91 protein-coding genes, 1 other RNA gene, 1 pseudogene and 1 riboswitch are annotated in these 115,343 nt (G+C 66.6%); of the genes and pseudogenes, 49 read left to right on the top strand and 44 right to left on the bottom strand.

What is annotated here, in order from left to right; genetic code table 11:
* Window positions 1–615: 615 nt before the first annotated feature.
* From XcodCFBP4690_RS05080 to ilvC, 5 genes are all read right to left on the bottom strand, one after another.
* Window positions 616–2,178, bottom strand: coding sequence for a 2-isopropylmalate synthase (locus XcodCFBP4690_RS05080; RefSeq protein ID WP_104539927.1), 1,563 nt, complete (start codon window positions 2,176–2,178; stop codon window positions 616–618).
* Entirely contained in the window at window positions 2,175–3,245 is a 1,071-nt protein-coding gene (locus tag XcodCFBP4690_RS05085) for a threonine dehydratase (protein WP_228961900.1), read from the bottom strand. Before XcodCFBP4690_RS05085 ends, XcodCFBP4690_RS05080 begins: the two co-directional genes overlap by 4 nt.
* Window positions 3,246–3,383: 138 nt before the next feature.
* Window positions 3,384–3,641, bottom strand: coding sequence for an ACT domain-containing protein (locus tag XcodCFBP4690_RS05090; protein WP_064510438.1), 258 nt, complete (start codon window positions 3,639–3,641; stop codon window positions 3,384–3,386).
* A complete protein-coding gene (gene ilvG, locus XcodCFBP4690_RS05095; protein ID WP_104539928.1) occupies window positions 3,625–5,346 on the bottom strand; it encodes an acetolactate synthase 2 catalytic subunit in 1,722 nt (573 codons plus the stop codon). The genes XcodCFBP4690_RS05090 and ilvG overlap by 17 nt, the downstream gene beginning before the upstream one ends.
* Before the next feature lie 44 nt (window positions 5,347–5,390).
* Entirely contained in the window at window positions 5,391–6,392 is a 1,002-nt protein-coding gene (gene ilvC / locus XcodCFBP4690_RS05100) for a ketol-acid reductoisomerase (protein WP_104539929.1), read from the bottom strand.
* Between the two features lie 657 nt (window positions 6,393–7,049).
* Between ilvC and ggt the strand changes: the two genes are divergently transcribed.
* On the top strand, window positions 7,050–8,759 hold the full coding sequence (gene ggt / locus XcodCFBP4690_RS05105) for a gamma-glutamyltransferase (protein WP_104539930.1): 1,710 nt from the start codon (window positions 7,050–7,052) through the stop codon (window positions 8,757–8,759).
* Window positions 8,760–8,821: 62 nt separating this feature from the next.
* Window positions 8,822–10,678: a methyl-accepting chemotaxis protein gene (locus tag XcodCFBP4690_RS05110; RefSeq protein WP_208622692.1), complete on the top strand. Its 1,857-nt coding sequence runs from the start codon at window positions 8,822–8,824 to the stop codon at window positions 10,676–10,678.
* A gap of 188 nt (window positions 10,679–10,866) precedes the next feature.
* On the opposite strand, the gene XcodCFBP4690_RS05115 is transcribed toward XcodCFBP4690_RS05110, so the two are convergent.
* On the bottom strand, window positions 10,867–11,310 hold the full coding sequence (locus tag XcodCFBP4690_RS05115) for a hypothetical protein (protein ID WP_146091840.1): 444 nt from the start codon (window positions 11,308–11,310) through the stop codon (window positions 10,867–10,869).
* Between the two features lie 576 nt (window positions 11,311–11,886).
* A riboswitch (TPP riboswitch) is annotated at window positions 11,887–11,985 on the top strand.
* A gap of 113 nt (window positions 11,986–12,098) precedes the next feature.
* On the opposite strand from XcodCFBP4690_RS05115, the gene thiC reads away from it, so the two are divergent.
* The 4 genes from thiC (at window position 12,099) to XcodCFBP4690_RS05135 (ending at window position 20,670) form a co-directional block, all read left to right on the top strand.
* Window positions 12,099–13,976, top strand: a complete 1,878-nt coding sequence (gene thiC, locus XcodCFBP4690_RS05120; RefSeq protein ID WP_104539932.1) for a phosphomethylpyrimidine synthase ThiC — start codon at window positions 12,099–12,101, stop codon at window positions 13,974–13,976.
* Between the two features lie 425 nt (window positions 13,977–14,401).
* Complete coding sequence (locus XcodCFBP4690_RS05125; RefSeq protein ID WP_104540051.1) at window positions 14,402–16,729, top strand: winged helix-turn-helix domain-containing protein; 2,328 nt, start codon at window positions 14,402–14,404, stop codon at window positions 16,727–16,729.
* Window positions 16,730–16,839: 110 nt separating this feature from the next.
* Window positions 16,840–17,733 (top strand): helix-turn-helix domain-containing protein, encoded by an 894-nt coding sequence (locus XcodCFBP4690_RS05130; protein ID WP_104539933.1) that lies wholly within the window; start codon window positions 16,840–16,842, stop codon window positions 17,731–17,733.
* A gap of 48 nt (window positions 17,734–17,781) precedes the next feature.
* Window positions 17,782–20,670, top strand: a complete 2,889-nt coding sequence (locus XcodCFBP4690_RS05135; protein ID WP_167394477.1) for a TonB-dependent receptor plug domain-containing protein — start codon at window positions 17,782–17,784, stop codon at window positions 20,668–20,670.
* A gap of 446 nt (window positions 20,671–21,116) precedes the next feature.
* Here XcodCFBP4690_RS05135 and XcodCFBP4690_RS05140 read toward each other — a convergent pair whose 3' ends face one another.
* Both XcodCFBP4690_RS05140 and ppa read right to left on the bottom strand, forming a co-directional pair.
* Complete coding sequence (locus tag XcodCFBP4690_RS05140) at window positions 21,117–22,232, bottom strand: HDOD domain-containing protein (protein WP_104539935.1); 1,116 nt, start codon at window positions 22,230–22,232, stop codon at window positions 21,117–21,119.
* Window positions 22,233–22,381: 149 nt separating this feature from the next.
* Entirely contained in the window at window positions 22,382–22,918 is a 537-nt protein-coding gene (gene ppa, locus XcodCFBP4690_RS05145; protein WP_104539936.1) for an inorganic diphosphatase, read from the bottom strand.
* A 197-nt stretch (window positions 22,919–23,115) separates the two neighbouring features.
* On the opposite strand from ppa, the gene XcodCFBP4690_RS05150 reads away from it, so the two are divergent.
* Window positions 23,116–23,598, top strand: a complete 483-nt coding sequence (locus tag XcodCFBP4690_RS05150) for a hypothetical protein (RefSeq protein WP_104539937.1) — start codon at window positions 23,116–23,118, stop codon at window positions 23,596–23,598.
* A gap of 271 nt (window positions 23,599–23,869) precedes the next feature.
* On the opposite strand, the gene XcodCFBP4690_RS05155 is transcribed toward XcodCFBP4690_RS05150, so the two are convergent.
* Window positions 23,870–25,897, bottom strand: coding sequence for a sodium-translocating pyrophosphatase (locus XcodCFBP4690_RS05155; protein WP_104539938.1), 2,028 nt, complete (start codon window positions 25,895–25,897; stop codon window positions 23,870–23,872).
* A 248-nt stretch (window positions 25,898–26,145) separates the two neighbouring features.
* Between XcodCFBP4690_RS05155 and XcodCFBP4690_RS05160 the strand changes: the two genes are divergently transcribed.
* Window positions 26,146–26,670, top strand: coding sequence for a hypothetical protein (locus XcodCFBP4690_RS05160; RefSeq protein WP_104539939.1), 525 nt, complete (start codon window positions 26,146–26,148; stop codon window positions 26,668–26,670).
* A 377-nt stretch (window positions 26,671–27,047) separates the two neighbouring features.
* Here XcodCFBP4690_RS05160 and XcodCFBP4690_RS05165 read toward each other — a convergent pair whose 3' ends face one another.
* The gene (locus XcodCFBP4690_RS05165; RefSeq protein WP_104539940.1) at window positions 27,048–28,304 is read right to left on the bottom strand and encodes a 6-phosphofructokinase; all 1,257 of its coding nucleotides are present in this window, start codon (window positions 28,302–28,304) and stop codon (window positions 27,048–27,050) included.
* Window positions 28,305–28,461: 157 nt separating this feature from the next.
* Between XcodCFBP4690_RS05165 and XcodCFBP4690_RS05170 the strand changes: the two genes are divergently transcribed.
* The 4 genes from XcodCFBP4690_RS05170 (at window position 28,462) to XcodCFBP4690_RS05185 (ending at window position 32,521) form a co-directional block, all read left to right on the top strand.
* The gene (locus tag XcodCFBP4690_RS05170; protein WP_104539941.1) at window positions 28,462–29,025 is read left to right on the top strand and encodes an adenylate kinase; all 564 of its coding nucleotides are present in this window, start codon (window positions 28,462–28,464) and stop codon (window positions 29,023–29,025) included.
* Between the two features lie 359 nt (window positions 29,026–29,384).
* The gene (gene mpl / locus XcodCFBP4690_RS05175; RefSeq protein ID WP_208622693.1) at window positions 29,385–30,752 is read left to right on the top strand and encodes a UDP-N-acetylmuramate:L-alanyl-gamma-D-glutamyl-meso-diaminopimelate ligase; all 1,368 of its coding nucleotides are present in this window, start codon (window positions 29,385–29,387) and stop codon (window positions 30,750–30,752) included.
* Window positions 30,752–31,348, top strand: a complete 597-nt coding sequence (locus XcodCFBP4690_RS05180) for an LON peptidase substrate-binding domain-containing protein (RefSeq protein WP_104539943.1) — start codon at window positions 30,752–30,754, stop codon at window positions 31,346–31,348. Before mpl ends, XcodCFBP4690_RS05180 begins: the two co-directional genes overlap by 1 nt.
* Window positions 31,349–31,636: 288 nt before the next feature.
* Window positions 31,637–32,521 carry a bestrophin family protein gene (locus tag XcodCFBP4690_RS05185; RefSeq protein WP_104539944.1) on the top strand — a complete coding sequence of 295 codons (885 nt, stop codon included), beginning with the start codon at window positions 31,637–31,639 and terminating at the stop codon, window positions 32,519–32,521.
* Window positions 32,522–33,128: 607 nt separating this feature from the next.
* Here the strand turns inward: XcodCFBP4690_RS05185 and XcodCFBP4690_RS05195 are convergent.
* On the bottom strand, window positions 33,129–35,216 hold the full coding sequence (locus tag XcodCFBP4690_RS05195) for a bifunctional DedA family/phosphatase PAP2 family protein (RefSeq protein ID WP_104539946.1): 2,088 nt from the start codon (window positions 35,214–35,216) through the stop codon (window positions 33,129–33,131).
* 162 nt (window positions 35,217–35,378) lie between these two features.
* Between XcodCFBP4690_RS05195 and XcodCFBP4690_RS05200 the strand changes: the two genes are divergently transcribed.
* Entirely contained in the window at window positions 35,379–36,038 is a 660-nt protein-coding gene (locus XcodCFBP4690_RS05200) for a serine/threonine-protein kinase (protein WP_104539947.1), read from the top strand.
* A 163-nt stretch (window positions 36,039–36,201) separates the two neighbouring features.
* Window positions 36,202–37,017: an SDR family oxidoreductase gene (locus XcodCFBP4690_RS05205; protein WP_104539948.1), complete on the top strand. Its 816-nt coding sequence runs from the start codon at window positions 36,202–36,204 to the stop codon at window positions 37,015–37,017.
* Between the two features lie 168 nt (window positions 37,018–37,185).
* Here XcodCFBP4690_RS05205 and XcodCFBP4690_RS05210 read toward each other — a convergent pair whose 3' ends face one another.
* Window positions 37,186–38,058, bottom strand: coding sequence for an ion transporter (locus tag XcodCFBP4690_RS05210; RefSeq protein ID WP_104539949.1), 873 nt, complete (start codon window positions 38,056–38,058; stop codon window positions 37,186–37,188).
* 72 nt (window positions 38,059–38,130) lie between these two features.
* Between XcodCFBP4690_RS05210 and XcodCFBP4690_RS05215 the strand changes: the two genes are divergently transcribed.
* Entirely contained in the window at window positions 38,131–39,357 is a 1,227-nt protein-coding gene (locus XcodCFBP4690_RS05215; protein ID WP_104539950.1) for an acetylornithine transaminase, read from the top strand.
* A 574-nt stretch (window positions 39,358–39,931) separates the two neighbouring features.
* Here XcodCFBP4690_RS05215 and XcodCFBP4690_RS05225 read toward each other — a convergent pair.
* Window positions 39,932–40,549, bottom strand: a complete 618-nt coding sequence (locus XcodCFBP4690_RS05225) for an HAD-IA family hydrolase (protein WP_244183576.1) — start codon at window positions 40,547–40,549, stop codon at window positions 39,932–39,934.
* 69 nt (window positions 40,550–40,618) lie between these two features.
* Between XcodCFBP4690_RS05225 and XcodCFBP4690_RS23020 the strand changes: the two are divergent.
* The 3 genes and pseudogenes from XcodCFBP4690_RS23020 to azu form a co-directional block, all read left to right on the top strand.
* Window positions 40,619–40,714, top strand: a pseudogene (locus tag XcodCFBP4690_RS23020) (c-type cytochrome); the annotation flags it as partial.
* A 23-nt stretch (window positions 40,715–40,737) separates the two neighbouring features.
* On the top strand, window positions 40,738–41,241 hold the full coding sequence (locus tag XcodCFBP4690_RS05230; protein ID WP_104539951.1) for a RidA family protein: 504 nt from the start codon (window positions 40,738–40,740) through the stop codon (window positions 41,239–41,241).
* A gap of 229 nt (window positions 41,242–41,470) precedes the next feature.
* A complete protein-coding gene (azu, locus tag XcodCFBP4690_RS05235) occupies window positions 41,471–41,920 on the top strand; it encodes an azurin (protein WP_104539952.1) in 450 nt (149 codons plus the stop codon).
* Between the two features lie 149 nt (window positions 41,921–42,069).
* On the opposite strand, the gene XcodCFBP4690_RS05240 is transcribed toward azu, so the two are convergent.
* Both XcodCFBP4690_RS05240 and hemL read right to left on the bottom strand, forming a co-directional pair.
* A complete protein-coding gene (locus XcodCFBP4690_RS05240; RefSeq protein WP_104539953.1) occupies window positions 42,070–44,838 on the bottom strand; it encodes a winged helix-turn-helix domain-containing protein in 2,769 nt (922 codons plus the stop codon).
* A 449-nt stretch (window positions 44,839–45,287) separates the two neighbouring features.
* Window positions 45,288–46,577, bottom strand: coding sequence for a glutamate-1-semialdehyde 2,1-aminomutase (gene hemL, locus XcodCFBP4690_RS05245; protein WP_104539954.1), 1,290 nt, complete (start codon window positions 46,575–46,577; stop codon window positions 45,288–45,290).
* A 307-nt stretch (window positions 46,578–46,884) separates the two neighbouring features.
* Between hemL and XcodCFBP4690_RS22675 the strand changes: the two genes are divergently transcribed.
* Window positions 46,885–50,064 (top strand): outer membrane beta-barrel protein, encoded by a 3,180-nt coding sequence (locus XcodCFBP4690_RS22675; RefSeq protein ID WP_167394478.1) that lies wholly within the window; start codon window positions 46,885–46,887, stop codon window positions 50,062–50,064.
* Window positions 50,065–50,797: 733 nt separating this feature from the next.
* Here XcodCFBP4690_RS22675 and thiE read toward each other — a convergent pair.
* Entirely contained in the window at window positions 50,798–51,421 is a 624-nt protein-coding gene (thiE, locus tag XcodCFBP4690_RS05265) for a thiamine phosphate synthase (protein WP_104539956.1), read from the bottom strand.
* Window positions 51,422–51,444: 23 nt separating this feature from the next.
* Between thiE and XcodCFBP4690_RS05270 the strand changes: the two genes are divergently transcribed.
* Entirely contained in the window at window positions 51,445–51,684 is a 240-nt protein-coding gene (locus XcodCFBP4690_RS05270; protein WP_146091842.1) for a rubredoxin, read from the top strand.
* A gap of 83 nt (window positions 51,685–51,767) precedes the next feature.
* Here XcodCFBP4690_RS05270 and XcodCFBP4690_RS05275 read toward each other — a convergent pair whose 3' ends face one another.
* The 8 genes from XcodCFBP4690_RS05275 to XcodCFBP4690_RS05310 form a co-directional block, all read right to left on the bottom strand.
* A complete protein-coding gene (locus XcodCFBP4690_RS05275) occupies window positions 51,768–52,649 on the bottom strand; it encodes a SirB1 family protein (protein ID WP_104539957.1) in 882 nt (293 codons plus the stop codon).
* Between the two features lie 40 nt (window positions 52,650–52,689).
* Window positions 52,690–53,136 (bottom strand): DUF192 domain-containing protein, encoded by a 447-nt coding sequence (locus tag XcodCFBP4690_RS05280; protein ID WP_104539958.1) that lies wholly within the window; start codon window positions 53,134–53,136, stop codon window positions 52,690–52,692.
* A 169-nt stretch (window positions 53,137–53,305) separates the two neighbouring features.
* Window positions 53,306–53,953 carry a ribose-5-phosphate isomerase RpiA gene (rpiA, locus tag XcodCFBP4690_RS05285; protein ID WP_104539959.1) on the bottom strand — a complete coding sequence of 216 codons (648 nt, stop codon included), beginning with the start codon at window positions 53,951–53,953 and terminating at the stop codon, window positions 53,306–53,308.
* Window positions 53,954–54,051: 98 nt separating this feature from the next.
* A complete protein-coding gene (locus XcodCFBP4690_RS05290) occupies window positions 54,052–54,528 on the bottom strand; it encodes an EVE domain-containing protein (protein WP_167394479.1) in 477 nt (158 codons plus the stop codon).
* A complete protein-coding gene (locus tag XcodCFBP4690_RS05295; protein ID WP_104540054.1) occupies window positions 54,525–55,115 on the bottom strand; it encodes a 5-formyltetrahydrofolate cyclo-ligase in 591 nt (196 codons plus the stop codon). Before XcodCFBP4690_RS05295 ends, XcodCFBP4690_RS05290 begins: the two co-directional genes overlap by 4 nt.
* A 224-nt stretch (window positions 55,116–55,339) precedes the next feature.
* Window positions 55,340–55,523, bottom strand: a non-coding RNA gene (ssrS, locus tag XcodCFBP4690_RS05300) — 6S RNA.
* Window positions 55,524–55,619: 96 nt separating this feature from the next.
* Entirely contained in the window at window positions 55,620–55,919 is a 300-nt protein-coding gene (locus XcodCFBP4690_RS05305) for a cell division protein ZapA (protein WP_104539960.1), read from the bottom strand.
* Entirely contained in the window at window positions 55,916–56,137 is a 222-nt protein-coding gene (locus XcodCFBP4690_RS05310; RefSeq protein ID WP_104539961.1) for a TIGR02449 family protein, read from the bottom strand. Before XcodCFBP4690_RS05310 ends, XcodCFBP4690_RS05305 begins: the two co-directional genes overlap by 4 nt.
* 238 nt (window positions 56,138–56,375) lie before the next feature.
* Here XcodCFBP4690_RS05310 and XcodCFBP4690_RS05315 point away from each other — a divergent pair, with 238 nt between their 5' ends.
* Together XcodCFBP4690_RS05315 and XcodCFBP4690_RS05320 are read left to right on the top strand one after the other, a co-directional pair.
* The gene (locus tag XcodCFBP4690_RS05315; RefSeq protein ID WP_064510481.1) at window positions 56,376–56,918 is read left to right on the top strand and encodes a YecA/YgfB family protein; all 543 of its coding nucleotides are present in this window, start codon (window positions 56,376–56,378) and stop codon (window positions 56,916–56,918) included.
* 10 nt (window positions 56,919–56,928) lie between these two features.
* A complete protein-coding gene (locus XcodCFBP4690_RS05320; RefSeq protein WP_104539962.1) occupies window positions 56,929–58,260 on the top strand; it encodes an aminopeptidase P N-terminal domain-containing protein in 1,332 nt (443 codons plus the stop codon).
* A 302-nt stretch (window positions 58,261–58,562) separates the two neighbouring features.
* On the opposite strand, the gene XcodCFBP4690_RS05325 is transcribed toward XcodCFBP4690_RS05320, so the two are convergent.
* The 8 genes from XcodCFBP4690_RS05325 to rph form a co-directional block, all read right to left on the bottom strand.
* Entirely contained in the window at window positions 58,563–58,961 is a 399-nt protein-coding gene (locus tag XcodCFBP4690_RS05325) for an XVIPCD domain-containing protein (protein WP_104539963.1), read from the bottom strand.
* Window positions 58,962–58,989: 28 nt separating this feature from the next.
* Window positions 58,990–60,315 carry a Xaa-Pro dipeptidase gene (pepQ, locus tag XcodCFBP4690_RS05330; protein ID WP_104539964.1) on the bottom strand — a complete coding sequence of 442 codons (1,326 nt, stop codon included), beginning with the start codon at window positions 60,313–60,315 and terminating at the stop codon, window positions 58,990–58,992.
* Between the two features lie 60 nt (window positions 60,316–60,375).
* Entirely contained in the window at window positions 60,376–60,723 is a 348-nt protein-coding gene (locus tag XcodCFBP4690_RS05335; protein WP_104539965.1) for a PilZ domain-containing protein, read from the bottom strand.
* Window positions 60,720–63,122 carry a DUF1631 domain-containing protein gene (locus XcodCFBP4690_RS05340; RefSeq protein WP_104539966.1) on the bottom strand — a complete coding sequence of 801 codons (2,403 nt, stop codon included), beginning with the start codon at window positions 63,120–63,122 and terminating at the stop codon, window positions 60,720–60,722. The genes XcodCFBP4690_RS05335 and XcodCFBP4690_RS05340 overlap by 4 nt, the downstream gene beginning before the upstream one ends.
* A 340-nt stretch (window positions 63,123–63,462) precedes the next feature.
* A complete protein-coding gene (gene hemW, locus XcodCFBP4690_RS05345) occupies window positions 63,463–64,620 on the bottom strand; it encodes a radical SAM family heme chaperone HemW (protein ID WP_104539967.1) in 1,158 nt (385 codons plus the stop codon).
* Window positions 64,621–64,635: 15 nt separating this feature from the next.
* Window positions 64,636–65,235, bottom strand: coding sequence for an RdgB/HAM1 family non-canonical purine NTP pyrophosphatase (gene rdgB / locus XcodCFBP4690_RS05350; protein ID WP_167394480.1), 600 nt, complete (start codon window positions 65,233–65,235; stop codon window positions 64,636–64,638).
* A complete protein-coding gene (locus tag XcodCFBP4690_RS05355) occupies window positions 65,232–65,624 on the bottom strand; it encodes a VOC family protein (RefSeq protein WP_104539969.1) in 393 nt (130 codons plus the stop codon). Before XcodCFBP4690_RS05355 ends, rdgB begins: the two co-directional genes overlap by 4 nt.
* A complete protein-coding gene (rph, locus tag XcodCFBP4690_RS05360) occupies window positions 65,621–66,346 on the bottom strand; it encodes a ribonuclease PH (protein ID WP_104539970.1) in 726 nt (241 codons plus the stop codon). Before rph ends, XcodCFBP4690_RS05355 begins: the two co-directional genes overlap by 4 nt.
* Before the next feature lie 105 nt (window positions 66,347–66,451).
* Here rph and XcodCFBP4690_RS05365 point away from each other — a divergent pair, with 105 nt between their 5' ends.
* The 3 genes from XcodCFBP4690_RS05365 (at window position 66,452) to rpoZ (ending at window position 68,733) form a co-directional block, all read left to right on the top strand.
* A complete protein-coding gene (locus XcodCFBP4690_RS05365; protein WP_104539971.1) occupies window positions 66,452–67,312 on the top strand; it encodes a YicC/YloC family endoribonuclease in 861 nt (286 codons plus the stop codon).
* Between the two features lie 145 nt (window positions 67,313–67,457).
* Window positions 67,458–68,069, top strand: coding sequence for a guanylate kinase (gene gmk, locus XcodCFBP4690_RS05370; protein ID WP_064510492.1), 612 nt, complete (start codon window positions 67,458–67,460; stop codon window positions 68,067–68,069).
* 364 nt (window positions 68,070–68,433) lie between these two features.
* A complete protein-coding gene (gene rpoZ, locus XcodCFBP4690_RS05375; RefSeq protein ID WP_104539972.1) occupies window positions 68,434–68,733 on the top strand; it encodes a DNA-directed RNA polymerase subunit omega in 300 nt (99 codons plus the stop codon).
* A 200-nt stretch (window positions 68,734–68,933) separates the two neighbouring features.
* On the opposite strand, the gene XcodCFBP4690_RS05380 is transcribed toward rpoZ, so the two are convergent.
* The 9 genes from XcodCFBP4690_RS05380 to XcodCFBP4690_RS05420 all read right to left on the bottom strand — a co-directional run bounded on the left by XcodCFBP4690_RS05380 (window position 68,934) and on the right by XcodCFBP4690_RS05420 (window position 78,899).
* The gene (locus tag XcodCFBP4690_RS05380) at window positions 68,934–70,607 is read right to left on the bottom strand and encodes an FGGY-family carbohydrate kinase (protein ID WP_104539973.1); all 1,674 of its coding nucleotides are present in this window, start codon (window positions 70,605–70,607) and stop codon (window positions 68,934–68,936) included.
* A gap of 3 nt (window positions 70,608–70,610) precedes the next feature.
* The gene (locus tag XcodCFBP4690_RS05385; RefSeq protein ID WP_104539974.1) at window positions 70,611–71,384 is read right to left on the bottom strand and encodes an SDR family NAD(P)-dependent oxidoreductase; all 774 of its coding nucleotides are present in this window, start codon (window positions 71,382–71,384) and stop codon (window positions 70,611–70,613) included.
* A gap of 58 nt (window positions 71,385–71,442) precedes the next feature.
* Entirely contained in the window at window positions 71,443–72,465 is a 1,023-nt protein-coding gene (locus tag XcodCFBP4690_RS05390) for an ABC transporter ATP-binding protein (RefSeq protein ID WP_104539975.1), read from the bottom strand.
* 24 nt (window positions 72,466–72,489) lie between these two features.
* Window positions 72,490–73,320 carry a carbohydrate ABC transporter permease gene (locus tag XcodCFBP4690_RS05395; protein WP_104539976.1) on the bottom strand — a complete coding sequence of 277 codons (831 nt, stop codon included), beginning with the start codon at window positions 73,318–73,320 and terminating at the stop codon, window positions 72,490–72,492.
* Between the two features lies 1 nt (window position 73,321).
* Window positions 73,322–74,191, bottom strand: coding sequence for a carbohydrate ABC transporter permease (locus XcodCFBP4690_RS05400; RefSeq protein WP_104539977.1), 870 nt, complete (start codon window positions 74,189–74,191; stop codon window positions 73,322–73,324).
* A gap of 109 nt (window positions 74,192–74,300) precedes the next feature.
* Window positions 74,301–75,599, bottom strand: a complete 1,299-nt coding sequence (locus tag XcodCFBP4690_RS05405) for a carbohydrate porin (RefSeq protein WP_104539978.1) — start codon at window positions 75,597–75,599, stop codon at window positions 74,301–74,303.
* A 90-nt stretch (window positions 75,600–75,689) separates the two neighbouring features.
* The gene (locus XcodCFBP4690_RS05410) at window positions 75,690–77,036 is read right to left on the bottom strand and encodes an ABC transporter substrate-binding protein (protein ID WP_104539979.1); all 1,347 of its coding nucleotides are present in this window, start codon (window positions 77,034–77,036) and stop codon (window positions 75,690–75,692) included.
* A gap of 184 nt (window positions 77,037–77,220) precedes the next feature.
* On the bottom strand, window positions 77,221–78,174 hold the full coding sequence (locus XcodCFBP4690_RS05415) for a sugar-binding transcriptional regulator (RefSeq protein WP_104539980.1): 954 nt from the start codon (window positions 78,172–78,174) through the stop codon (window positions 77,221–77,223).
* A gap of 26 nt (window positions 78,175–78,200) precedes the next feature.
* Window positions 78,201–78,899, bottom strand: coding sequence for an HAD family hydrolase (locus tag XcodCFBP4690_RS05420; RefSeq protein WP_104539981.1), 699 nt, complete (start codon window positions 78,897–78,899; stop codon window positions 78,201–78,203).
* A gap of 192 nt (window positions 78,900–79,091) precedes the next feature.
* Between XcodCFBP4690_RS05420 and XcodCFBP4690_RS05425 the strand changes: the two genes are divergently transcribed.
* Window positions 79,092–81,263, top strand: a complete 2,172-nt coding sequence (locus XcodCFBP4690_RS05425) for a RelA/SpoT family protein (protein ID WP_104539982.1) — start codon at window positions 79,092–79,094, stop codon at window positions 81,261–81,263.
* Window positions 81,264–81,686: 423 nt separating this feature from the next.
* Here the strand turns inward: XcodCFBP4690_RS05425 and XcodCFBP4690_RS05430 are convergent, their stop codons facing one another.
* Window positions 81,687–82,556, bottom strand: a complete 870-nt coding sequence (locus XcodCFBP4690_RS05430; protein WP_104539983.1) for a LysR family transcriptional regulator — start codon at window positions 82,554–82,556, stop codon at window positions 81,687–81,689.
* A 296-nt stretch (window positions 82,557–82,852) separates the two neighbouring features.
* On the opposite strand from XcodCFBP4690_RS05430, the gene kdgD reads away from it, so the two are divergent.
* From kdgD to XcodCFBP4690_RS05485, 11 genes are all read left to right on the top strand, one after another.
* Window positions 82,853–83,770 carry a 5-dehydro-4-deoxyglucarate dehydratase gene (kdgD, locus tag XcodCFBP4690_RS05435; RefSeq protein ID WP_104539984.1) on the top strand — a complete coding sequence of 306 codons (918 nt, stop codon included), beginning with the start codon at window positions 82,853–82,855 and terminating at the stop codon, window positions 83,768–83,770.
* Window positions 83,770–85,350: an aldehyde dehydrogenase (NADP(+)) gene (locus tag XcodCFBP4690_RS05440; protein ID WP_104540056.1), complete on the top strand. Its 1,581-nt coding sequence runs from the start codon at window positions 83,770–83,772 to the stop codon at window positions 85,348–85,350. Before kdgD ends, XcodCFBP4690_RS05440 begins: the two co-directional genes overlap by 1 nt.
* Window positions 85,351–85,465: 115 nt before the next feature.
* Window positions 85,466–86,860, top strand: coding sequence for an MFS transporter (locus tag XcodCFBP4690_RS05445; RefSeq protein WP_208622694.1), 1,395 nt, complete (start codon window positions 85,466–85,468; stop codon window positions 86,858–86,860).
* A gap of 19 nt (window positions 86,861–86,879) precedes the next feature.
* Window positions 86,880–88,235 (top strand): glucarate dehydratase, encoded by a 1,356-nt coding sequence (gudD, locus tag XcodCFBP4690_RS05450; RefSeq protein ID WP_104539985.1) that lies wholly within the window; start codon window positions 86,880–86,882, stop codon window positions 88,233–88,235.
* A 77-nt stretch (window positions 88,236–88,312) separates the two neighbouring features.
* Window positions 88,313–89,584: an OprD family porin gene (locus XcodCFBP4690_RS05455; RefSeq protein ID WP_104539986.1), complete on the top strand. Its 1,272-nt coding sequence runs from the start codon at window positions 88,313–88,315 to the stop codon at window positions 89,582–89,584.
* Window positions 89,585–89,620: 36 nt separating this feature from the next.
* Window positions 89,621–91,162, top strand: coding sequence for a galactarate dehydratase (garD, locus tag XcodCFBP4690_RS05460; protein WP_104539987.1), 1,542 nt, complete (start codon window positions 89,621–89,623; stop codon window positions 91,160–91,162).
* A gap of 340 nt (window positions 91,163–91,502) precedes the next feature.
* Window positions 91,503–91,883, top strand: a complete 381-nt coding sequence (locus tag XcodCFBP4690_RS05465; protein WP_011038342.1) for a RidA family protein — start codon at window positions 91,503–91,505, stop codon at window positions 91,881–91,883.
* A 30-nt stretch (window positions 91,884–91,913) separates the two neighbouring features.
* Window positions 91,914–94,055, top strand: a complete 2,142-nt coding sequence (gene recG / locus XcodCFBP4690_RS05470; protein WP_104539988.1) for an ATP-dependent DNA helicase RecG — start codon at window positions 91,914–91,916, stop codon at window positions 94,053–94,055.
* Window positions 94,056–94,193: 138 nt separating this feature from the next.
* Window positions 94,194–95,132, top strand: a complete 939-nt coding sequence (locus tag XcodCFBP4690_RS05475; protein WP_104539989.1) for a nucleoside hydrolase — start codon at window positions 94,194–94,196, stop codon at window positions 95,130–95,132.
* 71 nt (window positions 95,133–95,203) lie between these two features.
* Window positions 95,204–95,446, top strand: a complete 243-nt coding sequence (locus XcodCFBP4690_RS05480) for a type B 50S ribosomal protein L31 (RefSeq protein ID WP_104539990.1) — start codon at window positions 95,204–95,206, stop codon at window positions 95,444–95,446.
* Window positions 95,447–95,683: 237 nt separating this feature from the next.
* Window positions 95,684–96,973, top strand: coding sequence for a citrate synthase (locus tag XcodCFBP4690_RS05485; protein ID WP_104539991.1), 1,290 nt, complete (start codon window positions 95,684–95,686; stop codon window positions 96,971–96,973).
* A 130-nt stretch (window positions 96,974–97,103) separates the two neighbouring features.
* On the opposite strand, the gene XcodCFBP4690_RS05490 is transcribed toward XcodCFBP4690_RS05485, so the two are convergent.
* Window positions 97,104–97,754 (bottom strand): hypothetical protein, encoded by a 651-nt coding sequence (locus XcodCFBP4690_RS05490; protein ID WP_104539992.1) that lies wholly within the window; start codon window positions 97,752–97,754, stop codon window positions 97,104–97,106.
* A gap of 248 nt (window positions 97,755–98,002) precedes the next feature.
* Window positions 98,003–100,438 (bottom strand): penicillin-binding protein 1A, encoded by a 2,436-nt coding sequence (locus XcodCFBP4690_RS05495; RefSeq protein ID WP_167394481.1) that lies wholly within the window; start codon window positions 100,436–100,438, stop codon window positions 98,003–98,005.
* A 213-nt stretch (window positions 100,439–100,651) separates the two neighbouring features.
* On the opposite strand from XcodCFBP4690_RS05495, the gene XcodCFBP4690_RS05500 reads away from it, so the two are divergent.
* The 12 genes from XcodCFBP4690_RS05500 to XcodCFBP4690_RS05555 all read left to right on the top strand — a co-directional run bounded on the left by XcodCFBP4690_RS05500 (window position 100,652) and on the right by XcodCFBP4690_RS05555 (window position 115,309).
* Window positions 100,652–101,710 (top strand): pilus assembly protein PilM, encoded by a 1,059-nt coding sequence (locus tag XcodCFBP4690_RS05500; RefSeq protein WP_104539994.1) that lies wholly within the window; start codon window positions 100,652–100,654, stop codon window positions 101,708–101,710.
* Window positions 101,710–102,483 carry a PilN domain-containing protein gene (locus tag XcodCFBP4690_RS05505; RefSeq protein WP_104539995.1) on the top strand — a complete coding sequence of 258 codons (774 nt, stop codon included), beginning with the start codon at window positions 101,710–101,712 and terminating at the stop codon, window positions 102,481–102,483. The genes XcodCFBP4690_RS05500 and XcodCFBP4690_RS05505 overlap by 1 nt, the downstream gene beginning before the upstream one ends.
* Window positions 102,480–103,145, top strand: coding sequence for a type IV pilus inner membrane component PilO (locus tag XcodCFBP4690_RS05510; protein ID WP_029220527.1), 666 nt, complete (start codon window positions 102,480–102,482; stop codon window positions 103,143–103,145). The genes XcodCFBP4690_RS05505 and XcodCFBP4690_RS05510 overlap by 4 nt, the downstream gene beginning before the upstream one ends.
* Window positions 103,142–103,675 carry a pilus assembly protein PilP gene (locus XcodCFBP4690_RS05515; RefSeq protein WP_064510516.1) on the top strand — a complete coding sequence of 178 codons (534 nt, stop codon included), beginning with the start codon at window positions 103,142–103,144 and terminating at the stop codon, window positions 103,673–103,675. Before XcodCFBP4690_RS05510 ends, XcodCFBP4690_RS05515 begins: the two co-directional genes overlap by 4 nt.
* Window positions 103,676–103,694: 19 nt before the next feature.
* The gene (locus XcodCFBP4690_RS05520) at window positions 103,695–105,641 is read left to right on the top strand and encodes a type IV pilus secretin PilQ (protein ID WP_104539996.1); all 1,947 of its coding nucleotides are present in this window, start codon (window positions 103,695–103,697) and stop codon (window positions 105,639–105,641) included.
* Between the two features lie 283 nt (window positions 105,642–105,924).
* On the top strand, window positions 105,925–106,944 hold the full coding sequence (locus XcodCFBP4690_RS05525) for an AAA family ATPase (RefSeq protein ID WP_104539997.1): 1,020 nt from the start codon (window positions 105,925–105,927) through the stop codon (window positions 106,942–106,944).
* A 22-nt stretch (window positions 106,945–106,966) separates the two neighbouring features.
* A complete protein-coding gene (locus XcodCFBP4690_RS05530) occupies window positions 106,967–107,929 on the top strand; it encodes a DUF58 domain-containing protein (protein WP_146091844.1) in 963 nt (320 codons plus the stop codon).
* Between the two features lie 2 nt (window positions 107,930–107,931).
* The gene (locus XcodCFBP4690_RS05535; protein WP_104539998.1) at window positions 107,932–108,393 is read left to right on the top strand and encodes a DUF4381 domain-containing protein; all 462 of its coding nucleotides are present in this window, start codon (window positions 107,932–107,934) and stop codon (window positions 108,391–108,393) included.
* Window positions 108,390–109,397: a vWA domain-containing protein gene (locus tag XcodCFBP4690_RS05540; RefSeq protein ID WP_104539999.1), complete on the top strand. Its 1,008-nt coding sequence runs from the start codon at window positions 108,390–108,392 to the stop codon at window positions 109,395–109,397. Before XcodCFBP4690_RS05535 ends, XcodCFBP4690_RS05540 begins: the two co-directional genes overlap by 4 nt.
* Window positions 109,388–111,208 (top strand): tetratricopeptide repeat protein, encoded by a 1,821-nt coding sequence (locus XcodCFBP4690_RS05545; protein ID WP_104540000.1) that lies wholly within the window; start codon window positions 109,388–109,390, stop codon window positions 111,206–111,208. Before XcodCFBP4690_RS05540 ends, XcodCFBP4690_RS05545 begins: the two co-directional genes overlap by 10 nt.
* Entirely contained in the window at window positions 111,205–112,944 is a 1,740-nt protein-coding gene (locus XcodCFBP4690_RS05550; RefSeq protein WP_104540001.1) for a BatD family protein, read from the top strand. Before XcodCFBP4690_RS05545 ends, XcodCFBP4690_RS05550 begins: the two co-directional genes overlap by 4 nt.
* Before the next feature lie 1,084 nt (window positions 112,945–114,028).
* Window positions 114,029–115,309 (top strand): dicarboxylate/amino acid:cation symporter, encoded by a 1,281-nt coding sequence (locus XcodCFBP4690_RS05555; RefSeq protein WP_104540002.1) that lies wholly within the window; start codon window positions 114,029–114,031, stop codon window positions 115,307–115,309.
* Window positions 115,310–115,343: the final 34 nt, after the last annotated feature.

The raw sequence follows: 115,343 nt of genomic DNA on the forward strand, positions 1-115,343 counted from the left end.
CACCACGCTCCCAACATTGCCGCCGCTGATCGGCAAACGATGTTTCAAGCATATGTTGTTGTCTATGGACTTCGTGGCCGACGTCATCGACAGGCCATCTGTCTGCTCTCACGTCGCAAGGAATGGACGCTCGGAAGAACGGGTTAGCTCATCTGACTGTTCGCATTTCTTTCCGCAACCGACACCAATCGGTGGTGCTTGCGCGCGTACCGGCGTGGGACCTTGAGCGGCATGGATGCCGCGCCAGAGCCTACATGGACGTACTTGCGGCGTGTCCCACGCTGGTACGCGTGCAAGCGCCCGCAGCAAACCGAAGCATTCGCACAACGTTAGCAGGCCTCGTGTGCGAGCTTGTTCTGTGTCGGTACGAATGCGTGCGCCCTCGGCACACCGACGCATTCGTACAGAACCGGCAAACGCGGAAGACGTACAGGCCCGGCAGAGGTCGTCTCCAAAGCTGGTCCTGAGCGTAGCGCGGTTTCCAGTCTTGGTATACCCACAGGCGCCGGCAGCAAAGCGACGTGCCTGCAAAAAAGTTGCGGCACCAAACGTCAAAACGGCCAGCAGATCACTCTGCCGGCCGTCAGGTTTGCATCGTCCAGCGTAGGACCCGTGTTACGCCACCGCCGCCGTCTTGCCGGCCACCACTCCGCGCTCGCGCTGGCGCAGCAGGCGGTTTGCCACATCCAGCCACGCCAGCGCGCTGGCTTCGATGATGTCCTTGCTGGTGCCGGTGCCTTCGTATTCCACGCCATCGTGGCGCACGCTCAGGCTGGCTTCGCCGCGTGCATCCGCACCGATGCCCACGCTGTGCACCTGGTAGCTGTCCAGTTCCAGCTTCACGCCGGTGGCCGACGCCAACGCGCCGAACAGGGCATCGACCGGGCCGTTGCCTTGCGCGGTTTCGGCCACGCGGTTGCCTTCCGGGTCGGACAGCTCCACCAGCGCGTTGGCGCGGCTGCCGACATCGCTGATGGTCATCGATGCCAGGCGATAGCCTTCCTGCACGGTGGCGTCCTGCATCAGGGCCTGCAGGTCGGCGTCGGTGACCACGCGCTGCTTCTCGCACAGCGCCTTGAACTGCTCGAACACCAGCTTGACCTCTTCTTCCTCCAGCAGGTAGCCCAGCGCACGCAGTCGCTGCTCGACCGCGGCGCGGCCACTGTGGCGGCCCAGCACCATCTGCGAGGACTCCCAGCCCACGTCTTCCGGGCGCATGATTTCGTAGGTGCCGCGGTGGCGCAGCATGCCGTGCTGGTGAATGCCCGATTCGTGCGCGAACGCATTGCCGCCGACCACGGCCTTGTTGCGCTGCACCGGCATGCCGACCAGGCGCTGCAACAACTGCGAGGTGGACACGATGCGTGGCGTGTTGATCGCCGAATCGATGTTGTAGAACGCACCACGCACCTTCAGTGCCATGGTGATCTCTTCCAGCGCGCAATTGCCGGCGCGCTCGCCGATGCCGTTGATGGTGCATTCCACCTGACGCGCACCGCCTTCGATGGCCGCGAGTGAATTGGCCACCGCCAGGCCCAGATCGTTGTGGCAGTGCGCGCTGAAGATCACCCTGTCGGCGCCTTCGACGCTGGCGATCAGGCGCGAGAACATGCCGCGGATCTCTTCCGGCGTGGTGAAGCCCACCGTATCGGGCAGGTTGATCGTGGTGGCGCCAGCGGCGATCGCCACGCGCGTGACCTCGGCCAGGAAATCTTCCTCGGTCCGGGTCGCATCTTCGGCAGAGAATTCGATGTCGTCGATATAGCCGCGTGCCAGCGTTACGTGCTTGTGCACCGATTCCAGCACCTGCTCGCGGCTCATGCGCAGCTTGTGTTCGCGATGCAGCGGGCTGGTGGACAGGAACACGTGCAACCGCGGATTGGCCGCCGATTCCAGCGCCTTGGCCGAGGTCTCGATGTCGGTTTGCAGGCAGCGCGACAGCACTGCCAGCGTGGGACGGCGCAACTCGCGTCCCATCATGGCGACCGCCTCGCGGTCGGAGTGCGAACTGGCCGGGAAGCCGGTTTCGATGATGTCCACGCCGAGCTCATCCAGCGCGCGCGCCATCACCAGCTTCTGCTGGGGCGTCATGCTGCAGCCGGGGGATTGCTCGCCGTCGCGCAGGGTGGTGTCGAAAATTCGGATACGCGGGGTCTGGTTGGATACGGTCGTGTTCACCAGGAAGACTCCTCTACTGCGATGGCGGTGACAGGCGTTGTAGCGACTGCGGATGGACGGGAAACGGCGGTGGCGGGTGGCGGTGGTTTGACGCTACGTTCGTTGCGCAGCCGCTCGGTATTGCGACGGCGCGGTTTGCGTGGCGGACGCGGCCGCACTTCGGACAAGAGTGTGGCCAGAACGGTTGCGTCGATATTACCGCCAGAGACCACCGCACATTTGCGTTTGCCCGCAACGCGGCGACCAGCGGCCAGAGCCAGGGCACCGGCGCCCTCGGCGATGACGTGTTCTTCCAGCGCCAGCCGCACCAGGGTTTCGCGCAATTCGGCCTCGCGCACGATGACCACATCGTCCAGCAGGCTCGCGCACAGGCGGCGGGTGATGAAGCCGGGAATCTTGACCTTGACGCCGTCGGCGAGCGTGGCAACGGGCGTGATCTCGCGCACATCGCCGCGCACGGCCCGGGCCATGGAATCCACGCCTTCCACCTGCGCGCCGACCACACGCACGCCCTGCGACTTCAGCGCCAGCGCGATGCCGGAGGCCAGGCCACCGCCGCCGATCGGCACGATTACCACGTCCGGTGCATGCGCCGCCAGCTCGATGCCGACGGTGCCTTGCCCCGCGATCACGTCCGGGTCGTCGAACGCGGACAGGAAGCGATAGCCGTTCTGCTCGGCCAGATCCCGAGCGAAGGCGAATGCTTCGTCGTAGCTATTGCCATGCTGGCGCACGGTGGCGCCCCAGTGCGCCACGCCGGCGATCTTGGTTTGCGGCGCGCCATGCGGCATCACGGTGATGGCCTGTACGCCCAGCCGATAGGCCGACCACGCCACACCCTGCGCATGATTGCCGGCCGAGGCGCAGATCACCGGGCGTTCGTCGCCGCGCTCTAGGCCTGCCAGCAGCGCGTTCAACGCACCGCGCACCTTGTAGGAGCCGGTGCGTTGCAGGTTTTCCAGTTTCAGCCATACGCCGAAGCGCTCGGCGTAGTGCAGCGGGGTGGGCGACAGATACTTGCGCAGGCGTGCCTGTGCAGCCAGCACGTCGGCCACGCTGACGGCCACGTCGCCTACGTCCGGCTCCTGCTGGGCGGGGCGGTCGGAATCAGGCATTGCCGCACGCGCATGGCCGATCCGGAAGAAGACACCTCCGGACAGCATCGTGATGGTCAAGCGAGGTCTGCATGCTCGACGTCAGTATGTTCATGCGGCGGCCTCCACCGATTCCAGCGCGGTGATCGCGACCGATTCGCAGTCGTATACCTTCTCCAGTTGCAGGCGCAGCGTCTCTGGCGGGCGGCTGCTGTCCACGTCCAGTTGCAGGTGCCAGCGGCCGGACCCATCCGGTTGCGCGGCACCCTGGATGGCGCAGGGACGGAAGCCGCGTCGTTCGGTCATGCCGATCACGCGCACCAAGGCGCCCTCGGCCGGCTTCAGCACCAGATCAAGCCGGTAACGCATGGGTCGTCTCCTTGGCCGCGTGTGCGGGATTGCTGTCCAGCATGGTGCTGTTGGCATTGTTGGGCGGCACCAGCGGCCAGACGTTGGCGCGTGCATCGATGGCCACATGCAGCAGGCCGGGGCCGGGCTGGGCCAGCAGCTCGGCCAGCGCGGCGTCCACGTCGCCGCGCGCGATGATGCGCTTGGCCGGGATGCCGAATACCTGCGCCAGCGCCGCAAAATCCGGGTTGTCGGACAGATCGATCTCGCTGTAGCGCTCGGCAAAGAACAGCTCCTGCCACTGCCGCACCATGCCCAGCGAGCTGTTGTCCAGCAGCACGATCTTCACCGGCAGCTTGCAGCGCGCGATGGTCACCAGCTCCTGCACGTTCATCATGAAACTGCCGTCGCCGGAAACCAGCACCACGGTGCGGTCGGGGCAGGCGAACTGCGCGCCCATCGCGGCCGGCAGGCCGAAGCCCATGGTGCCGAGCGCGCCGCTGGTGAGGTGATTGCGCGGATCGTTGAAGCGGCAATGCTGGGCGACCCACATCTGATGCTGGCCCACATCGCAGGCAATGATGGTGTCGGCCGGGGCCACTTCGCTCAGGCGCTTCAACAGCGCCGGAGCGTAGATGTCGGTGCCGGGCGCGTCGTAGCGCGCACCGAATTTTTCGCGGTTGGCAAAACAGCGCGTGCGCCAGGCCTGGCAGTTGGTGCGTGCAGCGCTGAGTGCCTTCAGGCTGGTCGCCACATCGCCGGGCACCGCGACATCGGCGGTGCGCAGCTTGGAAATTTCGTAGGCGTCGGCATCCAGATGGATGACGCGCGCGAATGGTGCAAATTCGCTCAGCTTGCCGGTGGCACGGTCGTCGAAGCGTGCGCCCACCACCACCAGCAGATCGCATTCCTGGATGGCCATATTGGCCGCGCGGGTGCCGTGCATGCCCAGCATGCCCAGGTAATCCGGGTGGGCGTGCGGCAGGGCACCCAGGCCGCGCAAGGTCAGCGCGGTCGGGATGCCGGTGGCCTCGACGAAGCGACGGAACGCCTCCACCGCACCGGCCAGCGCGATCCCGCCACCGCCGTACACCACCGGGCGCTCGGCGCTGGCGATGACGGCCAACGCTTCAGCCAGTTTCGCGTCCGCCGGTGCCGGTGGCGGCAGCACCGCCGCTGGCACATGGTCCGGCAGATGCGAGGCGTCGGCGATCTGCACGTCCTTGGGCAGGTCGATCAACACCGGGCCCGGGCGTCCTTCGCGTGCAATACGAAACGCCTCGCGCACCATCTCCGGCAACTGGTCCACGCTGCGCACCAGGAAGCTGTGCTTGACGATCGGCATGGTCATGCCGAACACGTCCAGCTCCTGGAACGCATCGGTGCCCAGCAGCGGCGTGGCGACCTGGCCGGTCAGGCAGATCATCGGCACCGAGTCGAGCATCGCATCGGCGATGCCGGTGACCAGGTTGGAGGCGCCCGGGCCGGAGGTGGCCACGCACACGCCAACCCGGCCACTGGCACGGGCATAGCCGTTGGCGGCCAGGGCGGCACCCTGCTCGTGGCGGACCAGGATGTGCTTGAGCCTGGAATCCACCAGGGCGTCGTAGAACGGCATGATGGTGCCGCCCGGATAGCCGAACAGCGTTTCCACGCCTTCGGCTTCCAGGGCCTGCGTCAGCCAGCGCGCGCCGTTGCGGGGCGTGCTGTGTGCGGAGGTGTTCATGCGTTGCGGACCTTCGGTGTTAAGCGGTGGGGGATGCGGCGGCGTTATGCCGCTTGTTGGTTCGCTGGTGCGGCAGCGGCCTGCTGTTCGCCATTGAGCCATACCATCTTGGCGCGCAGCTTCTTGCCCACTTCTTCGATCGGGTGGTCCAGATCGGCCTGCTTGAACTTGTTGTAGTTCGGCAGACCTGCTTCGTATTCGGCGACCCAGTTCTTGGTGAAGGTGCCGTTCTGGATGTCGGTCAGCACGTCCTTCATGCGTGCCTTGGTGCTGGCGTCGATCACCCGCGGGCCGCTGACATAGTCGCCGTATTGTGCGGTTTCGGAAACGAATTCCAGCATGCGGGTGATGCCGCCTTCGTAGAACAGGTCCACGATCAACTTCAATTCGTGAAGGACTTCGTAGTACGCGATTTCCGGCTGGTAACCGGCCTCCACCAGCACCTCGAAGCCGGCCTGCACCAGCGAGGACGCACCGCCGCACAGCACCGCCTGCTCGCCGAACAGATCGGTCTCGGTCTCTTCCTTGAAAGTGGTCTTGATGATGTTGGCACGCGCCCCGCCCAGGCCGCCGGCATAGGTCAGCGCGAACTGCTCGGCCTTGCCGCTGATGTCCTGGTACACCGCATAGATGCACGGCACGCCACGGCCGATCTCGTATTCGCGACGCACCAGTGCGCCCGGGCCCTTGGGCGCCACCAACACCACGTCCAGATCGGCGCGTGGTTTGATCATGTCGAAGTGCACGTTCAGGCCGTGTGCGAACAGCAGGCAGGCGCCCTGCTTCATGTTCGGGGCGATGACGTCTTCATAGAGCTTCTTCTGCACCATGTCCGGGGTCAGGATCGCGACCAGGTCGGCGCTCTTCACTGCCTCGGCCGGCGCCACGACGGTGAAGCCGTCGGCCTGGGCCTTGGATTCGGTCGGGCCGCCGGGGCGCAGGCCGACGGTGACGTCGAAGCCGGAATCGCGCAGGTTCAGCGCATGCGCGCGGCCCTGGCTGCCGTAGCCGATGATCGCGATTTTCGGTTGGGTGTCGTTGCTCATGGAATGTCCTTGCGGGGTTGGCAGTGGAGATGGGTGGTGGATAAACGGATCAGCCGGCGGTGTGCGCACGGGCCGGCGGAGGAACGCGGGGATGGGCGATGGCACTGCACAGCCAGCCATTGGCGACCGCGCCTGGATGGGCGCCGGCGGACCGAGGTGTAGAGCGGGCAGTGCTGTCGTTCATGTCATTCGAAACTTTTGGTGGTCCCTGAAACGCGAAACCCCGCGCCGTTGCCGGTGCGGGGTCTGATCGAAGCCTTGTGTGTCTGTTGCCTACACGAAGTCTCGTCCCGCACCGGTTGGCGAGGTAATAAGTACGAGCACGAGAAGCGACGCTGCCGACGCGCCGAAGGGCGCGGACATCAGAGCGTTCGAGGTGGTGTGGCGGTGCGGCATGGACCTGAGATAACCATCGCCGCCGGTGAGGTGTCAACCCTTGCGGGTGAAACATCCTCGGGCCTGCCGCGCACAGCGTGCGAAGCCGCATGGCAGCAGCATGGTTACCGCTGAAACCGCATCGCCTGACGGTCGCCAGGGCCGACCTGGATCACCAACTGCGCGGGTTGATCGCAGCTCGCTGCGACGATACGGGGCCGCAAGCCGGGCCGCTGGTATGGTGCATCATCCACTGTCGTGTCCACGGGGAGTTGCCTGCACATGCGTCGCGTACCTGTCTTGTTGGTGTCTGCCCTGGCGCTGCTCGCGCCGCCCCTCGGCGCTGCCGACCGCATCACCGGGCAGCCGTTCGCCACCCGCTCGGAAGTGATCGCCCCGCATGCCATGGCCGCCACCTCGCAACCGCTGGCTACGCAGATCGCGCTGGACGTAATAAAGGACGGCGGCTCGGCGGTGGATGCGGCGATCGCCGCCAACGCGGCACTGGGCCTGATGGAGCCCACCGGCAACGGCGTGGGTGGGGATCTGTTCGCCATCGTCTGGGACCCCAAGACCAGCAAGCTCTACGGGTACAACGGCTCGGGCCGTTCGCCCAAGTCGCTGACCCTGGCAGAGTTCCAGCGCCGTGGGCTGAAAGACATTCCGCCGACCGGCCCGCTGCCGGTGTCGGTGCCAGGCGCGGTGGATGGCTGGTTTGCGCTGCACGGGCGCTTCGGCCGCAAGCCCATGGCGCAGAACCTGGCGCCGGCGATCCGTTATGCCCGCGAAGGGCACCCCGTTGCCGAAACGATTGCGTATTACTGGGACCGCTCGGTGCCGCGGCTATCGCAGTACCCCGGCTTCAAGGAACAGTTCACCATTGATGGCCATGCCCCGCGCAAGGGCGAGATGTGGAAGAACCCGAACCTGGCCAATACCTTGCAGCAGATCGCCGACGGCGGCCGCGAGGCGTTCTACAAGGGCGCGATCGCGCGCACCATCGGTGCCTACTTCAAGGCCAATGGCGGGTATCTGAGCTACGACGACATGGCCAGCCACCACGGCGAGTGGGTGGAGCCGGTCAGCACCAATTACCGCGGCTATGACGTGTGGGAACTGCCGCCCAATAGCCAGGGCATTGCCGCGCTGCAGATGCTCAACATCCTGGAGGGCTACGACTTTTCCAAGATCCCGTTCGGTTCGGCCGAGCACGTGCACCTGTTTACCGAAGCCAAGAAGCTGGCCTTTGCCGACCGTGCGCGCTTCTACGCCGACCCGGCGTTCCAGCCCGCGCCGCTGGCCAGGCTGGTGTCCAAGGAGTACGCGGCCCAGCGCCGGTCGCTGATCTCGATGGACAAGGCGCTGAAGGAAGTGCAGCCCGGCACGCCCAGGCAGCTGGAGGAGGGCGACACCATCTACATGACCGTGGCCGATGCCGACGGCATGATGGTGTCGCTGATCCAGTCCAATTACCGTGGCATGGGCAGCGGCATGGCGCCGCCCGGGCTGGGCTTCATCCTGCAGGACCGCGGCGAGATGTTCGTGCTGAAGAAGGACCACCCCAACGGCTATGCGCCGGGCAAGCGGCCGTTCCAGACCATCATTCCAGCCTTCGTCACCAAGGATGGCAAGCCGTGGCTGAGCTTCGGCGTGATGGGCGGGGCGATGCAGCCGCAGGGCCACGTGCAGATCGTGATGAACCTGGTGGACTTCCACATGAACCTGCAGGAGGCCGGCGATGCGCCGCGCATCCAGCACGAGGGGTCCACCGAGCCCACCGGCCAGGCCACCGCGATGAGCGATGGTGGCGAGGTCAATCTGGAAACCGGTTTTTCCTACGACACCATCCGCGCGCTGATGCGCAAGGGGCACCGGGTGATCTTTGCCGACGGCCCGTACGGCGGCTACCAGGCGATCGCGCGTGATGCGGCCAGCGGCGTCTATTACGGCGCGTCGGAAAGCCGCAAGGACGGGCAGGCGGCCGGCTACTGAGCGCGCCGCCACGGTCGAGTCTGTGGCTCAATTCCCGCTACGACGCGCCGCTAACGATAGCGATGGATCAGGACTTCCCCATGAACTCGATGCAACAGCCCGATGTGCCGTCGCAAACCCAGGCGGCCCTGCTTCCCGATGCACCGGTGGCCTTGCTGCGATTGTCGGCCGAGGCCTGCGTGGTGGCGTGCAATCGCGCCGGTCTGGATGTGCTGGGCAAGGCGCCCGGCGATCTGATCGGTGCACCGGCTGCGGTGCTGTGGGGCCTGAGTACGGCCGATCTGGTCGGCGATGAAGGTGTGTGGGCCGCGCCGGGCGACGATCCGGCCCGGCGTGTGCGCTATCTGCGCGACCGCGAGCATGGCGGCTGGATGTTGTCGCTGCCGCATGTGGAAACCGCGGTCCTGCTGCGCGAGGCCACCCGCCTGGCCGAAGACAGCCGCCCGGTACCGATCTCGCCGCTGTTGCAGCCCCTGGTCGCGCGCCTGCAGGCCGAGCACGAGGACCGCACCGTGCTGGAGCGCACCGCGCAGGCGCTGGCCGGCTGCGAACTGGAACTGCTGCTGCCGCCAGGCCTGGCCGACACCGAGATGGGCCGTCGGCTGCAGGCCGGGTTCGGCAATCTGGCTGAAGCGATCCGCCAGGCGGTGGCGCTGTCGGTGCAGATCGCCGCCGAGGTGCCGCCGCTGGTGGCTGAGAACGATGAGATGGTGCGCCAGTCGCAGGCGCAAACCGACGCCCTGGACGGGGCGCGCACCGCCGTGGAGCGGCTCTCGTCCAGCCTGCAGGACGTCAATGCCGAGCTGGCGCAGGTGATCGCGCTGGCCGCCAGTGCCGACGACAGCGCACGCCAGGGCGTGGCCGCGGCGCATGCGCTGGGCCAGGCCATGCACGAGGTGGAGCGCCGTGCCGCGCGCGCCGGCGAGGTCATCGAAGTCATCGATTCGGTCGCCTTCCAGACCAATATTCTCTCGATCAATGCCAGCATCGAGGCGGCGCATGCCGGTGAGGCCGGGCGCGGTTTCGCCGTGGTCGCCACCGAGATCCGCCGCCTGGCCGAACGCGCTGCCGCCGCCGCCCGCGACGTGCGCGCGATCCTGGCCGAAACCAGCGCCGCGGTGGGCGAGGGCGCGGCCTCTGCGCGCGGCACCGAAGCCGTGCTCGATGGCATCACCCGCGTGCTCGGCCAGGCCAGCGCCGCGATGACCACGGTAGCCGGGCGCATCCAGGCCCAGGACGGCGAGATTCGCGGCATCGAGCATGCGGTGGATGGCGTGGTCGCGCTGGGTCGCAGCAATCTGCAGCATGCCGCGCACGTGGCCGAACGCAGCGAAGCGCTGGAGCGCGGCACCGAAACCTTGCGCGATTGCGTGGGCCTGTTCCGCTTGCCGGCCGACCCGCTGCAGGTGCCGCGGCACGCCCGCGTCAAGGAGCTTGCCGTGGCCACGGCGGCCAAGATCGGCACGGCCCTGGCGCAGGCGATCGCGCGGGGCCAGATCGACGAGGCGTCGCTGTTCGCGCGGACCTATGCGCCGATCCCCGGCGTGGAGCCGGCCAAGTTCAGCACCGACTTCGACGCGCTCTGCGATCAGCTGCTTCCGCCGCTGCAGGAGCCGTTGCTGGAAGCGCATCCATGGATCGTGTTCGCGATCTGCGCCAATCCCGACGGCTACGTGCCCACCCACAACCTGCGCTTCACCCAGCCGCTGACCGGCGATGCCAAGCGCGACCTGGTCGGCAACCGCACCAAGCGCAAGTTCAGCGACCGCGTCGGCCGCAGCGTCGGCGCGCATACCGATCCGTATCGGCTGCAGGTCTATCGCCGCGACACCGGCCAGATCATGTTCGATCTGTCCGCGCCGATCTTCGTCGGCCGCAAGCACTGGGGCGGCCTGCGGGTGGGGTACACGCTGGAGTAAGCCTCGTGCGGGCGGGCATGGCACGCCCAGAGCGAGTAACTGCTGTCGGGCATTGACGACATTGTCGGCCCAGGGCTGCTCTCAGCGCTGCTGCAGACGCGAGCAGGCACGGCGCAGCGGCTTACAGACAGGAGTCCGATGCCGGCAATGGCGTTCCCAAGGCTGCGACTATCGTGCCGTGCGTGGATTCAGCGCAGTGGCGACTGGCCTGCCCAGAGTGCGCTGCAGACGCTGTCGACATCGAGCGTGTCATCCTGCAACACAGCCTCGACGAAAACTTCGCGCAACTGCTCGGGGGTCATGCCGGCGCGGAAATCGCGGGCGATGCGCGCATGGTTCGGCAGAGCGATGATGTTGGATTCCGGTGCGATCAGGTCAGCCTCGAACATGCCGACGAAATCGAAGGTGTGCGCGTCCTCGATCAGCGCACCCACGCGGGCGTTCCCGGTGCAGCCGAAGACGCGATCGCCGTAGGACAGGCCGACCAGGGTCTGGCAGTCCAGGTCGCCGAACACGTACAGCCCGCCATTGGCAATGACTGCGCGGGCGCGCAGGTCGCCGGCGACGATCAGGCTGGCAATATCGTTGACGAACAGGATGTCGCACTCGACGTTGCCCAGCACCACGAGCACGTCCTGCTCGATCTCCAGCGCGCCATCGATCCGCAGCGGGCCGTCGCAGCACTCCTCGCCTGCATGGAAGTGCAAATACTCCCAGTTCGGTGGGCAGCGCGCCTGCAACGCTGCGGCCTCGGCACCGGTCAATGGGCGGCGTGCGATTGTCGAGCGCATGGTCGGTGACATCCAGTCGGAAAGGCGGCGAAGCATGGTCTATCAGCATGAACGCGTCCAGCGTGGTTCCAGGAGACGCCCGTGTAAGCGTATGGCGATGACCGGCCGCTCCCCGCCCTACGCTCACTACCCAGACAGCGCACGGCGTCCCACGCATTCGCTTGCCCGTTTCACAAAAAAGTAACGGGTTGCGGCGATCGCTGGCTTGCAAAAAAAACCGCCGAAGGTCGGCGGCAGGGAGAGAGAGCAGTTTCTTGTCGTTATGCGGGCAGGCTAGCGAGGGGCGTGCCTTGAAGATATCGGTGTATGTCAGGGGCGCGGCATGTGTTCAGCTGTAGCGAGGCGGGCCGTGCGGGCGGCACGCACGGCCTGGCTGCATTGGCGCATGCCGCCTGTCTTGGCGATGTGGTTTAATCGCCGCCGAAGTGGGGGTACCGCGGCACCGTTGCGGTTGAGATAGTCCCTTCGAACCTGATCCGGCTCATACCGGCGTAGGGAAGCTTCGTTAGATGCGATGGTCCGTGCCTGCACGGGCGATCCGTGTTGAGCGCCGCCGCTTCGTCCGTACTGCGACTTTCTCGCAGAGCCAGCGCCATTGGTGCTGGTCCCCAGCACACAGGACGAATGCCATGAATGCCGCGCCTACCGTTTTGCAGCAACACGCCCAATCGCTGTCCGAGGCCGTGACCCGGCCGATTCCCGGTTCCCGCAAGATCTTTGTGTCCGGCTCGCGCGCCGATCTGCAGGTGCCGATGCGCGAGATCGTGCTGACCCGCACGCCCACCTTGTTCGGTGGCGAAGACAATCCGCCGCTCAGCGTCTACGACACCTCCGGGCCGTACACCGATCCGCAGGCGGCGATCGATCTTGCGGCCGGGCTTGCGCCATTGCGTGCGAACTGGATCGCCGAACGCGGCGACACCGTGGTGCTCGACCAACTCAGCTCCAGCTTCGGGCGCGCCCGCGAACACGATGCGCGGCTGGACGGGGTGCGCTTTTCAGCGCGGCGTCTGCCACGGGTGGCGCGCGCCGGCGCCAATGTCACCCAGATGCACTACGCACGTCGTGGCATCGTCACCCCGGAAATGGAGTTCGTGGCCATTCGCGAAAACCAGCGGCTGGAGGCGGTTGCCGATGAGGCACTGCGCAAGCAGCACCCCGGCGAGCCGTTCGGTGCGGCGATCCAGCAGCGCATCACGCCGGAGTTCGTGCGTGAGGAGATCGCGCGCGGCCGCGCGATCCTGCCGAACAACATCAACCATCCGGAAAGCGAGCCGATGATCATCGGGCGCAATTTCCTGACCAAGATCAACGCCAACATCGGCAATAGCGCGGTGTCCTCGGGCATTGCCGAAGAAGTCGAAAAGCTGGTGTGGTCGATCCGCTGGGGCGGCGATACGGTGATGGACCTGTCCACCGGCAAGCACATCCATGAGACGCGCGAATGGATCATCCGCAATTCGCCGGTGCCGATCGGAACGGTGCCGATCTATCAGGCGCTGGAGAAGGTCGATGGGCGCGCCGAGGCGCTGACCTGGGAGATCTTTCGCGACACCTTGATCGAGCAGGCCGAGCAGGGCGTGGACTATTTCACCATCCATGCCGGCGTGCTGCTGCGCTACGTGCCGCTGACCGCCCGGCGTGTCACCGGTATCGTGTCGCGCGGCGGATCGATCATGGCCAAGTGGTGCCTGGCACATCACAAGGAAAATTTTCTCTACACCCATTTCGAAGACATCTGCCAGATCATGAAGGCCTACGACGTGGCGTTCTCGCTGGGCGATGGGTTGCGCCCTGGCTGCATTGCCGATGCCAACGACGCCGCGCAATTCGGTGAGCTGGAAACCTTGGGCGAGTTGACCAAGCTGGCGTGGAAGCACGACGTGCAGACCATGATCGAGGGGCCGGGCCACGTGCCAATGCAGCTCATCAAGGAAAACATGGACAAGCAGCTGCGCGAATGCGGACAAGCGCCGTTCTACACCCTGGGGCCGTTGACCACCGACATCGCGCCCGGCTACGACCACATCACCAGTGCCATCGGTGCGGCGATGATCGCCTGGTATGGCACGGCGATGCTGTGTTACGTCACACCCAAGGAGCACCTGGGACTGCCCAACCGCCAGGACGTGCGCGACGGCATCATGGCCTACAAGATCGCCGCGCATGCCGCCGACCTGGCCAAGGGCCACCCCGGCGCGCAGGTACGCGACAACGCCCTGAGCAAGGCGCGTTTCGAATTCCGCTGGGACGACCAGTTCCACCTGGGCCTGGACCCTGAAAAGGCCAGGGAATTCCACGACGAAACCTTGCCCAGGGATGCGCACAAGCTGGCGCACTTCTGCTCGATGTGCGGTCCGCACTTCTGTTCGATGAAAATCACCCAGGACGTGCGCGATTACGCTGCCGAGCATGGCCTGGGCGAAGAGGGCGTGCTGGCGGCAGGGATGGAACAGAAGGCGGCGGAATTTCTGGACCAGGGCGCGCAGGTGTACCGCGTGTCGTAGCCCGGTCACTTGGTTGCACGGCAGCCTGCGTGACACGCGGGCTGCTTAGGAACAGTTCAGCAAATTTTTGTACAGATTCCAGCGGCTCCCGCAAGTGCCACACTGCAACCGATTTGCAAGCGGTTACAGATTTAAAGGCTTGCGGGCCGTCTAACTGAATCGCAGATAAAAAAATCGCGCCAGAAGGCGCGAAGGAAACATCGTGATTATTTGAATTCGTCGGCGAGAGAGAGAGAGCCTGACGTCACTGCCCGGCATAGGAAGCAACGGGCCATAGAGTAAAATTTGCACCAAATGGATGCATGACACAGTTGGTCGTCGTCCTTTGCTGAATTTGGCGCTTCGCATCCGGTGTGTTGCGTCTTCTGTGGTTCTTGCATGCCGATGCCTGTTCTTTGCCGATGAGTGTTCCTCCCGCTACTGCACTGTCCTCTGGCCGACTGCGTGTCGGGCAGTGCGTGGTCGACATTGCCTCGCGCGAGGTGCATGCGCCAGGCGGCAGGCGCGTGCTGCGGCTGGCGCCCAAATCCCTGGCGGTGTTGCTGACCCTGGCAAGGCAAGCTGGGCAGGTGGTCACGCGCGAACAACTCCTGGCCGAGGTCTGGCCCGACACCTTGCCCAGCAATGATGTCGTCACCCAGGCCGTTACGCAGTTGCGCAAGGCGCTGGGCAGCCAGGGCAGTCAGCGTTCGGACCATATCGAGACGATCGCCAAGTCCGGCTATCGCCTGATGGCGCCAGTGGCGTGGGACCTGCATGCCGAGTCTCCCCTGGTGCAGGTGCCACAAGCGCCCATGCCGCCCGGCGAGCCGCTGCCCGAGCACCCGGCGCCGCCCGCAATTCCGGCGATGCACGCCGGGTCGGATGCGGGCCAGCATGAGGCCGCGCAGCGTTTACCGGCGACAGCGAAAGCGCCGCATCGGCGCCGCTGGATGGCCTTGGCCGTTGCCAGCCTGGCGTTGCTGGTGGTGCTGGGGCTTGCGGCGCGCACGCTGTGGCTGCGACCGCAGGCGGCCGATACGGCTGCGTCGGCACCGGCGGTACCAGGCAGTCCCAAGCGGCCGTATCAGGTGATCACCGCAGGCGGCGGGTTCGATCTCACCCCCAGCCTGTCGCCCGATGGCGCGATGGTTGCCTATGCCTCGCTGACCGGCGATCGCGTGGGCACGTCGATCCTGGTCAAGACCACCGACAACGCCTATCCGCGTGTGCTGGAAACGCCTGCACCTGGCGTCTCCGATCGATTACCGGCCTGGTCGCCGGATGGGCGCAAAATCGCATTCTCGCGGCAGGCGCCGGATGGTAGCTGCAGAATCATGATCGCCGCGGCGGCCGGCGCTGCCGCCGCGCGCGAGGTGATGCGTTGCGATGGCAGCGACATGCTCAGTTTCAGCTGGACGCCCGACGGCCGCGCATTACTGTTCGGCAGCATGACCGGTGTGCAGGGCGTGGCGGGGATCCGGCGCCTGGACCTGGAAACCGGTCGGTGGCAGGGCCTGGCATACGACGCGCAGCCAACCGATTTCGACTATGCGCCACGCTATTCCCCGGACGGGCGCTGGATCGTGTTCCTGCGCAACCCCCAGCTCGGCGATCTCTGGCGGATTCCTGCACGCGGTGGCACCGCCGAACGCCTGACCCACGACAACGCCGACATCCGCGGCTGGAGCTGGTTGCCCGACGGCAGTGGCCTGATCTTCGGGCGCCGCGTCGACAGCGAAGCGCGGCTATACCGGCTCGATCTGGTCGACCGCAGCCTGCACGATCTGGGCGTGGACGACGCGCAAGCACCGGACGTGGCGCACGGCCACCTGGTATTTGTCCAGCGCAAGCCGCAATTCGGCGTGTATCAGGTCATCCACGATCCGATGAATGGTGGCTACATTCGACGCCGGCTGTTCGCGTCCAATGGGCGTGACGACCACCCGATGATTGCCCCGGATGGGCGCCAACTCATCTTCGCTTCCAACCGCTCCGGGACTTACGGCCTGTGGTGGGGCGATGTCACCAAACCGGCGTCGGTGCGCTTGATCGAAGGGATACGGCCGGACGCGCGGCAGGCGGCGGATTGGTCGGCCGACTCGCGGAAGGTGCTGGTCAGCGGCAGCGATGCGGAGGGACACGCAGCGCTGTTCGAAGTGACTTCGGCCACCGGCAGGGCGGTGCGCCTGCCGGTGCCGCAGGCACGGCCGCTGCAGGCCATCCATCTGCCCGATCCCGACCGGATGCTGGTTGTTGCCGCCGACGACGGCGGGCATACCTTCGCCACGCTCTACGACCGGCGCAGCCGGCCCTGGCGTGCGCTGGCCACCCTGCAGGATGTCTCGCAACTGCGCCTGGACCGCGGCAGCGGGCAGGTCTTGTTCACGCATCTCAGTGGCGCCGGGCTGTGGCAGATCGCACCGACGCTGGCCGCAGACAGCGTGCGGCCGGTGGATCCGCAGCAGCCATCGCGTTGGCGGTATCGCAGTTGGTCGCCGGGCGCGGACGGCCGGTTGCATTACCTGTCGTCCACCGATAGTTGTGCGGCCTACGACAGCGAGCTGCGCGGCGGGCGAGCGCAGTGCCTGGACGTGGACAAATTCACCACCATCAACGGATTCAGCGTGGATCCGCGCAGCGATGCGATGTACGTGGCGCTGGCGCAGGAAGACGGCAGCGCGATCGCCTACATGGCGCTGCCGGAACGGTCGTCGTTCGCCCCCGGCCTTGTCTCCAGCCTATTGATACTACTGAGGAAAATGACCTCGTAAGTTCTTCGGAAAGGTTTCGTGGCGATTTCGGCACAGTTTCGTCAGAACTTCCTGACCCGCGCCAGATTCGGCAAAACACTACGCCCTCTTTCGTACATGGGGCTGCCAACATGCAACAGGTCATCACTGCCGATCGCGGTCTCGCATTGTCTCTGGACAATGCCAGCGAATCGACCTCGACCACGTGTCTGGCCGTCTCGCGCCTTGGCAGCATCCGCACCGCATCTGCGACATTCACACTGTGGGTGCAATTGCGTGGACGCGCGTGGGTGGAATCCAAGGAAGGGCGTTTCCGCCTGCGCGCCGGCGACTGGATCGCCTTCGACAAGGATTCGCATCCCACCGTGCAGGCCGACCGCAGTGCGCTCTGCGTCGGCGTCAGTCTCGATGGCGATAGCCTGCAGTCGCTGGCCGAGCTGACCGACGCCACGCTGTATCCGGGTCGCAGCCAGTTGTCGCGCAGCGATCTGCGCATCGCCTTGCGGCTGTGGCGTAACGCAGCAGTGCAGAGCGGTAGCGCCTCGGCTCGCCCGCTGTTGCTGCATCTGGCAGCGATGCAGCGCGACTTCATCGAGCAGGAGCAACGTTGCCCGGGCCGCTCACGCAGCCGCCGCCGACAGGTATTCGGCCGCATGCAGCGCGCCCGACTGTATCTGGAAGGCAACAGCGACCGCGTCGTGCGCATCAGCGAACTGGCGCAGCTGACCAACTTCTCCAGCTGGTATGTCTCCAAGACGTTTCAGAGCCTGTACGAGGAGAGCCCGCAGGCATTGTCGGCGCGCCTGCGGCTGGAGCGCGCCTCCGATCTGTTGCGAGACACCTCGATGATGATCGGTGAGGTGGCCGCCGCCAGCGGCTTCGATAATTGCTGCAGTTTCGCGCGTGCGTTTCGCGCGCGCTTCGGGGTTTCCGCATCGCACTACCGCGACCAGGCGGCCAATTCGCCAGATTCGGCAAAGCCACGTAGCGTGACGCGCAAAGCGACGGCGTTCACGCAATCGTAATTTGCACAGGGGCGCTTAACGCGCCACTAACGAACCCTGGAGAGATTGATGAACCTTCGCACCTCCGCAGTGCGGCTGGGCCTGTTGCCCGCCGGTATTGCGATCGCGTTGACGCCGGCTTTTGCCGCCAATGCACAAGAGCAGTCCGCCCCGTCGACCACGACCCTGGACCGCATCGAAATCACCGGCTCGCGCATCCGCTCGGTCGACGTGGAAACCGCACAGCCGGTGTTCACCGTCACTCAGCAGGACATCCAGAAGTCCGGCCTGGTCAGCGTTGGCGACATCCTCCAGAACCTGTCGATCGCCGGCACGCAGACCTACAGCAAGGCTGCCGTGCTGACCTCCGATCCGGAGCAGGGCGGCCAGTACGTCAATCTCTACAACTTGAACGAGAACCGTACCCTGGTGCTGGTGAACGGCAAGCGTTGGACCAGCAGCCTGAATGGCCTGACCGACATGTCCACCATCCCGAGCTCGCTGATCGAGCGCATCGAAGTCCTGAAGGACGGCGCCTCGGCGATCTACGGCTCCGACGCCGTGGCCGGTGTGGTCAACATCATCCTGCGCCAGAACTACGACGGTGCCGAGGCCTCGGCCTACTTCGGCCAGAACGGTCGCGGCGACGGTTCCAAGGAGCAGTACTCCTTCACCGCCGGTACCACCACCGACCGCGCCTCGCTGGTGTTCGGTGCCAACTACACCAACGAAGATCCGGTGTGGGCCAAGGACCGTGCGCTGACCCGTTACTCGGCCGGTCCGAACCATATCGAAGACAGCCTGAGCGCGACCGGCCCGTGGGGTCGTTTCACCTCCAACGGCGAAACCTACATCCTCAACCACACCGGTTCGTTCGATGGCCGTGGCGTGGGCGCCGATTCGCGCAATCTCGCCAACTACCATAACGAGATCACCACCGACGACTACTACAACTCCGTCGACCAGATGATGTTGCAGCAGTCCAGCCGCAACAAGTCGATCTTCACCACCGGCAGCTACAACTTCACCGACAGCCTGACCTTCAAGTCGACCGCGATGTACTCCGAGCGCGACTCGAACCGTCAGATCGCCGGCTACCCGCTGCAGGCCGCCTCGCAGCCGCAGTTCCCGGTCGCCATCAGTGGCAGCAGCTACTACAACCCGGTCGGCCAGGACATCACCAGCTGGTTCCGCCGCACTGTCGAGTTGCCGCGCACCACCGAAAGCAACGTCAAGACCCTGCATTTCGATGCAGCGCTGGAAGGCGTGTTCGACGTCGGCAGCCACGGCTGGAACTGGGACGTGGGCTTCAACTACAACAAGTACGACGTGACGCAGGTCTCGCGCGGCAATATCAACCTGCTGGCATTGCAGAAGGCGCTGGGTCCGTCGTTCCTCAATGCGCAGGGTCAGGTGCAGTGCGGTACCGCGGCGGCTCCGATCGCGCTGGGCACCAGCAACGCGCTGGGCCAGTGCACCCCGTTCAACATCCTGGGCGGCCCCTCGGCGTCCACCCCGAACGCGCTGCAGTACATCAATGCGCTGACGCAGTCCACGCAGCAGAGTCTGAGCAAGCAGTGGACCGCCAACATCACCGGTGGCCTGTTCGATCTGCCGGCCGGCGAGCTGGGCTTCGCTGCGGGCGTCGAGCACCGCGAAGTCAGCGGTTACGACTATCCGGATCAGCTGTCCAGCGCCGGTTACACCACCGACCTGGCGGCACAGGCCACCGAAGGTCGCTACCAGACCAACGAAGCCTACCTGGAGCTGTTGATTCCGGTGTTGAAGGATCTGCCGGGCGCCAAGGAACTGTCGTTCGACGTGGCCGCACGCTACAGCAACTGCAGCCGCTTCGGCGACACCACCAACAGCAAGTTCAGCTTCACCTGGAAGCCGATCGACGACCTGCTGGTGCGTGGTACCTACGGCACCGGTTTCCGTGCGCCGACGCTGTCTGACACCTTCGGTGGCGGCTCGCAGACCTTCGATACCTTCACCGATCCGTGCGACGCCACCTTCGGTTCGCTGGGCAATGCAGGCGTGGCAGCACGCTGCGCCAGCGAAGGCCTGGCGGCCGGTTACCGCCAGACCGACAGCGCGGGCAACCCGGTGACGCGTCGCGACGTGCAGGGCAACGCGCCGTTCAATTCGGGCGTGGGCAACGCCGAGCTCGAGCCGGAAAACAGCATCACCCGCACCGTGGGCATGGTGTACAGCCCGCATTGGGTGCAGGGCCTGGACTTCTCGCTGGACTGGTACCGCATTTCGATCTCCAACATCATCACCGCGCTGTCGGCCAATGATGTGTTGAACAACTGCTACCTCAACAGCCTGGCCAGCTACTGCGCCGACTACGGTCGCGACCCGATCACCGGCCAGGTCACCACGCTGAGCCGCGGTAACGTCAACCTGGGTCGTCTGGAAACCGAAGGCTACAACTTCGGCGTGCGTTACCGCATGCCGGAAACCGCCTACGGCAAGTTCGCCGTCAACCTGGATACCAACTACCTGGCGACCTACAAGTCGCAGGCAGAGTCGGATGCGGATTGGGCCAACTACGCCGGCTACTGGAACTTCCCGCGCGTGCGTGCCACCTTGGGCCTGGACTGGTCGCTGGGTGCGTTGTCGGCCAACTGGAACCTGCGCTACTACGGCGGTTTCCGCGATTACTGCTGGGATGCCTCGGCAGGGATCGAGTGCAACAACCCGAACTACCAGACGCCGAATCCGGGTTGGGGCGGCGGTACCGGTTCCAACAAGAAGGGCTCGATCTCCTACCAGGACGTCTCGGTCACCTGGCAGGCTCCGTGGGATGGCAGCGTGACCGTCGGCGCCCGTAACATCTGGAACAAGCAGCCGCCGGTGACCTACTCGATCACCAACAGCAGCACCGCGGCCATCGATCCGATGCTGGATTACGACCGCTTCCTGTTCGTGCAGTACAACCAGCGCTTCTGATCATCGAAGCGACGTGAAAGAAGAAGCGGGCCGAAAGGCCCGCTTTTTTTATGTCCGTGTTCGACTGCGTTCAAGGTGTGGTGGTGCGTGCCAGTCGCGCGGCTGCCGTGTGGCGCCGAGGGCTGGCGCGCCCCGGGACCGCCTGGACGCGCTGCAACCGGAGCCGGGGCATGCCACAACATTCCCTGCGCGCGTGCGGTCCACCACTCTTCAACGACAGGGGCTTGCGTTTCCGTGTCGCAACCTCGGCCTGGCTTGGAACGCAGCTGTTTCGGGTCTGGATCCTCCTTGACGGATAGCGCGTTGCGCGGCGGCTGAAGTCACCGCTCGGCAGTGACCCCGAGTGCCCATCCCGCGCGCGTCATCCCGCAGCGAAGGACCAAAAAAAAGGCGCGATCCCATCGCGCCTTCTCGCTACTTGCATCGCTGCCCTGGGCGGTCGCCACTCATGCCTCGGCAAGGCCAAGCAAGGTATCGGCCTGTTCGCGCCAGGTGGGCAGGCGGGAGATCACGCCGACCTTGGACAAATACTCCTCGTCCACGGTTTCGCCACTGGCCAGCGCCGTGGCCACATGCACCGCGCCGGTCACCCAGAAGCTGCGCAGGCTGGAACGTTGCGGGTGACGATGGAAGGCCACCGCTTCGATGATCGGCATCGGCAGGCCCCACAGGCCAAGCAGGTAGGCGCCGGCTTCGGTATGACCCAGGCGCTCGTCGCCGCCTTCCGGCAGCGGTTCGCGCTCGTCGCGCACGCCGGGCAGCAGCAGGCCGATATCGGCCAGCAGCGCGGCGGTGGAACCCAGCTCCGCGCTGGTCGGTGGCAATACCTTGGCCGCCAGGCGCGAGGAGAGCAGGGCGCGGCGCTGCATCGCGCTGCGCTCGGCGGGGGTCAGGGTCTGCACCGAGAACACTTCGCTTGCCAGTACCAGGTCGCGCAGCGTCGCCACGCCCAGGCGGGTCACCGCCGTGCGCAGGTCGGTGATGCTGCGCCCGCCGGAAAAGAACGCCGAGTTGCACAGCTGCAGCACCTTGGCCGCAATCGCCGGATCGCCGGCAATGAGCTTGGCGATGTCGGCCGCATCGGCGCCATCGTCTTCTTCCAGTGCATGCATCAGGCTCAGATACAGATGCGGCGGCGACGGCAGCTTTTCGATCCGCCCGATGGCCGCGCGCAGGCGCGGGTTGCCGAGCAGGTCGCGCAGCTCTTCCAGGCTGGTGACGGCCTCGAGCAGGACTTCCGGCGCCAGCGGCATCGGCAGGAAGCGATGGGCCACGCCGATGATGCGGGCCGGCGGCGTGCGCTGGCCATCCTGGGCATCGATCAGCGCAATCCGGATCGTATCCGGGCGCAAGGTGCGGATCTGCCCCAGCAAGGTGGCGGCAGTCAGGTCGGGCAGGATCGGTGCAACGATGACCGCGTCGAACGGCGACAGCGCGGCAGCTTCGATCGCCGAATTTCCATCGGCCACCTGCTGCGCCTGCCATTGGTCGCCGAGATCGGAGACGTAATCGACCAGGTCGGACGGCAGGCTGGCTTCGTCCCCAACAAACAGAATACGCAAGACACTTCCCCAGAAGTCACCGGCGGCAAGGCGCCGGCCAAACGCAGTCCGGCAATGTACCCAATCTGCGGGCAGCGGTCACCGGGATCACGGCAAAAGCGTGATCCCGGTCGCTCCGTGCTCACGGAGCCAAGGTGACGGCCAACGGCTCAGGGCACGTCGGAATTATAGCGTTCCACCGATTCGACCAGGATGCGCTTGGCCTCGGCCGCGCCGCCCCAGCCGTCCAGCTTGACCCACTTGCCCTTCTCCAGGTCCTTGTAATGCTCGAAGAAATGGCCGATGCGCTCCAGCCAGTGGCTGGACACCTGGTCGATATCTTCGATATGCGCATAGCCGGAGAAGATCTTCTCGATCGGCACCGCCAGGATCTTTTCGTCGCCGCCGGCCTCGTCGCTCATGCGCAGCACGCCGACCGGACGGCAGCGCACCACCGAGCCCGGGACCAGCGGCAGCGGCAGCACCACCAGCACGTCCGCCGGATCGCCGTCGCCGCACAGGGTGTTGGGCACATAGCCGTAATTGCAGGGGTAGCGCATCGGGGTCGACAGGATCCGGTCGACGAAGATCGCGCCGCTGGCCTTGTCCACTTCGTACTTGACCGGCTCGGAATCCTTGGGGATTTCGATGACGACATTGATTTCTTCCGGCAGATTCTTGCCAGAGGTGACCAGTTCAAGACCCATGCGCGTAGCTCCGAGGCGTCAGCAGTGTGTGGAGCGCGATTCTACGCGTTCGGCTGTTGCGCTGCAGCGACACTGAATAGGCACCGTTCTGACGCCCGCATGCGGCATAGCCTGCATTCATCACAGGGAAGGCCCCGATCCCTGCAGACCGGCCCTGCGGCGCACGCTGCAGGCTCATCCACCGCTCGGGAACCACCATGCTCAGGACCACGCGCCTGCTCGTCGTACTGCTGTTTTCGCTCTGCGCCCATGCCGCCGCTGCGGCAACGCCACCACCGACCTACGTCGACGCCGTGGACTGGCCGTCCAATGGGGAGGGCTGGGAGGCCTTCATCGATCTGGAGCAACGGCTGGACCGTGATTTCGACAACATCTGCGGCGACACTTTCTGCGGTGGCGAATTCAGCGACTACCAGCCGCTGCGCTTTCGCTGCTCGGTGCATCGCCTCACCGGCGTGGTGCGCAGCTGCATCTGGACCTTCGGCGCCAGCGAGGTCGGCGTCGATCCCCGCAGCGGCTACCTGCGCTCCGACAGCCGGGTCTGGCGCTGCACCGCGCCCGTGAAGGCTGGAACCCGCCTGGACGAGATGTATCGCGTGCTTGCGGTGACCAATCCGCTGTTCGAACCGCTGCCGGGCGGTGCGCCGCCGATCTACGACGGCCTGATCGGTTGCCTGTGATGGCGCCGAGGCGAGCCGCCCAGGTTGCGGGCCGATGGTCCGCTCGACACGGTCGGCACCATCCATCGCAGGCGAGTACGTCGCTTGCAGCACCGCATGCGACGGCGGCCATCCGGTCACGGCGCAGGATGGTGAAGCCGGCCGCATGGCAGCGGCCGGGGACGGCTCGCTGCCCCGTACTGAGCCAGATTCTCGACCTGGCGACCATGCCCGGCCGGGCTGGCCCGCACTGCGAACTGCCAGCGAAGCCCAGGCGCATGGCACGCTTCGCTCAGAGCAAGGGCACCAGCAACAGCGCCACGATGTTGATGATCTTGATCAACGGGTTGATGGCCGGCCCTGCGGTGTCCTTGTACGGGTCGCCCACGGTGTCGCCCGTGATCGCCGCCTTGTGCGCTTCGCTGCCCTTGCCGCCGAAGTGACCATCCTCGATGTATTTCTTGGCGTTGTCCCAGGCACCGCCGCCGGTGGTCATGGAAATGGCCAGGAACAAGCCGGTGACGATCGTGCCGATCAGCAGGCCGCCGAGCGCGCGCGGCCCCAGCAACAGACCCACCACGATCGGTACCACCACCGGCAACAACGAGGGCACGATCATTTCGCCGATCGCCGAGCGGGTCAGCATGTCGACCGCACGGTCGTATTGCGGCTTGGCGGTGCCGGCCATGATGCCGGGAATCTCGCGGAACTGACGGCGGACTTCCTCCACCACCGCGCCCGCCGCGCGGCCCACGGCCTCCATCGCCATGGCGCCGAACAGGTAGGGAATCAGGCCGCCGATCAGCAGGCCGATGATGACCGTGTGGTCGGACAGGTCGAAGGCGAAGACCTCGTTCGGATTGGCGGCCTGCAGGTTGTGGGTGTAGTCGGCGAACAGCACCAGCGCGGCAAGCGCCGCCGATCCGATCGCATAGCCCTTGGTCACCGCCTTGGTGGTGTTGCCTACCGCATCCAGCGGATCGGTGATGTTGCGCACTTCCGGCGGCAGCTCGGCCATTTCGGCGATGCCGCCGGCGTTGTCGGTGATGGGGCCGTAGGCATCCAGCGCCACGATCATGCCGGCCATCGACAGCATGGCGGTGGCTGCGATGGCGATCCCGTACAAACCGCCGAAGTGGAACGCGGCCCAGATCGCCGCACATACGGCGATCACCGGCAGTGCGGTGGACTTCATCGAAATGCCCAGGCCGGCAATGATGTTGGTGCCGTGGCCGGTGGTGCTGGCCGATGCCACGTGCTGCACGGGCCTGTACTGGGTTCCGGTGTAGTACTCGGTGATCCACACGATCAGCCCGGTGAGGACCAACCCGATCAAGGCGCACACGTACAACGAGGTGGCGCCATGGCTGTTGTCGCGCATCAGCGCCTGGGTGATCGGCCAATACGCCAGCGCGGCCAGGACGCCGGAGACGATCACGCCCTTGTAGAGCGCTCCCATGATCGAGCCACCCGCCTTCACCTTGACGAAGGCCGCGCCGACGATCGACGCGATGATCGATACCCCGCCAAGCACCAGCGGATACAGCACCGCATGCGGCCCGGTCTCGGCCAGGGCCAGGCTGCCGAGCAGCATCGTGGCGATCACGGTGACCGCATAGGTCTCGAACAGGTCCGCTGCCATGCCGGCGCAGTCGCCCACGTTGTCGCCCACGTTATCGGCGATCACCGCCGGGTTGCGCGGGTCGTCTTCGGGGATGCCGGCCTCCACCTTGCCCACCAGGTCCGCGCCCACGTCCGCGCCCTTGGTGAAAATACCGCCACCCAGGCGCGCGAAGATCGAAATCAGCGATGACCCGAACGCCAGCCCGACCAGGGCGTGCAGGTTCTGCTCCAACGGCAGTCCCAGGTGCTGCAGCACGGCGTAATAGCCGGCCACACCGAGCAGGCCCAGGCCCACCACCAGCATGCCGGTGATCGCGCCACCGCGAAACGCCACATCCATCGCCTTGCCGATCCCGTCGCGTGCGGCCTCGGCGGTGCGCACGTTGGCGCGCACCGAGACATTCATGCCGATGTAGCCGGCCAGCCCGGACAGCACCGCACCCAGGGCGAAACCGATCGCGGTGTACCAGCTCAGGAACAGCCCGACCAGCACGAACAGCACGCCGCCGGCGATCGAGATCGTGAGGTATTGCCGGTTGAGATAGGCGCGTGCGCCTTCCTGGATCGCAGCGGCGATCTCCTGCATGCGGGCATTGCCGCTTGGCTGCGCCACCACCCAGCGCGCCGACACGATTCCGTAGACGATTGCCAGGACCGCACATCCCAGCGCAAGCGATAACCCGTAATGTTCCAGCATGACCCCTCCCAGAGAATGGATGTCATCCGGTCGGGATGAACCAGGGGGGCGATGCACGACGAGTAGACGGCGAATACGAACTCGACGGCCGCAAGGGCCACAATGCGCGTCGCGATGTTCAAGTGGCCGGATCGCGGCCGAGTATGCGCCGCGGAGTGCGTGGCTGCCAGCCATCATGGCTTGGCGCGTTGTTCAGTTGCCACGTGACAGCCTGCGGACCATCCGATCAACCGATCCAAGGAGTCGCCATGTCCCGCCATGCCGCGTCCAGCCATGCCGCAGCGTTGAGTGCCCTGCTGCTCGCCGGCAGCGCCTTTGCTGCAGACCCCGCGCCGGAGCTGAAGGCGCGTGCGCCCGGTGCCGTGCAGGCGGTCGGGGCAGTACACACCTTGCGGCAGATTCCGGAAGCGTGCGCACGGTTGGAAGGCGTGTTCACCGGCAATGCCGCGCAGCCCTACACCTTCTCGGTGGTGCGCAGCAGCCCGACCTGTCAGCCGCGCGCGCGCTTGGTGGACTACGCCAAGGCTGCGCCCAGCGTGGCGTCGGGCTGGATCTTCAACGACGTGATCCGTGTTCCCAGTGCGGCTTGCCCGAGCCAGCAGGCGGTGGTGCGCATCTGGCGCAAGCCGGTGGATGCCAAGCCGCAGCTGGACGGGCAAGGTCAGTCGCGCATCTATCTGGAAGATGCCAAGCAGCAGGCCGCTGCCGGCAAGATGCCGCAGGTGCCGATGTTCGCCGCCCAGCAAACCCTGGAAGGCAAGGCCTGCCAGTAGGTGGTGCGAGTCGTCAACGCACTGCGTGGATGGATCACGCTGGGGAGCGACTTGGCGAGGGCGCCGTAGCATCGCTGGCCACCAAGCCGGATGACTCGCTGGGTGAGCAGTGTCGCCGGGGTTTAGAGATGTGATGCATCCCGCCGGCCGGTTCTCATGCATTCCATCCTGACGCGCGCCGCAGCGCCCTGAGATAGCCAACACACTTGCACCGGCTGCCGCTCCTGTGTCGCATCCATGTCGAAGCCAGCTGCCACGCACATTTTCCGGTGATGTCGCCGTGCCATTCGGCTGGTGCCGGGACGCGGCTGCATGCCACCGCCTGCCTGTCCAGGTGCTGATGCGTCAGCCCCTGGAGCGCGGCGGCCCGGCTGGACTCAGCCCTCCCAGGCCGGCAGCTTTTTCGCCACTGCCACGTTCTTCAGGCTCACGTATTTGGGCAGGCCGTCGCTGCCATAGGCCAATGGCGCTTCGCCCTTGATCAGCGGGGCGAAGTAGCGGCGGGCGCGTTCGGTGATGCCGAAGCCGTCCTTGCGCAGGAAGCTGGGCGGCATCTTCTTTTCGTGATTGGCCACCTTGTGCAGCGGGGCCGGCACGATCTTCCAGCGGTACGGCGCGTCGCTGACGCGTTCGATCACCGGGATCACCGCGTTCATGCCCTTGAGTGCGTACTGCACGGCGGCCTTGCCGACAGCCTGGGCCTGTTCCCAATCGGTCTTGGAAGCGAGGTGGCGCGCGGAACGCTGCAGGTAATCGGGCAGCGTCCAGTGCACCTTGTAGCCCAGCTCCTGCTTGACCTGTGCCGCCAGGAACGCGGCCACGCCGCCGAGTTGCGCATGACCGAACGAGTCGGCGGCGCCGCCGGCATCGGCGACGAAGCGGCCGTGCGCGTCCTGGATGCCCTCGCTGGCAACCACCACGCACCAGCCGACTTTCTCCACCACCTGCTTCACCTTCGCCAGAAACACGGCCTGATCGTAGGCACGCTCGGGCAGCAGGATGATCTGCGGTGCGTCGTCGGGGCCCTGACCTGCAAGCCCCGCCGCTGCGGCTAGCCAGCCGGCGTGGCGGCCCATCGCTTCGTAGATGAAGACCTTGGTCGAGGTGTCGGCCATCGCGGCGACATCCAGCGCGGCCTCGCGTACCGACACTGCGGTGTACTTGGCGGCCGAGCCGAAACCCGGGCAGGTGTCGGTCACTGCCAGGTCGTTGTCGATGGTCTTGGGCACGCCGATGCAGTGCAGCGGGTAGCCATAGGCCTTGGCCAGTTGCGAGACCTTCCAGGCGGTGTCGGCGGAATCGTTGCCGCCGTTGTAGAGGAACCAGCGCACGTCATGCGCGCGCAGCACATCGAGCAGGCGTTCGTACTTGGCGCTGTCGTCCTCCAGCGATTTGAGCTTGTAGCGGCACGAGCCGAATGCACCGCCGGGCGTCTGCGCCAGCGCGGCGATCGCGGCGGCCGACTCCTTGGAGGTATCGATCAGCTCTTCGCGCAATGCGCCCAGGATGCCGTTGCGCGCGGCCAGCACCTTGATCTTGCGCGCGCGTGCTTCGCTGATCACGCCGGCGGCAGTGGCATTGATGACGGCGGTGACGCCGCCAGACTGGGCATACAACAGATTGCCGGTGGTCATAGGGGACAGGCTCCTCACATGGGCGATGGCGCAAGGGACAGTGCCGGGACATTCCCCGGATGCGGTAAGCTGCACGACCATACGGTCAGCGCTGGCGAAGACCTGAGTCTAACGCCGCCAACCGCAACGCGTTTTTCTTCGAAAGTGGAGTCCACTGATGCGATTGGTTCTGTTGGGACCGCCCGGTTCGGGCAAGGGCACCCAGGCGACACGTCTCAAAGACACGTTTGACATCCCCCACATCTCCACCGGCGACCTGTTGCGCGCCGAAGTCGCCGCCGGCTCGCCGCTGGGCTTGAAGGCCAAGGAAGTCATGGCACGCGGCGATCTGGTGTCCGACGACATCCTGCTCGGCATGCTGGAGGCGCGTCTGGGTCAGCCCGACGTCTCCAAGGGTTTCATTCTCGACGGCTACCCGCGTAACGTGGCGCAGGCCAATGCCTTGGAAGCGCTGCTGAGCAAGATCGGTCAGCCGCTGGATGCGGTGGTGCAGCTGGATGTGGCCAGCGAGTTGCTGGTCGAGCGCATCGCCGGCCGCGCCAAGGCCGAGGGCCGCGAAGACGACAATCCCGAATCGGTGCGCAAGCGTCTGCAGGTGTACACCGACTCGACCGCGCCGGTGATCGGCTTCTACGAGCAGCGCGGCAAGCTGGCGCGCGTGGACGGCGTCGGCTCGCTGGACGAAGTGCTCGCGCGCATCAGCAAGGCGCTCGGGCGCTGAGTTTGCCAGGCCGGGCGCAATGCCCGGCCCTTGCCGCGGCGCTCCGATGGCAGCGCCACGGCGCAGGTGCAAGACCTGCGAATCGGACCTCTTCCCAAAAGAAAAACCCCGGTCGTACACGACGACCGGGGCGGAATAACGCCAGTAGTGAGCTTGCTCAAAGCCCCGACAGCATGAGCTCCCTGGGGATTTGGCCTCTTGGGGAGTAGGACCAAAGGGATACTGCGACTGGCGTTCAGCATAGTGATGGATGTGACGCAGTTCGCATATCGGGAAATTCCCGACAGTACGGTAGGTGTTTCCCGACACGGGCGTCGAAAGAGCAGCGCGATGGCCGACGCCTGCGGCGATCGGCGACAATGTGCGGCATGACCAAACTCCACATCCTCGGCATCGCCGGGACTTTCATGGGCGGTGTGGCCGCCCTGGCGCGCGAGCTGGGCTGGCAGGTGGAGGGCAGCGACCAGGCCATCTACCCACCGATGTCCACCCAGCTGGAAACGCTGGGCATTGCACTGGCGCAAGGCTACGCGCCGTCGAACATCGCGCCCGATGCCACCGACGTGGTCATCGGCAATGCCTTGTCGCGCGGCAATCCGGCGGTGGAAGCGGTGCTCGATGCCGGCCGTCGCTACACCTCCGGCGCCCAGTGGCTGGCCGAGCAGGTATTGCCGGGCCGCGACACGCTCGCGGTGGCCGGCACCCACGGCAAGACCACCACCACCACCATCCTGAGCTATCTGCTCGAGGCCGCCGGGCGGGCGCCGGGCTTTCTGATCGGCGGGGTGGCCGAGGACTTCGGCGTCTCCGCACGGCTGGGCCAGGGCCGCGAATTCGTGGTGGAAGCCGACGAGTACGACACCGCGTTCTTCGACAAGCGCAGCAAGTTCGTGCACTACCGGCCGCTGGTGGCGATCCTCAACAATCTCGAATACGACCACGCCGATATCTTTCCGGATGTGGCGGCCATCCAGCGGCAGTTCCACCATCTGGTGCGCACGGTGCCGGCGCGCGGGCGGTTGATCGTCAACGGCGACGACGCGCGTCTGGCCGAGGTGCTGGCGATGGGCTGCTGGACGCCGGTGGAACGCTTCGGCTTCGATGCCGGGCTGGAGTGGAGCGCGCGTTTGATCGCCGCCGATGGCAGCACGTTTGCGGTGGCCCATCGCGGAGTGGAGATCGGCCAGGTGCAGTGGCCGCTGGTGGGCCGGCACAACGTGCTCAATGGGCTGGCGGCATTGGCCGCGGTGCATGCGGTGGGGGTGGATCCGGCCACGGTAATGCCGGCGCTGGCGCAGTTCCAGAGCGTCAAACGGCGATTGGAAGTGCTGGGCCAGGCGCGCGATATCACCGTCTACGACGACTTCGCCCATCATCCCACCGCGATCGCGACCACGCTGCAGGGGCTGCGCGCCAAGGTGGGTGCGGCGCGCGTGCTGGTGGCGATGGAGCCGCGCAGCAATTCGATGCGCCTGGGCGCGCATGCGCAGGCGCTGGCGCCATCGCTGCACGATGCCGATGCGGTGGTGTTCCTGCATCGGCCGGAACTGCCCTGGGATGCGGCGCCGATCATCGCGCAGGTACGCGGCGATGCGCGCGTGGTGCAGGATGTCGACGCCTTGCTGCACAGCTTGGGCGAGCTGGCGCAGCCGGGCGACCATGTGGTGTTCATGTCCAATGGCGGTTTCGATGGCGCGCCGCGTCGCTTCCTGGCGCAGCTGTCCTGATGGCGCCGATCCCTGCCGCTGCCGACACCAGCGCGTTGCCGCTGTTCCCCTTGCACAGCGTGCTGTTGCCGGGCGCGGCGATGGGCCTGCGTGTGTTCGAACGCCGCTATCTGGATCTGGTGCGCGAATGCGGCCGCAACGGCACCAGCTTCGGCGTGTGCCTGATTCTGGAAGGCAACGAAGTCGGTGTGCCGGCCACGCCGGCCGCGTTCGGTACCGAAGTGCGCATCGAGGATTTCGATGTGGGTGCCGATGGTGTGCTGGTGCTGCGCCTGCGTGGTACGCGGCGTTTCCACGTACAGCGCTCGCGCATTCGCGACAACGGCCTGGTGGTGGGCGATGTCGCGTGGTGCGAGCCGGATCCGGACGACGAATTGCGGCCCGAGCACAGCCTGCTGTCCACGGTGCTGGAGCGCATGCTGGAGCAGATGGGCGGCGAATTCGCATCGGTGGGACCGGGGTTGCTGGATCAGGCCGCCTGGGTTGGTTGGCGGTTGGCCGAGCTGCTGCCATTGACCGAGCAGCAGCGGCTCTCGCTGTTGCAGCAGGACGATCCGCATCGGCGGCTGGATCAATTGCTGGCCTGGATGCCCTGAAAGCGGCTGACAAAACGGCTGCGTCCGCCACACGGGTGCGAGTGGCGTTCGAAATTCTCATGGATCAGGCGTGCACGCTGCGTCCTGCGCGCTGTGCACACCCAACCGTCGACTGCGCGCTACGCCTTTCAATCACTCCGTGACGTGGGGCGATGGTTTCGGTCGGCCCCATCACCGCGCTTGCACCATGGCAACGGCACACTGCGCGCGCTTGAGTGCGCTAGCGAGCGCATCCACGCACTGGATGTGCGCACTGGCGTCACTCGTTCCTCTTGATGGAGTGTGCCTTTGATCGTCGATGTAAAGCCGCGTGTGGCCGATGTGATCAGCCAGGTCTGGCGGACCCTGGCGGTGCTGTTCGTATGGGACGTGTTGATCACCATCATCTATTACGTACTGCCGTTCCGTGCACCGGCGCTGCCGTTGACCATCTTCGGTTCTGCGTTGGCGTTGTTCCTGGGCTTTCGCGCCAATTCCACCTATCAGCGCTGGTGGGAAGGCCGGGTGCTGTGGGGCCAGATGATCAATGCCTCGCGCAATCTGGTGCGCCTGAGCGTCAGTATCCTGTCTGCGCCGGAAGCGGGCGATCTCGGGCGCGCCATTGCGCTGCGGCAGATCGCCTACGTCAACGCACTGCGCTGCCAACTGCGCCGGTTGCCGGTGGCGATGGCGCTGTCTCCGTACCTGGACGCCGACGAAGCGGCGGCCGTGGTCGTGCGCACCAACGTGGCGAACGGCTTGCTCGATAGCACCGGACGCAGCGTCGAACAGGCGCGTCGCGAGGGCTGGATCGACAGCATCCAGCAGGCCAGCGTCGAACGCATCCTGGTGGACATCGCCAACGCGCAAGGCGGCATGGAACGGCTGAAGAACACCCCCCTGCCGTATCAATACCGCTTCTATCCCAACCTGTTCACGCGGCTGTTTTGCGTGCTGCTGCCGATCGGGTTGGTGGAAACGCTGCAGTACGCCACGCCGGTGGGATCGACGGTGGCCGGCCTGATGTTCCTGGCGGTGCTGAAGATTGGCGATGAACTGGTCGATCCATTCGCCAACACCATTCACGACCTGCCGCTGGATACCATGTGCCGCACGGTGGAGATCGATGCGCTTCAGGCCCTTGGTGAGCAAGCGCCGGAGCCGATGCAACCGGTGGATGGCGTGTTGTGGTGAGGTGTCGCGTGTTAGGCCAATGCGGCCTTTGCATCGCCGAACTGCGCTAACTCGCAATCTCCGGGTCGCCTTGAGGCGATTGAGAGGTGCGAGCAGTTGTAGAGCGGCCAACTGCGAGTTTTCTGCAGGGCCCTTGCCCGCCCACCATCGCGGGACACGCTGCAAGTACGTCCTTGTAAGCTCTTACGCGGCATCCATGCCGCGTAAGGTCCCGCGACGGTGAGCGGGCAAGGACCAGTCAAGTTGGTCGGTGCGCAGAGTATTCAAGCGACAGCAAACCCTGCGACGCAAGTAACCAGGCTGCGCAGTGTTCTCTGCTCTTTGGTAGGTCACCGACGAACGTTCTGGTGCGGTGTCCTCGCCGCTTGCGGGACCGTTGGCGGCATGGATGCCGCCATCGAGCCCCCATGGATGGGTTCACGGCGTGTCCCGCAAGCGGCGAGGGCGCCGCGCGCTCGACTGGCCAACCGTTCACCCTGAAAATTCAGCTGTTTCTACACGACGCCAAGACGCTACCGCCATCGATACAGCGTTCAAGACGCATTGCTGGCACCCCATATCAACACGCCTGTGCGATTCGCCGGCCGATCGCCTGTTGCCGGATCGCTCAACGGCGTTGTTGTGGCGAACCTGATGCTGCTGGATCGAACGCAGCGGCTTGCGTCTGCGCTGCAGCGTTGTCGTTATTTTCTCCACGCACTGCATTGCCCGAGGTGCTGTCGATCAGGATCACCGGCACCTGCGAACGACGCCGCTGTTCCACACGATGCGGCAGTGGCCCGAGTGCGTCGCGCAAGGCGCTCAGTGCTGGATCGACCCCACGCAACGGATACCACAGCCCGATCAGGCTGAAGTGACGGCTGTAACGCAAGGTCTGCGTGCTGCCGACCCACAGCGGCTGCGCATCGGGCTGCAGGCGTGCGGCCGCTGGCCACAGGCGCAGCACATGCACATGGCCGGGCGCCGCGTGGCGCACCATCAACAGCGCTTCGACCTGGGTGTCCAGTGTGGCCGGCAGGATCGGCACCTCGTCCGGGCGACCACTGACGTCGAGCAGGTGCAGTGCCTGTTCCCAGCCGGCCTGCGGTTGTGCCCGCCAGCCCCGCGCTTCGAGCTGGCGCTGCAATGGGGCGAGCGGACCGGCCACTTGCACGTCCAGCGGCCAGCGCTGGTCGTCGTCGAATTCGTTGCGGCGCGCCGGCAGCAGGCGCCATTGGCTGGCCCACCACTCGCTGGCGGGCAGCTCCATCAGCAACGGCGGCGGCGGTTCGAACTTGGCCAGCTTGGTGTCGAGGTTGCGCGGCGCGAAGAAGATCGCACAGCCCAGGAACACGCCATAGAAGATCCACGACACCGGCTTGACCCAGAACGCGCGGGTGGCGCGGCGGCGGTAGGCGATGCCCAGCACTAGCAGCCAGAAGATGCCGAACAACATGCCGCCGACCACATCGCTGAGCCAGTGCGCGCCCAGGTACAGCCGCGCAAAACCGATCAGCGAGACGATCGCGCCACTGACCAGATACGGCCACACCCGGCGCCGGCCGGGCAGTTCGCGCGCGATCAGCAACGCAAAGAAGCCAAAACCAATGGTGGCCATGGTGACCGCCACCGATGGAAACCCGAACCCGCTGCTGGCCGCAGGCGGGCGCACCACCTGCACGGTGGCGCCGAGCAATTGGGTCAGGGCAAGGCCGAACGCCAGCGCAATCACCCAATGCGTCACCGCCATCCAGCGCCGGCGCCAGGCCAGGTAGCCCATCGCCGCGACAATCGCCGGCAGCAACACCTGCCAGTCGCCCAGCGAGGCCAGTGCCACCATCGGGTAATCGGCCAGTGGGTTGCGCAGCGCCAGCATCAGATCGTGCACGGCCAGGTCCACGCGCAGCGGCTCGCCGTGCGCCAGCACCACCATCAGCAGCACGAACCAGCCCCAGCCGAGCAGCAACAGCATCAGGGCCATCATCGCCAGCGGCACCGACTCGCGGCGGCGCGGGTCGAACACGCTGACCGACCAGTCGCCCAGCACCGGATGCCGATGCGACCACTCCAGCAAGCGCGCCAGCAGCGCGTCCAGGTGGCCGGCGGACCAGCGATACGAATACAGCACCATCGCCCAGGCCAGGCCGATCACCGCGGCCAGCAACGCCACCACCACGAACAGGCGCCCGGCCACCGCGGCCACCGCATCGTAGGCGGTGCCCAGCACCCAGCCCGGCACCAGGAACAGCAGCGCCCAGGAAATGCAGGCCAACCCGCTGGCGGTCAGGTAGCGCTTGAACGGCATGTGCGACATGCCGGCGATTGCGGGTACGAACGGCCGCACCGCGCCGACGTAACGGGCGATGAGGATGCTCTTGAAGGCATTGCGCCGGAACAGCAGCTCGCCACGTTCCAGCAATTGCGGGTAACGCCGGAACGGCCAATAGGTGTGCAACTGGTGGCCCCAGCGATGACCGACCCAGAAGCTCAGCGCGTCGCCGACGAAGGCGCCCAGGGTGGCGCAGGCCACTGCGTACGGCCCGTTGATCTGGCCGAGCCCGATCAGCACGCCGATGGCGAACAGCAGCGGTAGCGCGGGCACGATGGCACCCAGCACGATGACCGCATCGCAGAATGCGATGACAAAGATCGCCACGCCAGCCAAGGTGGGGTGGTGTCCGATCCACTCCAGTGTGGCGTCGATCCATGAGTTCATTGCCGAATTATAGGTGGGCACGGTGACGGCTGACTTGTGCCCCGCTCACATCGGGCCGTTCGCTTCACCTGAGGTTGCAACCGGCCCTGCAGTGCCTGTCCGGTGCACGGTGGCGCGAGCGTTGGCGATGTGGCGATGCGGACCGCCCGTCTACAATGGGCGATGAGCCACGATCCCGCCGGCAACCTGCCGCTGAAGTCCGATACCTTCGGGCGCATCCTGCTGATCCGCGACGCCGGCCGCGTGTTCGTGCGGCGCGACCTGAGCGTGGCGCCGTGGCTGCTGCGTGGTGTGGCATGGTGGCTGGCGCGGCGCGAAGCGCTGGCACTGCGCCAGCTGGATGGCCTGCCGCACACGCCACGCCTGCTGCACTGGGACGGGCGTCATCTGGACCGCAGTTACCTGGCCGGCGATGCGATGTACCAGCGCCCGCCGCGCGGCGACCTGGCGTATTTCCGGCAGGCGCGCCGGCTGTTGCAGCAGTTGCATCGGTGCGGCGTGGCGCACAACGATCTGGCCAAGGAAGCCAACTGGCTGGTACAGGACGATGGCAGCCCGGCAGTGATCGATTTCCAGCTGGCGGTGCGCGGCCACCCACGCGCGCGCTGGATGCGTCTGCTTGCACGCGAAGACCTGCGCCACCTGCTCAAGCACAAGCGCATGTATTGCCCGGCCGCGATCACCCCGGTGGAACGTCGCGTACTCAAGCGCCGCTCCTGGGTGCGCGAGCTGTGGTTCGCCACCGGCAAGCCGGTCTACCGTTTCGTGACCCGTCGTGTGCTGCATTGGGAAGACAACGAGGGGCAGGGGCCGAAGCCCTGAGTGGCTGGGATTGGTTGTTCGGGATTGGGGATTCGTAAAGGCCGATGGTGCAGGGCTGGTGGCTGGTCGGTTGAATCCAGCAGCTGCACATGACGCGTTCCGATTCGGCGCCGGTCACCGGCTGTAAGCTCTGACGAATCCCTAATCCCGATTCCCCAATCCCATGACCTTAAACGGCAAAACCCTCTTCATCACCGGCGCCTCGCGCGGGATCGGGCTGGCGATCGCGTTGCGGGCGGCGCGCGACGGGGCCAAGGTGGCGATCGCGGCCAAGTCGGCGGTGGCCAATCCGAAATTGCCCGGCACCATCCATGGCGCGGCGGATGCCGTTCGTGCGGCGGGTGGGCAGGCGCTGGCGCTCAAATGCGACATCCGCGACGAGGCGCAGGTGCATGCGGCGGTCCAGGCCACCGTGGAGGCGTTCGGCGGGATCGATATCCTGGTTAACAACGCCAGCGCGATCTGGTTGCGCGGCACGCTGGACACGCCGATGAAGCGCTTCGACCTGATGCAGCAGGTCAATGCGCGCGGCAGTTTCCTCTGCGCGCAGGCCTGCCTGCCGCATCTGCTGCGCGCGCCCAACCCGCACATCCTGAGCCTGGCGCCGCCACCGTCGTTGAGCCCGGCGTGGTGGGGCGCGCACACCGGCTACACGCTTGCAAAGATGGGCATGAGCCTGGTGACGCTGGGGCTGGCGGCCGAATTCGGTCCGCAAGGCGTGGCGGTCAATGCGCTCTGGCCGCGCACGGTGATCGCCACCGATGCGATCAACATGTTGCCCGGCGTGGATGCGGCGGCCTGCCGTCGGCCCGAGATCGTGGCCGATGCGGCGCATGCGGTGCTGACGCGCAACGCCGCTGGGTTCCATGGTCAGTTCCTGATCGACGAGCAGGTGTTGGCGCAGGCGGGCATCAGCGATCTGCACGGGTATGCGGTGGATCCTTCGCGCGATTTGCTGCCGGATCTGTTCCTGGACTGACGGTGGTGCGCCGTGCGTGCGCCTGCCGCGTCCGGACCTGGGCGGGGTGCGAGCCGTGTGCCGTCGAGGACTGGCTCCCACCGACCTGCCACGCGTCGCAGACCGGCGTGGCGGCAGCCGTCGCACGCGCGTCCGTGCGCTGCGCGCGCCCGGCTGCACGGGCCTGACTCATCCGTTGCCCATGGCCGGCAGCGGCTCGGCGCACTGCCGGCAATAGCGCGCGTCCGGCGCGTGGCCTTCCAGCCCGCAGCGCACGCAATTGCGGATATCGCGCTTGCCGGCGTGGCCGCCTTCGCGCAGCGTACTGGCCAGCTCGGCGGTGTAGATGCCGGTGGGCACGGCGATGATGCTGTAGCCGATCAGGATCAGCGCCGAGGTGACGAAGCGGCCCAGCGTGGTCTGCGGCACCAGATCGCCGAAACCCACCGTGGCCATGGTGACGATGGCCCAGTACATGCTGGTCGGGATGCTGGTGAAGCCATGCTGCGGGCCTTCGATGACATACATCGTGGCGCCGGCGATCACGGTGATGGTGAGCACGCTGAACAGGAACACCAGCACCTTGCGGCGGCTGCGCCACAGCGCGTCCACCAGCTGCCCGCTTTCCTGGATGTAGCGGGTGAGCTTGAGGATGCGGAACAACCGCAGGATGCGCAGCACCCGCACCACCAGCAGGGTCTGCGCACCGGGCACGAAGAACGACAGATAACTCGGCAGGATCGACAGCAGATCGATCACGCCCCAGATGCTGAGCGCGTAATGCAGCGGCCGCCGCACCACCGCCAGCCGCAACGCGTATTCCAGCGTGAACAGGATTGTGAAGGCCCACTCCAGCGGCACCAGCCAGTGCGCCGACTGCGCATGGATGCGCGGCACGCTGTCGATCATGATCACCACCACGCTGGCGAGGATGGCCGCCACCAGCATCAGGTCGAAATTGCGCGAGGGGCGCGTGTCGTGCCGGTAGATGATGTCGAACCAGTGCCGGCGCCAGCCGTGGTCGGTGGCAGGGGTGAGTTGCGGATCGGAAAGAGGGCGCATGCGCGCATTGTGCCGCAGGCGTGCGAATGCGCGAGAATGCCCGCTCCCCTTCCGCTTCTGCGACCGATCACCATGAGCACCGCTGCCGATTCGCCCCTGTCCCTTGCGCACTACTACCTGCCGGTGTATCGCCCGCGCCAGGTGATGCTGGAGCGCGGGCAGGGCAGTCGCGTGTGGGACGATGCCGGGCGCGAGTATCTGGATCTGTCCTCGGGCATTGCCGTCAGCGGGCTGGGCCATAACGATCCGGACCTGGTGGCCGCGCTCACCGAGCAGGCCGGCAAGCTGTGGCACACCAGCAACATCTTCTACAGCGCGCCGCCCTTGAAGCTGGCCGAAGAACTGGTGGGCGCCTCGCGCTTTGCCGAGAAGGTGTTCCTGTGCAATTCCGGCACCGAAGCCAATGAAGCGGCGATCAAGCTGGTGCGCAAGTGGGCCAGCGACCAGGGCCGCCCGCCGGAGCGGCGCGTGATCGTCACTTTCCGCGGCAGTTTCCATGGCCGCACGCTGGCTTCGGTCACCGCCACCGCGCAGCCGAAGTACCAGGAAGGCTACGAGCCGCTGCCGGGCGGATTTCGCTACGTGGATTTCAACGACGTGCCTGCGCTGGAAGCGGCGATGGCCGCTGGCGATGTGGCGGCGGTGATGGTCGAGCCGATCCAGGGCGAGGGCGGGGTGATGCCGGCCGCGCCGGGCTTCCTGGCCCGCGCACGCGCGCTGTGCGACCAGCACGATGCCTTGCTGGTGCTGGACGAGATCCAGTGCGGCATGGGCCGCACCGGCAGCCTGTTCGCGCATTGGCAGGAGCAGGTGACGCCGGACATCGTGACCCTGGCCAAGGCCCTGGGTGGCGGTTTCCCGATCGGCGCGATGCTGGCCGGCCCCAAGGTGGCGCAGACCATGCAGTTCGGCGCGCACGGCACCACCTTCGGCGGCAATCCGCTGGCCGCTGCGGTGGCGCGGGTGGCATTGCGCAAGCTGTCCTCGCCGGAGATCGCGGCCAACGTGGAGCGTCAGTCGGCGGCGTTGCGCGCCGGGCTGGAGGCGCTGAACGCCGAGTTCGGCGTGTTTGCGCAGATCCGCGGGCGCGGCCTGATGCTGGGCGCGGTGCTGGCGCCGGCGCATGCCGGCCAGGCAAGCGCGATCCTCGACCTGGCGGCCAGGCATGGGCTGCTGCTGCTGCAGGCGGGGCCGAACGTGCTGCGCTTCGTGCCGGCACTGAATCTGACCGATGCCGAGCTGGCTGATGGGCTGGCGCGCCTGCGGCTGGCGATTGCCGAGTACGCCGCGCAGCGGTGATGGATACCTGCGCGATGGGAAGCGCTGAATGATCTGGCTTGTGTCTGGGTGAGCGGGTGCAGTTTGGCGTCAGTGAGTGCGTGACGTGCCGATCGTCTGATTTTGATCGTGGCATCGTGTGTTTGAGGCTCGGCTCTTGCTGCTGAGGTTGTCGCTTCCCGCCGTACCCTCACCCCAACCCCTCTCCCGATGGGAGAGGGGCTAGTCGGTGCGTTTTGCTGAGCATGGTCTGGTCGAGGAGTTGCGCCCGATTTATCGCGGTTTCGCGCGCATGCGCGCAAAAACGCACGCTGGCGGATGGAATGTCGATAAATGCATGCTTGGCCTGATTCACCACAACACACACGGCTAGCGTATTGTTTGGTCGCGCATTCGCTTGCAGAGCGAGGCTAGCTACCGTTGGCCGCTCGGCAGAGCGTTGACCTTTCAAGAGCGCCGGCCAACGCTGCTCCGATTCCCGATTCCCGATTCCCGATTCCCGATTCCCGATTCCCGATTCCCGATTCCCAAATCCCAAATCCCAAATCCCAAATCCCAAATCCCAAATCCCAAATCCCAAATCCCAAATCCCCCCTCATCCCAACCCATACCGCCGCACCACCCGCCGCAATGCCCGTGCGTCGCGCACCGTGTCGGCGTGCAGCCCCGCAGCACGGGCGCCGCGGACGTTGACGAACAGGTCATCGACGAACAGGGTGCCGGCTGCGGTCGCCCCAAGGGCGTCGAGCGCACGCTGATACACCCGCAGGTCCGGCTTGCGCCCACCCAGTGCACCGCTGCACAACACGCGTCCCTGCAGCAGCGGAAACAGCGACGGCACGATCTGCGCAATCGCCTCAGCCATCAATGGGCCGTTATTGGTCAGCACGGCCACCGCGGTTGTCGCCGATACCGCCAGCACCTGCGCCGCCACCGCAGGGTCTGCACGGCATGCGGCCACGCGTGCAGCGATCCAGGTGGCCTGATCGATCGGATGCCCCAGACCGTCGCCGAGCTGGCTCAGGTACGCCGGCGTGTCGATCGCGCCGGCATCGTAGGCGCGCTCCAGGCCGTGGTCGAACAGTACCTGCTGCACGCGCTGCGGCGTGCAGGCGGCGGCCGTTGCCAGGGCCGCCAGACGGCGTGGCCGCGAATAGCTGGCGAGCACGCCATCGAAGTCGAGCAATAGCAGGGAAACCGGTGGAGTCGGCATGCGCAGGCTCAGGACATAGCGCTGCAGCGTTGTCGATTCGCCGCTGCATGGCAAGCGTGCGAGCGCTGCCAGGTGGCCGATGTGGTGATCTATGTGCGTACCCTTTTCGGCAACGACCATGCCGAGCGCGTTACTGTCGACGACGTCAAGCTGCTGCGCCAATGACCTTTCCCTGCCAAGGAGTTGCCATGTCCCGTCCCATGTTGTTTGCCGTCACCGCTGCTGCAGTGTGGTGCGCAAGCCTGACCGCCGCGCACGCTGCCGATGTCATCCGCCACAAGATTCCCAATAGCGATTTTCCGATTGCCGCCGCGGTGGAGATTCCTGCCGGCAAGGCCACGGTGTACGTCAGCGGCAAGGTGCCGGCGGTGGTGGATGCGAGCGCACCGAAAGAGTCACCTGCCGCCTATGGTGATACCAAGGCGCAGACGGTGAGCGTGTTGAAGCAGATCCAGGACCAGCTGAAATCGCTCGGACTGGGCATGGGCGATGTGGTGAAGATGCAGGTGTTCCTGGTGGGCGATCCGGCGATGGGCGGCAAGATGGATTTCAACGGGTTCATGGAAGGCTACCGGCAGTTCTTCGGCACCAAGGAACAGCCCAACCTGCCGGCGCGCTCGGCGTTCCAGATCGCTGCATTGGGCAACCCGCTGTATCGGGTGGAGATCGAAGTGGTGGCCGTGCGTCCCTGAGTGAGTGTCGTTGCCTTGCCGGAGAAGCTCATGAAAGTCGTCGCTTCGCATCGTCATGCAGACGCATGGCGATGACGCGTTGCGCCAGGCGCTGCCCACCCACCGTGGCAGCGGCCGGTGTACGGTTCTGTTGATCCCGACAAGCGGTTACCCTGGAAGCGCCGACGCACTGCGCGCGGCGACGGTTGCGTTGGACGCATCGTGCATTTCTGATTGTAGGAGTCATGCCTTGAAACTGTTTTCCACGATCGCCGTACTGGGCTTGCTGGTGCTCGCGCCTTCGGCCTGGGCCAAGACCTGCGCGGTGACCATCACCGGCAACGACCAGATGAAGTTCGACCAGAGCGCCATCACCATCGCACCGGACTGCACGCAGGTGGAGCTGACGCTCAAGCATTCCGGCAAGATGGCCGCCGCCGTGATGGGACACAACTGGGTGCTGACCAAGACCGCTGATTTCCAGCCGGTTGCCAACGCCGGCGTGCGATCGAGCATCGCCGACAGCTATCTGCCCAAGGCCGATGCGCGCGTGATCGCGCATACCAAGGTCATCGGCGGCGGCCAGAGCACGACGGTCAGCTTTGCCACCAGCAAATTGACCAAGGGCGGCGCGTATATGTTCTTCTGCTCGTTCCCCGGGCACTGGGCGATGATGAAGGGCACGCTGCGCTTCGGCTGATCTTGTCGCGGGGGCAGCGTGCATCTGTGGCGTGCGGAGTGCCGGTGCATTGACGTGAGCGTTGCCTGCAGCAATCACGCGCTGCAAACGCAGGCGCTGCCGTCCGTGAAAGACGCAGGTCGGGCGAGCGCCGCCAGGTGCCCCGCCACTTAGCGCGGCGCGTCCTCTGCTTGCTGCGGATCCTGGCCACGCAACACGCCCCGTTGCTGCGCCTGCGCCAGCGCGCCCTCGCGGCTGCGTGCGTCGAGCTTGCGATACAGGTTCTTGAGGTGGAACTTGACGGTGTTTTCCGACAGGTGCAGGTGGCGGGCGATCTGCTTGTTGGAGTGGCCGCGCGCCAGCTGCGCCAGCACTTCCAGTTCGCGCTCGCTGAACATGTCGCTGGCCGGATCTTCGTCGCCGCTGAGCCGTTCGAGCAAGGCCTGGATGGTCAATGCACGCGTGGTGCCGCCAACGGTGTGCGGGTCGTGCTGACGTAGCGACCGCAGCATTGCCTTGGCCGGCAGGCCAAGTTCGACGATGGCCTGCCAGCTCTGGGTCAGCGCCACGTGCTCCAGTGCGCTGTACAGTGGCGGCAGCGCCTCGCGCAGTTCGCCGCGCTGCTGCAGCACCAGTGCGATGCGCGCACGGGTGCGCGCGAGATGGCAGGCATTGTCGCTGCCGATGCAGGCCTGTTCGATCTGGCCAAGAATGCTCAGCGCCGCACTGCTGCGCCCGGCCAGCCGATGCCAGCGTGCCAGCGCAAAGCCCATCGCGGCACGGTCGCGCCAGCGGTGCGCGGCGCGCAGTGTGTGGGCCAGGCCGGACTCGCCGCCGGTGCGGGCGATCAGCAGGTCGATGGCCGTGTTGCCCGGGTGCTCCAGCAGCGCCATCAATCGCCACGCGGCGGCCAGTTCGGACAGTCGCGCCAGCTTGCGCCCGTGGGCGATCTGTTCGACGTGTTCGAGCAACGCCAGGGCACTGCGTCCGCTGCGATCGCGCAGGCGTTCCAGCCCCAGCGCGGTGTCGTAGGCGGCTGCCAGCACATCGGCGCTGCCATCGTGTTGTTCGAGCAGCTCCAACGCCGGATGCAGCAGGTCGGCCGCATCGTCGTGGTGGCCGCGCTCGTAGTGCAGCTGCGCGAGCAGGCAATGCGCTGTGGCTTGCAGTACGCGATCCGGCTGCGGTGAGCGCGCGCAGCACTGCAGGGCCTGTTGGTAACAGGCGTCGGCCTCGCCGAGCTGGCCGCGGTAGAACAGGCTTTGTCCCAGCGACAGCAGCGCCTGGCTGGCGCCAAGATCGCTGCCGCCGCGGCGCATCGCATCGCGTGCGGCCAGCGCATGCCGCTCGGCCACTGCAAACGCGCCCTGTGCAAGCGCGGTGTTGGCGCAGATGCACAGCAGCATTCCTCGGCCTAGGTGGTCGTCTTCGTCCAGTGCGCCGGCCTGCGCGGCGATCTGGGTCAGGCCGTGCGGATTGCCGCAGATTTCGTCCAGGCGGTCGCGCAGCAGCGCCACCACCACGGTGTAGTCGCGTTGCTGCGGCTCGCGCAGTGCGGCCGGGAAATCACGGAAGCGCTCCAGCAGCAGGCGCGCGTGGCTGAATTCGCCGAGTTTGAGGTGTAGATGCGCCTGGGTGAGGTTGAGCGCCGGCGTATCGCGGATGGTGCGGTGGTCGAAGTGGCGCAACAACCCACGCACCGCGTGCGTGCCCTGCGTCAGCAGCAATTGCCAGGTGCCGGCACGCGCGATGTAGCTGGCGGCCAGATCACCGCACTCGCCGCGCGCGGCATGCCGTACCGCGTCGGCCAGATGCTGGTGCTCGCCGAACCAGCGCGCCGCACGTTGATGCAGGTGCATGGCGTGGCCGGGATGCTCGCGGTCGAGCAATTGCTGCAGGAAGTCGGCAAACAGCGGGTGATAGCGGAACCATTCGCGTTCGCCATCCAGCGGCACCAGCAGGCCATGGAAATGCTCCAGGCGCGCCAGCAGCCGACCGCTGTCCTCGCGCTGGCGCAGTGCATCGGCGAGTGACGCATTGACCCGTTCCAGGTGGCTGGTGCGCAGCAACAGGTCGCGCGTGTCCGCATCCAGGTCGTTGACGACCTGTTCGGCCAGGTAGGCGGCGATCTGCGCGCTGCGGCCGGAGAAACGCGCCGTCACTTCCTGCTGGCGTTGCGCATCGCCTTCCAGCCAGAGGCGGGCCAGATGCAAGGCCACCGGCCAGCCCTCGGTGTAGCGCAGCAAGGCGTCCAGTACCGGCGCAGGGATCTGCGGCCCCAACAACGCGCGCGCCTCGTCGGCGTCCAGTGCCAGTTGCGCGCTGCCAAGGCGGCTGAGTTGCGCCTGCAGGTCCAGCCGCGCCAGCGGTAGTGCGGGAATGCGGCGGGTGGCCAGCAACAGATGCAGGCGCCCACCGCCGTGTTCGATCAATCGCAGTACCAGTTCATCGACCGCTGCGCTGCCGATGCGGTCGTAGTCGTCGAGAATCACGCTGATCGGGCGCGGTGCCTTGCGCAGTGCGCGGATCAACAGGCTGACGGCGGTGCGTGGCTCCTGGTCGCGGCTCTGCAGCACGCTGGCGCACAGTGCGGCATCCGCGCCCGCGTGCTGCAGGGCCAGGGCAAGATGGCCGAGGAAGCGCGCGGCATCGGCGTCCTCCTCATCCAGCGACAGCCACGCCACGGCCATGTGCTGGCTTGCCTGCAGCCGGGCATGCCATTGCGCCAGCACGGTGGTCTTGCCAAAGCCGGGCGGCGCCAGCAGCAGGGTGAGCGGGCGTGCCTGCGCCTGCTCCAGTGCGGTGAGCAGTGCCTCGCGCAGCACCGCACCCGGGCGCGGCAATGGCGGCTCCAGCTTGCCGGCAAGCAGCCAGTCGGGAAGGGAATGGTCGCGCGACGGTGACGGGCGCGGAGCGAGCAACGCAACAGGCTTGAGCATGAGGCGAGGGCGGCCGTGGCAGGCGTCGGCAGCGCGCCGGCTCGATGCGCTGCATGACAGGATGAAACAGCGGCGACGGCAGGCCTGTCGCTGCGAAGGCGACAACCGCGGATCGGCTGCTTCGAGGGTCCCCACCCATGCCCGTCCGTGGACACCTTTCAGAAATGTATGACAGCCACAAGACAAAAGCAAAGGCGCCAGGCCGCATAACGCCGCTATCGCCGTAAGCGATGAGGCCGGTTGTGCGCTGGGTCCAGCGATGCAGGTGCGCGCGGCCAAGGATCGGCAGCGATGGGAAGATCGGCAAGGGCGTTTATCGGTGCCGATGCACGCGCGCGGCGGCGATCCGCGCGCCTGCCTGGCGAACTGTCACACTTGCTCGTCGAGCCAGGGCGGATGGCTGCCTGATCGCTCGCTACGTCGTGCTGGCCATCACCAACGCGCGCGGCTCAGCGCGCCACCTCGGCAAAGGCCTCGCGTGCGGCCGCCAGCGTGGCGTCGATCACCGCCGCATCGTGCGCGCTGGACATGAAGCCGGCCTCGTACGCAGACGGCGCCAGGTAGACCCCACGCTGCAGCATTGCGTGGAAGAAGCGGTTGAACGTCGTGATATCGCAGGCAGTGGCCTGGGCGTAGCTCTCCACGATTTCGTCGGTGAAGAACAATCCGAACATGCCGCCCACCTGGTTGGTGGTGACCGCAATGTCGGCCGCGCGCGCGGCATCTTCCAGCCCTTCGCACAGCATGCCTGTGGCCTCGCTCAGGCGGGCGTGGAAGCCCGGTGCCTGCACCAGCTCCAGCATCGCCAGGCCCGCGGCCATGGCCACCGGGTTGCCCGACAAGGTGCCCGCCTGGTAGATCGGCCCGGCCGGGGCGATCTGCTCCATCAGCTCGCGCCGGCCACCGTAGGCGCCCACCGGCATGCCGCCGCCGATGATCTTGCCGAAGGTGGTCAGGTCCGGCGTCACCCCGTACAGCGCCTGCGCGCCACCCAGGGCCACGCGGAAACCGGTCATCACCTCGTCGAAGATCAGCAGCGCGCCATGCCGCGTGCACAGCGTGCGCAGGTGCTGCAGGTAGCCGGCCAGCGGCGGAATGCAGTTGGCGTTGCCCACCACCGGTTCGATGATCACCGCCGCCACGTCGGCGCCGATCTCGTCGAACAGGGCGGTGGCGCCTTCGAAATCGTTGAAGCTGAGCGTGGCGGTCAGCTCGCTCAGGCCCGCCGGCACGCCCGGCGAGGTGGGTACGCCCAGGGTCAGCATGCCGCTGCCGGCCTTGACCAGGAACGAGTCGCCGTGGCCGTGATAGCAGCCTTCGAACTTGATGATGCGGTTACGCCCGGTCGCGCCGCGTGCCAGGCGTACCGCCGACAGCGTGGCCTCGGTGCCGGAATTGACCATGCGCACCATCTCGCAGGAGGGCACCAGCCGGGTGATGGTGTCGGCCATGGTGACCTCGGCTTCGCACGGCGCACCGAACGACAGCCCGTCACGGATGGCGCGTTCCACCGCCTCGCGTACCGCCGGGTGGTTGTGGCCGGCGATCATCGGGCCCCACGAACCCACGTAGTCGATGTAGCGGTTGTCGTCCACGTCGTACAGATACGGGCCGTCGGCGCGCGCCACGAAGAACGGCTGGCCTCCCACCGACTTGAACGCCCGGACCGGTGAATTGACACCGCCGGGCAGCAGGGTCTGCGCCTGGGCGAACAGGGCGTGGGAGCGGGTGTGGTTCATGCGCGCAGATCCTTGAGGAATACCGATGGGGGCACCGATGCCCGGTCGTGGGCATCGCGTGCGCCATTGTCAGGCCTGCAGCCTCGCGCGCCTACCCGGCAGAGGCCTGCCTACCCGTCGGAGCCGGCGGGTAGGGCAACCCGGCTGCCTATGATCGAACGCGACGGTCTCGACGCGACGGTTGGGCATGAGCTGATGGCATGCGGTCATTGGCGCCCTGCTGCGGATGTTCAGAAAGTGTGATTCCGGTGGCCCTTGGCCCCGTTCATCGGTCGCCTTGCGACAGTTCCAGACTTGGGGAGAAAGCATGAACCGTAGTATCCAGAAGCGTGCGCTGGCGTTGGCCCTGGTGGTGGCCATCGGCAGTGCACACGCGCAGTCGACCACCGGCAGCATCGTCGGCAGCGTGGGCCAGGGCAATGGCACCAGCGTGGTGGTGGAAAACAACAGTGGCCTCAGCCGCGAAGTGCCGGTGGATGCGCGCGGCCGCTACACCGCCGGCAACCTGCCGCTGGGCACCTACAAGGTGACCGTCAAGCGCGACGGCGCGGTGGTGGACACCCGCGAGAACGTCGCCATTACCGTCGGCGCCAACACCGACGTCTCGTTCGCCGCCAGCGCCGCGGGGAGCGGCGTGCAGACCCTGGACAGCGTCACCGTCAATGCCGCCAGCCTGGCCACCATCGACGTCAGCAGCGTCGATACCCGCACCGTGGTCACCGCCGAACAGCTGGCGCAGCTGCCGTTGGGCCGCACCGCCGAGGCGATCGCGCTGCTGGCTCCGGGCGTGGTGGTCAACAGCGGCGGCTTCGACAACGGCCCGCTCGGCGGCTCGCTGCCCAGCTTCGGCGGCTCGGCCGCCAGCGAAAACGCGTACTACCTCAACGGTTTCAACACCACCACCATCAGCAACAACCTGGGTGGCCTGACCCTGCCCTACGGCGCCATCGACCAGCAGGAAATCTTCACCGGCGGCTATGGCGCGCAGTTCGGCCGCTCCAATGGCGGTGTGATCAACCAGATCGGCAAGCGCGGCACCAACGAATGGAAGTTCGGCGCCGCCGTCATCTGGGAACCCAACGGCCTGCGAGCCAACCAGCGCGACATCTACTGGCGTCCGGACAGCCAGGCCAGCACCGTCAACAACGCCGCCTACCGCTACGCGCGCGCGGCCAATGGCCTGTACCAGCCGGCCAGCGAAGCCGAAGCCAACCAGACCACCTACAGCGCCTATGTCGGCGGGCCGATCATCCAGGACAAGCTGTTCTTCTTCCTGGCCGCCGAGCAGGTGGATTCGGACGGCGTGCGCGTGGGCACCAATCGCGACACCGACAACGGCCGCACCGGCGGCCTCACCGATTACGACTACAAGCAGAAGCGCTGGTACGCCAAGGTGGATTGGAACATCACCGACAACCATCTGATCGAGGTGACCGGTGCCAGCGACGAGGCCGAGACCAACGGGTCGATCTATCGCTACAACTACGTCGACCGCCAGCGCGGCAGCTATCTCACCGACGAATCCACCTGGAAAACCGGCCCGACCCTGTTCACCGGCAAGTACACCGGCTACATCGGCGACAACCTCACCGTGACTGCGTTGTACGGCAAGATGACCACGCCCGACGAGTTGACCCCGTTCAACTACGACGCCGCCAATGGTCCGGTGATCAACAGCGCCGCGCTGCAGAATCCGGCCTACACCGGTGGCACCCCACGCATCGGCAATCAACTGGTCACCTCGGTCAGTTCGCCCGACCGCGAATACAAGAAAGACAATCAGCGTCTGAATCTGGAATGGCGCATCGGCCACCACACGCTCAACTTCGGTATCGACAACCAGAAGTCCGAAGGCATCGACGTAGGGTCGGTGCTGTCCGGCCCCGGCTTTGCGTGGACCTATGGCCAGACCAACGATCCCAACGGCCTGGCCACCGGCGGGCTGGTCAGCCAGTCGGCCAACGAGGCTGGTGGCATCGGCGCCCCCAGCCCGGGGTTGGTGGATCCGGTCAACGGATCCAGCGGCTATTACGTGGTACGCAACATCAACACCAGCCTGTACTCGTACGAGGCAAAACAACGCGCCTACTACATCGAGGACAAATGGCAGGTCACCGACACCCTGCTGCTCAGCCTGGGCCTGCGCAAGGACGAATTCACCAACTACACCCCGTTCGGCGACCCCTACATCGAAGTGGACAATGCCTGGGCGCCGCGCCTGGGCTTCAGCTGGGACGTCAATGGCGATTCCAGCCTGAAGGTCTTCGGCAACCTCGGCCGTTACTACCTCGGCCTGCCGCTGTCGGCGGTGAGCCTGTTCACCCCGGCCACCACCACCGACACCTACTTCACCTACAGCGGCATCAATCCCGATGGCACGCCGGTCCTTGCGCAGCAACTGGGCTCGGCGGTCTCGGCCAACTCGCGATTCGGCCGCATTGCCGATGTACGCACCGCGGTGGCCAAGGACATCGAAGGCGAGAATCAGGACGAACTCATCCTCGGCGTTACCAAGCAACTCGACAGCGGCTGGGTGCTGGGCGTGCGCGGCACCCACCGTCGCCTCAATGCCGGTATCGACGACCAGAACTACGACGTCTCCAATACCGCCTTGATCGACGCGGCGGCCGCGCAAGGCGTGACCATCGATTTCTCCAAGGTGGCTGGCGCTTCGCTGATCAATCCGGGTCAGACCAATACCTGGGGCGTGATCGGCACCGATGGCCAGTTCCACGAAGTGTCGGTGAGCCGCGAGGCGGCGGGGTTCCCGAAGTTCAAACGCAACTACTCGGCCGTGGAATTCAACCTGGAACGGCCGTTCGACGGCCAGTGGTACGCCAAGGTCAACTACGTGTGGTCGCACAGCTACGGCACCACCGAAGGGCAGGTGCGCTCGGACCTGTGGCGCACCGGCGGCGCGCTGGGCAGCTACCAGGGCCAGGCCTCGGTATCGACCACGCAGAGCTGGGACCACCCGGCGTTGATGGAACATTTCAACGGCGATCAATCCAACGACCACCGTCACCAGCTCAAGTTGTTCGGCTTCTACCAATTCACTCCGCAATGGGGCGCCTCGGCCAACTTCAGCCTGATCTCCGGCGCGCCGCATAACTGCTTGGGCAATTACTACGGCACCGAGTACAGCGGCCGCGATCCGGCCGGTTATGGCGGCAGTGCGATCACCGGTGGTCCGTACCACTACTGCTACAACCCGGAAACCGGCACCGGCGTGGCATCTCCTCCGGGCTCGCAGGGCCGGCTGGGCTGGATCGCCCAGCTCGACATGGGCGTGACCTACAAGCCGTCCTTCGCCGACGGCAAGCTGGCGCTGCGTTTCGACGTGTTCAACATCACCAACGAGCAGACCGCGACCAACATCTATCCGTTCTCGCAACTACCCGACAACACCACCAATCCGCTGTGGAACCAGGTCGTGGCCTATCAGGCACCGCGCTCTGGCCGGGTGACGTTGAGCTACGACTTCTAATCGGATCAAGCAACAAAGGCAGTCCCAGCAGCGACGCGTGAAAGCACGCGTCGCTGTTTTTGTTTTGGGAGATGGCTTGGCTGACGACGCGGTGTCTTCGCTCTTCAGTAAAACCGCCAGCCAACCGTCTAGCGTGGTGTCCTCACCGATTGCGGGACCGTGTGGCGGCATGGATGCCGCCACCGAGCCTACNAGTTGTCGCTACCTGATTGCTCGCTACGGACAGATCAGGCGAACAGCGGATCATCTGCGCCTTTGCTGCAGGGCCCTTGCCCACCCACCATCGCAGGACACGCTGCAAGTACGTCCATGTAAGCTCCGTGGCGGCATCCATGCCGCCAAGGGTCCCGCGACGGTGGGCGGGCAAGGACCAGTCGAGATGGTCGGTGGACACCTTTGCAAAAAAGCAACCAGCGACGCGGTGTCTTTAATGCTCTTCAACAAAACCACCAGCCAACTGTCTGGCGTGGTGTCCTCGCCGATTGCGGGACCGTGTGGCGGCACGGATGCCGCCACCGAGCCTACATGGACGTACTTGCGGCGTGCCCCGCGAGCGGTGAGGGCACCGCGCCCTCGACGCTGCGACCTTGCTGCACGGCCCTTGCCCGCCCGCGACGGTGAGCTGGCAAGAACCCGTCACGATGGTCGGTACACGTGGTGCAAGCAATCCATTCAATCCTGCGCGAGCGGCGTACGACGCAGCTAGCATCAATCGTCTTCAACGCTTGCAGCACTACGACCCAAACCCGGCGCGATATGCCTGCACCGCGGCGACCGGATCCTGGGCCGCATAGACACCGCTGACCACGGCAATCAGATCGGCGCCGGCGGCGACGAGTTCGGGCACCTGTGCGGGCGCGATCCCGCCGATCGCCACCCGCGGCAGGCCCAGCTCGGCAGCCTGCTGCAATAGCGCAGGCGTGGCGCGCCGGGTGGTCTGCTTGGTGGTGGTGTGAAAGAACGCGCCGAACGCCACGTAGCTGGCGCCGGCAGCCGCTGCGGCGCGCGCGCGCGTGATCTCGTCGTAGCACGACACCCCGATGATGGCCCGCTCCCCCAACAGCGCGCGTGCGGCTCCCACTTCGCCATCGTCTTCGCCCAGGTGCACGCCTTGCGCACCGACCTGCGCGGCCAGCTGCGTATCGTCGTTGATGATCAAGGGCACGCCGTGCGCCGCGCAGGCCTCGCGCAGGGCGCTGGCCTGGCGCAGCCGTAGCGCCGCATCGGCCTGCTTGTTGCGGTACTGCAGCCAGGTGATCGACGCCAACAACGGCGCGGTGCGCAACAGCAGGCGCTGGGTGTTGGGCTCGTCGGGGGTGATCAGGTACACGCCGCGGGCGTCGAGACGGTTGGGCATGGCAGCGCTTCCGAAAGCGGAGGGTGGAGTGGGACAATGCAGTCCCACCGTTACGTGACCGCGATTATCCGATGAGCGACACATCCACGACCACCTACCGCACCTGGATGTGCGTCGTCTGCGGGTTTCTCTACAACGAGGCCGACGGCATTCCCGAAGAAGGCATCGCCCCCGGCACCGCCTGGCAGGACGTGCCCGACACCTGGACCTGCCCGGACTGCGGCGTCACCAAAGACGACTTCGAGATGGTGGAGATCGACTGAGCGCCTGCCCGCCTGGATCGGATATCGATCACGGGCAGCAGAGCCACGCTGCGGCGGCCAAGCGGATCGCGATGCGGGCAGGCTCAGTGCGCGCGAGCGCGCTGACTGTTCAACTCGACCAGGTGCTCGTGCAGATTGCCTGCGTCCTGCGCGCCTGGATTGAGCAGCAGGTAACGCGACAGATCGTGGCGTGCACCGGAACGGTGGCCCAGGTGCAGGTAGGCCATGCCGCGGTCGCGCAACGCCTCGGGTTGGTCCGGCACCAGCTTCAGGATGCGGTCGGCGCTGCGCGCGGCGCGGTCCCAGTGCTCGGCATCGGCGTAGACGCCATGCAGGTTGCGCAGGATGCGGATCAGGATCGCGCGGTGCGGGGCCGGGTCGAGGATCTGCGCCAGCGCGCGGTCGTCGGGAATCTCACCGCCCAGGTGCGGGCGGGCGCGCTCGCGCAACTCGTCCACGCCCAGCGGGCGACCGCCGTTGAACGGGTCCATCACCAGCACGCCGTCGTCCACCGGCAGGCGCACCAGGAAATGCCCGGGAAAGGAGACCCCCGCCAGCGGGATGCCCAGGCGCCGGGCCACTTCGATCTGCACCATCGCCAGCGAGATCGGGTTGCCCAGCCGGCGCTCGAACACCTGATTGAGATAGCTGTTGCGCGGGTCGTAGTACTCGTCGTGATTGCCGCAATATCCCAGCTCATCGAACAGGTAGCGGTTGACCGCGGCCATCTTCAGCGGCCACAGGTCGATCGCATCCACCTCGCGGCGCAGGTGTTCGACGTGGCTCTGCACCAGGGTGTCATACAACTCGGCATCCAGTTGCGGATACTCGTCGCGCGCAATCAGCAGCGCGGTGGACATCAACGGCACCGCATCGTCGTCCAGGCTGGCGAGCGCGGTCCAATGGGGAAGTGGGAGCATGTCGACCATGCTGCCAAGAGTGTCGGCAAGCGGCGCGGGGTTCAAGTCCGGTACTTCCTGACAGGAGACACCGCATCGCTGTGAATCACTTCAGCTTGGGAATATCCGGACTGAAAACAAGTTCGGTGCCATCCTGGAGGTCGAGCCTGGCGGCCTGGCCGGCATTGAGCTCCAGCACGTAACGGGCCGGCGCCTTGCTGGGATAGGACGGGCAGGCATCGCCGGCCGAACACGGCGGCACATCGCGCTGCTGCGAGACCAGCCGGCGCTGGTCGTCGAAATACAGGATGTCCAGCGCGATCTTGGTGTTCTTCATCCAGTACGCCAGCGGTTCCTGGCGGTCGTGGATGAACAGCATGCCGCGGTCTTCGTCCATGGCGTCGCGGAACATCAGCCCCCGGATGCGATCGGCATCGTTCTGCGCCAGTTCCACCTGGTAGCGCGTGCCGGCCAGTTCCACCCACGCGCCGCCGCTGGCGCAGCCGGCGAGCAGGATCAGGCAGGCAAGGGCGAGGAAGCGGACAGGGCGCATGCGGCAGACCGACGAGGCGAGGGATGGCGCACCATCTGTCATGCGCCGGCGTGCGTCAAGCCGCCGGCATGCCAGGCCACCAGAGTCATGCGGGGCCGGCATCGCCGGGTGCAGGCTGCCTGGTGTCCGCGCCCGGCATGGGCGCGCGAATGGGGCCGCGCGTGGTGCGTCAGAGCACGCGCGGCGGTTCGCCGCCGACGATCACCACATCGGCCGGGCGGCGTGCGAACAAACCCACGCAGACCACGCCGGGGATCTGGTTCACGCTGCGCTCCAGCGCCACCGGGTCGGTGATCTGCAGGTTGTGCACGTCCAGCAGCACGTTGCCGTTGTCGGTGACCACGCCGTCGCGCCACACCGGCTGGCCGCCAGTGAGCGCCAGGATCTGGCGCGCCACCAGGCTGCGCGCCATCGGAATCACTTCCACCGGCAATGGGAACTTACCCAGCACCGGCACCTGCTTGCTCGGGTCGACGATGCAGATGAAGCGCTCGCTGGCCTCGGCAATGATCTTCTCGCGCGTCAGCGCCGCGCCGCCGCCCTTGATCAGGCAACGGTTCGGGTCGCACTCGTCGGCGCCATCCACGTACAGCGACAGATTGCCGGTGTGGTTCAGATCCAGCACTTCGATGCCATGCTGGCGCAGCCGTGCGGTGCTCTGTTCGGAACTGGACACCGCACCCTTGATGCGATGGCCGATACGGCCCAGTGCATCGATGAAATAGGCCACCGTCGAGCCGGTGCCCACACCGACGATCATGCCGTCTTCCACGTAATCGATGGCTTTCTCGGCGGCCAGGCGTTTTGCTTCGGACATGTTTGGGCTCGGGATTGGGGATTGGGGAGTCGGGATTCGTCAGAGCGGTGCACGTCGGGCTGCGGGCATTGAGCGAATCCCCAATCCCGAATCCCGAATCACGGCGATTCCATCGCCAACAGCAGCTTCCACTGCGCGGCAGTCACCGGCAGGATCGACAGGCGGTTGCCGCGTGCAATCAGCGGGAAGCCTTCGCCCAGCGCATCGGCGTGCTGCTTGATCTCGTCCAGCGAAATCGTACGTTTGAGTTTGCGCTCGAACGCCACATCCACCAGCATCCAGCGCGGGTCTTCGCGGCTGGACTTGGGGTCGTGGTAGTCGGATTTCGGGTCGAACTGGGTATCGTCCGGGTACGCGGCGCTGGCCACCCTGGCGATGCCGACGATGCCGGGCACCTTGCAGTTGGAGTGATAGAAAAACACGCCATCGCCCACGTGCATGCCATCGCGCATGAAGTTGCGCGCCTGGTAATTGCGCACGCCATTCCACGGCTCGGTGCCGACCCGTTGCAGATCGTCGATGGAAAAGGTGTCCGGTTCGGACTTCATCAACCAGTAGCGCTTGCGGGCAGTCATACGGAAACGGCGTCGTCTTTCAGGAGAGTGGCGTGTTCGGTGCAGATGGCATCTACCGCCACGTCCCAGGGTTCGGTCGGCAGGGCAGGCACCTGTTGCGCGGCGAAGCCGACGCCGACCAGCCAGGGCGGCGGCGCCTGGCGATGCCGGAACGCGAAGCTGCGATCATACCAGCCGCCTCCCATGCCCAGCCGCCGGCAACCCGCGTCGAAGCCGGTAAGCGGAGCGATCACTAAGGCCATGTCTTCCGGTGCCAGGGTTTCGGCAAGCGCCACCTCCGGCTCCGGGATTCCATAGCGATTGCTGACCAGCCCCTGGCCCGGCTGCCACGGCGCAAAGCGCAGCACGCGTCCGTCCAGCACCGGCAGGCAGTAGCGCACGCCCGCCGGCAGGCTCAGTTGCCAGCGATGCAGGGCGATCTCGCCATCCATCGCCCAATACCCCGCCACCGCGCCGGTCTGCGGCGCAAACGGCAGCGCCAGCAAGCGCGACGCCAAGGCATCGGCGGCGGCCAGGCGCTGCGCAGCCGGCACGCTACGGCGCTGCGCGCGCAATTGCTGGCGTAACGCCTCTCGATCCTGGGTCATCGCTTTCTCGCCGCAGAAGGGTGGTGCATTGTCGTTGCCGCGCGCACGCCTGCCTAGCAGCGCCAGCGCTGCGTTCGCCTGTTGCGCAGCGACCCGGTAAGCGGCGGTTCGATGGAACTGGGTCACGGCGTGGGCGTGTAGCAGGGCCTGCATCACGGATGGGGGCCGCAGACATGTTCAATCGCACAAAAAGAAACGACGCCCGAAGGCGCCGTTTCAGATTTGCATTCTCCGCCGTGACGATGCGGGCGAAACGACCTTGAACCCGGGGTTCAAGTGGGGACGTTGTGAGGCCATCGGGCTTCCCGCTACAAGGCGGACTTGCACACCCGGCTTCGTCGCGCCCCCGTGGTCGTAATTAAGGGACAAGGCGAATGTTTTGCACGCTGTCGTTTACAGCAGAGAACGCAGGCGAATTATAGACCTCTGCCGCGCGATGGCTAGCCCATTCGTCGGTACGCGCGTTCGAAAGTTCATCTTTGCGACGGCACTGCGACGTGCGCCTCAACGTGGCGTATCGGCCACGCTGTCCAGACGGCGATTCAAGCTGTCCAGCGTGGTCGCCAATTCACGGTCGTACAGCGCTTGCTGGTCGCGCAGTTGCTGCAATTCATGCGCCAGGTTGAGCGCGGCCAGCACCGCGACGCGGTCCACTGCGGCCATGCGGTTGCTACCGCGGATCTCGCGCATGCGCAGATCCAGCAGACGCGCGGCGGCCGTCAGGCTCTCGCGTTCCTCGGCGGTGACGCCCACCGTGTATTCACGATCCAGAATACGCACGCTGACCGGTTCGTTGCTGCTCACGTGTGCTGCTCCAGTGACTTCAACCGCGTGATCATCGCTTCCACGCGCGAGCGCGCCTGTTCGTTCTTGGTCAGCAACTGCGAACGCTCGCCGATCAACTGCTCCTGCTGATGGCGCAGGCTGCGGTTCTCGTCGCTCAATCGTTGAGTACGCTCGACCAACGCCTCCACGCGGGCGGCAAGTGCGCGGATCTGGGCGAGGGCGGCGGCGTTGTCCATGCACTCACGATAGGTGGGCGTGCGCGCGGCGGTCAAGCGCTCTATTGACGGACGGCGGTACCCCGCAAGCGCAAGCCTGCCAAGGCCCGGCGCCGCGTGGTCCCGGCCTGGCGCGACAGGCGTGGAACGCTGCATGGAACCATGTGATGGCGGCGGAGGGGGAGGGCACCTTGGTACACTGGCAAGTCACATCGCCCGGCATGCGCGGGTACCTTACTGCTCTTAACTGGATGACTCGATGGATCTGCCTGACGTGACCGCTGTGCAAACCGAAAGCCGCCAGCTCGCGCTGGCGTCCTCTGCGGCGGAACTGCATGGCGGGCTGTGCGGGTGGCTGTCTGGCGGCGGCGCGGACAGCGCCGACTGGCTGGCGCGCATCCTTGCCGAACCCTCCCAGGTGGCGCCAACGCAGGGCGGCGCGCTGGATCAGCTGCGCCAGGCCACCGTGGCGCAGCTGGAAGACCGCGACTTCGCCTTCGAACTGCTGCTGGTCGAAGACGGTGCCCCGCTGCCGGCACGTACCGACGCCTTGTTCGATTGGTGCCGTGCGTTCCTGGGCGGCTTCGGGCTGGCCGCGCAACAGCGCCCGGCGCTGACCGAGGAGGGCGAGGAGGCCTTGCAGGACCTGGCGCGTCTGGCGCAGGCCTCCAGCGAGGATTTCGATGCCGGCGAGGAAGACGATACGGCGCTGGCCGAGATCGAAGAATTCGTGCGCGTGGCGGTGCTGTTGCTGCATGGCGACTGCGTGATGGGGCCGCGTTTCCGCCAACGTCTGAACTGATCGTCGCCCTATGAAAAAGCTCACCGGGATCGGCGCTGCCGAATACGCGCGCCGGCGCAGGCAGCTGATGCAGATGGCCGGCGAGCACGCCATCCTCATCCTGCCGGCCGCGCCCGAGCGCGTGCGCAGCCACGACACCCATTATCCGTATCGACAGGATTCGGACTTCTGGTACCTGAGCGGGTTTCCCGAACCCGAAGCGGTGCTGGTGCTGGTGCCCGGCCGCAGACACGGCGAGGCGATCCTGTTCTGCCGCGAGCGCGATGCCGAGCGCGAAGCCTGGGACGGCCCGCGCGAAGGACAGGAAGGCGCGGTGGAGCGCTATGGCATGGACGATGCCTATCCCATCGACGATGTGGACGAGATCCTGCCGGGTCTGCTCGAAGACCGTAGCCGTGTGTACTACCACTTCGGTCGCGACGTCGATTTCGACCTCAAGCTGATCGGCTGGCTCAAGCGGGTGCGCGAGCAGGTGCGCCACGGCGCGCAGCCGCCGCACGAATTCCTGGAGCTGGGACATCTGTTGCACGAGCAGCGCCTGTTCAAGTCGCGCGACGAGATCGCGCTGATGCAGCAGGCCGCCGACATCAGCGTGCGCGCGCATCGTGCAGCGATGCGGCTGGCGCGCCCGGGCGTGCACGAATACGCGTTGCAGGCCGAGATCGAACGCGAATTCCGCGCCGCCGATGCGTGGCCGGCATACGGCAGCATCGTCGGCACCGGCAGCAATGCCTGCGTGCTGCATTACCGCGCCAATAACGCACGCAGCCGCGATGGCGAGCTGGTGCTGATCGATGCCGGCGCCGAGTACCGCGGCTACGCGGCCGACATCACCCGCACCTTTCCGGTCAACGGCCGCTTCACCCCGGCCCAGCGCGCGCTGCACGACCTGGTCGGCGCCGCGCAGGCGGCTGCGCTGGCGCAGGCGCGCCCGGGCGTGGCCTACGAGGCGGGGCATCTGGCCGCCGTGGAAACCCTCACCGAAGGCCTGCTGCGGCTGGGCCTGCTCAAGGGCAAGCTGGAGCGCAACATCGCCGAAGGTCATTACAAGCGGTTCTACCGGCATAAGACCGGTCACTGGCTGGGCCTGGACGTGCACGATGTCGGCGACTACAAGCTGGCCGGCGAGTCGCGGCTGCTCGAACCGGGCATGGTGTTCACCATCGAGCCGGGGCTGTATGTCTCCGCCGACGACACCTCGGTGGAGGCCCGGTGGCGCGGCATCGGCATCCGCACCGAAGACAACGTGCTGATCACCGCCGACGGCCACCGCGTGCTGACCGATGCCTTGGCGCGCAGCGCCGATGAGATCGAAGCGGAGATGGCGGGCGTCGTCGCCTGAGGTGGTTTCTCCGATGCGGTCGGCGTGCCTGGGTCGCGGCGATGGCGTGCGCGGCGCGTACCTCCCGGCACCGACGGCGACTGCAGGTGTCCTTCTCGATGAGATCGAGCGGAAATGGCAGGCGCCCAGGCCAGATGCCTTTGCCGCGGTGTCGAGCTGAGGGCGGCTGCAATGGAGGCAATGCGTACGCCCCCCGATGCACGCGCCGTAGCCTGCGCAGGGTCCGGTGCGAACGCGTGGATGCCGCGCCTCTTTCTGTTCGCCGCGATCGCCGCAGTGCCAGCTGTGGTGCCTTGTACGTGCTACTGCCCCAGCTGCGGCGTCTGGCTGCGCTCTGGCTGCTGTTCCTGCTCGCCGGGGCCGGTGAGTTGGCGTGCACGCTCGAACGACTGCGCTTCGGGTGTGCTCAGCGCCTGCTCGGTCTTCATGTGCGCGCGCAGATGCGCCGGGTTGGTCGGCTCGCCCTGCACCACGAACACGTTCTCGCCGCTGTGCACACCGGTGCCGTTCGCCTGGCTCATCAGCACGTGATCCACGCGCGACAGGCCGTTCTCCTTGGCCAGCGGCAACAGCGCGGCGGTGAGCCGCGCGCTGGCCTGGTCGGGCGTGCGCCCGTGCGCGGCGTCGATCGCGTGCACGCCGCGTTCGATCTGCTGATACATCGGATGGTCCGGATGCGAGGCCTGACGTGGGTCGTTCATGGGAATGCTCCGTGCGGCACAGGGCCGGTCATGCGGCGGCAAATACCGGGCGCGTCAGGTTTTCCGGCGCGTCGTCGGTGCACACCACTTCGTCTTCGATGCGGATGCCGCCATAGGGTTTGAAGTATTCCACGCGCTGCCAGTCGATGCTGGCGGCGTGGCCGTTCTTCTTCACTTCCTCCAGCAGCATGTCGATGAAATACACGCCCGGTTCGATGGTCACCACCATGCCCGGCTCAAGCACGCGGGTCAGGCGCAGATACGGATGACCCGCGGGCCGCTCGATGCGCCCGCCCTGGTCGCTGGCGGCAAACCCCGCCACATCATGCACCTGCAGGCCGATCAGGTGGCCCAGGCCGTGCGGGAAGAATGCGGCGCTGACGCCGGTGGCCAGGGCCGCCTCGGGCGAGATGGTGAGGATGCCGAACTCCTTGAGGATGCCCATCAGCGCCAGGTGCGCATCGACGTGCAGCTGCCTGTAGTCCACGCCGGCACGCACGCCCTGGCCCATGCGCAATTGCGCGGCGTCCACCGCATCGATCAACGCCTGGAACTCGCTGCCGGTATCGGCGGCATAGGTGCGGGTGATGTCGCTGGCATAGCCGTGGGCCGAGGCGCCGGCATCGATCAGGAAGCTGCGCAGCGGTTGCGGCGGCTGCTGGCCCAGCTCGGTGTAATGCAGCACCGCGCCATGCTCGTTGAGCGCGATGATGTTGCCATAGGGTAGTTCGTTGGCGTCCTGGCCCACTGCGCCACAGTAGGCCATGTGGATGCCGAATTCGCTCTGGCCGGCGCGAAACGCGGCTTCGGCGGCGCGATGACCGCGCACGGCCAGCTGCTGGGCGATACGCATCAGCGCCAGTTCGTAGGGCGTCTTGAAGGCGCGCCGATACTCCAGATAATCGAGCACCGGCTGCGGGTTGTTCGGTACGTAGGCGCCGAGCGCGCTGTTGGCCTCGCCCAGGATGGCGCAGCGTTCGCTGCGCGCGGGCAGCAGCGCCAGCGCCTCCTCGGGCGTGCGGATGATGTGGATATCGCAGTGTTCCACCCACCAGCCACTCGGTGCATCAGGCACCACGTGCCAGTAGTCGAACGGCTGATGGAAGATCACCGTCGGTCGCTGGCCCGGTGTGTAGACCAGCCAGCTGTTGGGCACCCGGGTCAGCGGTACCCAGGCCTTGAACTGCGGATTGACCGCATACGGGTAATCGCGGTCGTCGAACACCTGGTAATGCAGGTTGCCGCTGGGCACCACCAGATGATCGAAACCACCGCGCTGCAGCGCCTGGTCGGCACGCGCGGTGAGCGTGCGCAGGTGGTCGGAATACAGGCGGCTCAGGGAGGGCTGGGTCATGCAGGACTCGATCGGCGATGCGAAGCAAACATCGATTTTGCCGCAAACCCGGTGACGCGGTCAGCCCACCATGTGTTCTTCGGCGATCCAGGCACGCAGGCGCATGCGATGCGGCTCGGACATGCTCAGGAAGCGGAAGCCGGCCCAGGCCTGGCCCGGTGCGTGTGCCGCGTCCGACCACAGCAGGTGCACACCGACATCGATCTCGGTCGCACGGCCGATGCGCTCGGGCAGGCTGAAGCGCAGCTGGTACAGCGCATCATCGTGCAGCGGAACCGAGGCCAACAGCAACATGCCGGTCTCGGAGACATTGCCGACGCGGCCGATCTGCGCCTCGGTCAGCATGTCGATGACCGGCACCAGGTCGCTGGGCTGGCGGCGGGGCGCGCGGCGGGTGTCCTGGATCATGGCGATGTCTCGGCGGGGGATTGGCCGGCCAGGCTGCGTAGCGTGCGTACGGTGGCATGCCAGGCACGATCGATCAGTCGCGATTTTTCTTCCACCAGCAGCCGCGCCTGGCCACTGGCCATCAGCCGTGCCAGACCGTCGAGCGAGTGGTCGCCAACCTTCTGCCCGCGTTGATTGACGAACAGCGCGTGGTCGGTCATCGGGCTGTACCAGGACAGCCGCTGCCGGCGCAGGTCGCCCTGCTGGTTGATGGTGAATTCGAACCAGGTACCGAAGGGCAGGCTGCGCAACTGCGTGTAGTACTCCTCTTCGGCCGGCGTGCGCGGGGCCGCGGCCGGCTTGCGCGCTGCGCCCTCGCCCTGGTCGCCCAGCCGTGCGCGCGCCTTGAGCTTGGCGGTGAGCTCGGTGCGCGAGGTGAGTGCGTCCTCGCCGCCGGGCGTGGCCAGGCGGCGCGCGATCGCGGCCGCTTCGTCGTGGTGGTAGCCGACCTGCAGCAGCGCGGTTTCCACATCGGTGGCTAGCGCGCTGTCGATGGGCTCGCCCTTGCTGCGGCAGGTGGCCTCGGCGATGCGCGCGGTCAAGGCCTGGCGTTCGTCCCATTCGGGCGATTGTTCGCCCTGGCGCAGCAGGGTGAGGGTGAGCACATCGGACCAGGCCTGGCGCAGCAGCGACTGCACGAAGCGCGGCGGTGCGCTGCGTTCGCACAGGTCTTCGATGCGGGCCTGGGCCTGCTGCTTGGCCGATTCCAGCCGCTCCTTGCCGCGGGCGGCATCCACGTGCCGGCGTTCGGCGACCTCGGCCTTGCGGCCGAGCGCGCGCAGGTGCGCCTGGATGTCGTCGTTGGCGGCGGCGAACACCGCTTCGTCGCCCTGGTAGGTGTCCACAATGCGGTCGACCGCGCTGCCCAGCTTGTGCAGCAGCTGCGGGTCGATGTCGTCTTCGCCCAGCCACACCGCGCCGGACTCGGCCACGGTGTTGAGCAGCTCGCGCACCGGGTGTTGGTCGCGCACGAAGAAATGCGTGTCGGTCAGCGCGGCGCGCACCACCGGAACCTGCAGTCTGGCCAGCAGCGCCTGTGCCGGGGTGTGCTCGCGGACCTCGCGCTGCATCTGCGCATACAGCAGGCCGAGCAGGTCGAAGGTGTCGGTGTCCTGCGGCGACAGCGCCGCGCCAGGGCCATGCTGGGCACGCAGCACCTCCAGCACCTGACGCTGGACCGCATCGATACCGCTGGCCTGCGGCAGCGGGTCGGCCTGCGCGCGCAGGGCGCCTTGCAGGCTGGCCAGGGCCTCGCCGAGCGCGGCCTTGGGTACCGCAACCGAGGCCGCCGCAGCGGATGGTGCGGCAGGCTGTGCCGCGGCGGCCTGCACCAGGCTGCCTGGCGCGGCGCCCTGGTGCGCGTTGCCGGCGATCTGTGCCTGGCGCGCCGAAGACATCAGGCCCCCGAGCGCCTGCGCGGCATCGGCCAGTGCCGGTGAGCCGGCCACTGCGCCCTTGGCGGCGGCAGCCGGCGTTGCAGCGGCGGCGCCCTGCGGATCGAGCAGCGCGCTCTGCCAGGCGGTCGGTGCGGCTGCGCCACTCCAGCCGGTGGCCGGGCGCCCCGTGCGTTGTGCGCTGCCGCGGCTGGTCGCATCCTTGGGCGTGCCCGCGGCGGCCGGTGCCGTGCGCCGGGTCTGGACCTGGGTGGGTTTGATCAGGTACGGGTGATAGATCAGTCCCGGCAGGATGCCCTCGTGTTCCAGGGCGCTATTGGCGCGTTCGAACAGGTCGCCCAGCCGGTCCATCACCTGGCGCTCGAACACCTTGTACAGGGTCAGCTGACCATCCAGGTTGAGCCCGAGCGCGTGGCCGCACTCGCGCAGGATCCGGCACAGCGCGTACGGCCCGAGCGGCAGGGCTTCCAGTTCGAATTCGGGCACCGCGCCGATCACCGCCAGCCGCTGCGCGAGCAATTGCAGTGCATGGGCGCGCCGCGAGGTCTCGCGCCGGGCGATCTCGCTGAGCACGATGTCGCGGTCGATCTCGGTGTCTTCCACCAGCGTGAGCATCTGCGGATGCGCCGTCGCATCCGGTGGCGGCATCAACGCAGGGCGTGCGTGCAGGTTGGCTAGGTCCTGCGCCAGTTCCTGCAGGAAGCGCTGCGGAAAGCGGTCGATGTGATCGCGCAGCCCGCGTGTCTGCGCGTAGGTGTCGGCCTGGATCTGGCTGTTGCGCGCATGTTCGGCCTTGTGCAGCAGCTCGCGCTCCAGCTCGACGATGGTCAGCCGCAGCGGCCCGCCAAGCGCCTGCACGCAGTGCGCATGCAACATGCCCAGCAGGCGCCGGCCGCGCGCGGACACTGGCGCATCGGCGATCGGACCGCTGAGCGTGGGCTGCAGGGAAGAGGCGGGCGTGGACATCCGGGGCAGGCTCGGTTCGAAGCGTGAGCTATGTAGCATGTTTCCGCTACCGAGCGAACCTGCGTGCGGAGGCTGTCCGGCCGTTGCTCTCCACAGGCGCAGGCGATGGCAGACCGTCGTGAGCCCGAGCAGGTTCGCCTCCGGTAGCAAGCTGCAGCCACCGGGCCGGCCGCTGCAGCGGGCAGGCAGCCGCCAGGCAGGCGCGGCCGCTGCCGGTCGGCTGACGCGCAGAGACTGCGTTGTGCCGCCGCAAGCTGCATCTGGCCGATGGTGATCTTGCGGCAGCGCGTTTGCCGTGCCTGCGTGGCGCAGGCCGCTCACCTGTTGCGCGCGGTGGCAGTCAGTCCAGGAACAGCTCGACCACGTCGTTTGTGAAACGGCGGCCCAGTTCGGTGGGCAGCATGCGCCCGTCGTGCTCGACCAGCCAGCCCTGCGCCTGCGCGCGCGCCAGCGGTGCGGCAATCGCCGAGGCCGGCAGCCCGGTGCAGGCTTCGAAGTCGGCCAGCCGGAAGCCTTCGTGCAGCCGCAGCAGGTTGAGCATGTATTCGAACGGCAGCCGTTCGCGCGGCACGGGGTCGTCGCCGCCGATCGACGCCGCCATGCCGGCGCTGGCCAGATAGCTTTGCGGATGCTTGTGCTTCCAGCGGCGCAGCACCTGCTGCTGCGCGCCGGAACTGATCTTGCCGTGCGCGCCGGCGCCGATGCCCAGGTAATCGCCGAAGCGCCAGTAATTGAGGTTGTGCGCGCACTGCCGCCCCGGTTTGGCGTAGGCGCTGACTTCGTACTGCGCGTAGCCGGCCTCTGCCAGCAAGGCTTGGCAATGTTCCTGGATATCCCAGGCCGCATCGTCGTCGGGAATGCCGGTGGGCGGCCGCGCGAAGAACACCGTGTTCGGCTCCAGCGTGAGCTGGTAGTGCGACAGATGGGTGGGCTGCAGCGCGAAGGCGCGTTCCAGGTCGTGCTCGGCCTGGGCCAGCGTCTGCTCGGGCAGGGCGTACATCAAGTCGATGTTGAGATTGTCGTAGCCGGCATCCTGCGCCAGCTTGATCGCACGTTCGGCTTCGCCGCTGTCGTGGATGCGGCCGAGCCGTTGCAGCGCCACATCGTCGAAGCTCTGCACGCCAAAGCTCAGCCGGTTCACGCCGGCGGCGCGGTAATGCTCGAAGCGCCCATGTTCGGCAGTGCCCGGATTGGTTTCCAGGGTGATTTCCAGATTCGGCGCAAACCGCAGCCGCGCCGCGGCCGCCTGCAGGAAGCGGTCGATCGCCGCAGGCGGAAACAGGCTGGGCGTGCCACCGCCGAAGAACACCGAATGCACCACCCGGCCCCAGACCAACGGCAGATCCGCATCCAGATCGCGGATCAGCGCATCCACGTAATCGTCGAACGGCAACGCACCCTTGGCCGCATGCGAATTGAAATCGCAGTACGGGCACTTGCGTACGCACCAGGGCAGGTGCACATAGAGCGACAGCGGCGGCGGAATCAGCTCAGGCATGGCACCACGCGTCGGTCACAGCGCCAGCGCGCGTAGCTTGTGCTGCAGCGTGGCCAACGCCACTGCGCGATGGCTCAGGCGGTTCTTCAGGTCGCTGTCCATTTCTGCGGCAGTCAGGCCATGCACCGGGTCCAGGAACACCGGGTTGTAGCCGAACCCACCGTCGCCGCGCGGCGCAGTGGTGATGACGCCTTCCCAGCTGCCTTCGGCGATCAGCGGCTGCGGATCTTCCGGATGGCGCAGCAGCACGATCACCGCATAGAAACGCGCGCTGCGGCGCTCGGCCGGCACCACGCGCATCGCCTCGAGCAATTTGGCGTTGTTGGCCTGTGCGTTGGTGGGGCTGCCGGCATAGCGCGCGCTGTACAGGCCGGGCGCGCCGCCCAGGGCATCGACGATCAGGCCCGAGTCGTCGGCCAGTGCCGGCAGGCCGGTCACTGCGCTGGCGTGGCGGGCCTTGATCAAGGCATTCTCGACGAAGGTGAGGCCGGTTTCCGGTACATCCTCCACGCCCAGCTCGCCCTGCGCCACGATCTGCAGCGGCAGGCCGGCCAGCATGGCGCGCAGTTCTTCCAGCTTGCCGGCGTTGCCGCTGGCCAATACCAGTTGTTTCATTGCCTGGGCTCCAGCAGATCCCACCGGGTGCCGTACAGGTCGCGGAACACCACGACCGTGCCGTACGGTTCCTCGCGCGGGGTTTCCAGAAATTCCACACCAAATGCCTGCATCGCCGCGTGGTCGCGCCAGAAGTCGTCGGTGTAGAGGAAATGATCCACCCGTCCGCCGGTCTGGTCGCCGATACGTGCCTGTTGTGCGGCATCGCCCGGTTGCGCGAGCAGCAGGGCGGCCTCGTCTGCGCCGCCAGGGCCGATCACCACCCAGCGCTTGCCCTCGCCCAGTGCACGGTCTTGCAGCACCTGGAAGCCCAGCGCGCCGGTGTACCAGGCAATGGCCGCGTCGTAGTCGGCCACCAACAGCGTGGTCAGGGCGATACGCCGCTTCATGCGGCCAGCGCGGCGCGTTGCAGCGCGAACAGTTCGCCCATGCCTTTTTCAGCCAGCGTCAGCAGCGCATCGAGTTCTTCGCGGCGGAAGGCATGGCCTTCTGCCGTGCCCTGCAGCTCGATGAAGCCGCCGCCGTCGTTCATCACCACGTTCATGTCGGTGTCGCAGTCGCTGTCTTCCGGGTAATCCAGGTCCAGCACCGGCTCGCCGCGGTAGATGCCCACCGACACCGCTGCCACCGCGCCGATCAGCGGATGCTTCTTGATGTCGCCACGCTTGAGCAGCAGGTTCACCGCATCGGCCAGCGCCACGTAGGCGCCGGTGATGGCCGCGGTGCGGGTGCCGCCATCGGCCTGCAGCACGTCGCAGTCCAGGGTGATGGTGCGCTCGCCCAGGGCATTGCGATCCACGCAGGCGCGCAGTGCGCGGCCGATCAGACGCTGGATTTCCAGCGTGCGCCCACCCTGCTTGCCGCGTGCGGCTTCGCGGTCGGAGCGGGTGTGGGTGGAGCGCGGCAGCATGCCGTATTCGGCGGTGACCCAGCCTTCGCCCTTGCCGCGCAGGAAGTTCGGCACGCGGTTTTCCACGCTGGCGGTGCACAGCACGCGGGTGTCGCCGAAGCTCACCAGCACCGAGCCTTCGGCATGGCGGGTGAAGGCGCGTTCGATGCGCACCGGGCGCAGCTGATCGGCCATGCGGCCGCTGGGACGGGAAAAGGTCATGCGTGAGTCCGGAAGTCGGGAGGTGGTCGGTCGGCGCGTGGCGGGGCGGTCAGCCAGCGCGGGAGGCTAGGGTACCATTCGCGCTTTGATGGGACGGGATTGACGATGATCCGAAGCATGACCGCGTTTGCCGGCGGCGAACGCATCACGCCCTGGGGCACGCTCGGCTGCGAGCTGCGCTCGGTCAACCACCGCTTTCTGGAAGTGGGCACGCGCCTGCCGGAGGAATTGCGTGCGCTGGAGCCGTTGCTGCGCGAGCGCGTGGCGGCCAGGAACAGCCGCGGCAAGCTGGACCTGACGCTGCGCCTGCGCGCGCCGGACAACGCGCAGACCCTGGCGGTGAACGAGGCGCTGCTGCAGGAACTGGGCGCGCTGGCCATGCGGCTGGACGCGAGCTTCCCCAAGCTGCAGGTGGGCTTCACCGAACTGCTGCAACTGCCCGGCGTGCTGCAGGTGCAGGACGTGGATGCGCCGGCCCTGCAGGCACAGGCGCTGGCCTTGCTGGACGAGGTGGTGGACAGTTTCGTGGCTGCGCGCGAGCGCGAAGGCGCCAAGCTGGCCGAGGCAATCGGCGAACGGGTGGATGCGATCGAGCGCATCGCCGCGCAGGTGCGCAGCCTGATCCCGGTGATCCGCGAAGGCCAGCGCGCCAAGCTGGCCGCACGCCTGGCCGACCTGCCGCATCCGGTGGACCCGGGCCGCGCCGAGCAGGAACTGGTGCTGTGGCTGCAGAAGCTCGACGTGGACGAAGAACTGGACCGGCTGTCCAGCCATATCGGCGAGATCCGCCGCGTGCTCAAGCAGCGCGAACCGGTGGGCCGCCGCCTGGATTTCCTGCTGCAGGAATTCAACCGCGAGGCCAATACGCTCGGCTCCAAATCGGTGGACAGCCGCACCTCCAACGCTGCGGTGGACCTGAAGGTGCTGATCGACCAGATCCGCGAGCAGGTGCAGAACATCGAATAGCCGGGATTCGGGATTCGGGATGGGGCAGTTGCCGGTTCCCGATGTCTGCGGGCTGCGCCCAATCCCGGTAGCATGTCGACCCCGGTGGTACCGGTCCGCAGTCCGTTCGCGAATCCCGACTCCCCAATTCCGAATCCCTGATCCTATGCGCGGCACTCTCTATATCGTTGCGGCCCCCTCGGGCGCCGGCAAGAGCAGCATCGTCAACGCCACCCTGGCACGCGACCCGAAGATCGCCTTGTCGATCTCGTTCACCTCGCGCGCGCCGCGGCCGGGCGAGCGGCATGCCGAGCACTACCATTTCGTCTCTGCCGACGAGTTCCAGGGCATGATCGAAGCGGGTGATTTCTTCGAGTACGCGCTGGTGCACGGCGACTGGAAGGGCACCGCGCGGCAGTCGGTGGAGCCGCAGCTGGCCGCCGGCCATGATGTGCTGCTGGAGATCGATTGGCAGGGTGCGCGCCAGGTGCGGCAGAAGGTGCCCGATGCGGTGAGCGTGTTCATCCTGCCGCCGTCGCGCCAGGCGCTGGACGAGCGCATGCGCAAGCGCGGCCAGGACAGCGAGGACGTGATGGCGCAGCGCCTGGCCGCCGCGCGCGAAGAGATGCTGCATTTCGAAGAGTTCGACTACGTCATCATCAACGAAACCTTCGACACCGCGGTGTCGGAGATGTGCGCCATCTTCACCGCAAGCCGCTTGCGTCGGCAGGCGCAGCAGCAGCGGCATGCGCAGCTGATCCAGGCCTTGCTGGATTAACCATAATCGGCCAGGCAGCGCGCGCAGTGGCGAACGCGGTTTTGCAGCAGTGCGAAGGTGCATGGTTCGTGACGTCTTGTTTTGCCTCGAATCCGCGGCGCCTTCGTGTCTCTCCTTGCCCGATGGCGATGGATCTGTGTGCTGCCCGGATCGGATGGCTGGAGCGCACGAGCGCGGGGCCAAGGCGGAACGCGACCGGTCGTTCTGCGCACCGCAAGGTCGGGGGTGTCCGGGTGTCGCGGCTCAAGTCGCTGATTCCAAAGGAAACTGAACGGCCACCGGTTGCCCGGCCCGCAGGGCAGGCGTACACTCCGCCCCTTTCCCTCATTCGATGCGCGGCCGTTGCCGGTCGCCGGGAGCCCGCATGGCCCGCATTACCGTAGAAGATTGCCTGGAAGTCGTGAACAACCGTTTCGAGCTGGTCATGATGGCCTCCAAGCGCGCCCGTCAGCTCGCCAACGGCGTGCAGCCGCTGATCGAGAACGCCGACGCCGGTGACAAGCCCACCGTGATGGCGCTGCGCGAGATCGCCGCCCGCCGGATCGACAACGCGCTGATCGACGAAGTCGAGAAGGCCGAACGCGAGCGTGCCGAGCGCGAAGCGCTGGAATGGGCCGCCGCCGAAGTGGTCGCCGACGAAGACATGTCCAAGAACGACGACTGAGTCGTTGCGGGATGCCGAAGCGCCTCGCGCGGCCGGCAAGCGATCTGCAAGCGGCCCGCCTCGTGCGGGCCGCTTGCGTTGAGTGCGGTGGATCGAAGCCGGCGTGCATGCAGGCCGCCAAACGTGCAGGCCACGGGCAGTCCCATGCATGCTGCTTTCGCTGCGCGGCCCGGCCGCGGTGGACGACGCTACGCGTTCTGTCAGACGCCCGTGGTGATGCGCTCGGGCATCGCCTGCGCCATCTCACTACGCAGCGAGCGCTCCAGCGCCTGCATGGCGGTGTAGCCGCGGCGCTTTGCAGCGTGGAAACGGGCGATGTCTGCCGGCGTATGCGCGGTCCCGGCGCCGGGTGCGCTCATTGCCGCCATCGCTGCCGGCAGGTCGGCGTACGCACCGCTGGCCACCGCCGCCAGCATCGCGCTACCCAGCAGTACCGGTTCGGCCGTGGCGGCCACGTCCATCCGGATGCCGCAGGCATCGGCCATCAGCTGGCGCACCAGCCGGCTGTGGCTTGCCCCACCGCTCATGATCACGCTGTCGATGCGCACGCCTTGCCCGCGCAGCGCGTCGAGGATGTCGGCCAGCCCGTAGCCCAGCCCGCAGATACCCGCGACATACAGCGCCTCCAGGCCATCGAGATCGTGGTCGATGCCGAGCCCGACGATGACCGCCCGGGCGCTGGGGTCGGCGGCGGGCGAGCGGTTGCCCAGGTAGTCCGGCAGCACGTGCAGCGCGTGCGCGCGCAGGGCGGCGTGCGAGGGCGTCCGTACCTGCGCCAGGATGCGTTGCTCCAGCCATTGCAGGACATCCAGCCCGGCCGCGGTGGCCTGCGCGCTGGCATCGGCATAGCCCGGATGCGAGCGCACCAGGGTGTCGATCGCCACGCCGGCGGTCGATTGCCCACCCTCGTTGAGCCATAGCCCCGGCACCAGCGCAGAGCCATACGGTCCCCAGACACCGGGCGTGAAGCACGCGGTCTGCGTGCTCACCAGCACGCAGGCCGAGGTGCCCAGGATGTAGGCCGCGCGTGCGGTGAGCGGCACCGGCTGGCCGTCCGCGGCGGGACTGGCGAGGGTGCCGATGGCGCCGGCATGCGCATCGATCAGGGCCGCGCCCACCGCGATCCCGGCCTGCAGACCCAGTTCGTCGGCCGCCGTGGGCGTCAGCCCCTGGCCCAGTGCGGCGCCCGGTGCAACGATCCGGCTGCCGATCCGTGCAGCGTCCTTGACGAGCAACTCGGCCAGGCCGATGCGTTCGAAGAAGGCCGGGCTCCAGCCGCCGGTGTGCTGCACGTAGGTCCACTTGCAGGTGACCGTGCACAGCGAGCGGTCGGTGCTGCCGGTGGCACGCCAGCTCAGCCAGTCGGCCAGGTCGAACAGGTGCGCGGCGCGCGCATAGCTGTCGGGCAGATGCTGCTTGAGCCAGAGCAGCTTGGGGATCTGCATTTCCGGCGAAATCTGCCCACCGACATAGCGCAGTACCGGGTCGCCGGTGGCGTTGATGCGCTCGGCCTGGGCGACGGCGCGATGGTCCATCCACACGATCACATCGCGATCGGCCTGGCCGCCAGGGCTGATGCACACCGGCCCGCCGTCGGCGGCCACCGCCACCAGCGAACAGGTGGCGTCGAAGCCAATCCCGGCCACCCGCGCAACATCCACGCCGGCCTGCGCCAGCGCCGCGCGGATCGCCTGCACGCAGGCCTGCCAGATGTCCGCGGACGATTGCTCGACCATATCGCCGGGCAAATACCAGGTCTGGATGGGATGGCGCGCGCTGCCGAGCAGGCGGCCGCGCGCGTCGAACAGCCCGGCGCGTGCACTGCCGGTGCCCACGTCCACGCCGATGAACACAGCATCGTCGGTCCAATGCATGGCTTACCAGCAGGTATAGCCGCCGTCGGCCAGCACGATACTGCCGGTCATCAGGCTGGCGGCGGGGGAGGCCAGGAACAATGCGACCGAGGCGATTTCTTCCACTTCGCCCAGTCGCCCCATCGGCGTGCCGCCGATCCAGGCGGCGTACATCGCGGGGTCTTCCTTGACGAAGGCGTTCAAGGGCGTGGCGATATAGGTCGGTGCCACCGCGTTGACGCGCACACCGCGGTTGCCCCATTCGGCGGCCAGCGATTTGGTCAGGTGGTGCACCGCCGCCTTGGAGGCGTTGTAGTACGCCTGCGCCTGCGGCTTGTTGACGATGAAGCCGGACATCGAACCGACATTGACGATGGCGCCGTCGCCGCCGTCCAGCATGTGCTTGCCGAAGGCGCGGCAGCACCAGAAGGTGCCGTTGAGATTGACGTCGATGACATTGAGCCAGTGCTCGTCGGTGACGGTTTCGGCCGGGGTCTGGCTGCGCGCGATGCCGGCGTTGTTGACCAGGATGTCGACCTTGCCGAACCTGGCGTGCAGCTCGTCGGCCACCTGGGTCACGCGCGCCGAATCGGTGACGTCCATCTGCACGATCTCCGCCTCCAGGCCCTTGCTGCGCAGGGTGGCCAGACCTTGCTCGGCCACGGCGATGTCGTGGTCGGCAATCACTACCTGGGCGCCGGCTTCGGCCAGCGCATCGCAGATGGCCAGGCCGATCGCGCGGCCGCCGCCGGTGACGACCGCTACGCGGCCATCGAGTTTGAACTTGTCCAGATACATCGCATGTCTCCTGCTGGGTCTTGCACGTGGGGGAGGGAACGGGTGAGCGCTGCAGCGCTCAGCGCATGGCCTGCTGGCCGGCGTCGAAGCGATGCAGGTGTTGCGGGTTGGGCAGCAAGGTGACGGTGTCGCCCACGGCAACGCGCAGGTCGCCGGTACAGCGCGCATCCACGGTGCCCACGCCGGGGATCTCCACATAGACGAAGGTGTCGCTGCCCAGGTGTTCGGCCTGGAGCACGCTGCCCTGCCAGACTTCGCCGCCGGCAGCGGCCGTAGTGCTGCCGCGGTGCACGGCGATATGTTCCGGACGCACGCCGAGCGTGACCGCGCCATGGCGCGCGGCCACCTCGCCTTGCAGCAGGTTCATGCGTGGGGAGCCGATGAAGCCGGCCACGAAGACATTGGCCGGGCGCTCGTAGAGTTCCAGCGGCGTGCCGACCTGTTCGATACGCCCGGCCTGCAGCACCACGATCTCGTCGGCCATGGTCATCGCCTCGACCTGATCGTGGGTGACGTAGACCGCGGTGGTCCTGAGTTGTTTCTGCAGGCGGGTGACTTCCAGGCGCATCTGCACGCGCAAGGCGGCGTCCAGGTTGGACAGCGGTTCGTCGAACAAAAAGCCCTTGGGTTCGCGCACGATGGCGCGGCCGATCGCCACGCGCTGGCGCTGGCCGCCGGACAACTGGCCTGGCCTGCGGTCCAGATAGTCGGTGAGGTTGAGCACCGTGGCGGCCTGCGCCACGCGACGCTCGATCTCGGCCTTGGGCACGCGCGCCATCTTCAGCCCGAAGGCGATGTTCTTGCGCACGCTCATGTGCGGATACAGCGCATACGACTGGAACACCATCGACAGCCCGCGCCGGGCCGGCGGCAGCTTGGTGACATCGTCGCCATCGATCAGGATGCGCCCGCCGCTGACGTCTTCCAGCCCGGCGATCAGCCGCAACAAGGTGGTCTTGCCGCAACCGGACGGGCCGACGAAGACCACGAACTTGCCGTCGTCGATCTCCAGGTCCGCGCCATGGATGACCTGCGTGTCGCCGAAGGATTTGCTGACAGCTTGCAGCGTGACGCGTCCCATGAACCACCTGTTGCGTTGAGTGAGTTATTTCACGGCGCCGAAGGTCAGCCCGCGCACCAGTTGCTTCTGGCAGAACCAGCCCAGCACCAGGATCGGTGCGATCGCCATGGTCGAGGCAGCCGACAACTTGGCCCAGAACAGGCCTTCCGGGCTCGAATAGGACGCGATGAAGGCGGTCAACGGCGCGGCCTTGGACGAGGACAGGTTCAGCGACCAGAACGCCTCGTTCCAGGCCAGGATCACGTTGAGCAGCAGCGAGGAGGCGATGCCGGGCAGCGCCATCGGTGCAAGGATGTAGAGGATCTCCTTGCCGATGGTGGCGCCGTCCATGCGCGCCGCTTCCAGGATGTCCCTGGGGATGTCCTTGAAGTAGTTGAACAGCATCCACACCATGATCGGCAGGTTGCCCAGGCACAGCACGATCACCAGGCCGAGCTGGGTATCCAGCAGGCCCCAGTCGCGGTACAGCAGGTAGATCGGCACCAGCACGCCCACCGGCGGCAGCATCTTGGTCGACAGCATCCACAGCAGGATGCTGCGGGTGCGCCGGGTCGGTGCGAAGGCCATCGACCAGGCCGCGGGGATGGCGATCGCCAGCGCGATCAACGTGGAGCCCAGTGCCACCGCCACCGAATTCCACGCATGCGCGAGGTAATCGCTGCGGGCCTGTACGGCGGCGTAGTTTTCCAGCGTCCAGTGGAAGAACAGGAAACTGGGCGGAGTGGAGAATGCGTCGATCTCGCTCTTGAAGCTGGTCAGCCACATCCACAGGATCGGGAAGAACATCACCCCACCCACCACCCAGGCGGCGAGGGTGGTGGCAAGCACTTGCAGGGCGGGCGCGCGACGGGCCATCTCAGGTCTCCAGGTTCTTGCCGACGATGCGGACCAGGAAGATCGCCGCCAGGTTGGCCAGCACCACCGCGATCAGGCCGCCGGCGGAGGCGGCGCCGACGTCGTACTGCAGCAGCGCCTGCGAATAGATCAGGTAGGCCAGGTTGGTGGTCTGCATGCCCGGGCCGCCGCCGGTGGTGACGTAGATCTCCACGAACACCGTCAGCAGGAAGATGGTTTCGATCAGCACCACGATGGTCAGCGGGCGCGCAAGATGCGGCAGGGTGAGATGGAAGAAGCGGTCGAACACACCGGCACCATCCATCAACGCCGCTTCCTGCTGTTCTTCGTCCAGCGATTGCAGTGCGGTCAACAGGATCAGCACCGAGAACGGCAGCCACTGCCAGGCCACGATCAGGATGATCGACAGCATCGGGTATTGGGTGAACCAGTCGATCGGCGTCAGCCCCAGACACTGCCATAGCCAGGCCAGCAAGCCGGACACCGGATGCATCAGCAGGTTCTTCCAGATCAGCGCACTGACCGTGGGCATCACGAAGAAGGGGGCGATCAGCAACAGGCGCACGATGCGCCGGCCCACGAACGCCTGGTCGAGCAGCAAGGCGAGCGGCACGCCGCATCCGGCAGTGATCGCCAGCACCGAGCCGACCAGCAGCAAGGTGTTGCCGAGCGAGGAGAAGAAGGCAGGGTTGCTGAGGAAGTAGCGGAAGTTGCCCAGCCCGACGAAGGTCTTGTCCGGGTTGAGCAGGTCGTAATGCAGCGTGGAGAACCACACGGTCATCGCCAGCGGCACGATCATCCACGCCAGCAACAACAGGATCGACGGCGCGATCAGGAAGCGGGCGAGGCGTTGGGTTTGCTGCGTGGCCATCGGAAGGTCCGTTGCAGGGGCGGCGAAGGTTGCGGATGACGGTGCGCGATGGATGAGGGAGCGATCTGGCCCGCTGTGCGTGTGCAGGCGGCGGCCGGGCGCTGCGCGACTAGAAATTCAGGCTGACCTGCAGGCCGAGCAGGGTGGCGTGATCGACATCGCGCCCGCCGGGATGCCGGATGTACTGCACGCTGGGCATGATCTCGATGCCGCGGCTCACGGCAATGTTGTAATTGAGTTCGATCGGATACTCGTAGCGCTGCACCTCGATCGCGCCCGCGCCGCTCGGCAGGCGCTGGTTGTAGGCACGCTGGGCGCTGCGCAAGCGGTCGCTGAGCGCATTGCGGCCGAACGCCAGGCCGATGCGGTCGTTCGGCCGTGCGGGAAACACGCCCTTCCAGAACGCGCCGAGCGCCACCACCTGGCCCACCGTGCTGACCTCGTCGTCGGCATCGATGAGGCTGGCGAACAGGCGCAGGCCGCCGCCTTCCCCGTTGCTGGTGAGTTGCTGTTCGACGTTGGCGTAGAACGCGCGATCGGTGTCCTGCAAGGTGGCCGGGCTGGCGCTCAGGCTGGTGGGCAGGCCGATCTGGTTGTAGACCCGGGGTTGATCGTTGCTGTTGCGCACCGCGCCGATGCGGTAATCGCCATCGATGCCATTGCCGTAGTCGGGTTTGAATTCCACCTCGGCCACCATCAGCGTGCCGTGGTCGTCGCCTGCGGTGCGCAGTTTCAGGCCCTGGTCGGTGGAGCGGTTCTGCGGGTTGGCATCGTAGCCGCCGACGCGGAAGAACCAGCGCTTGTCCGGGCTGAAGGTGAGCACGCCGCCCCAGGCACTGAGCGGGTCGCCATACCAGTTGTTGCTGATGTAGTTGGACGAGCCGCCGCTGCAGAAGCTCAGGTGCTGGAAGTTGCAGTTCAACGCGAAGAAGTCCGCGCTGGGGTAGATGCGGCCGGCCTTCAACGACAGGCGGTCGTCGAGCAGGCGCTGGGTCAGCGAGAACTGGGTCAGGCGCGTGACCGGGCCGCGGCCGAAGATCTGCTGTGCCTGCAACAGGGTGGGAATGCCGGCCTTGGTGTTGATCAGATCGCCGTTGCGGTTGGTGATCTCCAGTTTGAAATCGGCGCCGGTCCAGCCCCAGAGCCTGTCCAGGTCGACGTAGCCGCCCAGAAAGAATTGATCGGCGTAGGCGGTGGTCTCGCGTTCCCCGCCGGAGAGGTTGTGCGCGGTCTGGCTGAAATGGGCCAGCTTGAATTCCACGCCCTGTTCGGCCAGTGCGCTGCGCGCCCCGCCCCAGTCGCCGCCGATATGCTTGCCCGGGTCGAATGCATCGGCGGCCTGCACGGGGGCGCAGAACAGGCTGGCGGCCAGGGCCGGCAGCGCAGCAAGAGTGTGCCTGATCTTCATCGAGTGCCTCGCGTGATGAGGCCCGGCGCGCCTGCGCCGAGCGTGCAGCGGGATCCAGGCCGTGCGGCGTGCCGCACGGAAAGGTAGGCGTTACTTCTTCGGGTAGCCGGCGCGCAGCATTTCGCGCTCGGTGCTGGCCTGGGCGTTCTTCAGCGCGTCGTCCACGCTGACCGAGCCGGTGAGCGCCGCAGAGAACTGCTGGCCGACCGTGGTGCCGATCGACTGGAATTCCGGGATGGCCACGTACTGCACGCCGACATAGGGCACCGGCTTGACCGCGGGGTGATGGGTGTCGGCGCCCTGGATGGCGGCCAGGGTCGGCTTGGCGAACGGCGCGGCCTTCAGATACTCGGGGTTGGCATACAGCGATTGACGCGTGCCCGGCGGTACGTTGACCCAACCGTCCTTGGCGGCGACCAGGTCGATGTAGTGCTTGCCGGTAGCCCAGGCGATGAAGGCCTGCGCCTTGTCTGCCTTCCTGGAGCTGGCCGGGATCGCCAGATTCCAGGCCCATAGCCAGCCGGTGGTCTTGCCCTTGCCGGCATCGGGCGCAGGCGCGAAGCCGACCTTGTCGGCCACCTTGGATTCGCTCGGGTTGCTGATGAACGAGGCCGCCACCGTGGCATCCACCCACATGGCGCACTTGCCGGCGTTGAACAGCGCCAGATTCTCGTTGAAGCCGTTGGAGGCCGCGCCGGGCGGGCCGGCCTGCTGCATGACATCCACGTAGGTCTGCAACGCGGCCTTCCATTCCGGCTGGTCGAACTGCGGCTTCCACTGCTCATCGAACCAGCGCGCACCGAAGGCATTGCCCATCGCGCTGATCAAGGCCATGTTCTCGCCCCAGCCGGCCTTGCCGCGCAGGCAGATGCCATACACGCCGTTCTGCTTGTCGGTGAGCTTGCGCGCGGCATCGGCCATGAAACTCCACGACGGCTGCGCGGGCATCTGCAGGCCGGCCTTCTGCAGCAGGTCGGTGCGATACATCAGCATCGAGCCTTCGGCGTAGAACGGCGCTGCGTACAGCTTGCCCTTGTCGCTGACCGCATCGCGGATCTGCGGCATCAGGTCGTCCACGTCGTAGTCGGCGTCGAAGCTCAGCGGCTTGAGCCAACCGCGCTCGGCCCAGATCGGCACCTCGTAGGTGCCGATGGTCAGCATATCGAATTGCCCGCCCTGGGTGGCGATGTCGGTGGTCACGCGCTGGCGCAGCACGTTTTCTTCCAGCGTCACCCACTCCAGCTTGATGTCCGGATGCTTGGCGGTGAAGTCGGCGGTGAGCTTCTGCATGCGGATCATGTCGCCGTTGTTGACGGTGGCGATCACCAGCGTGTCCTGCCTGGCCGCCGCATCGCCATCGTGTTGGCCGCCACCACCGCAACCGGCCAGTGCGGTGCTCAGTCCCACGCAGGTCAGCAACTTGATCGAAGTGTTCATACCAGTGCCTCGGGTCGAGGTTGCTTGAGCAAATGCCCGTGTGTTGCGCATATGCCCACGCTGTCGGCACGCTGTAAAGCACTTTCGATCGTGCAACGCAGCATCGCCGCGCACGCCAGGGCGCCCGCAGCCGGATGAAAACCTCACGAATGAACCGTCTCGCGCCGCTGCGCGCAGGCGTGCCTCAGCCGGCGAGCAAGGCCTTGGCGGTGTGCTCGTCGGTGATCAGGCCATTGAGGATGCGGCCCTTCAGGGCGGCCTTGATCGGCCCCACCTTGACCGTGCCCGCGGCCACGCCGATGGTCAGGCTGCGCGACGGCACGCTGTGCGGCACGCTGGTCAGGCGCAGATTGCTGCCGCCCTCGATGATCTCGCCGTCGGCATTGATGGCCCAGCCGATGACCTCGCCCACGGCGCCCAGGCGGATCAGTTCCAGCAGTTCGGTGCGGCTGATGAAGCCGTCCACATGCAGCGGAGCGGTCTGGTCGAGCTGGCCGACGCCGACCAGGCGCAGATCGGCCTTGTCGGCAATCGCGCGGACCCTGCGCACCACCTCGATGCCCAGCAGGCTCTTGCGCTCGGTCTGCGAGGACAGGAACACCGGCAGCGGCATCGGGTAGTGCTGGGCGCCGGTCAGGTCGGCCAGCCGCGCCACCGCATCGAACGGGCTCGCCGAGCCGTCCGGGGAGATATTGCCGACCAGCGACACCAGCTGGTGATTGCGCGTCTGCATCGCCGGAATCCGTTCCACCGCCGCGCGCATCGAGCGGCCGGTGCCGATGCCGATGATGCTCGGGGTGTCGCTGCGCAGCGTGGATTCCAGCAATGCGGCCGCACGCTCGGCTACGCCGGTGACCAGGCCCGGATCGGCCGGATCGGTGGGCGCCACTTCGCAATAGCCGATGCCGAAGCGATCCTGCAGCTGCGCGGCCAGATCCATGCAGGCGGCGATCGGGTGTTCCAGGCGAAAGGTGATCAGGCGCTGGCTCAGGCACAGCGACACCAGCCGCTGCGCGGTGGCCCGCGAGACCTTGAGCTTGCGGGCGATTTCGTCCTGGGTGTTGCCTGCGATGTAGTACAGCCAGCCGGCACGGGCAGCGGCGTCGAGTCGCGTGGTGTCGCTGTCGGAGTTGGCCATCTTTCACATGTGGACGCGTGGACGTCTCAGCCTAACGCAGTGCCCGAGCGTACGCAGCCGGCGGCATCCAGCGCAGCGGACACGGCCGCCATGCTGTCGAACACGCGCACCGCACCGGCGGCGGCCAGCGACGCGCTGGCATCGGCCGTCGCGCCGTGGTGGCTGCCACCGGTGAATCCCCAGCCCTGCATGCCGGCCGCGCGGGCCGCCTGCAGGCCGCTGGGGCTGTCTTCGATCACCAGGCAGTTGCCGGGCGCGATCTGCATGCCGTCGGCGGCGAACAGGAACAGGTCCGGTGCCGGCTTGCCCTGCGCCACGCGCTCGGCGGTGTACAGGTGCGGGCCGAAGTAACGCGCCAGTCCGGTGACCTGCAGGCAAAGCCGGACCCGTTCCAGATGACTGGACGAGGCCACGCACAGCGGCCGGTCCAGCGCCTGCAGCAGTGCGGCCACGCCGGGAATCGGCTGCAGTTCGCTGCGCAGGCGCGCCAGCAGTTCGGTGTTGAGATCGGCCTCGAAGGTGTCGGGCAAGGCGATGCCCAGCGTCTGGGCATGCGCACGTACGCTGGCCAGGCGACGCCCGAGAAAGCGCTGCTTGACCGCAGCTGCGTCCATGTCCACGCCATGCCGTCGCAGCGTCTGCGCCAGCACCGCGCAGGCCAGCGGCTCGCTGTCGATCAGCACGCCGTCGCAGTCGAAGATGATCAGGCCAGGTCGGGCGTGCATCGGTCGGCGTCTCGCCACGGGCAACGGTCCTGGAGTATAGCGTCCGGGCAAATGTTGCATGGAATGGGCAATAGCGCAGGGTGGCGGTTCGGTGCCGTGCCTCGCCCCGGCAGCCCGCGCCCTTGCCTCCGGCATGCTTGCGCGTTCACGTGCCGCATTGCCGCAAACCGGCCACTGGCATAGTCTTCCGCCATGAACCCAGGCCCCACTGCCCAGGCGAGCGTGGCGACGACCCCGTCCTCCGACCCGGCGATTCCCGACTACGTCCTGCACTTCGAGCGCGCTGCCAGCTACCTGCCCAAGGAGCAGCTGCCGATCCTGCGCCGCGCCTGGGAAGTGGGCGCCACCGCGCATGCGGGCCAGACCCGCAAATCCGGCGAGCCCTATATCACCCACCCGGTGGCCGTGGCCGGTGTGCTGGCCGAGCTGGGCCTGGACATGGAATCGTTGATCGCCGCGATCCTGCACGACACCATCGAAGACACGCCGCTGACGCGCGAAGAGCTGGCCTCCGAATTCGGCGAAGCGGTGGCCGAGCTGGTCGATGGCGTCACCAAGCTGGACAAGCTCAAGTTCCGCGACCGCCAGGAAGCGGCCGCCGAAAGCTTCCGCAAGATGCTGCTGGCGATGTCGCGCGACCTGCGCGTGATCATGATCAAGCTGGCCGACCGCCTGCACAACATGCGCACGCTGGGCGCGCAGAGCACCGAGGCGCGCGGCCGCATTGCGCGTGAGACGCTGGAGATCTACGCGCCCATCGCCCAGCGCCTGGGCATGAGCCTGATCAAGTCCGAGCTGCAGAACCTGGGCTTCCGCGCGTTGTATCCCTGGCGTCACGCCATCATCGAAAAACATATCCGCAGCCAGCCGGTGGTGCGGCGCGAATCGATGGCGCAGGTGGAGGTGCAACTGAGCCAGCGGCTGGCCAAGGAAGGGCTGGAACACCGTCTGGTCAGCCGCATCAAGACGCCGTGGAGCATCTATTCGAAGATGCACGAAGAGAACAAGTCCTTCGACCAGGTGATGGACGTGTTCGGCTTCCGCCTGGTGGTGCGCACGGTGGCCGACTGTTACCACGCGCTGGGCGCGGTGCATGCCACCTTCAAGCCGCTGGACGGGCGCTTCCGCGATTTCATCGCGATCCCGAAGGCCAACGGTTACCAGTCGCTGCACACGGTGTTGTTCGGGCCGTATGGCTCGCCGATCGAGGTGCAGATCCGCACCGAAGAGATGGACCTGATCGCCGAGCGCGGCGTGGCGGCGCACTGGACCTACAAGGTGGGTTCGGCTGCGCCCAACAGCGCGCAGAGCCGTGCGCACGACTGGATCGTGGAGCTGATCGATTCGCAACGCGCCGCCGGTTCGTCGCTGGAGTTCCTGGACAACGTCAAGGTGGACCTGTTCCCGGACGAGGTCTATCTGTTCACGCCCAAGGGCAAGATCCTGGCGCTGCCACGCAATTCCACTGCGCTGGATTTTGCCTATGCGGTGCATACCGATGTGGGCAACCGTGCGGTGGCCTCGCGCGTGGACAAGAAGCTGGTGCCGTTGCGCACCAAGCTGGTCAGCGGGCAGGCGGTGGAGATCATCACCGCGCGTTCGGCCACGCCCAAGCCGCAGTGGCTGGAATTTGTGGTCAGCAGCAAGGCGCGCACGGCGATCCGCCACCAGCTCAAGCAGCTCGAACACGAAGACGCCGTACAACTGGGCCACCGCATGCTCGACCGCGCGCTGGAAGCGATGGATTCCTCGCTGGAGCGGCTGCCCAAGGGCCGCCTGGACGCCTTCCTCACCGAACATCGCTACCCGCGCCTGGAAGCGCTGCTGGCCGACGTGGCGCTGGGCAACTGGATGCCCACGCAGGCCGCGCAGGCGCTGATGGCCTACGCCGAACTGCGCGGTGGCGGGCATTCCAAGCATTCGCACGAAAAGATCCTGATCGACGGCAGCGAGCGCGGCGTGATCAGCTTCGCCAATTGCTGCCAGCCGATTCCCGGCGACGAGATCATGGGCTACCACACCGCCGGCAAAGGCATCGTGGTGCACCGGCTGGATTGCCCGAACCTGGCCGAGTTGCGCAAGTCGCCCGAGCGCTGGGTGCCGATCGACTGGGATTCCAACGTCAGCGGCGACTACGACACTGCGCTGATCGTCGAGGTGGAAAACCGCACCGGCGTGCTAGCGCAGCTGGCTGCGGCGATTGCGCAGAGCCAGTCCAATATCGAACGGGTGGATTATCTGGACCGCGATTTCAACGCGGCGGTGCTGCGCTTCAACATCCAGGTGCGCGACCGCCGCCATCTGGCCGAAGTGATGCGCCGGCTGCGCCGCCTGCATGTGGTGCAGAGCGTGGGGCGGCAGTAGGCCGGAGCCCGACCTTGCCAAGCGCCGCAGCAGGCCGCTTGGATCGGCTTGTGCGACGGCGCGCGCCATGAGAACGCAGTGCGTTGATCGCTTCGGCGCAGTGCCTTGCAGTGCGAACGACGCAGCCAGCGTTACGCACCGTGTCCGTCGTAAGTTGCGCTGCAAACGCCGCGTGCTCACGACGTCAGAAACTGCGCGTGCCCTGCGGGTGCTCGCAACCAATGTGAAGTCAGCACTCGACGTAGTCGTGCACCGCGTTCGTATCGGGGCGCAGTCTCGGTTGGACCGCAAGACATGCGTTGCACCCGCTTTCCGGACACTCCAGATCGCGCGCGAGTCGGCCAAGGTCGACGCAGAACTCTGAGCGCGCACTGCGTGACGGTGGCAGTGCACAGTCCTGCGTGACCAGCGCGCTTGCAGTACTCAGGTGATCAGCCGGCGTAGTGCCGGATTGTCGTTGTCCTGCTTCCATACCAGATGCAGTTCCACCGGCGTGGCCGGCGCCTCGTCGCGCAGTGGCAGGTACACGATGCCGGCGTAGCGCAGGCCGCTGGCGCCTTCGGGCACCAGTGCCATGCCCATGCCGCCGCGCACCAGTGCCAGCACCGAGTGGATCTGGCTGACGTATTGCACCGAGCGCGGCGCGATGCCGCGGCTGCCGAACAGCTGCGCCAGCAGATCGTAGAAGTAACGCGCTTCATCGGGCGCGTAGTTGACCAGCGGCTGGCCGTCGAAATCCTGCAGGCGCAGGCTGTCGTGACGTGCAAGCGGTGCGTCCTCGGGCAACGCGGCGATCAGCGGCTCGCGGGCCACGCAGCGGCTGTGCAGGCCAGGGCGCTGGATCGGCGGGCGCAGCAGGCCGATATCCAGCCGCCCTGCGTCCAGCGCATCCAGCTGCGGCAGGCTGACCATTTCCTTCAGCTGCAGGTCCACATCCGGTGCCTCGCTGCGCCAGCGCGCGATGGCCTCGGGCAGGAAGCGATAGCTGGCACCGGCAGTGAAGCCCACCGACACGCTGCCGGCATCGCCGGTGCCGATCCGGCGTGCACGCAGGCCGGCGTTCTCGGCCATGCGCAGGATCGCGCGCGCCTCGGCCAGCAGGCTGCGCCCGGCCTGGGTCAGCCGCACGTGCCGGCTGTTGCGCTCCAGCAAGGCGGTACCGACGCTGTGCTCCAGCAGCTGGATCTGCCGGCTCAGCGGTGGCTGGGTCATGTTGAGGCGCTCGGCTGCGCGTCGAAAATGCAGCTCGTCGGCAACGGCAACGAAGCAGCGCAACTGGGGCAGATCGAACATGAAAGCAGCCCCTCGCTGAGCGATTTGGATGAAGTCGATGCTGCACGTGCAACATCTTTGCGCGCACTGCGCGGATGAATACGCGGCACGCCGGCAAGGCACCGACAACGAGCACGAGCATCCATAATTACGTTGGCCGCGGAAAACCGTTGCAAAGCAGCCATTTGCAACGGTTTGGGGTCATCCATGATGCGATTGATTCGAATCGTGTATCAAACAATACGTAATTTGGTTTGGACCAGCAACGATCTGCGTTCCTAGGATCAGCTCATCCCCCGCCTAGGAGCGTTTGTCCGATGAGCAGCAGATACACCCCGTCCGAAATGGCCCAGGCGCTTGGCGCCGGGTTGCTGTCGTTTCCGGTCACCCATTTCGATGCCGAGCTGGCGTTCGACGAGCCGGCCTATCGCACCAACCTGGACTGGCTGTCCTCGCATCCGGCGGCCGGGTTGTTCGCTGCCGGCGGCACCGGCGAGCTGTTTTCGCTGAGCCTGGAGGAGGTCAACCGCGCCGTACGTGCCGCGGTGAGCCAGACCGCCGGGCGCATGCCGGTGATCGCGCCGGCCGGCTACGGCACCGCGATCGCGATCGAGATGGCGCAGGCCGCCGAGCGCAACGACGCCGACGGCATCCTGCTGTTTCCGCCGTACCTGACCGAGTGCGATGCCCAGGGCGTGGCCGAGCATGTCGAACGCGTCTGCAAGGCAACTAAGCTCGGCGTGATCGTCTACGGCCGCGCCAACGCCAGGCTCGACGATGTGACCCTGGCGCGCGTGGCCGAACGCTGCCCCAACCTGGTGGGCTACAAGGACGGCATCGGCGATGTGGATCGCATGACCCGTATCTATGCGCGGCTGGGCGAGCGGCTGCTGTACGTGGGCGGCTTGCCGACGGCTGAAACCTTCGCGCTGCCGTATCTGGAAATGGGCGTCACCACCTATTCGTCGGCCATCTTCAATTTTCTGCCCGAGTGGGCGCTGGCGTTCTACGCGGCGGTGCGCGCGCGCGACCACGCCACCATCTACCGCGAGCTCAACGATTTCGTGCTGCCGTATACGGTGCTGCGCAATCGCCGCGCCGGCTATGCGGTGTCCATCGTCAAGGCCGGCATGCGCGCGGTGGGCCGCCCGGCCGGCCCGGTGCGCACGCCATTGGCCGACCTCACCGAGGACGAATTCGCCCAGCTCAAGCAACTGATCGGAGGATGCCGCTGATGCATGCCATCCAGGGTGAATCGTTGATCGGCCAGCGCAGCGTGCCCGGCGCCGGTGCGGTGTTTCAGGGGCTGGATGCGGCCAGCGGCGAAGCGCTGCAGCCGGTGTTCGCCTCGGCCAGCGCACAGGACCTGGAGCAGGCCTGCGCGCTGGCGCACGCGGCGTTCGATCCTTACCGCGACACCTCGCTGGAAGTGCGCGCCGGCTTTCTGGAGACCATCGCCGAACAGATCCTGGCACTGGGCGATGCGCTGATCGAACGCGCCATGCGCGAGAGTGGGCTGCCGCGTGCACGGCTGGAAGGCGAGCGCGCACGCACCGTGGGCCAGCTGCGGCTGTTCGCCAACGTGGTGCGCGAAGGCAGCTGGCTGCAGGCGCGCATCGACCCCGCCATGCCGCAGCGCACGCCGCTGCCGCGTGCGGATCTGCGCCAGCGTCATATCGCGCTGGGGCCGGTGGCGGTGTTCGGTGCCAGCAACTTCCCGCTGGCGTTTTCGGTGGCCGGTGGCGATACCGCCTCCGCCCTGGCGGCCGGCTGCCCGGTCGTGGTGAAAGCGCATGGCGCCCATCCGGGCACGTCCGAACTGGTGGGCCGCGCGATCCAGGCGGCGGTGGCGCAGTGCGGTCTGCCCGAAGGGGTGTTCTCGCTGCTGTTCGACGCCGGTATCGAGATCGGCGCGCAGCTGGTGGCCGATGCACGCATCAAGGCCGTGGGCTTCACCGGCTCGCGTGCCGGCGGCATGGCACTGGTCAGGATCGCCTCTGCACGCCGCGAGCCGATTCCGGTGTATGCGGAAATGAGCGCGATCAACCCGGTCTATCTGTTGCCGCATGCGCTCCAAGCGCGCGCGCCGGCACTGGGCAAGGCGTTCGTGGGCTCGCTCACCCTGGGCGCGGGACAGTTCTGCACCAACCCCGGCCTGCTGCTGGCGATCGATTCGCCAGCGCTGGATGCCTTCATCGCCTCGGCAACGCAGGCGCTGCAGGAGGTGGTGCCGGCGGCGATGCTCACTACCGGCATCAGCCAGGCATATGCGCAAGGTGTGCAACGGCTGGCTGCGCATCCGCAGGTCGCCACCCTGGCACGTGGCGCGGCCGCGGATACGGGGCGTTGCCCGGCGGCGTTGTTCGGTACCGATGCCGATGCCTTCCTGGCCGATGAAGCGCTGCAGGCCGAAGTGTTCGGTGCCTCCTCGCTGCTGGTGCGTTGCAAGGACATCGCCCAGTTGCGTGCATTGAGCGAGGCGCTGGAAGGCCAGCTCACCGCCACCTTGCAGATGGACGAGGGCGACACCGCGCTGGCGGCGGCATTGCTGCCGGTGCTCGAGCGCAAGGCCGGCCGCATCCTGGTCAACGATTGGCCCACTGGCGTGGAGGTCTGCCACGCCATGGTGCACGGCGGCCCGTTCCCGGCCACCTCCGATAGCCGCAGCACCTCGGTGGGCACGCTGGCGATCGATCGTTTCCTTCGCCCGGTCTGCTACCAGGACCTGCCGGTGGCGCTGCTGCCGGCGGCGGTGGCGCATGGCAATCCGCTGGGCCTGTGGCGGCGCGTGGATGGCGCGTTGGGTCACGACTGACCGAGCCGTTCGCAACGTTGCCTGAGGCGTGCCGGAGGAGGGTCCGGCACGCCAACCGCAGGCCCATTTGGAATACCGAAGCGCAGTGCGCTTCCATCGTCATAGGTGAGGAACGATGATGGCTATCGATTCAAAAACGGTCGGTTCAACGACAGTCGGCGCACCGACGGTTCCGCGCAGGCGGTATCTGATCCTGTTGATGCTGTTCGTGGTGACCACGATCAACTATGCCGATCGCGCCACCTTGTCCATCGCCGGTTCTGCGGTCCAGGATGCACTGGGCATCGACGCGCTGCAGATGGGCTTCATCTTCTCCGCGTTCGGCTGGGCCTATGTGGCCGGGCAGATTCCCGGCGGCTGGTTGCTCGATCGCTTCGGGTCGCGCCGCGTGTATGGCCTGTCGCTGCTGATCTGGTCGTTGTTCACCGCGTTGCAGGGCTTCATCGGCTGGGTGCCGGTGGCCTGGGCGGTGACCACGCTGTTCGTGCTGCGCTTTCTGGTGGGCATTGCCGAAGCGCCGTCGTTCCCCGGCAACAGCCGTATCGTGGCGGCGTGGTTTCCCACCGCCGAGCGCGGCCTGGCCGCGTCCATCTTCAATTCCGCGCAGTACTTCGCCACGGTGGCGTTTGCGCCGCTGATGGGCTGGCTGGTGCATGCCTGGGGCTGGGAGCATGTGTTCCTGGTGATGGGCGGGGTGGGCATCCTGCTGGCATTGGTATGGCGCAAGACCATCTATGCCCCACGCGAACATCCGCGCCTGAGCGCGCAGGAGCTGGACTACATCCAGCGCAACGGCGCACTGGTGGACATGGAGCAGGGCACCAAGCCCGGCAGCCAGCCCAAGGGCACGCAGTGGCATTACGCCAAGCAGTTGCTGTGCAACCGCATGCTGTTGGGCGTGTATATCGGCCAGTACTGCATCACCACGCTGACCTATTTCTTCCTGACCTGGTTCCCGGTGTACCTGGTCAAGGAGCGCGGCATGTCGATCCTGGAGGCGGGCTTTGTGGCCTCGTTGCCGGCGGTGTGCGGCTTTGTCGGCGGTGTGTTGGGCGGCTATGTGTCCGACCGCATGGTGCGGCGCGGGTACTCGCTTACCGTCTCGCGCAAGACGCCGATCGTGGTGGGCATGCTGATGTCGGTGACGATGATTGGCTGCAACTACGTGCAGGCCGAATGGATGGTGGTGGGGCTGATGGCGCTGGCCTTCTTCGGCAAGGGCATCGGTGCGCTCGGCTGGGCGGTGGTGGCCGATACCTCGCCCAAGGAAATCGCCGGCCTGTCCGGTGGCCTGTTCAACACCTTCGGCAACATCGCCGGCATCACCACGCCAATTGTCATTGGCTACATCGTCTCCACCACCGGCAGCTTCGAGTGGGCGCTGGTCTTTGTCGGGCTCAATGCGCTGCTGGCGGTGGTGTCCTATCTGTTCGTGGTCGGGCAAATCAAGCGCGTGGAACTGAAGGCCCCTCCGGGTGGCCCGGCCGCGCCCATGCCCGCATCGCGTTGACCGTCTTCGGAGAGCCTTGATGAACATCCATACTTCTGCTGCAGGCATCGGCGCCACGCCGCGCATCACCGACATCCGCGTGGTGCCGGTGGCCGGCCAGGACAGCATGCTGCTCAACCTCAGTGGCGCGCACGCGCCGTACTTCACCCGCAATGTCTTGGTGCTGCGCGATTCGTCCGGACGCACCGGCGTGGGCGAGGTGCCGGGCGGCGAGGCCATCGCCGGCCTGTTGAACGAGGCGGCCGCGCTGATTCGCGACCGTTCCATCGCCGACTACCAGCGCATCCTCAATCAGGTGCGCACCGCCTTCGCCGACCGCGACAGCGCCGGACGCGGCCTGCAGACCTTCGATCTGCGCATCACCATCCATGCGGTGACCGCCATCGAAGCGGCACTGCTGGACCTGCTCGGGCAGTTCCTGGATCAGCCGGTGGCCGCGCTGCTTGGCGAAGGCCAGCAACGCGATGCGGTAGACGTGTTGGGCTACCTGTTCTTCATCGGCGACCGCCGCAAGACCGGCCTGGAATACCGCGACGGCAGCGCTGCCACCGATGCCTGGGAGGCCGTACGCGACCAGGAGGCACTGACGCCGTCCGCGGTGGTGCGGCTGGCCGAAGCGGCCTACGCCAGATACGGCTTCCGCGATTTCAAGCTCAAGGGCGGCGTGTTGCGTGGCGAAGACGAGATCGAGGCGATCCATGCGCTGCATGCGCGCTTTCCGCAGGCGCGCATTACCCTGGACCCCAACGGAGCGTGGTCGTTGGCACAGGCCATCGCGCTGTGTCGCGACATGCATGGCGTGATGGCCTATGCCGAGGACCCGTGCGGAGCCGAGCAGGGCTATTCCGGTCGCGAGGTCATGGCTGAATTCCGTCGCGCCACCGGCCTGCCGACGGCCACCAACATGATCGCCACCGACTGGCGCCAGATGGGTCACGCCATCCAGCTGCAGTCGGTGGATATTCCGCTGGCCGACCCGCATTTCTGGACGCTGCAAGGCTCGGTGCGGGTGGCGCAATTGTGCCGCGACTGGGGCCTGACCTGGGGCTCGCATTCCAACAACCATTTCGATATTTCGCTGGCGATGTTCACCCAAGTGGCCGCCGCCGCACCGGGGCGTGTCACCGCCATCGACACGCACTGGATCTGGCAGGACGGCCAACGCCTGACCCGCGATCCGCTACAGATCGAAGGTGGCCAGATCCAGGTGCCGGCAAAGCCCGGTCTGGGTGTCGAGCTCGATATGGATGCGCTGGAAGCGGCGCATCGCACTTATCAACGTCTGAGCCTGGGCGCGCGCGACGATGCCGCCGCCATGCAGGCGCTGATCCCCAACTGGACCTTCGACAACAAGCGGCCCTGCCTGGTGCGCTGAAGCGCCTTGATGCACTGCTGCCGATGCACCGGCAGCAGTGCATGACCGCCAGTTCACCGCAGCTGGAGAACCGAGCAATGAAAAGCGTGATGGCAATCAGCAGCGTTGCGCTGCTGGCGGTCGGCGTGGCCGGGCGTGCGCGTGCGCAACAGCCCGATGAGGGATTCTGGAATGGCGCCACGGCCGAGGTCACCGCACTCAATTTCTATTACAACCGCGACTTCCGCAGTGGCCAAGGGCAGGGCAAGCGGGCCGAATGGGCGCAAGGCTTTGTGATCGATGCCAGGAGCGGCTATACCCGCGGCCCCGTCGGCGCGGGACTGGACCTGCTGGGTATCGGCGATTTCAAGCTCGATGGCGTGCGTGCCGAAGGCGGCACCGGCCTGCTGCCCAACAACGACGACGGCACCGCGCAGCATGCATTGGTGCGGGTGGCACCGACGCTCAAGCTGCGCGCCTCGCGGACCGAATTGAAATGGGGCAGCTTCATTCCCAACGAGCCGCTGGTGCGTGCCAGCATCACCCGCATCATGCCGGAGACGTTTCAGGGCGTGACCCTGGAATCCAAGGATGTGCCCAAGCTCGACCTGCTGCTCGCCCGCTTCACCAGTGCCTGGTATCGCGACGGCGATTCGCGCGTGCCGATCACCCTGACCAACAAGAACCGTCGTTTTCTCGGGACGCCGGATTCGGATGCGTTCAATCTGGTCTCGGCGACCTATACGCTGGCCCCGACTACCCAGCTGCGTTATCAGGGCGCGTTGATGGAAGACATCTACCGCCAGCAGCTGTACAACCTGATCCAGACCCAGATGTTCGGCAAGGACCGTCTGCGCGTGGATCTGCGCTATTTCCGCACCGACGATGTCGGCCAGTCGCGCGCCGGCCCGATCGACAACCGCATGTTCAGCAGCATGGTGTCCTGGCGCACCGGTGGTCATGAATTCGGTGCCGGCTATCAGAAGCTGTCCGGACCCAGCGCCATGCCATGGCCCGGTGGCACCGACGGCAACGTCTTCAACTGGACCTTCATCAACGACTTCCTCGAACGCGGCGAGCGCAGCTGGCAGCTGCGTTACAGCATCGATGGCGACAGCATCGGCATTCCCGGCCTCAGCGTCATGGCGCGCTACATCAGCGGCGACAATGCACGGCCGGCGACATATGCCGGCGAAGGCCGCGAATGGGCGCGCGATGTGCTGACCACCTATCAGTTCCAGAGCGAACGCTTCAAGCATCTGAGCCTGATCTGGTTCAACGGCACCTTTCGCTCCAACTACCAGCGCAATGTCGATGAAAACCGCTTGATCCTGCAGTACCGGCGCCAGTTCGACAGCCCCGACCGGTAATGCATTCCACCCCATGTTCTGCAAGGTAGCCCCGTGATGTCCGCAACCCAGCACGCCATGCCCTGGCTCAGCATCCGCGCCCATGCGCGCGACAACGTCGCCATTGTCGTCAACGATGGCGGTGCGCCTGCCGGCGCCGCTTTTCCGGATGGGGTGAGCGCCACCGAGCACATTCCGCAGGGCCACAAGATGGCGCTGCTGGACCTGCCTGCCGGCGCGCCGGTGATCCGCCTGGGCGCAGTGATCGGCACCGCCAATGCCGCCATCGCGCGTGGCGCCTGGGTCAGCGAGCAACTGCTGGCGATGCCCGAGGCCCCCGAACTGGCCACGCTGGATCTGGCGTTGCACCCGGCACCAGAGCCCGAGCCGCTGCAGGGCTACACCTTCCAGGGTTACCGCAACCGCGATGGCAGCGTGGGCACGCGCAATATCCTGGGCATCATGACCAGCGTGCAGTGCGTGGTCGGCGTGCTCGGGCACGCTGTGGAGCGCATTCGTGCCGAATTGCTGCCCAGGTACCCGCATGTCGACGATGTGGTGGCGGTCAACCACGTCTACGGCTGCGGCGTGGCGATCACCGCGCCGGAGGCCATCATTCCCATCCGCACGCTGCGCAATATCGCGCGCAGCCCCAACTTCGGCGGGCAGGCGCTGATCGTGGGCCTGGGCTGCGAGAAGCTTGCGCCGGAGCGCCTGTTGCCCGACGACGCCAGCGACGACGACAGCGGCGTGTATCGCCTGCAGCAAGCCAGCCTGGGCTTTGCCGACATGGTGGGTTCGATCATGGCCATGGCCGAAGAACGCCTGCGCCATCTGGACCTGCGCCGCCGCGAAACCGTGCCGGCCAGCGAACTGGTGGTGGGCATGCAATGCGGCGGCAGCGACGCGTTTTCCGGCGTCACCGCCAACCCGGGCCTGGGCGTGGCCGCCGACCTGCTGGTGCGTGCCGGCGCCACGGTGATGTTTTCGGAAAACACCGAAGTGCGCGACGGCATCCATCTGCTGGTGCCACGCGCGGCCAATGCGGACGTGGCCAAGGCGCTGGTCCGCGAGATGGCCTGGTACGACGCCTATCTGGCGCGCGGGCAGGCCGATCGCAGCGCCAACACCACCCCGGGCAACAAGAAGGGTGGGCTGGCCAATATCGTGGAGAAGGCGATGGGCTCGATCGCCAAGTCCGGCTCCTCGGCGATCAACGGCGTGGTGCCACCCGGCGAGCGCGTCAAGGGGCGCGGCTTGCAGTATTGCGCCACACCGGCCAGCGATTTCGTCTGCGGCACGCTGCAGGTGGCTGCCGGCATGAACCTGCATGTGTTCACCACCGGCCGCGGCACCCCGTACGGCCTGGGCATGGTGCCGGTGATCAAGGTGGCCACCCGCAGCGAGCTGGCGCAGCGCTGGTCCGACCTGATGGACATCGACGCCGGCGGCGTGGCCACCGGCGCCAAGACGCTGGAGCAATTGGGCTGGGAGCTGTTCCGGCGCTACCTGGACGTGGCCAGCGGCCAACCCACCTGGACCGAGCGGCATCGCCTGCACAACGATCTGGCCTTGTTCAACCCGGCGCCGATTACCTAGTTTGGCGCTCTCTCACGCGAGAAGGCGCGCCTGCCTTCTCCCCTCGGGACATTGTCCTCCTTCATGGGGGAGAGAGTGCCCCGGAGCGGCGAATGAGGGGACGGGCGAAGCCTCACGCACTACGTCACACAGCGTCCAACAGCGCACACCGACCGCCGCACCGAAGCCATCGCGGGCAGGCGAAAGCCAGCAGCAACCGACACCACGGCGACACACCCAATCCACCGGGCAACGCGGTGTACCGCCACCACCGAGGCCAGCGTGCCGTCACCGCGCATTCGCCCGTCCACGGCATGCGCCGATACAATGCGCGCTCGTTTTCAGTGTTGACGGAGTTCCCATGTCCCAGATCATCCACACCGACCAGGCGCCTGCCGCCATCGGTCCGTACTCTCAGGCCGTGCGTGCCGGCAACACCGTGTATTTCTCCGGCCAGATTCCGCTGGACCCGGCCACCGGCGAGATCGTGCCCGGCGATATCGGCGCGCAGGCGCGCCGCGCGTTCGACAACCTCAAGGCCGTGGCCGAAGCGGCCGGCGGCTCGCTCGACAAGATCGTGCGGCTGGGCCTGTACCTGACCGACCTGGGCCAGTTCGCCGCCGTCAACGCGGTGATGCAGGAGTATTTCCAGGCCCCGTTCCCGGCCCGCTCCACCATCGAGGTCTCCGGCCTGCCCAAGGGCGCCGGCTTCGAAGTCGATGCGGTGATGGTGCTCGACTGATCCCGTCCGGCTGATCGGTCCCGATCCGTCGTGCCGCGCGCACCCGTCGCAACGCCCAGCCTGGCCGTCGCCGGCCAGGCGGCGCTGTCCAGCCTGCCCGGCGTCGGCCCCAAGGTGGCCGAGAAGTTCGCCGCGCGCGGCATCGTGAGCGTGCAGGATCTGTGGCTGCACCTGCCGCTGCGGTATGAAGACCGCACCCGCCTGACCACCATCGCGCAGCTTCAAAGCGGCGTGCCGGCGCAGATCGAAGGGCGGGTGGATGCAGTGGAGCGCGGCTTCCGCTTCCGCCCGGTGTTGCGCGTGGCAGTCTCGGACGATTCGCACGGCAGCGTGGTGCTGCGCTTCTTCCATTTCCGCGCCGCGCAGGTGGCGCAGTTCGCCGTCGGCACGCGGGTGCGGGTGTTCGGCACGCCCAAACCCGGCCAGCACGGCTGGGAAATCGTGCATCCCAGCTACCGGGTGCTCGCGCCGGGCGAGGATGCCGGCTTGGGCGACAGCCTGGACCCGGTCTATCCGGTGCTCGAAGGCGTTGGCCCGGCCACGTTGCGCAAGCTCATCGGCCAGGCGCTGGAGCGGCTGCCGCCGGAGGCCGCACTGGAATTGCTGCCCCCGCACTGGCTGCAGGACCAGCAGCTGCCCTCGCTGCGTGCGGCCTTGCTGACCATGCATCGCCCGCCGGTCGGCACCGATCCGCAGCAGCTGCTTGCGGGCGGGCATCCGGCCCAGCAGCGTCTGGCGCTGGAAGAACTGCTGGCGCATCAACTCAGCCTGCGCCGCCAGCGCATCGCCCTGCAGCGTTTCCGTGCCCCGCAATTGCGCGGCGGCCGCCTGGTGCAGCACCTGCGCAAGGCATTGCCGTTCCAGCTCACCGGCGCGCAGCAGCGCGTGTTCGAGCAGATTGCGCACGACCTCGCGCAAGCCTCGCCGATGCTGCGGCTGGTGCAGGGCGATGTCGGCAGCGGCAAGACCGTGGTGGCTGCCCTGGCGGCGATGCTGGCGGTGGAGCAGGGCAAGCAGGTGGCCCTGGCCGCGCCCACCGAACTGCTGGCCGAGCAACACCTGAGCAACCTGCGCGGTTGGCTGGAGCCGCTGGGCATCCGCATCGTCTGGCTGGCCGGCAAGGTCACCGGCAAGGCGCGCGCCGCAGCCATGGCCGAGGTCGCCTCCGGCCAGGCGCAGGTGGTGGTCGGCACGCATGCCCTGATGCAGGAGGCGGTGGTCTTCCACGACCTGGCGCTTGCCATCATCGACGAGCAGCACCGTTTCGGCGTGCATCAGCGCCTGGCGCTGCGCGACAAGGGCGCGGCGGCCGGCAGCGTGCCGCACCAGCTGGTGATGACCGCCACCCCGATTCCGCGCACGCTGGCGATGTCCACCTATGCGGATCTGGACGTCTCGGCCATCGACGAACTGCCGCCCGGCCGCACCCCGGTGCAGACCATCGTGCTGAGCGCCGAACGCCGCCCCGAACTGGTCGAACGCATCCGCGCCGCCTGCGCCGAAGGCCGCCAGGCGTACTGGGTGTGCACGTTGATCGAGGAAAGCGAAGAGCCCGAAAAAGGTGCGCCGAGCGGGCCGCCGCGCATCGAAGCGCAGGCCGCGCAGGTCACCTACGAGGCCTTGTCGGCGCAGTTGCCGGGCGTGCGCGTCGCGCTGGTGCACGGGCGCATGAAGCCGGCCGAGAAGCAGCAGGCCATGCTCGATTTCAAGCAGGGCCGCAGCGACCTGCTGGTGGCCACCACCGTGATCGAAGTCGGCGTGGACGTGCCCAATGCCTCGCTGATGATCATCGAGAACGCCGAGCGTCTGGGCCTTGCCCAGTTGCATCAGCTGCGCGGCCGGGTCGGCCGTGGCGCGGCGGCGTCCAGTTGCGTGCTGCTGTACCAGGGACCGCTGTCGCTGATGGCGCGCCAGCGCCTGGAAACCATGCGCCAGACCAACGATGGCTTCGTGATCGCGGAGAAGGATCTGGAACTGCGTGGGCCGGGCGAGTTGCTGGGCACGCGCCAGACCGGCCTGGCCAGTTTCCGCATCGCCGACCTGGCCCGGGACGCCGGCCTGCTGCCGCGCGTGCAGGTCCTGGCCGAGCGCCTGCTGGCCGAGGCGCCGGAGATCGCCGACCGCGTCGTGGCGCGCTGGATCGGTGGCGCGGTGCGGTATGCGGCCGCTTGAGCGGCGGGGATTGGGGAATCGGGATTGGGGATTTGTCAAAGCGGGGTTGCTGCGACCTGGACGTCCCCGGAATTCGCGCGGCTCGCCGATCCTTGCGAAGATGCCGCAACGAATCCCGAATGCCCACTCTCCAATCCCATGACAAAAAGAATACCGCTGCTGATCGATACCGACCCGGGCGTGGACGACGCGCTGGCGTTGCTGATGGCCTTCAACGACAGCCGCCACGAGGTGGTCGGGCTGACCATCGCGGCCGGCAACGTGGGCCTGGAGCACACAGTGCGCAACGCCTTGAAGGTCTGCGAGATCGCCGGCCGCGACGATGTGCCGGTGTATGCCGGTTGCCCACAGCCGCTGCTGCATCCCTCGGTGGACGCGGCGCACGTGCACGGCATCGATGGCTTCGGTGATGTGGGTCTGGCGCCGGCCACGCGCACTGCCGAGGCCGAGCATGCGGCACTCGCCATCCTGCGCCTGTCGCACGAACATGCCGGCGAGCTGTTGCTGGTGGCGCTCGGCCCGCTGACCAATCTTGCGCTGGCGCTGACCCTGGACCCGACCCTGCCACAGCGCGTGGCGCGGCTGGTGGTGATGGGCGGGGCACTGACCGGGCACGGCAACATCACTCCGGCGGCCGAATTCAACATCGGCTTCGACCCGGAGGCGGCGCACATCGTGTTCCGCGGCTTTCCGACCTTCGACGTGGCCGATTGGGAAGCCACCATCGCGCACGGCCTGCTGCACCGGGACGTGGAGCAGTGGCTGGCCGCCGATTCGGCCCGCGCCCGCTTCTACGAGGAAATCTCGCGCAAGACCCGGCTCTGGTCCGAGGACAGCCGCGGCGAGTACTGGTATGCGGCCGATGCGCTGGCGATGGCGTTCGCCCTGCACCCGGACGGTGCCCGGCGCCTGGAGCAGCGCCCGGTGCATATCGAACTATCCGGCACCCACACCCGCGGCATGACCCTGGTGGACTGGAACCGGCAGGGCGGCGCGCCCGACAATTGCAACCTGTTGCTGGAGTACGACCGCCAGCGGTTCTATGGGCTGGTCGGCGCGGCGCTGGCGGCCGGCTAGGGCGATCTTGCGCCGGCTGCCTGCAGGCCGCTATAATGCCCGGCTTATCCAGGCAGCCCGGCGCCAAGTCCATGAAAGAGAACGTGCATCCCAACTACAAAGACGTCGTCTTTCACGACGTGACATCGGATTTCAAGATCCTGACCCGTTCCACCATGAGCTCGAAAGAGACCGTGAAGTGGGAAGACGGCCAGGAATATCCACTGATCAAGGTGGAAATCTCCTCCGCATCGCACCCGTTCTATACCGGCAAGCACAAGGTGATCGACACCGGCGGCCGGATCGACAAGTTCCAGAAGCGCTACGCGCGCTGAGCTTGCAGGACGGGCTGTACCGGCAGCGGCCGCGCATTGCGCGGCCGTTGTCTTTTGGGGCGTGCCCCGCCCCTGTTGCTTCGCTTGCCGCCCAACGGCCGGCATCTACGACTTCTGTCCAAGCGACGGGCAAAATGCTGCTGTGCGATAATGACGTGATCCGAGGCGACGCCTTGGACTTCCATCACGTGCCTGCCCATGTGGGATCAGGCGCCTTCCACTGAAGGAGCGTACACAGTGTCCGATCTTGATCAGGTCACGCTCAACGCCGGCGACACGTCGGTCGTTCTGCCGGTTCTCAAGCCCACGCTGGGCAATGACTGCGTCGATATTTCCAAGCTGACCAAAGAAACCGGTCTGTTCACCTATGACTCGGGCTTCACCGCCACCGCCAGCTGCAAGTCGGCCATCACCTACATCGATGGCGACAATGGCGTGCTGCTGTACCGCGGTTACCCGATCGAGCAGCTCGCCGAGAAGTCCAGCTTCCTGGAAGTGTCGTACCTGCTGATGAACGGCGAACTGCCGACCGCGGACGAGTTCAAGAAGTTCGACCACGAAGTGACGCATCACACGATGATGCACGAGTCGTTGAAGAACTTCCTCGGCGGTTTCCGCCACGATGCGCACCCGATGGCCATGCTGGCCGGCTCGGTCGCCTCGCTGTCGGCGTTCTATCACGACACCCTGGACCTCAACGATCCGGAACAGCGCCGTCAGGCCGCCATCCGCCTGATTGCCAAGGTGCCGACCCTGGCAGCTGCTGCGTACCGGTACTCGATCGGCTGGCCGATCCGCTATCCGCGCAACAACCTGAACTACGTCGACCGCTTCCTGCACATGATGTTCGAAGTGCCGAGCGAGCCGCTGGAGATCAACCCGGTCGTGGCCAAGGCGCTGGATCTGCTGTTCATCCTGCACGCCGATCACGAGCAGAACGCCTCGACCTCGACCGTGCGTCTGGTCGGTTCCACCGGCGCCAACCCGTACGCATCGGTCGCTGCCGGCATCACCGCACTGTGGGGCCCGGCCCACGGCGGCGCCAACGAAGCGGTGCTGAAGATGCTCGAAGAGATCGGCACCGCCGATAACGTCGAGTCGGCCGTGGCCAAGGCCAAGGACAAGAACTCCTCGTTCCGCCTGATGGGCTTCGGTCACCGCGTCTACAAGAACTTCGACCCGCGCGCCAAGATCATCCGCGAGATGACCCACAAGGTGCTGGGCGAGCTGGGTGTCAACGACCCGCTGCTGGAAGTGGCGCTGAAGCTGGAAGAGGCCGCGCTGAAGGACGACTACTTCGTGCAGCGCAAGCTTTACCCGAACGTCGACTTCTACTCGGGCATCATCTACAAGGCGCTCAATATCCCGGTGGAAATGTTCACCGTGATGTTCGCCATCGCCCGCACCGCAGGCTGGGTGTCGCATTGGCTGGAGCAACAGGTCGACCCGGAAATGAAGATCGGCCGTCCGCGCCAGATCTACACCGGCTACGACAAGCGCGACTACACCGACAGCGCCAAGCGCTGATCGCGCCACGCGTGTGTTCGTAAACGAACGCCCCGCATTGCGGGGCGTTTTTGCATCATGGCCTGCTGCAGGCGAGGGTCGCTGCCCTGCCGCTGTCGTCAGTGCTGCCTTACCACGTGGCAGGTTCGGCTCAGCGCACTTGCTGCACGTACCCTTGCAGCTCGTCATCTGCCAGCAGCTGCCGCACTTGCGCCGCCGACGCACGCGGCATCGGTTTTTCGTCCAGTTGCGAGAGCGGTGCCTGGCGCAAGGCGTCGTAGGGCAGCACGGTCAGGTCGAAGGTCAGGTCTTCGGCACCGAACAGCCACACCGGAAACTCGCCGTTGCGCTCACGGTCCAGCCGCAGGCGGCGGGTGCGCGCTTCGGCAGGGATGCGGTGTTCCTCCAGAAAGCGCTGTACCGCGTCCGCATCGTCGCTGTGCAGCTGCAGCTGCACGGGCGCATTCGCATCAGCGGTGCCCTCCAGCACCGGGCCGGTCAGCCGTGGCTGGAACGGGCTGAGGAAATCCAGCGCCCGCAACGCGGCCTCGCGGCGCTGGCGCAATCGTGTCGTGTGGTCGGGGCCGGCGAACAGGCGTTGGTATTGGCGCAAGGCATCTTCGATCTCGCGGTTGCGTGGCAACGAGGCATCGTCATGGATGCCGAGCCGGCTGGCGGCCTTGAGCTTGGCCTGGTGGAAATCGCGGATACCGCCTTCGGCCATCAATCTGGCGGCCTCATGGGCGAGCCGATGACGGCGTTCCCGGGTGCGCGTATCGGCGTGCTGGCGTGCGTGATGCATGACCGGGCTCCCCTGATGAACCTGGGTTCGACTCTACAACAGCCACATGAAGACATGGCGAATGTGTCGCGCCATGTTGGAGCGACGGCGTCGTACTTTCGATTCGGCTCCATCCGGCAATCAGCCGCAAGCGGCAACTGCCGGGCCGCATCGCTGCACTACCTCGCCCGCCCAAGAAAAAGGGGAGCCGGAGCAGCCCCGCCGTTCCGATTCCCCATTCCCGAATCCCGAATCCCGAATCCCAGCCCTTAAAAAATATCGAACGCCTTCTCGTCCTGCTGCTCCTGCAGGCCGTAGTCGTAATCCTGCAGGCGATCCAGATCCTCGTTCTTCACCCACTCGACCGCGCCATTGATCGTGGCCTGGGTCATGCCCTCGGGCGGATCGTTGGCGGCGATCGGCTTGTCCTTCAGCGCCACGCGCATGTAGTCGATCCAGATCGGCAAGGCCGCCTTGCCGCCGTACTCGCGATAGCCCAGCGAGCGGAAGTCGTCGCGGCCGACCCATACGGTGGTGGCATAGGGGCCGCCGAAACCGGAGAACCAGGCATCGCGGTGGTCGTTGGTCGAGCCGGTCTTGCCGCCCACGTCCTCGCGGCCCAGCACCTTGGCAGCGGTGCCGGTGCCGCGCTGGACGACGTCGCGCATCATCGACACCAACTGGTAGGCGGTGCGCTCGTCGATGGCGCGCGGCGCAATCTTGGTTTCCGCCGTCGCCACAGGTGCAGTTTCCACCGCTGCCGGGGGGGCGTTGTCGGCGGGTGCGGCCGAGGCCGGCGGCGTGGCCGGTGCCTGTGCGCCGAAATTGAAGCCATCCACCACCTGGCTGACCGGTGCCGCGGTGCCACCCTGCGTGGCACAGGTGCGGCAGGCCACGGCCGGCACTTCCTTGAAGATGACCTTGCCGTCGCGGTCCTTGACCTCATCCACGATCCAGGTGTCCACGCGCGAGCCGCCATTGGCGAACACCGCGTAGCCACGCGCCACCGACAGCGGCGTCAGCGACGCGGTACCCAGCGACATCGACAGGTTGGGCGGCAGCTCGGCTTCCTGGAACCCGAACTGGCTGATGTATTTGCGCGCAAAATCGACGCCGATCGCATCCAGAAGGCGCACCGACACCAGATTGCGCGACTGCACCAGCGCCTCGCGCAGCCGCATCGGGCCGCGGAAGCCGCCGCCATCGTTCTGCGGCGACCAGGTCTTGCCGCGGCGGTCGCGGAACACCACCGGCGCATCCAGCACGATCGAGGCCGGGTTGAAGCCTTTCTCGAAGGCGGCGGCATACACGAACGGCTTGAAGCTGGAGCCCGGCTGGCGGCGTGCCTGGGTGGCGCGGTTGAACTTGTTGCCGGCAAAGCTGAAGCCGCCGACCAGGGCCCGCAAGGCGCCGCTGTTGGCGTCCAGCGACACCAGCGCCGCCTGGCCACGCGGCAACTGGTCGATGACCCACTCGCCATCCTTCTCGCCGGCACGGATGCGGGTCAGGTCGCCGCGGGTCAGCAGTTTGGCCGGGGTCTTGTTGGTCCAGCGGCTGGCCGAGGCGGGCAGGGTGAGTTCGGTCTTGTCGTGCTGTACGACGGTGATGCCGCCATCGGGATTGGTGCGCGCCACGATCACCGGCCGCAGCCCGCCCTGGGTGGAGACGCCGGACAGGTGCTTGACCAGCGCGGCGGCATCGGCGTCGGCGGCCACGTCGAAATGCTGCTCCACCCCATGCCAGCCATGCCGGTGGTCGTACAGGCGCAGACCATCGTTGATCGCCGCATCTGCGCCGGTCTGCAAGGTCGCATCGATGGTGGTGGTGACGTGGTAGCCCTTGTTGAGCACGTCGCCGCCGTACTTGGCGATCATCTCCTGGCGTACCAGCTCGGCCACGTACGGGGCGTAGACCTCCACCGGCGGCTCGTGCGGCTTGGCATGCATCGGCACCGCCTTGGCGGCATCTGCCTCGGCCTGACTGACGAAGCCCAGCTCGGCCATGCGCTGCAGCACGTAATAGTCGCGCCGTTCGCGCGCGCGCTCGGGGTTGCTGATCGGATTGCCGCTGGACGGGAACTTGGGAATGCCGGCCAGCGATGCCATCTCGTCCAGGCTCAGCTCGCCCAGCTTCTTGCCGAAGTAATACTCGGCGGCGGCGCCGATACCGTAGGCGCGATTGCCGAAGAAGCTCTTGTTGAGATACAGCTCGAAGATCTCGTCCTTGCTCAGCTCGCTTTCGATCTTGCGCGCCAGCAGGATCTCGGCCAGCTTGCGGGTGTAGCTGTATTCGGAGCTCAGGAAGAACTGCCGCGCCACCTGCTGGGTGATGGTGGAGCCGCCCGGCACCCGCTTGGCATCGGTGGTGGCCAGCAGCCAGATCGCGCGGCCGATGCCCTTGTAGTCCACCCCCCCATGTTCGTAGAAGCGCGCGTCCTCGGTGGCCAGGAAGGCCTGCTTCAGGCGCAGCGGAACCTCCTTCATCTGGACCGGGTAACGCCGGGTCTCGCCATAGACGGCCATCAGGCGACCGTCGCTGGAATAGACGTACATGGGCTCCTGCAGTTCGACCTGCTTGAGCGACTGTACGTCCGGCAACTTCGAGGAAATGGCGTAGTACAGGCCGCCGGCGGCAATGGCGCCGAGCAGTGCGAGCACAACGAGCGTGGCCAGGATCCAGCCCAGCCAACGGCGAATACGGGGCATGTAAGAGAGATTCCGATTGCAGATTTCTTGGTCACAGAGTATAGATGACGCCGAGTTTGGCTGGGGCCGAACTCTGGGGATCGCAGAAGACAGCACTGGGGTCACGTTCGCGGGGTCATTGCCTTGCGCGTGGAGGGCTTGTCAACTGTTAAAATTTGATTATTAATACGAGGGCGCATCAGCGTCCAAGTGCCCATCGGCAGGGGAGTTTCCGTGGGGCTTCTACCCAAGAGTCAATCGCCACTTATCGGTGTCGATATCAGTTCCACTGCGGTCAAGCTCTTGCAGCTGTCGCGCAGCGGGAATCGTTTTCGCGTGGAACACTACGCGGTGGAACCGTTGCCGCCGAACGCGGTGGTGGAAAAGAACATCGTCGAAGTGGAGGCGGTGGGCGAAGCCATTCGTCGTGCCATCAACCGCTCCGGCAGCAAGGCCAAGAGCGCGGCTGCGGCCGTGGCCGGCTCGGCGGTGATCACCAAGTTGATCCCGATGCCGGCCGATCTGGACGAGAGCGATCTGGAAGCCCAGGTCGAGCTGGAAGCCACCAATTACATTCCGTACCCGATCGAGGAAGTGAATCTCGATTTCGAGGTGCTCGGCCCGATGCCCAACAGCCCGGACATGGTCCAGGTGCTGCTGGCCGCCTCGCGCTCGGAGAACGTGGAGCTGCGCCAGTCGGCGCTGGAACTGGGCGGGCTGACTGCCAAGGTGATGGACGTGGAGGCCTTCGCGGTCGAAAACGCCTTTGCCCTGGTCGCCAGCGAACTGCCGGTGGCCGCCGATGCGGTGGTCGCGCTGGTCGACATCGGCGCCACCATGACTACGCTGAGCGTGCTGCGCTCCGGCCGCAGCCTGTATAGCCGCGAGCAGGTCTTCGGCGGCAAGCAGCTGACCGACGAAGTGATGCGCCGCTATGGCCTGACCTATGAAGAGGCTGGCCTGGCCAAGCGTCAGGGCGGGTTGCCGGAAAGCTACGAGGTCGAGGTGCTGGAGCCGTTCAAGGAAGCGACGGTGCAGCAGATCAGCCGCCTGTTGCAGTTCTTCTACGCCGGCAGCGAGTTCAATCGCGTGGATTGCATCGTGCTGGCCGGCGGTTGCGCCGCGTTGGCGCGGTTGCCGGAAATGGTCGAAGAACAACTGGGCGTGACCACCGTGGTGGCCAACCCGCTCGCACAGATGACGCTGGGGCCGAAGGTCCAGGCCCACGCACTGGCGCTGGATGCGCCCGCCCTGATGATCGCCACCGGCCTGGCCCTGAGGAGCTTTGACTGATGGCAAGAATCAACCTATTGCCCTGGCGCGCCGAGCGCCGGAAGGCGCGCGAGCGTGAGTTCTATTCGATGCTGGGCTTCGCCGCCTTGGGCGGCGTGCTGTTGTCGGCATTGATCTGGTTCTACTACGACGCGCAGATCAGCGGGCAGACCGAGCGCAATGCGTTCCTGACCACCGAGATCGAGAAGGTCAAGGCGCAGAACGAAGAGATCAAGGAACTCGACAAGAAGAAGGACCGCCTGCTGGCCCGCAAGAAGGTCATCGAGGAACTGCAGGCCAACCGCTCGCAGATGGTTCACCTGTTCGATTCGCTGGTGCGCACCATTCCCGATGGCGTGGCGCTGACCAACATCAAGCAGGACGGCGACATCCTGACCCTGGAAGGCCGCTCGCAATCCAATGCGCGCGTCAGTGCGTACATGCGCAACCTGGAAGGCTCGGGCTGGATGACCAATCCGGACCTTTCGATCATCGAGGCCAAGAGCCAGGACAAGGCGGCCGGTCAGCCGGTGACCTCGGCGATGGACACCAAGACCCTGCCGTACGTGTTCACGTTGAAGGTCAAGCTGGCCAATCCGAACGAGGCCGACAAGAACGGCACTGCGCCGGTCGACGGGCAGGCACCGGCGGCACCGGCACCGGTGCCTGCCGGCGCTGCACCGGCACCTGCCGCGACGCCAGCCACGCCGGCGCCGGCCGCACCGGCCACGCCTGCACCCGCGCAAGCGGCACCGGCGCAAGCCACTCGGCCGCAGGAGGGGGCGGCGTCATGAGTAAGAAATCATTCAAGCTCAGCGATCTGGATTTCAACAACATCGGCGGCTGGCCGCAGCAGGCGCGCATCGTGTTCTGCGTGGTCGTGGGCCTGTTCATCATGGTCCTGGCCTGGTTCCTGCTGATCAGCGGCAAGCGTGACGAGCTCGAAGGCCTGGAAGGCACCGAGTCGCAGCTGCGCACCGAGTTCGAGACCCAGCAGGGCCGTGCGGTCAATCTGGAGCCGCTCAAGCAGCAGCTCGCGCAGATGGAGCAGGTGCTGCAGCAGATGCTGCGTCAGCTGCCCAGCAAGACCGAAATGCCCGACCTGATCATCGACATCTCGCAGACCGCATTGTCCAGCGGCCTGTCCAACGAGCTGTTCCAGCCGGGTCCGGAATCGCCGAAGGAGTTCTACGCCGAGAAGCCGATCGCCCTGCGCATGGTGGGCAGCTACCACCAGTTCGGTGCCTTCGTCAGCGGCGTGGCCTCGCTGCCGCGCGTGGTGATCCTGACCATGCACGACATCAACCTCAAGCCCAAGGACGCCAAGGCCGGCATCACCCCGCGCGGCGCGCTGGAACTGTCCGGCACGGTCAAGACCTATCGTTATCTGGACGATGAGGAAATGGCCGAGCAGGAGAAGGCGGCGGCCGACGCTGCGAAGAAGGGCGGCCAATGACCATGAAATTGCTCAAGATCCTGTCCTGCGTGGCGCTAATTGCTGTATTGCCGGCCTGCAGCCGCGGCATTACCAGCACCCCGGGCGATGCGCCGAATCTGGAAGCCTGGGTGGCCGAAGTGCGCGCGCGTCCTGCGCCGCCGCTGGAGCCGCTGCCGGTGATGCAGCAGTTCGAGACGTTCGAATACGCAGCGCAGACCATGCGCGACCCGTTCAGCGATGCATGGGTCAGCGCGGAAGGCGGCAACGGCACCCGACCGGATCCGAACCGGCGCAAGGAGCCGTTGGAGGCCTTCCCGCTCGACGCTCTCGACATGGTGGGGACCATCGGGGGTGGGTCGGGCCTGATCGCACTGGTCATGGCGCCCGACAAGGTGACCTACCGGGTGCGACCGGGTGTGTATCTGGGACAGAGCGATGGCCGGGTGACCGGGGTCTACGAAGACCGCATCGAGCTGATTGAACTTGTGCCGGACGGTGCGGGTGGATGGCTTGAACGGCCGGCCGCACTCGCATTGGATGATCAATAAAGTGATAGGGGATAGCACGATGACGTTTTCCAATGCCCAGCGGCTGCGTTCGGTTCGACGCCACGCGATGCTCCAGGCCTGCGCGTTGGGGTTCGCGCTGGCGCTGGCCAGTGGCAGCTCGTTCGCGGCCGCCGCGCTGACTTCGCCCGCGCAAGACCCGGCCAAGACTGCTCCGGCGAGCCTGGCGGTGTCCAAGATCGATTTCAAACGCGGCGACGATGGCGCAGGCCGGTTGATCCTGAAGTTCGACGGCCAGGGCGCCAGCCCGGACCTGCGCACCCAGGGCGACAACGTGCTGGTGGACATCAGCAACGCCAAGCTGGCGCCGGAGTTGCAGCGCCCGCTCAACGTCACCGATTTCGCCACGCCGGTACAGCGCGTGGAGGTCAAGCCGTCCGGCTCCGGCTCGCAGCTGGTGCTGTCGACCAAGGGCGCCTTCGACTCGCTGGCCTACCAGACCGGTAACGAATACGTGGTCGAGATCACCCCGCGCAAGGGCCAGCCGGCCGTAGGCGGTGTGAGCCCGGCGGCGGTGACCCAGGCTGCCGCGCAGATCGCTGCGCGGGGCTACAGCGGCCGCCCGGTGACGTTCAACTTCCAGGACGTGCCGGTGCGCACCGTGCTGCAGCTGATCGCCGAAGAGTCCAACCTCAACATCGTCGCCTCCGACACCGTGCAGGGCAACGTCACCCTGCGCCTGATGAACGTGCCGTGGGACCAAGCGCTGGACATCGTGCTGCGCGCCAAGGGCCTGGACAAGCGCCGCGATGGCGGCGTGGTGTGGGTCGCACCGCAGCCGGAGCTGGCCAAGTTCGAGCAGGACAAGGAAGACGCCCGCATCGCGATCGAGAACCGCGAGGACCTGATCACCGATTACGTGCAGATCAACTACCACAACGCTGCGGTGATCTTCAAAGCGCTGACTGAAGCCAAGGGAATCGGTGGCGGCGGCGGTGGTCAAGGCGGCGGCGGTCAGGGCGGTGCCGGGCAGCAGGACAACGGTTTCCTGTCACCGCGTGGTCGTCTGGTGGCCGACGAACGCACCAACACCCTGATGATCAGCGATATCCCGAAGAAGGTCGCGCAGATGCGCGAGCTGATCTCGCATATCGACCGTCCGGTGGATCAGGTATTGATCGAGAGCCGTATCGTTATCGCCACTGATACCTTTGCGCGTGACCTTGGCGCGCGCTTTGGCGTCACTGGTGCAACGGGTCGGGGCATCTTGAGCGGTTCGCTAGAAAGCAATGTCAACTACCTCAATACCTCTGCCCAAGCTGGTCTGGAGGTTGCCAATGGCGGTACACAGACAACCTTGCCAGCTCATCTGTTTCCGTCGGGCCTGAACGTCGATCTTGGAGCTGGTGGTTTCACGAACAGCGGCGCAGCAGGTCTTGCGTACACTCTGTTGGGCTCACATTTCAACCTGGACATCGAGCTGTCGGCGATGCAGGAAGAAGGTCGCGGTGAGGTCGTATCGAATCCACGCATTGTGACCGCCAATCAGCGCGAGGGTGTGATCAAGCAGGGTCGTGAGATCGGCTATGTGACCATCAGCGGCGCTGGCGCAGCAGGTGGCGGTTCACAGGCCAATGTGCAGTTCAAGGAGGTGCTGCTTGAGCTGAAGGTGACGCCGACAATTACCAACGACAATCGCGTCTTCCTAAATATGAACGTGAAGAAGGACGAAGTCGCTCGATTCATTGATTTGCCGCAGTACGGTACCGTGCCTGAAATCAACCGGCGCGAAGTCAATACGGCTGTGCTGGTGGCCGATGGCGAGACAGTGGTAATCGGCGGTGTCTATGAATTCACGGACCGTGAGAGCGTGTCGAAGGTGCCGTTCCTGGGCGACATCCCGTTCCTGGGTAATCTGTTCAAGAAACGCGGGCGCAGCAAGGAAAAGGCCGAGTTGCTAGTCTTTGTTACCCCGAAAGTGTTGCGAGTGGCGAGCGCAGCGCGATAAGCGCAACGTTTGAAGGAAGAGGCCGCCAACAGCGGCCTTTTTCTTTTGAGGCGCCGTGGAGGCGGCGCGCTTCCCGGAGCGCAATCAAACTTCGCGTGTGCCACGTGGCACGCGCGTGCCGCCTCCTTTGAAGATGTCTGCCACTCAAGCGGCGTGCGCTGTCCATCGTAAGCAAATCGTTCGTGACGTGGGCTGGCGGAGCGGAGCATGAACCCGGTCACTCACTGAACCTCCGGCCAGCGTCAAGTGAACCAATCGCGTTCGGATCGGTCACACTGAGCCTATGAACGCACCGCCGCTCCTTCCCCCAGAAGCCGCTGCCGCGCCCGTCGAGGACCGGTTGCATCGTCAATTCACCTCCCTGCGCGAGTCGCTGGCGCAGCGCATCGTCGGCCAGTCGGCGCTGGTCGAGCGGTTGCTGATCGCCTTGCTGGCCGACGGCCATCTGCTGGTCGAGGGCGCGCCCGGGCTGGCCAAGACCACGGCGATCCGTGCGCTGGCCTCGCGGCTGGAGGCGGACTTTGCGCGGGTACAGTTCACCCCGGATCTGCTGCCGGCCGATCTGACCGGTACCGAGATCTGGCGCCCGCAGGACAGCAGGTTCGAATTCATGCCCGGGCCGATCTTCCATCCCATCCTGCTGGCCGACGAGATCAACCGCGCGCCGGCCAAGGTACAGTCGGCCCTGCTTGAGGCAATGGGCGAGCGGCAGGTCACCGTCGGCCGGCACACTTATGCGCTGCCGCAGCTGTTCCTGGTGATGGCGACGCAGAACCCGATCGAGCAGGAAGGCACCTTTCCATTGCCCGAAGCGCAATTGGACCGCTTCCTGATGCATGTGCGCATCGGCTACCCACAGGCCGACGCCGAGGCGGAGATCCTGCGCCTGGCCCGCGAGGCGGCGCGGGATACGCTGGAAAAACACGAGACCGTTCCCGACAGGATTCCGCTGGAAGATGTGTTCGCGGCGCGGCGGGTGGTGCTGGATGTGCATCTAGCGCCGCAGCTGGAGCGTTACCTGATCGAGATCGTGCTCGCTTCGCGCGATGCACAGCGCTACGACCCTGCATTGGGGCGGCGGATCGCCTGGGGCGCCAGCCCGCGTGGCTCGATCGCGCTGGAGCGCTGCGCGCGTGCGCGTGCATGGCTGGCCGGGCGCGACTACGTGACTCCGGACGATATCCGCGCCATCGCTCCGGATGTGCTGCGTCATCGCGTGTTGCCCAGCTATGAGGCGACTGCCGAAGGCTGGGATGGCGAGCGTCTGGTGGCCGCCTTGCTGGACAAGATCCCGCTGCCCTGATCGGGTAGCGCGTTGCCGAGGTATGCCGTCCTCCCGCCCGACTCCGATGTCTTCGATGCCGTCTCCGCCCCTCGCACATCCCGCCTCGTCCGTTGCCGGCGACGGCCTGCGCCCGAGTCTTGCGGAGCTGATCGCATTGCGTGGCACCGCGCTGCATCGCGGGCAACCCGGACGCGGCCGGCATGGCCTGGTGGGTCCGGTGCCGGCCGCGACACGTGGGCGCGGGATGGAGTACGCCGAGTCGCGCGACTATGTGGCGGGCGATGACGCGCGGCATATCGACTGGCGTGTCACCGCCCGCACCGGGCGCGCGCATACCAAGCTGTTCCAGGCCGAGCGCGAGCGCTTGAGCCTGATCGTGGCCGACACCTCGCCAGCGCTCTTTTTCGGGACGCGGGTGCGCTACAAGTCGGTACAGGCAGCGCGCGCCGGAGCGGTGGCGGCGTGGCTGGCACAGCGACAGGGCGACCGCATCGCCGCCTTGCGCGGTACCTCCAGTGAAGCGCCGATTGCGCCGCGGTCGGGGCAGCGTGGTGTGTTGCCAGTGCTGGATGCCCTGGCGCGCTGGTACGCCCAGCCACCGTCCGGCGATGCCGGGCTGGAGGTCGCGCTGGACCATGCCGCGCGCCTGCTGCGTCCCGGTGCGCGGCTGACCGTACTGGCCGATGCGCGCAGTGCCAGCGCGATTTCCGCGACCCGGTGGTCCGGCCTGGCGCTGCATCACGAGGTGGTGGTGATCGTGCTGGTCGATCCGCTGGAGCTGTCGCCACCGGCGCGCGCGCTGAGTTTCGATGTGCGCGGCGAACGCATTGCGGTGGACTTGGCCAGCCAGTCCGCACGCGCGCGTTGGCAGGCCGAGTTCGTGGCGCCGCTGGAACACCTGGCCGCGGTGCTGCAGGCACGCGGCGTGCGCCTGCATCGGCTGTCCACCGACGATGCCAGCGATGCCTGGCTCGGTGGCGGCGCATCCGTGCGGAGCGCATGACGATGGCACCGCAATCGCTCCCGCTACGCGATGTGCACCTGCCGCCGTCGCCGGGCTGGTGGCCGCTGGCGCCGGGCTGGTGGCTGGTCATCGCGGTTGTCGCGCTGGTGGTGGCCGGTGCATGGTTCTGGTGGTGGCGCCGTCGCCGCCAGCAACGCCGCTGGTTGGCGGCGTTCGATGCCGAACTGCAACGCGCGGCGACGCCGGCGGAGCGCCTGTCGACGCTGTCGGCATTGCTGCGACGTGCGGCACGCACGGTGGATGCGAACGCCGACCGCCTGCAGGGCGAGGCATGGCTGCAGTTCCTGGACGGCCGCAAGAGCAAGACGCAGGCGTTCTCGCGAGGGCCAGGGCGCGCGGTGCTCGAGGGGGGATTCCAGCGCACGCCGGCGGTGGCCGATATCGATACCGTCCAGGCGCTGGTGCGGCAACGCTTCCTGGCGCTGATGCGGGGGCGGCGATGAACTGGCTGCAGTGGTCGCAATGGCAGGACGCGCTGGCGCATTGCGCCTGGCCGTGGGCGTGGTGGCTGATGCCGCTGCCGCTGCTGATGTGGTTCTGGCCGCGCCGCGCCGCCGATGCGGCGGCATTGCGCGTGCCGTATGCCGATCAATTGCACGCGGTCGCGCAGGCGCAGCGTATGCCCGCGCTACGGATGCCGCGCTGGCTGGCCTGGCTGGGCTGGTTCCTGCTGTGCGCCGCGTTGGCGCGCCCGCAGCAATTGGGTGAGGTCATCCAGCCGCCGCGTGAGGCGCGCCAGATGATGCTGGCGGTGGATCTGTCCGGCAGCATGAGCGAACCGGACATGGTGCTGGGTGGCAACGTGGTGGACCGCCTGACTGCGGCCAAGGCGGTGTTGTCGGATTTTCTCGATCGCCGCGATGGTGATCGCGTCGGTCTTCTGGTGTTCGGACAGCGCGCCTATGCACTCACCCCGCTGACCGCAGACCTGACGTCCGTGCGCGATCAACTGGCCGACAGCGTGGTGGGGCTGGCCGGGCGCGAGACCGCCATCGGCGATGCCATTGCACTGTCGGTCAAACGGCTGCGCGAGCAGGAGCAGGGCCAGCGCGTGGTGGTGTTGCTCACCGATGGCGTCAACACCGCCGGCGTATTGAATCCCTTGAAGGCGGCCGAACTCGCCAAGGCCGAAGGGGTGCGCGTGCACACGATTGCCTTCGGCGGCAGCGGCGGCTATTCGTTGTTCGGCGTGCCGATTCCGGCCGGCGGCAACGACGATATCGATGAGGAGGGGCTGCGCAAGATCGCCCAGCAGACCGGCGGGCGCTTCTTCCGCGCACGCGATACCGCAGAGCTGGCCGGCATCTACGCTGAGCTCGATCGGCTGGAGCCGGTGAAGGCGCTGGGCCCGTCGGTGCAGCCACGCGTGGAGCGCTATTACTGGCCACTAGGTGCGGCCTTGATGGTCGCGTTGCTGGCGTTCGTGTTGCCGCGGAGATGGCAATGAGTGCGCTGACCGGGCCGCTCGCCTCGTTGCATCTGTTGCGTCCGGAGTGGCTGTGGGCGCTGCTGGCGATCGTGCCGGCGGCCGTGCTGTGGCAACTGCGTCGCCGCAGCGCCAATGCCTGGCGGCAGAGCGTGGACGCGCATCTATTGCCGGGCTTGCTGGTCGCCGGTGGCCGACGCGGCTGGCTGGGCTTCGTGCTGGCCGCCTTGACCTACGCGCTTGCGGTGGTGGCGATGAGCGGGCCCAGCTGGCGGCAGACCGAGCGCCCGGCCTTTCACTCGAGCATGCCCCTGGTGGTGGTGCTGGATCTGTCCTCCAGCAGCAATGCAACCGATCTGCCGCCATCGCGCCTGCTGCAGGCGCGCGCGAAGCTGGCCACGCTGCTGCGCAAGCGCGCCGGCGGCGACGTCGCGCTGCTGGTGTATGCCGGCGAAAGCTTTACCGTCGCCCCGTTGACCGAAGACGCCCGCAATGTGGCCCTGTTTCTGGACGCGCTCTCGCCATCGGTGATGCCGGTGGATGGCAAACGCGCCGACCGCGCCATCGATGCGGCGACTCGCCTGCTGCAACAGGCCGGCTTCAAGCAGGGCGAGATCCTGCTGCTGAGCGATGGCGCGGACGGCTCGGCAGAAAGTGCGGCGCGTACGGCGCGTGCGCGAGGCTTCCGCGTGTCGGCTCTGGGCGTGGGCAGTGCGCGCGGCGCTGCCTATCGCACTGCAAGTGGCGAGATCGCGCAGGCACGGCTGGACGAACCCGCCCTGCGCGATCTGGCCGGCCAGGGGGGCGGGCGCTATGCGCGTATCACGCCCGATGACGCGGATCTGCAGGCGCTGGGCGTGCTCGATCCCGCGCAACAGTCGTTGGCAGAAGAGACCGCCGACGCCAACGGCGGCAAGACTTGGCTGGACGAAGGCTATTGGCTGGTATTGCCGGTGATGGCGTTGGCATTGCTGGCATTCCGTCGGCGTGCGGTGGTGGCAGTGCTGGCGCTGGTGTGCGTTCTGCCGTTGGCCCAGCCTGCACGGGCAGCCGATGGTACGCTGTGGCAACGCGCCGACCAGGTACAGCAGCAACGCCTGGACGCGGGCGTGCAAGCCTACCGGCGCGGTGATTTCGCCGCCGCGCAAAAAGCCTTCGAACACGTGCCGACCGACGAAGGTCTTTACAACCTCGGTAATGCACTGGCGCGACAAGGCCGCTACGACGAGGCGATTGCGGCCTACGATCGCGCGCTCAAGCAACATCCGAACCAGGCCGATGCCATCGCCAATCGTGCTGCGGTCGATGCGGCGCGCAAGCGCCAGCAGCAGGGCAACAAGGATGGGCAGGGCAAGTCCAAGGATCAGAATCAATCCGGGCAGAACAAGGCCGGCCAGAACCAGCGCAGCACTCAGGGCGCGGGCCAGAACGGACAGCAGCCGCAGGACGCGCAAGGCAGGCAGGAGGGTAAGGATCCATCGTCTGCCACGCCTGAGTCGAAGGATGGAAAGACGCAGGACTCGCAGTCCAGCGATGGCAAGGGCGAGCCGAACACGCAGGACGCAGCACCGCAGTCGGCCGACGCCAAGGCGCAACAACAGGCCGACGAAGCGCAGCGCCGCAGGATGCAGCAGGCCATGGCGCAGGCCGGCGACAAGGGCGCCGATGCCAAGGGCAATGCGGAAGCGGCAGTGGCGGACGAAACGCCGGAACAACGCGAACGGCGCCAGGCGGTGGATGCATGGTTGCGGCGGGTGCCGGATGATCCGGGCAGCCTGCTGCGGACCAAATTCAGGCTGGAATACGAACGCAGGCAACGGGACGGACGATGATCGGCAGATACCACTTGCGCCGCGTGGCGATTGGCATGCTGAGCAGCGCCGCGCTGATGTTCTGCGCACCGCTGGGTGCGGTGACGCGCGCCTGGCTGGACCGGGACAGCGTCAATAGCGGTGATGCGGTGACGTTGAACATCGAAACCGATCAGCGCGGTGTCGATCCGGACTACTCGCCGTTGCGCAACGACTTCGCACTTGGCGCCAAGAGCGCCAATCAGCAGATGCAGGTGGCCAACGGCGGGGTGACGGTACGCGCCTTGTTCGGCGTGGTGCTGACGCCGCGCAAGAGCGGTGAGGTGATCGTGCCGGCGATTCGCGTCGGCGGCGAGCGCACCGAGCCGCTGCGGCTGCAGGTGGTGGGTTCGGCAAACGAGGCCGCAGACAGCGGCGCCGGTGCCACGAACGGGCCCAGCGCGGCGCAGGGCAACGAAGAGGCCTTCGTCCAGACCCAGGTGGACGACCCGCAGCCCTTCGTGCAGCAAAGCGTGGGCGTGGTGGTGCGCCTGTATTTCGCCAACCAGCTGGCCTCCGGCGAGCTGGATCTGGAAGCGCCCGATGGTGCGTCGTTGCAACGCATCGGCGATGACGTCAGTTCGGTCAAGCTAGTCAACGGGCGTCAATACAACGTGGTGGAGCGGCGCTATCTGCTGGTACCCGAGCGTAGCGGGCGTCTGCTGCTGCCGCCGGCGCGGTTTACTGGCCGCTCCGTGGGCGGTTTTTTCGACGATTACTTCGGCCGCGGCAACGGCGAGCTGAGCGCGCGCAGCGCCAGCATCGCGCTGCAGGTGCGTGCGCAGCCGGCCAATGCGCCGCAACCGTGGTTGCCGCTGCGCAGCCTGCAGTTGCGGTACACGGCCACCCCGCAGCGCGCCACCGCCGGCGAGGCGGCGCAGTTCTTGGTGGAAGCCAGTGCGCGTGGCGCCACCCAGGCACAGTTCCCCGAGCTGCCCACGCCGAGCGTGCCGGATGCGCAGGTGTTCGCCGAACCGCCGCAATACGAAGAACGGTTCGTGGACGGCTCGCCGCAGTTGCGGCTGACCCGGCGCTATTCGATCGTGCCCAACCGCGCCGGCCCGCTGGTGGTACCCGGCCTGCAGGTGGCGTGGTGGGATGTGGGTGCGGCCGCGGCCAGGACGGCAACGGTGCCGGACCTGACGCTGGACGTTGCGACGGGCAGCGGTGCGTTCGCGGCGCCTGCACCTGCGCCGGCTGCAGGTCCGGCGACCGCCGGCCCTGCGCCTGCAGCGGCCACCGGTGCGCTGACTGTGCAGCCGCCGCCGCAGGGGCGCCCCTGGGCGTGGATCGCTGCGGCGGCAGGCTTCGCGCTGTTGTGGGTGCTCACGCTGGCATGGGCAGTACTGCGCCGAGGTGGTGCGCCGCGCCCGGCGGCCGATGCCCATGGCGCAGAGATCGCCATGCCTGGACGGCGTGCGACACACGGCGTGGCCGAGTTACGCCGCGCGCTGGATGCCGGCGGGATGGACGAGGTAGCGACCGTGCTCTGCGGCATGGCTGGTGCCAACGATATCGACAGCGTGCTGGTCGCCCTGGCCGATCCCGCCCAGCGCGCGGCCGTGGCGCGGATGCAGCGTGCGCGCTGGGGCGGCGACGGCGATGTGGCCGGTGCCCGCGCCGCGCTGCGCGAGGCATTCGCCAAGGGGCCGCGCTGGCATCACGCAAGCGCAGCCGAGCCCGAGGTGCTGGCGCCGTTGTATCCGCCGGCGCCTTGATCGCCTGCGGGGCATCGGCATCGGCAGCGGCAGCGACGGAGGGGCACGAAACGGCGCCTCGTTGTGCATCGCCATAGCGCTTGGATCAGCGAACAACGATGATGCGGTCGCCAGGCGGGCGTGGCTGGCGCTCGAAACTCGCTTCATTCATGCACTGCGCTTCTGAGCGCGTCGCCACATCCATCTGGCAACCGCTCGCTGCGTTTCGCTAGCCGCGCTTGGTTCCGGATCTCTGCTGTGTTGCCAAGGGCAAGGCATTGCGTCTGCCATTGGGCTGCATGCAGGGCCCTTGCCCGCTCACCATCGCAGGACACGCCGCAAGTACGTCCCTGTAGGCTCTGTGGCGGCATCCATGCCGCCAAAGGTCCCGCGACGGTAAGCGGGCAAGGGCCAGTCGCGTTGGTCGGTGTGCATGGGCGAGCAGTGCACTACGTCGCTGTGCGATCCATGGTGCTCGCTGGCCACACCTCTCGCTTTTGCACCAACGCCTGTCTGATGCGAATGCGGATGCCTGCATCGGCATGTCAGCGCGCGCCGCGATCAGCTCTTTGAAGCAGGTGCCGACCAGTGTCACGGTGCGGTGTCCTTGCCGCTTGCGGGACCGTGTGGCGGCATGGATGCCGCCACGGAGCGTCCAGGGATGGATTCACAGCGTGTCCCGCAAGCGGTGAGGGCACCGCACTCTGAACCAGCTTGGCTTTAGAGCATCGATCTGGCTTCAACGTTCACGATCTCAGCCGCAGTGGATCTGGTGGTCGCAAGTTCCAAGTGCAGTGTCAGGCACGAGCTGCAAGTCACCAATCGCCAATCGCAATCTGCATGCATGCATGCATGCGTGCAGATTGCCGCAAGCACTCGACGACTCCACCCACCAACGCGGTGCTGCAGCACGCGAATCGCTCTTTTTACTCCGAGCCAAACACCGGCCTCACCCGGCAGTCTGCCCGCGATCAGTGTCTTGCAGTTGCACCGCTCGCACCTGTCCTCGCAAGGCAGACCTACCCGCGGGCAGCCGCAGCGCGGCGTGGCCGCCTCGATGGCAATGTTAAGCTGCGGTCTTTGTGTTCACACCAAGGCCGACCAGATGACTGCATCCCCAGCCGCACGCCGCCCGGGCCTTCCCCTGCATTGGAAGATGGGTATTGGCTTTGCCGTGGGCCTGGTGCTGGGTCTGGCGGTCTACTACCTGGCCGGCAGCGACGCCGACTGGGTGCGCCTGGCGACCAGGTACGTCACCACGCCGTTCTCGCAGGTCTTCCTCAATCTGATCTTCATGCTGATCGTGCCGCTGCTGTTTTCGGCATTGGTGATGGGCATCTCCGACATGGGCGACATTCGCGCGCTGGGGCGCGTGGGTTGGCGCACGCTGGGCTACACCGTGGTGCTGTCCGGCATCGCGGTGCTGCTGGGCCTGGTGCTGGTCAACGCGCTCAAGCCCGGTGCGGGGGTGGACCCGCAACTGGCCAATCAGCTGATCCAGCAGAACGCCGAGCGCACCCGCGAGATCATTTCCAGCTCCGGCACCCAGCCGCAGGGCATGGACATGCTGCTGTCGATCGTGCCCAGCAACGTGATCGCCGCCGCGTCCAGCAATGGCGCGATCCTGTCGCTGATGTTCTTCGCGGTGATGTTTGGCGTGGGCATGGTGCTGACCGCCGACGAAAAGGTCGCCACGCTGCGGCGCGGGATCGAAGGCGTCTTCGAGATCTCGATGACCCTGATCGGCCTGGTGATCCGCCTGGCCCCGTATGCGGTGGCCTGCTTCATGTTCAACCTGGCCGCGCTGTTCGGCTTCGATCTGTTGATCCGCCTGGGCGCCTATGTGGGCGTGGTGGTGCTGGCGTTGGGGCTGCACATGGTGGTGAGCTACGGATTGGCAGTGAAGTTCGCCGGGCGTTCGCCGCTGGGCTTCTTCCGGCAGACCCAGGAGGCCACGTTGATGGCCTTCTCCACGGCCTCCAGCAACGCCACCCTGCCAACCGCCCTGCGCGTGGCCGACGAGATGGGGCTGCCGCCGCGGGTGTCGCGCTTCGTGCTGACGGTGGGCGCTACCGCCAACCAGAACGGCACCGCGCTGTTCGAGGGCGTGACGGTGATCTTCCTGGCGCAGTTCTTCAACGTGGACCTGAGCCTCGGCCAGCAGTTCATGGTGATGCTGGTCTGCATCCTGGGCGGCATCGGCACCGCCGGCGTGCCGTCCGGCTCGCTGCCGGTGGTGGCGCTGATCTGTGCCATGGTGGGGGTCAACCCGGTGGGCATCGGCATGATCCTGGGCGTCAATCACTTCCTGGACATGTGCCGCACCGCGCTCAATGTCACGGGCGATCTGGCGCTGACCACCCTGGTGGCCAAGGGCGAAGAGTAGGGATGCGGGATTTGGGATTGGGGATTGGGGATTC

Origin of the sequence: Xanthomonas codiaei (assembly GCF_002939785.1) — a bacterium.
Taxonomy (GTDB): Bacteria; Pseudomonadota; Gammaproteobacteria; order Xanthomonadales; family Xanthomonadaceae; genus Xanthomonas; species Xanthomonas codiaei.

Coding starts and splice junctions, on each gene's coding strand:
- XcodCFBP4690_RS05090 (WP_064510438.1), bottom strand. CDS start 3,641: ATGCGTTACCGGCTTGATCTGGTGCTGAAGCCGGCCGAGGGCGCCTTG.
- ilvG (WP_104539928.1), bottom strand. CDS start 5,346: ATGAACACCTCCGCACACAGCACGCCCCGCAACGGCGCGCGCTGGCTG.
- ilvC (WP_104539929.1), bottom strand. CDS start 6,392: ATGAGCAACGACACCCAACCGAAAATCGCGATCATCGGCTACGGCAGC.
- ggt (WP_104539930.1), top strand. CDS start 7,050: ATGCGTCGCGTACCTGTCTTGTTGGTGTCTGCCCTGGCGCTGCTCGCG.
- XcodCFBP4690_RS05110 (WP_208622692.1), top strand. CDS start 8,822: ATGGATCAGGACTTCCCCATGAACTCGATGCAACAGCCCGATGTGCCG.
- thiC (WP_104539932.1), top strand. CDS start 12,099: ATGAATGCCGCGCCTACCGTTTTGCAGCAACACGCCCAATCGCTGTCC.
- XcodCFBP4690_RS05130 (WP_104539933.1), top strand. CDS start 16,840: ATGCAACAGGTCATCACTGCCGATCGCGGTCTCGCATTGTCTCTGGAC.
- XcodCFBP4690_RS05135 (WP_167394477.1), top strand. CDS start 17,782: ATGAACCTTCGCACCTCCGCAGTGCGGCTGGGCCTGTTGCCCGCCGGT.
- ppa (WP_104539936.1), bottom strand. CDS start 22,918: ATGGGTCTTGAACTGGTCACCTCTGGCAAGAATCTGCCGGAAGAAATC.
- XcodCFBP4690_RS05150 (WP_104539937.1), top strand. CDS start 23,116: ATGCTCAGGACCACGCGCCTGCTCGTCGTACTGCTGTTTTCGCTCTGC.
- XcodCFBP4690_RS05155 (WP_104539938.1), bottom strand. CDS start 25,897: ATGCTGGAACATTACGGGTTATCGCTTGCGCTGGGATGTGCGGTCCTG.
- XcodCFBP4690_RS05160 (WP_104539939.1), top strand. CDS start 26,146: ATGTCCCGCCATGCCGCGTCCAGCCATGCCGCAGCGTTGAGTGCCCTG.
- XcodCFBP4690_RS05165 (WP_104539940.1), bottom strand. CDS start 28,304: ATGACCACCGGCAATCTGTTGTATGCCCAGTCTGGCGGCGTCACCGCC.
- XcodCFBP4690_RS05170 (WP_104539941.1), top strand. CDS start 28,462: ATGCGATTGGTTCTGTTGGGACCGCCCGGTTCGGGCAAGGGCACCCAG.
- mpl (WP_208622693.1), top strand. CDS start 29,385: ATGTGCGGCATGACCAAACTCCACATCCTCGGCATCGCCGGGACTTTC.
- XcodCFBP4690_RS05180 (WP_104539943.1), top strand. CDS start 30,752: ATGGCGCCGATCCCTGCCGCTGCCGACACCAGCGCGTTGCCGCTGTTC.
- XcodCFBP4690_RS05195 (WP_104539946.1), bottom strand. CDS start 35,216: ATGAACTCATGGATCGACGCCACACTGGAGTGGATCGGACACCACCCC.
- XcodCFBP4690_RS05200 (WP_104539947.1), top strand. CDS start 35,379: ATGAGCCACGATCCCGCCGGCAACCTGCCGCTGAAGTCCGATACCTTC.
- XcodCFBP4690_RS05205 (WP_104539948.1), top strand. CDS start 36,202: ATGACCTTAAACGGCAAAACCCTCTTCATCACCGGCGCCTCGCGCGGG.
- XcodCFBP4690_RS05210 (WP_104539949.1), bottom strand. CDS start 38,058: ATGCGCCCTCTTTCCGATCCGCAACTCACCCCTGCCACCGACCACGGC.
- XcodCFBP4690_RS05215 (WP_104539950.1), top strand. CDS start 38,131: ATGAGCACCGCTGCCGATTCGCCCCTGTCCCTTGCGCACTACTACCTG.
- XcodCFBP4690_RS05225 (WP_244183576.1), bottom strand. CDS start 40,549: ATGCCGACTCCACCGGTTTCCCTGCTATTGCTCGACTTCGATGGCGTG.
- XcodCFBP4690_RS05230 (WP_104539951.1), top strand. CDS start 40,738: ATGTCCCGTCCCATGTTGTTTGCCGTCACCGCTGCTGCAGTGTGGTGC.
- XcodCFBP4690_RS05240 (WP_104539953.1), bottom strand. CDS start 44,838: ATGCTCAAGCCTGTTGCGTTGCTCGCTCCGCGCCCGTCACCGTCGCGC.
- hemL (WP_104539954.1), bottom strand. CDS start 46,577: ATGAACCACACCCGCTCCCACGCCCTGTTCGCCCAGGCGCAGACCCTG.
- XcodCFBP4690_RS22675 (WP_167394478.1), top strand. CDS start 46,885: ATGAACCGTAGTATCCAGAAGCGTGCGCTGGCGTTGGCCCTGGTGGTG.
- thiE (WP_104539956.1), bottom strand. CDS start 51,421: ATGCCCAACCGTCTCGACGCCCGCGGCGTGTACCTGATCACCCCCGAC.
- XcodCFBP4690_RS05280 (WP_104539958.1), bottom strand. CDS start 53,136: ATGCGCCCTGTCCGCTTCCTCGCCCTTGCCTGCCTGATCCTGCTCGCC.
- rpiA (WP_104539959.1), bottom strand. CDS start 53,953: ATGTCCGAAGCAAAACGCCTGGCCGCCGAGAAAGCCATCGATTACGTG.
- XcodCFBP4690_RS05290 (WP_167394479.1), bottom strand. CDS start 54,528: ATGACTGCCCGCAAGCGCTACTGGTTGATGAAGTCCGAACCGGACACC.
- XcodCFBP4690_RS05295 (WP_104540054.1), bottom strand. CDS start 55,115: ATGACCCAGGATCGAGAGGCGTTACGCCAGCAATTGCGCGCGCAGCGC.
- XcodCFBP4690_RS05310 (WP_104539961.1), bottom strand. CDS start 56,137: ATGGACAACGCCGCCGCCCTCGCCCAGATCCGCGCACTTGCCGCCCGC.
- XcodCFBP4690_RS05315 (WP_064510481.1), top strand. CDS start 56,376: ATGGATCTGCCTGACGTGACCGCTGTGCAAACCGAAAGCCGCCAGCTC.
- XcodCFBP4690_RS05320 (WP_104539962.1), top strand. CDS start 56,929: ATGAAAAAGCTCACCGGGATCGGCGCTGCCGAATACGCGCGCCGGCGC.
- XcodCFBP4690_RS05325 (WP_104539963.1), bottom strand. CDS start 58,961: ATGAACGACCCACGTCAGGCCTCGCATCCGGACCATCCGATGTATCAG.
- pepQ (WP_104539964.1), bottom strand. CDS start 60,315: ATGACCCAGCCCTCCCTGAGCCGCCTGTATTCCGACCACCTGCGCACG.
- XcodCFBP4690_RS05335 (WP_104539965.1), bottom strand. CDS start 60,723: ATGATCCAGGACACCCGCCGCGCGCCCCGCCGCCAGCCCAGCGACCTG.
- XcodCFBP4690_RS05340 (WP_104539966.1), bottom strand. CDS start 63,122: ATGTCCACGCCCGCCTCTTCCCTGCAGCCCACGCTCAGCGGTCCGATC.
- hemW (WP_104539967.1), bottom strand. CDS start 64,620: ATGCCTGAGCTGATTCCGCCGCCGCTGTCGCTCTATGTGCACCTGCCC.
- rdgB (WP_167394480.1), bottom strand. CDS start 65,235: ATGAAACAACTGGTATTGGCCAGCGGCAACGCCGGCAAGCTGGAAGAA.
- XcodCFBP4690_RS05355 (WP_104539969.1), bottom strand. CDS start 65,624: ATGAAGCGGCGTATCGCCCTGACCACGCTGTTGGTGGCCGACTACGAC.
- rph (WP_104539970.1), bottom strand. CDS start 66,346: ATGACCTTTTCCCGTCCCAGCGGCCGCATGGCCGATCAGCTGCGCCCG.
- XcodCFBP4690_RS05365 (WP_104539971.1), top strand. CDS start 66,452: ATGATCCGAAGCATGACCGCGTTTGCCGGCGGCGAACGCATCACGCCC.
- gmk (WP_064510492.1), top strand. CDS start 67,458: ATGCGCGGCACTCTCTATATCGTTGCGGCCCCCTCGGGCGCCGGCAAG.
- rpoZ (WP_104539972.1), top strand. CDS start 68,434: ATGGCCCGCATTACCGTAGAAGATTGCCTGGAAGTCGTGAACAACCGT.
- XcodCFBP4690_RS05380 (WP_104539973.1), bottom strand. CDS start 70,607: ATGCATTGGACCGACGATGCTGTGTTCATCGGCGTGGACGTGGGCACC.
- XcodCFBP4690_RS05385 (WP_104539974.1), bottom strand. CDS start 71,384: ATGTATCTGGACAAGTTCAAACTCGATGGCCGCGTAGCGGTCGTCACC.
- XcodCFBP4690_RS05390 (WP_104539975.1), bottom strand. CDS start 72,465: ATGGGACGCGTCACGCTGCAAGCTGTCAGCAAATCCTTCGGCGACACG.
- XcodCFBP4690_RS05395 (WP_104539976.1), bottom strand. CDS start 73,320: ATGGCCCGTCGCGCGCCCGCCCTGCAAGTGCTTGCCACCACCCTCGCC.
- XcodCFBP4690_RS05400 (WP_104539977.1), bottom strand. CDS start 74,191: ATGGCCACGCAGCAAACCCAACGCCTCGCCCGCTTCCTGATCGCGCCG.
- XcodCFBP4690_RS05405 (WP_104539978.1), bottom strand. CDS start 75,599: ATGAAGATCAGGCACACTCTTGCTGCGCTGCCGGCCCTGGCCGCCAGC.
- XcodCFBP4690_RS05410 (WP_104539979.1), bottom strand. CDS start 77,036: ATGAACACTTCGATCAAGTTGCTGACCTGCGTGGGACTGAGCACCGCA.
- XcodCFBP4690_RS05415 (WP_104539980.1), bottom strand. CDS start 78,174: ATGGCCAACTCCGACAGCGACACCACGCGACTCGACGCCGCTGCCCGT.
- XcodCFBP4690_RS05420 (WP_104539981.1), bottom strand. CDS start 78,899: ATGCACGCCCGACCTGGCCTGATCATCTTCGACTGCGACGGCGTGCTG.
- XcodCFBP4690_RS05425 (WP_104539982.1), top strand. CDS start 79,092: ATGAACCCAGGCCCCACTGCCCAGGCGAGCGTGGCGACGACCCCGTCC.
- XcodCFBP4690_RS05430 (WP_104539983.1), bottom strand. CDS start 82,556: ATGTTCGATCTGCCCCAGTTGCGCTGCTTCGTTGCCGTTGCCGACGAG.
- kdgD (WP_104539984.1), top strand. CDS start 82,853: ATGAGCAGCAGATACACCCCGTCCGAAATGGCCCAGGCGCTTGGCGCC.
- XcodCFBP4690_RS05440 (WP_104540056.1), top strand. CDS start 83,770: ATGCATGCCATCCAGGGTGAATCGTTGATCGGCCAGCGCAGCGTGCCC.
- XcodCFBP4690_RS05445 (WP_208622694.1), top strand. CDS start 85,466: ATGATGGCTATCGATTCAAAAACGGTCGGTTCAACGACAGTCGGCGCA.
- gudD (WP_104539985.1), top strand. CDS start 86,880: ATGAACATCCATACTTCTGCTGCAGGCATCGGCGCCACGCCGCGCATC.
- XcodCFBP4690_RS05455 (WP_104539986.1), top strand. CDS start 88,313: ATGAAAAGCGTGATGGCAATCAGCAGCGTTGCGCTGCTGGCGGTCGGC.
- garD (WP_104539987.1), top strand. CDS start 89,621: ATGTCCGCAACCCAGCACGCCATGCCCTGGCTCAGCATCCGCGCCCAT.
- XcodCFBP4690_RS05465 (WP_011038342.1), top strand. CDS start 91,503: ATGTCCCAGATCATCCACACCGACCAGGCGCCTGCCGCCATCGGTCCG.
- XcodCFBP4690_RS05475 (WP_104539989.1), top strand. CDS start 94,194: ATGACAAAAAGAATACCGCTGCTGATCGATACCGACCCGGGCGTGGAC.
- XcodCFBP4690_RS05480 (WP_104539990.1), top strand. CDS start 95,204: ATGAAAGAGAACGTGCATCCCAACTACAAAGACGTCGTCTTTCACGAC.
- XcodCFBP4690_RS05490 (WP_104539992.1), bottom strand. CDS start 97,754: ATGCATCACGCACGCCAGCACGCCGATACGCGCACCCGGGAACGCCGT.
- XcodCFBP4690_RS05495 (WP_167394481.1), bottom strand. CDS start 100,438: ATGCCCCGTATTCGCCGTTGGCTGGGCTGGATCCTGGCCACGCTCGTT.
- XcodCFBP4690_RS05505 (WP_104539995.1), top strand. CDS start 101,710: ATGGCAAGAATCAACCTATTGCCCTGGCGCGCCGAGCGCCGGAAGGCG.
- XcodCFBP4690_RS05510 (WP_029220527.1), top strand. CDS start 102,480: ATGAGTAAGAAATCATTCAAGCTCAGCGATCTGGATTTCAACAACATC.
- XcodCFBP4690_RS05515 (WP_064510516.1), top strand. CDS start 103,142: ATGACCATGAAATTGCTCAAGATCCTGTCCTGCGTGGCGCTAATTGCT.
- XcodCFBP4690_RS05520 (WP_104539996.1), top strand. CDS start 103,695: ATGACGTTTTCCAATGCCCAGCGGCTGCGTTCGGTTCGACGCCACGCG.
- XcodCFBP4690_RS05525 (WP_104539997.1), top strand. CDS start 105,925: ATGAACGCACCGCCGCTCCTTCCCCCAGAAGCCGCTGCCGCGCCCGTC.
- XcodCFBP4690_RS05530 (WP_146091844.1), top strand. CDS start 106,967: ATGCCGTCCTCCCGCCCGACTCCGATGTCTTCGATGCCGTCTCCGCCC.
- XcodCFBP4690_RS05535 (WP_104539998.1), top strand. CDS start 107,932: ATGGCACCGCAATCGCTCCCGCTACGCGATGTGCACCTGCCGCCGTCG.
- XcodCFBP4690_RS05540 (WP_104539999.1), top strand. CDS start 108,390: ATGAACTGGCTGCAGTGGTCGCAATGGCAGGACGCGCTGGCGCATTGC.
- XcodCFBP4690_RS05545 (WP_104540000.1), top strand. CDS start 109,388: ATGGCAATGAGTGCGCTGACCGGGCCGCTCGCCTCGTTGCATCTGTTG.
- XcodCFBP4690_RS05550 (WP_104540001.1), top strand. CDS start 111,205: ATGATCGGCAGATACCACTTGCGCCGCGTGGCGATTGGCATGCTGAGC.
- XcodCFBP4690_RS05555 (WP_104540002.1), top strand. CDS start 114,029: ATGACTGCATCCCCAGCCGCACGCCGCCCGGGCCTTCCCCTGCATTGG.